The organism is Flavobacterium sp. CSZ (assembly GCF_015350725.1).
Classification (GTDB): domain Bacteria; phylum Bacteroidota; class Bacteroidia; order Flavobacteriales; family Flavobacteriaceae; genus Flavobacterium.
On the sequence record NZ_JADKPQ010000004.1, the window covers coordinates 115,344 to 230,686 of the forward strand.

The following is a 115,343-nucleotide window of genomic DNA, read 5'->3' on the forward strand; positions in this document are numbered from 1 at the left end:
CTTTTTTTCTTTGAAACGATCAACGATTATTAAAATTAAGTACAAATGCACCCCTTAAAAAGAAAAAATAGCGACATCTCTTTTTTTGTTTTAGATTTATCTTGCAGTGCGTTTGGTTTGTTTTTTTTCTAAGTTTAGAGCAAATAAACCAATCGCATTAATTAATCATTGATCTGTAAGTAAATCAATTTATGAAGAACATTAAAAGCTGCATTTTAAGTCTTGTATTATTTTTTTCCATTTCCTTTAGTGCCATCGCTCAGGGATCAGATTTGTATTTTGATCATATCGATTACGATGTGAGTTTTTCGCAGAGCATGATTTCGAGTATTCATCAAACTAAAAAAGGGTTTATCTGGATAGGAACTGCAAACGGATTAATTAGTTACGATGGCTACAGTTTTTTGAGATACGCTTACAATAAAGACATTTTAAATACCATAAGCAACAACCATATTAATGTTGTTTTAGAAGATAACGAAAAGCAGCTCTGGATAGGAACCAATAACGGTCTGAACCTTTTTAATAAAAGAGAACGTGATTTTTTAAGAGTCGATGTTCAAAAAGTAAAAGGCGGTAGAAACTACATTTCATCTATCATTCAGGACGATCAAAACCGAATCTGGATTGGAACTTTTGGAGGCGTCAAACGCTTAAATAAAAAGCAGTATTTATTAGAAGAAATTTCAAACGATCATAATTCCCCTTTTAGAAAAAGCAGGGTTTTATCACTGTTTTATGATCGTAATTATGGTGTTTTAGTGGGCACAGCAAAAGGACTGGAATGTTTTGACCCTAAAAACGGATCGCGAAAAGAACTTCCGAAAACTTTAAAAGAAAATGAAGCTTTATTCCATTCTAAGATTTGGAAAATAATTAAAGAAAAAAATGGTGATTTATGGTTTGCGACCGAAGCAAACGGAGTTTTTCATTATAATGCAGCCGCAAATTCCGTAAAAAATTATCTTCAGAATTCCGGCAATAAGAAAAATTTATCATCAAATTGGGTCAATGATATTGTGGCTGTAGATGCTAATACCATTTGGTTTGCCACAAAAAACGGATTATGCATTTATAAAAAAGATAAAAATGAGTTTACCAAATACCAGCATAATCCCCTTACAAGTTACAGCTTGTCTGACGATGATGTAAAATGTTTCCTAAAAGACCGTCACGATGATATCTGGATTGGAACCAATGGTGGAGGAGTAAACTTTTTCCAGAAAACCAATACTAATTTTGCCAACGTAAGAGAGGTTATAAAACCCAATTTCGGATTAAACAGCTCTTTGGTAAATGCCGTTTCTAAAGAAAGCAACAATGCTGTCTGGGTAGGAACAAACGGCGGCGGTTTGAATTTTCTGGATTTCAGAAACAACAAAAATTCTTCGTATTTAATAGATACCAATGATTTTGATAAAAGTGTGAATATGATTATGGCTTTGGTCAATCAGAATCAGGAAAATTTGTTTTGCGGAACTTTCAACGGATTATTTAAGTTTAATAAAAACAGCAAAACCTTCAGCAAAATACCGCTTTCTCCAAACCCCAAAGAACGCAGCCGACCGATAACTTCTTTGTTACTTGATAATAATGATTTATGGGTAGGAACAAACGGAAGCGGATTAAAAAAAATACTGCCAGACGGAACCATAGAAAGTTATATGGCCGACGGAACTTCAAACGCGCTCAGCGATAATTTTATTACAGATATTGCAAACCGCGAAAACGGTTTGTGGATTGCTACACAATACGGTTTGAACTTTTTTGATAAAAAACTTAAAAGAGTTACCAAAATCTATAAATCAGGAAAAGCCAGCGGATTGCCAAATAACAGCCTTACGGTTATGTTTACCGATTCTAAGAAAAGATTTTGGGTAGGTTCTGAAAGCGGTGGCATCAATTTGTTGAATGAAAAAGCCGGACATTTTTTCGAAATCAACCGCGCGCTGGGTTTTACAGATGAAACCATAAAAAGCATTTCAGAAGATGCACAGGGAAATATCTGGATCAGCGATAATAATTTGCTGTATAAAATCAGAACAAAGAAATTGAGAACAACTCCCGCTATTTCTGATTTTGAAATTACTTCTTATTCCGCAAAAGACGGTTTAAAAGTAAAGCAGTTCTCGAACAACAGCAGTTTAAAATTAAATAATAACGAGCTAATTTTCGGATCTTCAAACGGATTGATTGTTTTTAATCCATCCAAACTCATAAAATCTCCGGATAATGCAGAGATTGTTTTAACGAAGCTTATCGTGAACAATGAAGAAATCAGACCCGGAAGTAAAGAAGTGGAACTAAAAGAAGATATAAGTGAAACTCAGGAAATTACCCTGCATCATGATCAGGGATATATTGGATTGGAATTCAGTGCAATGAATTTTGTTTCTCCCGAAAAAAACGAATATGCCTATAAACTCGAAAGTTCCTTTAATAAAGACGATTGGCATACCATTGGTTCACAGCATTATATCAATCTTACCAATTTAAATTCGGGAACTTATCTCTTGAAAATTAAAACGGCAGATGGTGGTGGAAAATGGAATCCAGCCATTAAAACCTTAAAAATAATCATGTTACCGCCCTGGTGGAAAACATGGTGGGCGTATATTTTCTATTTCGGATTATTACTAGCCGGATCCGTTTTATTGTTTCGATTTTTAAGAAATCGTGAATTATTAAAACAAGCTTTTTATCTGGAACAAGTCGAGAAAGAAAGACAAGAGGAATTGTACAAAATGAAACTGGATTTTTTTACCAATGTTTCGCACGAAATCAGAACGCCGTTAACCCTGATAAGCGGCCCGGTTGAGGAACTTTTAAATAGTGCTGAAAAGAATTCTAATCTCGAACACAAACTCAAAGTCATCAAAAACAATTCTGACCGATTATTAAAATTAGTCAATGAATTAATGGATTTTAGAAAAGCCGAAAAAGGAAGCATGAAAATTTATTGCGAACAGCAGGATATTGTTTCTTTCTGTTTTGATATTTACGAATCTTTCCGCGGATTTGCAGTCGAGAAAAAAATCGATTACAAATTTGTTCTCAACATCAATACCGCTTTGATTTATTTTGATAAAAATCAGATGGAAAAAGTGATTTATAATCTGCTTTCGAACGCCTTTAAATTTACCAGTAAAAACGGCCGAATTACTTTGGCTGTTGAACAAAAAGAAGATTCAGATTCCATAGAAATAAAAGTAAAAGACAACGGAATTGGAATTCCTGAAAACAGAAAAAAGAAAATTTTCAAAAACTTTTTCCAATTAGACGATCGCGGAAGTGCTAATTTGGGAAGCGGAATTGGTCTTGCTTTAAGCAAAAGTATTGTCGAATTGCATCACGGAGAAATTAAAGTACAAACAGAAGCCGATGCCAATTTCAATACCATATTTACCATTACTTTAAAGAAAGGAAAAGATCATTTTAAAAAGTCGCAGATTGTTGAAAATGCCATTAAAATAGAAGAAAATGCAAGTCCAATCTCGGATGTAAAAACCGAAATTGAAACGTATGAGGCGCAATATATTGAAGAACCGGAAAACAGCAACAAAAAGACCATTTTGGTTATTGAAGACAACGAAGAAGTATTGTCTTTTGTGTATGATATTTTATACAGCGATTACAAAGTCCTGAAATTTACAGACGGAATACAGGCGCTCGAATATATGGAAAAAGAAATTCCGGATCTTATCGTAACCGATGTTATGATGCCGGAAATGGACGGTTTTGAGCTGTGTAAAATTCTAAAAACAAACCTCAATACCAATCATATTCCGGTTATTCTGCTAACGGCGAAATCATCTACTTTAAACAGAATCGAAGGACTTTCGACAGGGGCAGATGCTTATATTTCGAAACCTTTCAGCATAGAAGAATTAAAACTGACAATAGCCAATTTATTATCGGCCAAAGAAATAATGCGTCAGAAATACAGAAACGGATTTATTACAGATACTGAGGACGAAAATGCAAATACGCCCGAAGGTTTATTCGTAAAAAAACTAACCCAGATCATCGAAGCCAACATCGATAATACGGATTTTGATGTCAATGATTTAGTTCGTGAAATAGGAATGAGCAGAACTGTGCTTTATAAAAAAGTACAAACCCTTACCAATCAATCCGTAGCCGGTTTTATTAAAAATATGCGATTAAAAAAAGCCGCCAGTTTATTAATGAACACCAGCTATTCAGTATCAGAAGTGACCAATATGGTAGGTTTTAACGATCGAAAACACTTTAGCAAAGAGTTTAAAAGATTTTACAATTTATCGCCTACTGAATATAAAGGGTCGAAAAATTAACCGCTAAGGTTTAACCACAAGGTTCGCTAAGATTTACGCAAAGTCCACAAAGTTTAATTAAAGCTTTGCGGACTTTGCGTTTTTATTCTTTGCTCCCGATAGCTATTGGGATTGCGGTTAAACTAAATTTAAAACATGAAAATTAATCGAATTTTAAAAATTTAAGTTTTTTATTACGGATACCGTTTTTTTAAAGCCTAAAACTGCAAATAAGCACATTGATCCCCCAAAAAACGAATATCTTCCTCCCCTAAAAACGTCATTTATTGGTCACATTTGCAATGAAATCATGACTGATTTTTAAACTAACTAACCAAAAAAATAACTTATGAAAAAAAACAAACATGAAAAGATGTTTTTTCTTGGAGGAAATTATCTAAAACTAATTTTACTGCTGTTTATGTGTATTCTTTCGACCACAACCAATGCACAGGAAACTTCAATCACAGGAAAAGTAGTCGATAGTCAGGGCTTACCCTTGCCAGGCGTAAATGTGCTTTCAAAAGGGACATCAAAAGGAGTCCAGACAGATTTTGACGGAAATTTTAGTATCAATGTTGCTGCTAAGAGTGTATTAGTCTTCTCTTTTATTGGGATGGATGAGGTTTCGGTTGAAACTGAAAATAAAAAGAATCTAAAAGTAGTGATGAAAGCAAGCTCTCAGGCGCTTGACGAAATTATAGTCGTAGGATATGGTACAAAAAAGAAAAGCGACGTAATCAGCTCTGTGGCATCTGTTAAACCGGGTGACATGACTAAAGTTGCTACTTCTGATGTGGCCGAAATGTTAAGAGGTAAAGCAGCAGGGGTTCAGGTATCATTAGCTGATGGCGGACCAGGAAGTTCTTCAACAATACAAATTAGAGGAAAAAAATCGATCAACGGAAGCAACGAACCTATCGTAATTGCTGATGGAATCGTAATAGGAAACATCAATGATATTAATGCTAACGATATTGCTTCTTTAGAAATTTTAAAAGATGCCGCCGCGCAGTCTATTTATGGAGCAAGAGCATCAAATGGGGTTATTTTAATTACGACTAAAAGAGGAAAAACAGGAAAAGCAAAAATTGCTTATAATGGATTCTCCGGAGTACAGACAATTAATAGAAATTTCGATATCTACAGCGGCGAAGAATTTGCCCAGCTAAAAAGAGAAGCCTATAGAACAAGTAACAATGGCGTTTACAGACCAGACAATCAGGTTTTTTCTCCGCTTGAATTAGAATCGGTTCAATCCGGAAAATATATCGATTGGGAAAAATATGCCTTAAGAACCGGTGTGACCAATAACCATAGTTTGAGCGTTTCTTCAGGAACAGATAAAACCAGCATTTTTACGAGTTTAAATTACATTAATACTTCCGGTGTTGTACCCAATACCGACTTCGAAAAAGTGGCCATGAGAATTAATGTTGACCAAAGAATTACAGACTGGCTTAAAGTGGGAATGAATCTTTCGCTTCAGTTTTCTGAGTCAAATCGCCCTAATGTGGGGAATATTCTAAATAATGCCATTAATACCTCACCGCTGGGTAAAATTTACAATGACGATGGTTCGTTCCGTCATCTTCCGGGTGGAATTCAGGAAACACCAAATCCGCTTATTGATATTTATGAAACCAATACAAATGAGTTAAACAGAAATGACATTATGAATGTGTTTCTGGATATCAACATTTTAAAAGGTTTTACCTATAAATTAAATGCCAGCAGAAGATCCTGGAATTACAAAGCAATGAATTTTAATTCTTCGAGATCACTTTCAGGAATTGCAAATTCAGGACAAGGAAGCGGCAGTATTCTTTTTAAGGATAATGTAGAATATCAGTTTAGTAATATTTTGAATTACAACTTTAATCTGGCCGAAAAAAATCATTTTAGCGCAACGGGAGTTTACGAAATAACATCATCAGAATACAATGAGTTTAAAAATTCCTCAAACAGAATTCCGAGTGATATTCTAGGTATTTATGGTCTTGAAAGTGCTTTCCTGAACACGCCGGAAATTGGCGGTAATGAACGTTCTCTTATTTCATTTGCCGGAAAACTGGAATATGATTTTGATAATAGGTATTATTTTACCGTTTCGGGCAGAGCCGATGGATCATCAGTATTTGGTAAAAATAATAAATGGGGATTTTTTCCCGCTGTAAATGCGGCGTGGAATGTTTCGAACGAAAATTTCATGAAAGAACACGTTCCTGTTTTGAGCAATTTAAAATTAAGAGCCAGTTATGGTAAAGTGGGGAATCAGCCCAAAGATCCGTACCAAAGTATGGCAGTGGCAGACCAGAGAGATTATATTATAAACGGAATAAAAGTATCAGGTTACGTTCCAGGTTCGCAATTGTCTAATCCGGATTTACGTTGGGAAACTTCAACACAGTTAAATCTTGCCGCCGATTTTGGTTTATTCAAAAACAGATTAACGGGAACGGTTGAGGTTTATAACACCGATACTTCAGACTTATTGATCTATGAAACTTTAAATGCCAATACGGGATATACAACCAAACTGTCTAATCTTGGAAAAGTAAATAACAAAGGTTTAGAGATTACTTTGAATGGAGATTTGATCAAAAAACAAGATTTTAGACTGAATGTTGGCGCAACTTTCACCAAAAATAAAAACAGCATCGTAAGTATTTATGGTAAAGATGCCAACGGAGACGGAAAAGAAGACGATTCTGTGGGAAATCTATGGTTCATCGGGAAGCCAATCGATGTGTATTATAGATATAAAGCTGTTGGAATTTATCAGCAAGGCGAAAATATTCCAATTGTTACAGGAACAACTCTGTATCCGGGAGATATAAAATTATACGATGCAGATCCATCAAACGGAGCAAATCCAAATCCGGATCAGGATAGAGTGATTACTTCAAAACTGCCGGATTGGTTCGGAACTTTTTCAGTGAGTTTAGAATACAAACGTTTCGATTTCTCGGCAGATATTTATACTGTTCAGGGCGTTACCAGAGACAATTTATTTTTATACGATTATGTAAAAGGTGGTTCTTTAAGAGGAGTTAAAAACGGTATCAAACAAGATTACTGGACACCGGAAAACCCTGGAGGAAACTGGCCGAGACCAAGAGACGGAAACGATCCGCCGTACATCAATACTTTAGGATTACAGGATGCCTCTTACATACGTTTACAAAACGTATCACTTGGGTTTAAATTTCCTGAAAACACACTTAAATCATTGGGCTTAACCAATATGAGACTTTATGTAACAGGAAGTAATTTAATTACCCTTACAGATTATCAGTCGTATAGTCCTGAAAAAGAGATCAACGAATATCCTGAACCTGTTACTTGTGTTATAGGCTTACAAGTAGGTTTCTAACAGCACATTTAAGACATCAATAAAATAAAAATAACAAGATCATGAAAAATATAAATTTTCTATTTGTTTTGATATTCGGACTTTCTTTAGGATTGACTTCGTGCGAGGAGTTTCTGGAAGAAAACGTAAAAGATCAGATTTCTGTAGATTATATCTACACTTCTCCGGCAGGATTAGAAGTTGGAGTAAATGCACTGTACAACCAAATGAGGTATTATAATTCGCCATCCGGAGATAATAACGATTTATGGGCCAATGTATTTTTTATGGTTGCCACCGATTTAGGATTGCACAGAACCTGGAATACACCTTACGGAACAGGCCATAATCCGCAATCTTTTACAGGATCAAAATGGATTCAGGGATATAAAATTATCGACAGATGTTCTGCCATTATCACTTCGGCAAGAAGCATTAATATGGATGCAAATGCCAAGAAAAGATTAGTGGCTCAGGCGCGTGTTATACGAGGCGAATTGTATTTAGATTTAAAACAAATGTATGGCGGGATTTTAATCGACACCATTCCAACAACACCGGAAAACATTAATGATGTAGTAGAATACAAAGTAGCCAGCGATGCAGATGTTTACAAATTAATCGACGGCGATTTGGATTATGCTATTGCAAATCTTCCTTTTAAAGTAGATGCGGGCCGTTACGGACAAGGTGTTGCAAGACATATTCGTGGTAAAAGCGCTTTATGGCAGCAAGACTGGATAGAAGCAGCAAAGCAATTTGATGCCATTATCAATGACGGAACTCACGGGTTAGTGACATTGGCAGAGGTTTGGGGACAAAATGCCAACCATAAAGAATCACTTTTCACCTATCAGAGAGATTTTCTATTAGGACCAAGTGATGACCTGGCAGGCGGCGGTGGTTTTTGGCTCGGAAGTGTTTTTACACAAAGAACGTATGAGTTAAATGCAAGCGAATTAATTCAGGATGTGGCTTACGGAGGTCAGTCTCTGGGATGGTTTTATCCCAACAATTATTTAAAATCTCTTTATGATCAAACCAACGATTTAAGATTTAAAACCTACTACTATTCAGATAATTATCAGGATTATAAAATCAATGTTGTGGGTAACCCAAAATTCGGACAGCCTATTACCAATCCGGCAATTGCAGCGCCAAACGGAAATTATAGAGCCTGGCATTGGAGTTTGAAAAAATACCACGATACAGAAAAACTGCCAATGACATCCAACAGTTATAAAGATTATATGTATTACAGATTAGCCGAAACCTATTTACTGGCATCAGAAGCCTATCATAATCTGGGTAACGACACAAAAGCGCTTGCCTATTTAAATAAAGTGAGAAGAAGAGGATATACCGGAAATCCGGAAAGTACTGTAACAACTTTCGATTTAACAACCTGGACATTAAATAATTATTTAGACGAATCGGCAAGAGAATTGGCTTTTGAAAACAACAGATGGTTTCTGCTAAAACGATTAGGACTTTTGGTAGAAAGACAAAATTTATATTTCCGTTCAAGTCCATCCGGAACGAGCGCTGGAGAAGTACCTTTAAAAATGACACCAATAATGGTCAATATGCCAATTCCACAAACTCAGATTGATTTAATGGGAAAACCGGCAGGATTTAATGTGGGGTATAATTAATTAGAATCAAATTTTTGTTAGTAACAATAGATCTGGAAATCGAATTTGGTTTTGATTTCCGGATCAAATAAAAAACAACACGATGATAAAGAAACAATATATTTTAGGTCTATTAACCGCTTTGTTATTTGCTTCTTGCAGCAACGACGAAAAAACAGTTTTTATTAATGTTGATGATAATGGATCTCCGGTGAATCCAACTCCAACATTGACTTTAAAAGAAAAAGCAAAGTTTAAAATTGGGGCTGCAGTAAAAATGAAAGATCTGCAAAACGAAACCAATTTTAAAAATGCAGTATTAAAACATTACAGTCAAATCACGGCCGAATACGAAATGAAAATGGCAAGTATCTGGACTTCTTCAACAGCATACAATTATACAGCGGGAGATTATCTGGTAAATTTTGCCAAAGATAATAGTCTGGAAGTTCACGGACATACATTGATTTGGTACGATTCGTTTCCGGAATGGTTTAAAAATGCCAAATACGATTCAATCGCATTCGAAACCAAAGTCAAAATTTATATTACCGATGTTGTAGGGCATTACAAAGGGAAAGTAAAAAGCTGGGATGTGGTAAACGAGGTTTTTGCAGATGGAGGAGCTTTAAGAAATGAAACGGTTATCAACTCGCTTTTTAAGGATCCAATTGGATTTTACGGAAGATGTTTCAGATATGCAAAAGCGGCAGATCCCGATGCTAAATTATTCTACAATGATTACAGCGTTGTTATTGATGGAGGAAAAAGATCTGCTATCAAAAAAATGGTCACAAGATTCAAAGCCAATGGAGTGCCAATTGATGGTTTGGGAGATCAGTTTCATTATGCCACCGATACAAATCGACAAACCATGAAAACGGGTTTTACAGATCTGGCTTCAACAGGATTGCTAATTCATATTTCAGAATTGGATATTAAAGTAAATACTGCAAAATCAGATTCGTATGTGTTTAATGATGTCGAACAGCAAAAACAATCTGAAACCTATAAATACATTACCACTATGTATGAAGAACTGCCTCAAAATCAAAAATTTGCGATCTCAACCTGGGGTGTAACCGATAAATATACGTGGCTGACAAGCTTCTGGCATTCAAAAGAATATCCGTTGCTATTAGACGCTGATTATAATAAGAAACCGGCTTATCAGGGATTTTTGGACGGATTAAAATAGAGTTTTAGAATATAGAGAATAGAATATAGAAAATAGATCTAAAAGAAGAGAAACAAGAGACAAGAAGCAAGATTAGGTGAGAAATCTTTTCTCTATATTCTTTATTCTATTTTCTAAAAAAAAAAAACAAGAATCAAGATTTTCTGAGAAGTTTATTCTCTTTATTCTTTGTTCTTTCTTCTGTCTCAAAAAAAAGAATAAAATGAGAAGTCTTTCTTCTTTACTCTTTCTTCTATTCTCTTTTAAAAAAAAATAACCAAAAAAAAGAAATCATGACCATAAAACTAAATCATATATCTAAATTAAAATACCTGTTTTTAGTGCTTTTCATAGGTTTGTTTTCCTGTGAAGATGATGTACGCGAAGTATATCTTTATAATAAAGGAAAGCTAGAAGCAACTTCGACCAACACCTCTGTTAAAGCAGGAGAAACGGTAACGTATATCGATTCATCAACAAAAGTACGTGCTGTAAAATGGACTTTTCAGGGCGGATCTCCGGGAGCTTCAATCGAGCGAAATGTTGAGGTAAAATATACTAAAGGAGGAACTTTTACAACGACTCTCGAAATCACTTTTGTTGATAATACAGTCGAAAAGAAAACATTTGCTGTTGAGGTCGAAGCTCCTGCAATTCCGCCAATTGTTATTCCGGCTGACGCCCTTAAAATTTATTCTGACAATCCTGATTTTACCAAAACGGCCCCTGTTTTAAATTGGGTTTCAAGCAATCAGTTTGTAATTAAAGAAGTTGCCAATGATGGTTATGAAGGAGCGTACAGAAATTTTTCTCTTCCGGCAACACCGCCTGCAACAGAAGCTAAATGGGCGATGGCAATTCTGTCGTTTGTAAATTTCACTGATATTTCCTCTTACACTTATATCAATATGGCGGTAAGAACGACCAGCACCGGAAAAATCAGATTTAGAATGAAAGATGCCTCGAATACAGGATATGTAGAATTTGATGCCACAAGCAATTTATACGGACTTAAAAGAGATGGAAGCTGGAATATGGTTAAAATTCCAATTGCAGAATACAAAAAACAAAATTCGGCATTAGACCTGACAAAAATTAAAGATATTTTGGTTTTAAGAAGCGTTGATCCGGAAGATATCAGAACTTTAAATAATTACGTTTTCGATTTCGATCATATCTATTTGTCTAAATAATTTTTTAAACACATAGTGTGAACTCAGTTCTCAGTTCTCAGTCACAGTTTTCAGTCATGCTAAACTGAATATTGCGACTGCGACTGATAACTGAATACTAAAAAGACCTCTTAAAAAAAATAAAAACTAATGTAATGAAGCATTTCCTTTATTTAATATTCTGTTTTACGAGCCTAATTTCCCTGCACGCACAGAATAATATAAAATACCAAAAAGTCGAAGCCAGACAAAATGCCTTAGACCCAAAATGGGTTTCGTATGAAGCCAAAACGATTGATAAACTTCCCGGTTTTAAGATAAAAAAACAAGAACCTATTTCAATTTACGGCGGATCAAAAGCCTGGCAGAAAGAAGCAACAGGATTTTTTAGAACCCAAAAAATAGACAACAGATGGTGGATTATCGATCCGGAAGGTTATCCGTTTATTTATAAAGGAGTTGCCGTTTTTAATGCCGGACGATCTGTAAATCAGCAAAAAGCATTTGATAAAAAATTCGGAAGTCCGGAAAATTGGTTAAAGCAAGAATCAAAATTACTTCGCGATAACGGATTTAACGGAGTAGGAGCGTGGTCGAATACAGACTTGGTGAGAAAAGGAGAAAACCCGCTGGTTTATACCGTAATTATATCGCCAATGGGTATGTATCATTCAGACCATATTAAAAAATTCGGCGGAAAATATAAAGAAGCCAGCTGGCAGAATTACCGTTTTGATTTGGTTATGGTTTTTGATAAAGAGTTTGATGCATACGTCGAAAAAGCGTTCAAAGATCTTTCTCAATACAAAAATGATAAGTATTTGATGGGTTATTTTACTGATAATGAACTGCCGTGGTATAACGACGCGTTAGATAAACATTTAACTTTATTGGCCAAAGATGAACAGGGATATATTGCGGCAAAAGCATGGTTCGATCAAAGAAAAGGTTTTAGCGCTTCGGCCTCAGATATTACTCAGGAAGACCGCATGGCGTTTACCGCTTTTTACTTTGAAACCTATATGAAAAAGGTTACCGTTGCACTCAAAAAAGCAGATCCCAATCATCTTTATTTAGGATGCCGTTTTAATCAGGATAAAGAGCAGGAATTAACGAATCCGGAGATTTTTAAGGTGGCCGGAAAGTACATGGATATCATTTCGATTAATCATTACAGAAAATGGGAACCAAGTCAGGATTTAATGAATAAATGGGGCGAATGGTCCGGAAAACCGTTTTTAATTACAGAATGGTACACCAAAGGAGAAGATTCCGGATTGCCGAATAATACCGGAGCAGGATGGCTGGTTCGAACTCAAAGAGAAAGAGGACTTTTTTACCAGAATTTCACTTTAGAATTGCTTAAGAATAAAAATTCGGTTGGCTGGCATTGGTTTAAATATATGGACAACGATCCGGAAGATTTAAGCACCGATTATTCAAACAGAGATTCAAATAAAGGTATTGTAAACAGTGCATTTGAACCGTATAAGCCTTTATTAAAAGAGATGAAAATTATTAATGATAATGCCTATCAATTAACGCAGTATTTTGATAAGAAATAGAATTTGTAATAAAAAATAAAATAAGTTAAGCTATGAGAAAAATAATAATACTGTTTTTTACTTTTCTGATTTTTGGGAAAACGATGGCACAGGAAATTCCGTTACTATCCAATATTTCGGCTCGAAATAACATGAACTTAAACGGAAAGTGGAGTTATATTGTAGATCCGCTCGAAAACGGATATTACGATTATCGATTAATGCCATTTAAAAACAACGGATTTTTCGAAAATAAAAAATTCAACACCACAGATTTAACCGAATACAATTTTGCAACTTCGGCCACGATGGATATTCCGTCTGACTGGAATTCAAAAGACGAAAGATTGTTTTTTTACGAAGGAACAGTTTGGTTTCAGAAAGACTTTAATTATAAAAAGAGTTCTCAAACCAAAGGTATTCTTCATTTTGGAGCAGTCAATTACGATGCAAAAGTATATGTAAACGGAAAATTGGCAGGAAGTCACATAGGTGGTTATACGCCTTTTAATTTTGATGTAACCAATTTGCTTGTTGACGGAAATAATTTTGTGGTGGTAAAAGTAGACAACAAACGTCATAAAGATAATGTTCCAACCGTAAATATGGACTGGTGGAATTACGGCGGAATCACCAGAGACGTTACTTTGGCTCAGGTTCCCAATACTTATATCGAAGATTATCTGGTTCAGTTGGATAAAAAAGACAGAACAAAAATTTCAGGATGGATAAAGCTGAACAGCGATACAGCAAATCAGTCTGTTTCGATTACAATTCCAGAACTAAAAATCAAGAAAAGCATTATAACGGATGCCAAAGGAATGGCCTATTTTGAGATTAAAACCAATCCCGTTTTATGGACACCGGAAAAACCAAAATTATACGACCTAACCATTGACAAAGCCCATGAAAGTATCGCGGATAAAATTGGTTTTAGAACCATTGAAACCAAAGGAAAAGAAATTTTGTTAAACGGAAAAAAGGTCTTTTTACGCGGTATCAGTATTCACGAAGAAGCACCGTTTAGATCCGGGAGAGCCTGGTCTAGAGAAGACGCCGTTACTTTATTAAGCTGGGCAAAAGAATTAGGTTGTAATTATGTTCGCCTGGCTCATTATCCGCATAATGAAAACATGGTAAAAGAAGCCGAAAAAATGGGATTAATGATCTGGTCTGAAGTTCCGGTGTACTGGACGATTTCATGGACAAATCCGGATACCTACGCCAATGCCGAACGTCAGTTGCACGATATGATTTACAGAGATAAAAACCGCTGCGGAATTGTAATTTGGTCTATTGCAAACGAAACTCCGCACGGCGATGATAGAGATATTTTCTTAAGTAAACTTGCTAAATATGCCCGTACACAGGATAATTCGCGTTTAATAAGTATGGCAATGGAAGTAACCAAAAGTCCGAACAATGTAAATACGCTTCATGATAATATGAACGAATATGTAGATATTGTGAGTTTCAATCAATATTTAGGCTGGTACAGGGGAACGAACGAATCATGTAAAGATATGCAATGGGTAATTCCGTATAACAAACCCGTCATTATTAGCGAATTTGGCGGTGAAGCGCTGCAAGGTTTACACGGAGATAAAACACAGCGCTGGAACGAAGAATATCAGGAAGAGTTGTATGTGCAAAACACGCAAATGTTCAATCGTATAGAAGGTCTGGCCGGAGTTTCGCCCTGGATTTTAGTTGACTTTAGATCACCACGCAGGCAGTTACCCAACATTCAGGATTTCTTTAACCGTAAAGGTTTGATTTCAGATCAGGGAATAAAAAAGAAAGCTTTTTATGTAATGAAAGATTGGTATGCTCAGAAAGAAGTAGAGTATAAATAATTAAAAAAAGTGTGGTTGTCTTTTCAGGCAACCGCAATTTTTTTCAATATATAGTAAATATTTTCGGGACTAAACTTCTTTTTTCTTTATACATCTTCCTCTTGGTTCATCACCTTCATGAAGTACAATTTCAGAATGCAGGAACTGTGCAGCCTCTGCAGAATCTTTTACTTTGATGGCACTTCTTTCTAACATCTCTGATTCAAACTCATTTAAGACACTTTCTCTTATGCCTGCTTTTCGCCATTCAGACATTGGCCTGCATCCTTTCGAAATGCCGCGAGCGAGTGCAAGTGCATCCAGTAAGGCCTGATTGGCTCCCTGTCCTTTAAACGGGCTCATTGGATGAGCTGCATCTCCAATCAAAGTTACTTGTCCGGCTTTTGATAATAATGCTGAATCCAGTAATTCCCGATCATAAACCGGATAACCGGAAATCTGAGCTTCCTGAGTTGCTGTTATAATCTGAGGAATAGGATTGTGCCATTGAGTTCTTCGGTAGGCTTCTTCCTTAAGTGCATAAGTTCCCTGAGCACTTAGTGTTTTGGCTTCTTCTTCGGACATTGGAAAACTAAGCTGCCACATTACAGAATCTGATGTATAAGGCATTATGTAAATGCGTTCATTTCCGTTAGCGGTCTGGAATACTGTTGCAGAATCCAGTAAATCACTATCAATTTCCTCAAGAGCTTTCAAAGGGCAAATACCCAGGATCACAATACAGTCCAGATAACGTAAAGGAGTAATGTCTTCGCCTATTAGTAATCTTCGTACCGAACTGCGAATACCATCTGCCCCAATCAAAAGATCGGTTTTTACGCTTTTTATTTCCCCGTTTACCTGAAATTTTAAATCAATCCCTTCATCTTCATTTTGTTTAAAATCAACTAATTGGTGTCCCCATTGTACAAAATCATGACCTCCCAGTTGTTCTAGTAATGCAAGTCGCAAAGATTGTCTTGCAATATGCACATTCGTACGTTTATTAGCTGTTTTAGTATCGGACTGCAGCCATTTTCTAATTCCCCATTCCCCGATAACTTTTCCTTCTGTAGTATGAACCAAATGCCTTGTTGAAACCACACCATCTTTTAGAGAGAAAATACCCAGTCCTTCTATGGCTCTACTGGCTTGTTGCAAAGTGAGTCCGTAGCCTTGAGATCGCGCTTCGAAGTTATTATCACGTTCATAAAGAGTAAAAGGAATTCCGCGATGCAGGCAGGCTACAGCGAGAGCAACTCCACCTATACCGCCGCCAATAATAGCAACATGTGGATAATTTTCTTTATCCGCAACAGCTGCACTGGCTGCCAGAATCAATCCTGAGCCATTACAATTCAGGCATACATATAAATTGCCTTTAGGATAAACCGGAGCCGTTCCTTCTTTTGTTTTTTCAAACTGATCGAGAGCAATCTGGTAGAGCAGTCGTGCTTTCTTGCTGATTCTTCGGCTTTTTTTGCCGCGTCCCTGGCATTCCGGACAAATAGCCCAGCTGGTTTCTTGATTTTCCACTTTTTTGCTTTCCTCTTTATTTAATTGGATCTTGCTTTACTTTCCAAAGAAAGAATTGGCAAATATAATTGATTACAGTCTCTAATAAAAAAGTGACGGTTAAATGATATTAACCACAGGCAAATCTTTCCAGATTATGAGGCCTTTTTTTCGTCTAAAATATACTTTATAAGAAAATAATGGTTATAAAGTTATAGATCTTTTCTAACTGAATCATCTTTTAGTTTTTAACACAAAAAATGTTTAATATTGCTTTTTTGATTCTCAACTCTTTCCATTAATGCCTGCTTATAGCGAATATGCTGATCATAATTTATTAGATCTTCTTAAGGAAGATGATCAGTTAGCGTATACAGAAATTTTTGAGCGGTATTGTAAAATTCTGGTCAATCACGCCTATAAAATGTTAGGTAATCAGGATGAAGCAAACGATGTTGTTCAGGAAGTGTTTTTATCCCTCTGGAACAAACGCTATGAATTAAACATTACCGGATCTCTTTCTTCTTATTTATATAAAGCCGTAAAAAACAAAATCCTAAATCATATTGCTCACGAAAAAGTGGTTTCGAATTATGCTGATTCCATTTCAAACTTTATTGAAAATGATTATGTTTTAGCAGATTCAAATCTTCGGGAAGAAGAATTAGAAGCTATTATTGCTAAAGAAATTGCTTTACTTCCGGAAAAAATGCGCGAAGTTTTTCTTCTGCGAAAGGTTGAAGAGCTTTCGTATGATGAAATTGCACTGCAACTTAATATTACCGATAAAACAGCCAAGCAGCAAGTCTATAATTCCCTTAAAATATTACGAGAAAAACTCAGGAATTTCATGAGTGTTTTTGTGATGTAACTATAGTATTGCCTTTTTGTTAATTTCTATATCAAAATCTAGGCATATCATCTTAATTGATAAAGAAAAAGTAATACTCTTCTTGCTTTGATAACGATATAGTAATCTTTTTTTAATTTTTTTCGTCATTTGCCTATGACAAAAGTGATTTATAACTGTCTTATTTAAAACGGGACAAAATTTCGTATTGTATTTATGAATGAAAATGAAATCTTAGCATTGCTAAAAAAATATCAGGAAGGCACTTTATCTAATGAAGATAAGGATAAAGTAGATGCTTGGTATTTACATAAAGCTTCTAATAACAATTTACAGCTTAACGAGTACGAGCTGGAAGATAGTTATCAACATCTGAAAGCAAATTTACCCTTAAAACAAGAAACAAAAGTAATTCGTATTTGGCCGCGTGTTGCTGTTGCTGCTTCGATCGCTGTATTATTGGGTACGGGAATATTTTATTTTACAAAAACAAAAGAGCAGCCTGTTCAGGTTGCTGAAAAACCACAGGAAATTGCTCCCGGGGGAAATAGAGGAATCCTGACACTTTCGAACGGGAAGCAAATTGTTCTGGCCGATATTTCGGCAAAAGATACAATTGCCAAAGAAGGTGAAGAAGATGAGGTTACCATAAAAATGGGGGCTAATGGCGTTATCACCTATATTATAAATCCAAATACTGATACTTCAAAAGCTGGTGCTAATTTATTCAATACACTTTCGACACCAACGGGAGGACAGTACAATATTGTTCTGGAAGATGGAACCAAAGTATATCTAAATGCAGTTTCATCGATTAAATATCCAACCCAGTTTAACGGAGACCAAAGAATCGTGGAACTTGACGGAGAGGCTTATTTTGAAGTCGCCAAAAATAAAAACAAACCCTTTATTGTAAAATCAGGTGATCAGGATATAGAAGTTCTTGGAACACATTTTAACGTACATGCTTATGATAATGAATCTGTTGTAAAAACGACTTTATTAGAAGGAAGTGTTGCGGTGAGTTATAAAAATCAAAAAGCCATTTTAAAACCGGGGCAACAATCTAATGTATCTGATAAGTTTACTAAGATTACCATTAAACAAGTCGATACCGAAGCTGCGATTGCGTGGAAAAATGGTCGTTTTAAATTTGATAATGCCGACTTAAAAACGGTTATGCGACAATTGGAACGCTGGTACGGAATTAAAGTAGAATACCGTGGCGATGTCTCGGATGTGCGATTTAACGGCGGTACGTTTATGAATAAAAATTTGTCTGAAGTATTAAAAGTACTTGAGCTTAGTAATATAAAATTTAAGGTTGAAGGAAAAACGATTATTGTCTATCCCTGAATTTAAATTTACCCGAATATATTGAGACTATAAACTAAAAAACCAGAAGCAGTTGCGATGCTTCCGGTTTGTTTTAAAAGTTAATAGCCAATATAAGTTGTCTACCTATTGTTTAACTATAACCAAATGTAAATGTATGAAATTTAATTTACAACCAAAAAAACCTTACAAAAAAATCAGAAAAAGGAGTAGCAGCTCTGCTACTTATTTATGCGGCTTTAGTGCGATACTTATGCTTCTGTGCAGTTACAAAGGACAAGCACAAAACATCAGCATTAATTTTAAAGGTGCACCACTCGAAACAGTGTTGAAAGAAGTAGCAAAACAGGCCAATTACGAAGTTTTTTATACGCAGAAACTGCTAAAAGATTCGAAACCTGTAACTATTAATGTAAAGAATTCGAATGTAAAAGAAACGCTGAATCAGATTTTTAATTCTCAAAAATTAAAGTACACGATTACCAACCAAACCATTGTGGTAACGGCTGTAAAAGAAAAGGCGGAGAACTTGGGAAACGTATTAATCGATATCCGCGGAAAAGTATTAAACAATAAAAATGAACCTTTTCCCGGAGTAACGGTTGCTCTTTCAGGAACAAACAGAACCAGTATAACGGATTTTGACGGAAGTTTTGCTTTTGACAATGTACCGGAAAACGGCATTCTTGAATGTTCAGGATTAACTATTGAAAAGAAATCTTTTGGGATCACCGGGCGAACAGAACTAACACTGATTGTAGAAGACAAAGTAGCTGCAATGAAAGAAGTTGTAATTACGGGTTTTCAAACGCTAACCAGAAGTCATTCAACAGGAGCGATTGCAACAATTGACGAAAAAACCTTAAATGAAAACATCAATGCCGACTTATCTACTGCAATTGAAGGTCGTGTGGCAGGTTTGATGCTGCGAAAAAATCCAACCGGAGCTTCTGCAGATACACCAATTTTACGTGGTATGGGGACTTTTTCTTCAGTTGATGTTGGATACAGTCCGCTTTTAGTAATTGATGGTTTGCCAACAGAACTGACTTTAGAAGATATTAATCCTTATGATATCGAAAGTGTAAACGTTCTTAAAGATGCTGCGGCGGCCTCTATTTATGGTTCCAGAGCAGCAAACGGAATTATCGTTTTGACTACTAAAAAAGGAAATGGTAAATTAAAAGTAAGTATAAATTCCGATTTCTTTATTTCCACAAAGCCAAGTTTCAAGAATATGAATTATGCTTCGACAAGCGATTTGATCGATTATGAACAGGCGGTTTATAAGAGAGAAAGAGCTAGAGTTGCTGATACACAAACCATGTTCAATACGTATGGGGATATAGGCAGCAGTAACCCGAAGTATTACAGCCCTCTTTATCAGCTGAACAGAAATTTAGAAGAAGGAAAAATCAATAATGCAGATTACAACAGCACGCTGGATCAATGGAGGAAAAACGATTACTATAAAGATTATCGCGATAACGTATGGCAAAATGAGTTTAGACAGCGTTACAATATTGCCTTTTCAGGAAGTACAAGCAGACAGAATACGTATGTGTCATTTAATTATGATCAGGCAAAAGGGCGTGTAATAAATAACGAGAGCCGATCCTTTAACCTTTATGCAAAAAGCAGTTTTCAGTTAAACAACTGGTTAAATGCAACATTTGGAATAAACGCAACGTACAGTAATGATGATGTTACCGATCCTGATTACAACAGTTATGATATTCAAAAAAGATACGAACGCATTACAGATGATAATGGAAATCTTGTACTATCGCCTTTTGTGGCAATTAAAGATGGTTTTACTTCCAGCGGAGTCATTAATCCCGTTATGGCAGAAAAAATGGCAGGTTTAAGCGGTTTTAAACCAATGACTTTTAGTGTTTTAAATGCACTTCAGGAAGGTATCGAAAAACAAAATTCATTAAATTTAAGGGCCTTTGCAAATCTGCGTGCCAAGTTATGGAGAGGTTTAAGTGCAAGTACACAATTTCAGTACGAAACAACAAGAAACGATAACGAACAGTATTACGATGTTAACTCCTATAAAATGCGTTATGCCATTAATGCTTTAACGGCCTATAATTCTACAACGAACGCTTATACGTATGTAGAAGGTTTCTCTACAGGAGGACGATACGAGCAATTAAGCAGTAAGGCCAGCAATTATTCTTTTAGAAATCAATTAGATTATACTGAGGATTTTAGCGACGGCAAACATTCTATAAATGCACTGGCCGGTTTTGAAATGCGTGAAACTTTTGTTCCAAGATCGATCGAACAGTTAAGATACGGTTATGATCCTGTAACATTGAGTTCTGCCGTAATGAACAGCCTTGCACTTAGCCAGACAGGAACTCCAAGTTATATTTACGGAAACAACAGAACACTGGCAACAGTATCAAGATCGCAAAAAGAAATTTTACACCGTTATTTTTCTGTATTTAGTTCTGTTGGTTATACCTTTTTATCCAAATATAACGTAACAGGAAGTTATAGAGTAGACAGGGCAGATTTGTTTGGAGTTGATCCGAAATATAAAAACCGCCCTTTATGGTCTGCAGGTTTAGGTTGGAATGCCAGCAACGAAGAATTCATGAAAGAAATAAAATGGGTTACTGCACTTAAACTTAGATTAACGTATGGTGTTAACGGAAATATAGATCAGTCTACAACTCCATATGTAACGGCCACAAGAAGAAATGATAACTTATATCAATCGTTGCAATACACCAATATCACAGGGCAGCCCAATCCAATGTTGAGATGGGAAAAAACACAAAGCACAAACTTTGGTGTAGATTATAGTTTGTTTAGAGGTAAATTAAACGGAAGCATTGATGTCTATCGAAAATACAGCAGTGATTTATTAGCAACAACCGATTTAGATCCTACCGTTGGTGCATTGTCACGAAGAATAAATGCAGGTGCATTGATGAACAAAGGAGTGGAGTTTAGTATTGGTTCTGACTGGTACAATAATGGTAATTTCCGTATTGGTTCTAATCTAATTTTAGGTTTTAACAGAACGACTGTCGAAAAAGTTACAAGAGCACAATCCATTGCTTCTGTGTACGCCAGCTCGCCTCTGGATTACTTTTTAGAAAATGAAGTTTACAATAGCTTATATGCGTACAAATATGGAGGAACAGTGAATGGTTATCCTTATATTTTAGATGAAAACGGAAATCCATCGATGGCTTTTGATGCCAATGGTACTCCAATAGCAAACAGCTTAAAAACAGTTAACAGCACAGCTGCGTTGGTAAATAAAGGAAGTTTAACCCCAACTTATACCGGTTCGTTATCACAAAGATTTTCTTATAAACAATTTGATTTGAATTTGTTATTTGTTTTCTCAGGAGGAAATGTAATGCGTAAAGATGTTATGGATTTAAGTTCTGATGCAGTAAACAACGCAGGTATTGCAGATCGTTACACAGATGCAAACCCAAATGGAAATACACGTTTATTTGTAGATATTGATGAGGTTGCAAGAAATTATGCCATCACCATGAGCAGCCAATGGAGAAACTCAGATATAAATGTTATTGATGGCGATTACATCAAACTTAGAAACATTTCATTAGGTTATAATTTACCAAAATTGGTGGCTAATAAATTGAATATTGCATCGGCCAAATTTACTTTTCAAATGAACAATATTTGGTACTGGAGTGCTGCTGGAAATCGTATTGACCCTGAAGTTTATTCGGCTAATTCAGGTACACGTAATTTACCAATGCCAAAAACGTATTTATTTGGCTTTAACCTTACTCTTTAAAATATGAAACAGATATATAAAATAATGGCGTCGCTGCTTATTTTAAGTACGGCAGCCTGCGAAGATTATACAGACCTAACACCAAAAGGATCTTTAGTTATTGAAACAGCTGATCAGTTTCTTGAAACAGTATCGCTGCCAAACAGAGGATATCCTATTAATAACTTTCAGTATTTGTCTGACGACCAATGGATGAAAGAAGGGGATGTAATAGGAAAAACGCCCAACATCAATACGATCAATTTTACTTTTGATGAAACTACAGATCGGGTTTCTTTACTAAATACGTCTAGCTTTTACAACCAGGCTTACACCTATATTAACAGATGGAATACTATCATTTCGCTTGTCGATGATAGTAAAGGAGATGTAAGTACAAAGCAATTAGCAAAAGCAGAAGCCAAAATTTACAGAGCCTACGATCACTTTTTGCTGGTAAACACTTATGCAAAAGGATATGATCCTAAAACTGCTGCTACAGATGGAGGTATTTGTATCATGGATAAATTTGATCTGGAGGCACAGCCGGCAAAGTCTACTGTAGCACAAGTTTACGCATTTATTCAGAAGGATATAGACGAGGCTTTAGCGTATCTTCAAGAAAAACCAATGGATGTTTACCACCCGTCACTGGCATTTGCTTATGCATTTAAAGCTAAAGTTCATTTGTTTAAACGTGAAATTGCCAGTGCTAAGGAAGCCGCAGAAAAGTCATTAAGCTATAACAATAAAATATTTGATATGGTAGCTTATAACACACAAGGCGGACCAAATGTAGTTGCTGTACCGGCAGCAAATAATATAGAAGTATTGAGTTATATGTATATGACTGGTTATAATGAGATGAATTTTGCCTATCAATATATTATAAGTCCGGAGCTGAGAACTTTATTTGGGACAAACGATGCACGTTTTAATTTGTTTTTTAATACTACCAGCACAACAAATCTGGATCAGGGATCAAATACAGCGTATTGGGCAACGGTATATACAAAATTCTTTTATCCTACAGTGGGGATGAAAACTACTGAGGTTTATTTAATGCTGGCAGAATGTTACGCCAGAGAAGATAAATTTACTGAAGCAGTTAATGTTTTAAATACATTAAGAGCAAAACGTATTTTATCTGGAACTGTAAATTTAGCCGTTCCAACTACCAGAAAAGAAACGATGGATCTTGTAATAAACGAACGCAGAAAAGAATTGCTTTTGGGCTTTAATCGTTTTTTTGATTTAAAGCGGCTAAATACCGAAACAGAATATGCAAAAACAGTTACAAGAGTATTTCCAATCGTGAACAAAACCGTTCCTCAAAAAACGTATACGTTACAGCCTAATTCAAGATTATACATTATACCATTTCCTTTATCGGTGCTGCAAAAAAATCCAAAACTTACCTTAAATACCAACGAAACAGTTCCATTTTAAATTCTGATGAAAAAAATATTTATACTAATAATCATGCTGCTGGCCGGACAGCAGCATAGTTTTTCGCAAACTCCGGCAGAAAAAAAAGCAGACAGTACCAGTACCCAGCCAAAAGGTTTACAGCCCTATGAAAAAATAATCAAAGAAGGATCGAAAGAAAAATCAGGTCTTTTTACGGTGAATCAGGTAGATGCTAAATTTTACTTTCAAATTCCTGATAGTTTATTTAACAGATATATGCTGGTGGTAACCAGATATCTTTCTACTCCCGAAGGTATGGGGGTTTTTGGTGGAGAGAAAGCCAATGAGCAGACAATTTATTTTGAAAAAGGAGCGAACAATACTGTTTTTATAAGGTCATTGCAATACAAACAAGATGTCCGTAATCCCGATTCGATGTTGGCAAAAGCATTAGCGGGCAGTAATGAAAGCCCAATTGTTGCTGCTTTTCCAATAAAAACAACCAATCCCGTTACAGGAAATGTTGTTATTGATGTAACAGATGTTTTCAAAAAAGACAATCCAATGTTTTCTATTGAAAATAAAGAGAAAACAGAAAAAAAGCTAACCTCTCTTGCCGATGACAAATCTTTCATTGAGATGATAGATGCTTATCCTATTAACATTGAAATCAAAACAACAAAAACCTATACGAATTCAACAGCAAGCAGCGGAACGGTAACTTTGAGATTAAATACCTCGATTGTACTGCTTCCAAAAACACCAATGCGCAAACGTTTTGCCGATGAAAGGGTGGGTTATTTTGCTAACAAATATGTTTTGTTTGATGATGATGAACAGCGTGCTCAGACAAAATTTATTATTCAGCGCTATCGTCTGGAACCTAAAGACAAAGACATTAAAAAATACCTAAGCGGTCAGTTGGTTGAACCAAAAAAGCAAATCGTTTACTACATAGATCCTGCAACGCCAAAAAAATGGAGACCGTATTTAATTGCCGGAATCAACGACTGGCAAAAAGCTTTTGAAGCTGCAGGTTTTAAAAATGCGATTGTTGGAAAAGAATGGCCGGAAGATGACAAAACCATGAGTCTGGAAGATGCAAGATATTCTGTAGTGCGCTATTATGCATCAGAAACACCTAATGCTTACGGACCTCGTGTGAGCGATCCCAGAAGTGGAGAAATCATCGAGAGTCATGTAGGCTGGTATCATAATGTGATGAAATTGGTGCAAAGATGGTATATGATTCAGGTTGGACCTTTAGACCCAAGAGCCAGAAAAATGCATTTAGATGATGAGGTTATGGGGCAGTTAATTCGTTTTGTTTCTTCGCATGAAATTGGGCATACGATTGGTTTACGCCACAATATGGGAGCCAGCAGCGCTACGCCGGTAGAAAAACTCAGAGATAAAAAATGGGTGGAAGCAAATGGACATACGGTTTCTATAATGGATTATGCGCGCCTTAATTATGTGGCACAGCCAGAAGATAATATAAGTCCGGAGGGAATTTATCCGCGTATTGGAATCTATGATAAATGGGCCGTGAAGTGGGGGTATAGCTATTTTCCAAAAACGGAGGATGAATTTGAAGAAGAAAAAATACTAAGCAAAATGACTACGGATAGTTTGACTGCTAATCCTAAATTATGGTTTGGAGGAGAAGGAAAAGACGAAGATCCCCGCAGTCAGACAGAAGACCTTGGTGATGATGCAGTAGCGGCCAGCGATTACGGTATTAAAAACCTAAAACGTGTAGTACCAAATCTTATTCAGTGGACCTATCAGCCTAACGATGCTTATGATAATTTATCAGATATGCATAAAGCCGTTGTCAAACAATATGGTTTGTATTTGTATCATGTGTTAAAATATATTGGTAATAACTACGTAACCAAAAGAACCGTTGATGAAAAAGGAGTCGTATATCAGCCAGTTCCAAAAGCAAAAATAAAAGCAGCTGTTGATTATGTGGGAAGACAATTGTTTGTTGCACCGCTTTGGATGTATCCAAAAGAAATCGATCAGTTGATTCCTTTAAAAACAGAAGATCAGATAGCAGACCAGCAAAACCAAATCTTGAATATGTTGTTAAGTTCCGGTATTCTTTACAATATCAGCCTTAAAGCAATGCAGTTTGAAGGAGCTTATACCGTTCCTGAGTTTTTAAACGATATGCAGCAAACAGTTTGGGTAAATTTTAGCGGTAACGAAAAATTAGATTATTACAGAAGAGGTTTGCAGCGCGGTTATATCGAAAAACTTAGTATGCTTTTATTGCCTAAGGAAACAGAACCTGGTAAAGCTTTAAATGCAGCACAGCGAAGTGATGTAAGATTGTATGCCAAACAGCATATTTTAAAATTAAGAACTGATGTTACCAAATTAATGAATGGAACAACAGGATTAAACAAAGATCATTACGAAGGTATTTTGATCGAAATGGATAAAATTATTTCAAAATTAAACAAAACCGATATATGAAAAAGATAGTAGTTATAGCATTTATTTTCTTAAGCACTTTGACGCAGGCACAGTTGACATCAAAAGAAGAAGTAGCGCCTGAACTGGTAGAAAAACGTGAGGCTCAAAAAAAGGAAATCACAAACAATTATTTGGCTTTAAAAAATAATCTTTTGGTCTCAGATAGTATGGCCGTTGTAAAAAGTGCTGCTTTATTGCAGCAATCGTTAAAGAATTTCAGGTTTAAAAAACTCAATCTTGAACAAATGAATGAGGCTACTACAAAAAGAAAGGAAATCATAAACCTTGTAGCGGAAGTTGAAGCCACTAAAAACATCAATAAGCAGCGTAAAATTTTTGAAACATTATCTGCTAAATTTTGGGATCTGGCGCCCAAATTCAAGGTGACTGATAATACATTATACTTTCAGGTTTGCCCAATGACCAATGCGGTGTGGGTAAGTGATAGCAAGGAAATCAAAAATCCGTATTACCCAAAAAACATGCTGACTTGCGGTGCAGTAAAAGCAAGTTTATAAAAGTGAATTTGAATTAGTCTGGCAACATACGGTTTTCTGAAAAGAAGCCGTATTTGTCTTTTTTAGATAAAACGGTTTGACCGGAGTTGAAATAGAGGTAGTGGTTTATTGCTTTTGTCAAATAGGAGATAAACATTGCAATTAATAAAAAAGCCTGTAAACAATAAGTTTACAGGCTTTTTTGTGGACATGATGGGATTACAATCGAACACCTAATTCCTATTTTGATGTTTATTGATAAGCTCGGAAAAATGCCTTAAAGCCTTATTTTAAAAAAGGTTTTTAGAAAATGATATTGTGTTAGAATTTATGCTCATTTTTCTATATTGAATATTTTTTTGAGAAAATTGATCTTTTTATACAAAATGGTTTGATCCAAGAATAGCACAAGGTGTTCGACAGTTGAACACATGTTCGGGCCTAATTATAATTGAAAAGTTCAGTTTTTTTTTATTTTAAGTTCAGCGATGTTAGTTCTAATTTTTTTTTTTGATAGCATTAATTTTACTTCGACTTTTTTTCAGTGAATGGCTATTTCAAATAATTTCACGTGGAGTCGGAAGATAAAAAAGGCAGATATAGACATTATCTTTGAGTAAAGATAACGAAGAAGGGAGATGATAAAAAACGGACAGATGATGTGGTGTATAAGCAAATTTCGAGGACATTACCCGAAGAAGAAATCCAGGATATGTCGGACTGAAAAAACAATTAATGGGCATTTTCAAAGCACGCGCAATGGATAATGTATTTTAAGTTGACAGTACATTATGTAGTCCCAACTCTAGTCAGCTTAATATCCTATTTCTATTGATTGCAAATTTTTTTTATGATCTTTAAAATCGTCTTGTTTTTTGTGGTAGAAAAAGTGCGAAGTCTATTTCTCGGCTCAAGTAAAATTTCAAACAAAAAATTACTGGATTTTTAATATCGCAAGACGATAATTAGAAAATAAAATTCCAATAAAATTTTCATTTGTAACGCGCGGTACAGTGATTTTTTTTTAAGTTTATCCCTATAATTTCTAAAAACTAACTTTATGAATAAAAAAGTCAAAAGATTGATAAACAGTCTGAATTATTACTTTGACTGCGCACATCACTTATCGAAGAACAATCGAAGTGTACATGCTCTTTACCTAATGTTGCTTTATAATTCAAAAAGATACAAAGAGAGTATCAGGCTGATACAAAATGCCGCGTCCAGAAGAGTAAAGATCGATAAAAGAGAGCTCGTGGCCGTGAGTATTGGTGCAAAGTCTAATAAAGTAGGCGTATTCGGTACATCTCATGTAAGGTTTCAAGAGTCTGATTTCGAAAAAAAGCTTGCTGCCGCATTGAAGACGATTGGAGTAATAGGGGACGATAGCATCTTACAGGGAACTTATAATATAGTAGGCAAGTGCGCTGAAGCTAAAGCAGCAAATAATGCACTACGTAGAGATAAAAAAGCTTCTTTAAATGCTATTCAGTTTACATCTGCCATCAGGCCCAGAACTTCTGAAAAACAATCACGATGTATAAACTGTATAGCTGTCTTTGGAAATGAGTAAGTTGAAAAACAATTCAGAAGACTTTGATTTAGATCTTTTTTTTTCAGAACGGTATATTAAAGTTCATTTGGCTACAGCAGGAGCTAGGGTCCCAGATCGAATATTTTTTGATGACAGCCACAGTGATTTTCGAAGGTTTATTAACAGTGCTGAAAATAAATATGAATTTGAGTATCGTATTAATCCGGAATTAGACAAAATTCTAGAACAAAAATTTGTTAGACAGGGTATTGACCCAAAGAGTTTCGATAGAAAATCTTATCTAGCAGATTTTGAACATTTTGCAAAAAAAGGAATTTTTTCCTTTGACAGGACTAACATTTCTGATGCATCAGACTATAATTTTCATCTTGTGGCATATCCTGTTCTTGATGGAAGATATAAAGAGTACTATTTTCATTTTTTATCCAGCAAAGGACTCCTTGATCGTGCTAAAATGTTAACGGACTATAGAGTATTTGAAAAATGGTGGGATAATGCGGACATTAGAGATATGCTAAAAATTGATAGTTTTTTTTATTTTTTTGAATATAGATTGATGCATGACATTATAGAAGATGACAACAATTATTTAAGAGTTATAGAATGGGTTACTAATTCGGATTTTCTTCTTTCGCTTCGTAATACAGTTCGTAAGTAGTCGTATTTTTCGAATAATCTGAAATCGATGTCACCGGCCTTCACTACTGCAATATGCCTTTGGAGACTGAAATAATTCAAAATTCATTTATCTTTTTAATAGAGGAAATAAAAAAAGTAACGAGTAAAAATTTTAGAAATTAATAAGCGTAATAAACTCTAAACAAATGAATATTGAACCCAAATTACTTGAGATAAGAAAAATTGCAAGAGAACTTGGGAAGCATGTTATGAGAAAATTATTTGATGATTATCTGACAGGGTGGATAGATAAAATCAGAATTCCTTCCTGCTCGTTTTGTGGTGGAGAAGAAAATTTAACTAAGGAACATATCATTCCAAAGTGGGTATTTGAGAGTAATCCGAAAAAAACATTCAAATCTGATGTCAACGAACTTGATCAAGCCTATATTAAGGCAACAATTCCTTTGTGTGCCAAATGTAATTCTGAGTTGTTTAATACTGTTGAGAGGGAGGTTCAAAAGATCATTGGGAATGTAGATTTAAAGAAAACGTATTACAGTCCTGACGATTGGTTGATTATAATAAGATGGCTGGAAATTATTGATTTTAAATTTCAAGTGTGGGATTTATGTACAGAATTCAAGAGACATAAAAAATCTGAATACATTCCGTTTTTATCTGATTTTTCAATTGCATTTATGCGTGATGGTTCTGTTAGAACAGTTACTACAAAAACTAGAAAATCATTGAAAAGAATTGGAACCAAGGACAAGTCAAAAAGAATTTCTCAGTTAGTTGTTGGTACAACAAAAAATACATCTTTTCATTATATGCATAGATCGGGCGACTTCATCTTTCTTGAAATTCCATTATACAATAAATTTTTTTTTTATTTTTATGAGAAAGAGTTTAAAAGTGAGAAGCAAGTGAGCAGAGAAGCTATGAAGATTATTAGTTCTAATTATGATTAATATAAAAAGTTACTAATTTCACGACTGATTAGTTCAAAACCACAAAATGAGACAGATTGGTTTGAACGACTATAAGTTTGGATTGACTGAAGCGCCGGTCACATCTTCTTCTATATTTTGAATAATAATAAGTCCAATATGAACTCCTTCTTCGAGGTTTTCTTTGTGCTTTATAAAGACGCTTATACTGAATGCTAAGATGTCATTGCCTACTTTTTTGTAGAATAAAGAGTAAATTCTTTTTTTTGTTACTATATCATAGTTCGCAATAAAATAAATCAAAACTGCTGATAAAAAAATATTTTGCCCTAGTGAATCATGCCACCACCAATTTATCACGACGTTACTAAAAATAGTTGTATATAGAAAATTTGCAATAGGAAATTTTAAACCAAGAATTAAAAGTAAAAAATCTATTATCATAATAAAAGAAATCATTAAAACGGTCAGTGTAACGGCATATGCGGCTAATGTTTTTAGAAACGTAATTGAAAAATTTAATAAAGTAATGCCTTCAAAAAACGACTTAAAATCCGTTTTACCTGTAAAAAATGCTGCAAGTGCAATGATAACTGTTATCAATGCCCAAAAGTCTGTTATTCTCTTTGCAAATATTTGATCCTGTTTCTTTTTAATCATAAATAGTAGTTTTGACCTGTGTGACTTATAGATTACAGTGTAATGAATTGATTTTCAGTATATTTTTTTTGAAATTCAATTACTTTACAGTGCTTTTAAACTAGATTATACTCAGATTTAGAATATTTTTATAGACGTCCGTTCTCTTTGAACCGTTCATTCAGGACTTGCAATCTTTCTAGAAGCATATCATAGTTAAGGGTTGTACCATAAAACATATTTTCCCTCATTTCCGCATAGTCCTGCCTCCATGCATTGTCTACCTCTGCAGGGGGTAAAAATGATAAGGTAGAGTGAGTATGCTCGTCATAGGTGATGCCTCGTACTGCTGTATACTTCTGGCGGAATTCTACTATGGTGTGAAATAATTCTTTATCCTGAACCGCTGAAAGTCCGAAGTCGTGATCCATAACTCTTTCCAGATCATAAAGATGACGTGTAAGTCTTTGATGTCTTATTTTTTCTGTTGGTTTGCGAAATTCCTCATGTAGCAGGAAGACTTTCTCTAAAAAAGTTCTCGATGGCAGCACTACATTAGCCTCGAATAATGGAATATTAAAGGACTGATCAGGAAATGTTTCATCTACAATAGAGGATATAGGTCTCATTTCTGTCGGTTCAGTAAGCGATCTGGCTCCAATTTCGATGAGAATTCTTTGCTGCAGGTAGGGTGATCCCTGAGTAATTACAGGTTTATAGATTAATTCAATGGAATGTGGATCGCTGGTGTCGTCTATATTTTCATCTGTATGCAGGGTATACAAAGTGTCAGGGATGCCTAAATTTCGTAACTGAGATGCCAGTTCGTCTTTGAAATCTGAAATTATAAAAGAGCCGGATGCTTTCCGGAGTTTTTTGATGCCGCTTTTTGTAAGTTCTCCTGAAAAACCAAGATAAGCTCTGTCTACAGCCAGATCGATATCTTCGGAGAAACGTTCAATAAGGTTATATGCTTTACTTAATGAAGTTCCACCTTTGAATATTAAATGCTTCGCTAGTTTGGAGGTGAAAATAGCGTTTAATGTGACAGTGACCCACCAGTCTTTTTCTACTGCATAAGCGGGGAGGCCTTTTTGTGCAGCCGCTTCATTAAAAAGACCAGCTTTTTGTTCATCCGATAGTGAGAGCCAAGTATTTATCATAAGCGTTGGTTTTCTGGTAATGCTGCTTTCATGATGGTGCGGATCCATTCTGGGGCTAGACGTATATCATTGCGCAACCGTTCACTATTTTCTTTTTTTAGTATTTCAATTACTTTTGAGATTTCTGTCTCGTTGAGTTGATCTTTTCCCAATGTTTTAAGTCCTTGGATTACCAATCCACTTATTTCGCCGATAGCAGCTAAATTTTTAGGTGCCGTTTTTTTAAATAGTATTGTTCTTTTTCCAATCATAATTTTCCTAGCCACACCATCGGTTAGGTAAACTGCATTCATTGGTATTTGTGTTGACAATCCAAGAATATTTAGAGAATATACACCTGTTGGGATAATCCTTGCACGGTCACGTCTGGCTATTGCTTTTGCTATAGTTTCTGTTGAAGGGGTTAGGGGAATACCAAGTGTTTTGTTTATTTCCGGTCGGGTATAAATACCTCTGGCAACCCGCATTATTTCGTTTTTCTCAACAAGCCTCTCCAATGTTTTGCTAACAGCTTTTGCATTTCCAAAACGAAGAAAATCATCCGTAAAAAACACGGACCCCCTCTTGGATTTTTTTACCTTGTCAAGTACTTTGTTTTCAATGCTTTCCGACATTTTTTAGGTTTGATTTTGTCGCAAATATAGTAAATATTTGCGACAATTATATAAGTTTTTAAGTTTGTTATAAATGTGATGAAAAGTGCGCTTCTGATTTATTTTAGAGTAAAATATAAATACAGATTTAAGGAGATAAATTAGTGAAGAAGTAGGATTTTACACGATCACTTAAAGTTTACAAAGACGGAGTCTTTGTAAACTTTAAGTGATCAGTCACTAAGTGGGTTCACAAGATCTTTTATTTAAACACTTTAAAGGATATAACCTTAAATTTTGTTAAATAAAAGATCTTGTGAACCCACTTAGGCAAAGTTAGTCTTTTTTTTTGACAAAGTCAAGTCCGGATAAGCTGAATATTTTACTTGAATTCATAGAAAAACGATATTTTATTTGTTTTTCTTTCTATTTTTACATGGAGGGTTAATTTTGATACAACACACAAGGCTAGTTCTATTGCGAGTTTATTTTTAGAGGTTGAGGTCTTATCAAAATTAATTTTTTTTACGATCTACATTGTCGTAAATAAAATAGATTGAACAAGGAATGTTCATCATTTTTAATGTATTAACAGCTCTTAGTAAACTAATTCTTGAAAATATAGGTAATTTGCTTGATTTGCCGATAGGGTCCTTTTTAGTGATAATCCCATAAGTTACACTGAATTCACCTTTGTCAATTAAATTATCAAATTTATTATCATTAACAAGTTTTTTTAATTTTTCTTTCGATTTTTCTTCCATTCTAAGCAATTCAATTGAATTTACTCCTTGATTGAACAAATGGCTTAGACTTGAAGAACGAGTTGAAATCTTTATGTGAATTAGGTTTACTTTATTTTCAAAGATAGTAATTAAATCGCAAGGCTCTATTTGGGTTTGTCTATTAAGCGAAATGTTTTTTTTATCTAAACATATTACAGTTGCGTTTGCATCTTTTACGGATTCATTATAATCATCCTCCCTTTGGGAATCGCAGGGATGTAATAATGAGTGTGAATTTAAAAAGTAAGGGTTAAGCGCATTTTCTAATTTTATGATATATTCTTTATCAATTAAGTACCATTCTCCTTCAGTTAAATGATAAGTTAAGCCTTTGATTTTGCAATCATATAAAAAACATTTATAGATACTATATTGTTTTATCTGGAGACCATTTTCATCAATAATAGTCATATGATGATTATAAAAAATATCAATATCATTAATTTGAGTTACATTTCGTTCTTCCAAATATGCTCTATAATCGGCTATGTATACGTCATAATATTCAGAATTAGTTTTGCCTGCACCATTGAACTTAATTTTAAAAGATGTTAAATAATCGATGATTTCTGGAATCGACAGTACTAAATCTACTGGTGCGTTTTCAAAAGCTGCTAATAGGTTTTGGTTAAGTTCATTGATTTTGTCTGGATCTCTAACAGGAACTATATTTTGGATATCTGGAAAAGATTGAATAAAATCGGTTTTGTTGTATATTTCAATAATCTCTCTGCATAAATTTATAATCTCTTCTGCTGGTAAATTTGAAGAAATTCGTAGACTACTAGCACCAGTAACATTTCTAAATAAATCAAAGTATTCTGGCTTTACAGCACCAGTTAATTTTTTTATTATGTTTTCATCATGTCTAATATCAAAAAAGTTTAGACTCGATTCTGTTGGACTTTGTACTCTTTGTCTTTTTGCATTTTCAGGTTGTAATATATCAGTAGATTTAATTTTATCAGGATCAAGTGCATTTAGTGTTGTTTTTAATCCAAAATCATAATGATAACTATTATCTTTTAATTGATGATAAGTAATACCAAATGTCAATACAATCCAATTATTATCTACAGGGAGAAAGATAAGGCTTCCTTTTTGCATTTGATATAAGTCTATATGTATTCCCCAGTAATTTTTCCACCATGGAGGGCTTCCTGGAGTATTAGATAAATACATAATTGAATTATCAGGAAGATTTGTGTTCTCTTCTTCTAATAACTGTAGATTGTGACCATCTTTCAATGCATTTTCTGGAGTAAATATATCTTTTAATAGATAAATTGAGAAACCTCTACTTTTTGCCATATTGAATTTTGATTGTTTTTAATTGAACTTAAACAATAAAAGCAAATATTAGTATTTAATTTCTTGCTTCTTTACGGAAAACCATAATTTATAGACCTATTTGTTCTTACCAAAGTTACATAAACTAGCAAGTATAAATACTTGTTTTTAAAACAACATTATTCTTTTGGGCGAAGTGATTTTTAATTTTAAAATCATTTTTCTTTAACTATTAATTTAAATTGGTTTTTAAATTTTGGATAAAAGTTTTTCAATTTGGATTTAATAGAACAGTCATGAAATCAAAATCTAGAAAATCTTCAAAAAGGATTCAAGAGAAAATAAAGAAAGAAAAGCAGCATGCCGCTATAATTGATTGGTTTGTTAGAATTATTATTGCTCGTACTTTAAAAGAGTTTTATGAAAAAAATGAAGCTGTTTCAAAAGATGAGGTGTAATATTTAATAACTTAAATAATGTGTAATGAAAAAAGCTACTCAGTTGAACACTTTGTTAACTTGTTGTTTTATAAGTGATTAATGTGTTCGATTCCCGCAGACTCATTTTTTGTTTTTAATACTTTCGATGATTTTAAAAATAACATTTGTTAAAAGAATGAGAATTGTAGTGATTGAAGGATGAAAAAATGAATGTTTTTTGAGAATAAAATAAAAAAGGAAGGTGTTCGACACCTTCCTTTTTGTGGAGTCGCCGGGAATCGAAAACTGAAACATGTAACTTTTGAATTATAAACCATTGGATTTATTGACTTTACAAACAAATTAAAATGTAGTAATATTAGTTTTTGTTCACTTTTTTGTTCATTGTTTTACCAGTTTGATTTTGGTGATTTTATCTTGAAGATGTTTAAAAAATATTCATTTAAACAGTTTAGATTTTTATTATTCTGTCCGTTTTGCTTTATTTCACTATCGTTTTTTAGTGCGTACATTTCAAGCTTTGTAGTTGTGCTATTTCCAAAATTTAGGTTGTCGTTAAATATAATATTAGAAACAACAACTCTGTACTTATCGTCCTTTGATTCAATTCTAAAATTAAAATTAAATGGTAATCGTGAGTAAATTGAAATTCCGCTACAGGAAATTGTTTGGTTTTTTGATATCCCAAAATTATCATTTTTGAAATCCAATATAAGATTGTCTTTTAATAAAGAAATGTTCTCCCCTGGTTTTAATTCAAAAACATAACTCCATTCTATTGATTTGTTTTCAAGTGAAAAGTTATTGTTGTTCTGTGCGAAATTTGAGATTGAAATAAAGAGTAAAAAAATGTGAATCTTTTTCATATTTAAAATTTTGATTATTCAAATATAAGAATTTTCTACAAGTTGTTAGCGTGGTTGTGTTTTGCGGATCTAATAATGTCGATTTTTTCCTTTAAAAGTTTTATTATTTCGTAATGATGTTTTATCTGATCTTCAATCTCAGTTATTTTTTTATCATAACCAGTTAGATTTTGGTATTCTGTATTGTGAATTTTTGTTGCAATATTGTGTTCGCTAAATATTAAAATGTTCTCTAAAAGTGCGTTTTTTGACTCAGGTATTACTTTTCCTTTTTCATAATTAAGAATAGTATTCTTACTTACACCTATCAATTGTGCTAATGCTTCTTGTGTTAATCCCTTTTTTACTCTATATTCTTTTATTTCTAATCCGTTCATTTTAAGTTAGTTATGTTTTATTTTTGTTTTTAATGTTAAATATTGTGATTCGTATTGTGATTAATCACAATATTGTGATTATATTTGTCTTGTCAAGTGATCGCAATAACTATTACAATATACATGCCAAGTTTGACAAGACAAACACAAATATATGAAAAATGCAATATTAATAGAGCCGGTTGATGAAGAAATGACGTTGCTGGCTAATGCTGTTTTGATCTTAAATAACTATAAAGCAGCAGGTTTCGAAAATCGATCAGCTTTTGTTGAGCTTGTTATGGGTGAAGATAAATCTTATCACACGCCAAAAGGAATGACGCTTTTAAATAATTTTTGGGCTTGTCGTGTTAAGAATAAAGAATTGAATGACGATTTAAGTAGGATTTTGGAAAAATTGAAAATTTCATAATTATGGAAACAGTGACAATTCCAATACAAGAATTAAATGTCTTGCGGGAGACGTTAACAATGGCATTTGAAATACTAAATCGCCATGGTGTAACTGGGAACTTGATTGTTCCCAGTCCATCACCAAAAGAAACAAAAAAGCAACGTGGTGCAAAGTACTTGAAAATGATTGAGTCCGGATCGCGTGGTAAGAAACCTGATTATTTAAAAAAGAAAAATGGATAGATTTTCTAATGTTGAACAAGCTGAAATAAATGAGGTCAATGTAATTGATCCTGTAGTTGTGGAAACTCTTTTATGTGTGCAAGTAAATCGTGTGTGTAGTCCTGAATCTTTTTTCGAAATGATAGAAACCTGTAAAATATGTGGAAAATGTATATAAGTAATTCTACGCTTGATTTGATAATCATTGTTCTATTGATCGTTTGTGTAATTGCCTCATGGTTCTTGTTTGTTGCTTACAAAGAGTATCGCATCGATAGGGCTTACTATTTAAAACTTAAAAAAAGAAATAATGATGGAAATAATTAAAGCTTTTGGCTGGCTGATTCTAGGTTGTTTTGGCTTCGCTGTCTTATTTGTTCTTCTTTGGTTTGTGATCGGAATGTCGATTTGTTTTTACAAAATCTACATCAAAAAATCAAAGCCAAAATCACAAGAATTCGATAAATACCTTAACTAAATATAAAACATGGAAACATTACAAATCAACAAAAAAGATGCGTTGATAGCGCATCAGGAAGCCGGACCAAAAACAAAGGTTATGCTTGAAAATTTGCTGGGAAAAGCGATTTTTCTAAAAGTGATCACTGAGAGAATTAAAAGTTTTGATGATGTTCTTTCTGAGTTAAATATGCTAAGATCTGATTTCGATTTATCAAATCATGGTTTAGAGCCTGACGACGTTGCTTATAGAAAAGCAAAGCTGGTTTCTAAAGCTTTAAATGAAGGTTGGATTCCTGATTGGAGTGATTCAAGCGAATATAAATACTTTCCTTGGTTCAAGATGGGTTCTCCTTCGGGTGTCGGGTTTTCGTACGACGACTTCGATTACTGGTATACGCTTTCGTGTGTCGGCTCGCGCCTTGCTTTTAAATCTGCTGAACTAGCAAAGTTTGCTGGTGAATTGTTTGAGCAAGAAATCTACAAACCATTATTAACTATTCAATCTTCTGAAAATGGAAACGGTACAAATAAATAAATCAGCTGCTATACAAGCGCACGACCAGGCTACACCAAAGCAAAAATCTTTGCTTGAAAATCTTTTAGGTAAAAATGTTTTTGTGAAAAATATCAGAGAGCGTATTCAAACGATTCACGATGTTTTTGAATTAAACGGAACTACTGAAAAAGAGTTCTCGAAAAAATGGCGTGGCTTTGCTGATCATGAAATAGGTTATGCTTTAGAGTTGTTGGTGGTTGCGGCATATAATGAAGGTAAATCACCCGACTGGACAAATGATGATGAGTGTAAATACTTTGCTTATTTCAAGATGGGTTCTCCTTCGGGTGTCGGGTTTTCGTACTACTACTGCGTTTACTGGACTTCGCGTTCGGGTGTCGGCTCGCGCCAAGTTTTTATTGGTCCTGATGCATATGAAAATCTGTTAGATGCGACCAAGAAATTTTTATCAGTGTACCAACAATCAAGAACAACATAACACCAAAACATCATGAGCAAAATCGCTACAATAGAACAAATTTTCGAAAGTGAAAATTTAGATGCAAATGCAATTGTCGTAACGGGAATTCCTGAACGACATATTGAAGCTGTGAAAGCAATCGCAAAATTAATGGTTGCAACGGATTATCACAATCCAAAATTTAAACCTGATTTCACTGATTACGATCAGTATAAATATTCACCTGCGGCCGACATGGGTTCTCCTTCGGGTGTCGGGTTTTCGTACGGCGGCTACGATGGCTGGGGTACGGGTTCGTATGTCGGCTCGCGCCTTGTTTCTGAGTCAAGAGAAACGGCAGAAATGATCTTCAATGAGTACCAGGATTTGTATAAAGAATTTATGGTTTACGATAGAGAAGTAAAGTAATAGAATAGGTTGTGCAGTGAGTTGCTGACAGTTCTCCTTCAGGTGTCAGGTTTTCGTACAACAACTACGATAACTGGAATACGAATTCGAATGTCAGCTCGCACCGAGCAAAAGATATTAAATCATTGCAAACCTTGCCGACATGGCAAAAAAACACATAATTAAAAGGTCGTTGGTACTTCGCGGGAAAACGACCTATTTAAGCAAGGCATGAAAAGAGTAAGTAATTTATACGATAAGATAATAAGCTTAGAGAATCTTGGAAAGGCTGATGAAGTTGCTCAAAAAGGTAAACAGGGTCAATACGGTGTTGTGCTTCATAATCAGAACAAAGAAGCTAATATTTTGAAGCTTCATGAGTGGCTGGTCAAAAAGGAATACAAAACTTCGGAATACCAAGTTTTTAAAGTTTACGAACCAAAGGAAAGGGATGTTTTTAAGTTGCCGTATTTCCCGGATAGAATAATGCATCATGCTATAATGATACACCTTGAAAAAGTATTTGTATCTGTTTTTACTGCTGATAGTTATAGTTGTATTAAGGGAAAAGGTGTTCATGCGGCATCCAATAAATTGAAGCTGACTTTAAAAGATATACCAGGTACAAAGTACTGTTTGAAATTGGATATTAAAAAGTTTTATCCAAATGTAGATCATGATGTTTTGAAAATGCTTCTTAGAAGAAAAATAAAAGATCGGGATTTGCTTTGGTTGTTAGATGAAATCATTGATAGTGCTGAAGGATTGCCAATTGGTAATTATTTGAGTCAGTATTTCGCTAATTATTTTTTGACTGGTTTTGATCACTGGATTAAAGAGAATAAAAAGGTAAAGTATTATTTCAGGTACGCAGATGATATCGTGATTCTGTCTGAAAGCAAAGTTTATCTGCATTCTCTTTTGAGTGAGATTAAATCGTATTTGAGCGATAATTTAAAGCTGACTGTAAAGGGTAATTATCAGGTGTTTCCTGTTAGTGATAGAGGGATAGATTTTTTAGGTTATAGGTTTTATCATGAGTATGTGTTGCTTCGAAAATCAATTAAAAAAAGATTTGCTAAAGCAGTATCGAAAAAGAAAGATAGAAGTGTTTTGGCAGCTTATTGGGGTTGGGCGAAACATTGTAATTCTAAACACCTAATTAAAAAATTAATACCTAATGAAAAATTTTAAAGATTTCAATATACATCCGGTTATTGAAAATTTTGTAGGCGATAAAATTGAAACGAAAAAACTTTTAGACAAAGAGATTGTTATTAAAGATTTCAAAGTTGTGCCCTCAAAATTTGAAGGTCGTGGTGATCGGCTTGATATGCAGATTGAATATAAGGATGAAGATAGGGTTGTGTTTACTGGTGGTAAGTACCTGATTCAAACTATAGAAAAAGTGCCAAAAGATTGTTTTCCTTTTAAAGCAAAGATTGTAGAGTTGGATGGTCATTTGGAATTTGTGTAATTAATTAAAATAATAATTATGAAAATATATCAAAATAATCAGGCTGTATGGTTGCTTATTTGGGAGTTGAACCCAAAAAAAAAGGAATATAAATAACGAAGTGTCATTTTATTCTGAGCATGAAATTTCTGTGGATGATATAATAATATCAAATCCTGGTGATACCAGTGTATCGTCTTATAAGATTACTGAAATTATTGGAGTTAGGTCATCGAAATTGAAAGATAAAACGCATTACACATGTAAGACTGAATGGTGTGTTAATACAGTTCCTTTTTTTAAAGGCTTGGATTTATCAAATACAGGTAAATCATTTCAAAAACTAGTAAACGGTTAGAAGATATGAAAACAATCGCTTTTGATGCAGAATATGCGAATAAATTAGAGTTAGCTATAAGTTCAGAATTTGGATGTAATCGCTCTGAAATTGTAAGTCTTCGTGATTCGTTTGTAAAGAAAGTGACTGTTTTTATTTTGTTTAAGACTAAAAATTATGATACTCGTGTTTTGGGGGCTAATTATCAAATCTCGTGGTTATATATCCCAACGGTTATAAAGGAAATTGAATACATATTGAAAGTTGTTCCGGGTTTTGAAATTAAAATTAAAAATGTTTATCAACTAATAAGCGAAAAATGAAAACATCAAAAGAATTTAAGGAAGCGATTCAAAATTATCTGGAGAAACGAGCTGCAGAAGATGAATTGTTTGCGGTAACTTATAAGAAGGAAAATAAAAGTTTAGAGGAATGTTGTAATTACATTATGAATTGCGCTCAAAGTGGTGGTTGTGGTGGTTATTCTGATAATGAAGTATTTGGTTGGGCTGTTCATTACTACGATGAAGATGATATAAAAAATATTAAATCTGTAAGTGGAAAAGTGATTGTGAATCATTCAGTGGAGCTTTCGGAAGAAGATAAAGCAAAGGCTGTTGAACAGGGTATGGAACGTGCAATAGAAGAAGCGAAACTACAAGCTAAAAAAAATCTAGCAGGCAAGGTAAAGCTTTCTGAAGAAGATAAACGAGAAGCGAAACAGATTGCTTTTCAAAAAGTTGTTTCTGATCAAAAAGAAAAGTTGATCATGAAAAAAACTAAGAAAAAAGAAAGTGGTGTTGTAGAAGATGAAACTGATTTATTTAGCGGCTTATGAAACCAAAAACTAGATTACAAGTAGAAGTGCTTCATTTGCATAATACATGTCTATCTCCAGCAAAACAGCATGAAAATTATTTGATTTCAAAATTTGAATTTTTTTATACTACTCATTATAAAAATTTTATTTGTCTTGAATGTAACCAAATGTGGAAGCCTAAAATGGATAAATGGAAAGAAGAGATTGTCGGTGTAGAATGTCCCAGCTGTAGTAAAAAGTTGAAATATATTAAAACAGGATCGAAAGGTCAAGTTTCTCGATTTGTAGTTGGTTCTATTGTTGAAGTTGTTGGGAGGTTTCAAGTTTTTCGTTACGTTTCTCTTTGGAAATATATGGATAAAAGTAAAAAACCAGATTATAGTTTAGATCCTTTGTTTGAAGAATGGATTGATTATGATAAAGACAAATCTACAATAGTTGGTAGATGCACCGGACCATTTAGGGATGGATTCACTTGCACTGATTACGAAATACGATATGTTAATAAGAATGCTTATTGGTCAAGAGATAATTATTTTCATTATGAGTCTGATTATATATGTCCTGGAGCAGAATATCTTCCAAGATTTCATTATTACAAATTAGATAATAAGGCTTTAGAAGCAGATCCTAGAACGCTTTTAAGGAAATTAAAAAACAATTCTCAATTTGAAACTATTTTTAAATTAGAAAATAAAGAGTTATTGAAACATGCTCTTAAAGAAGATTCTTATTCAAGATATTTTAATCAAATAAAAATAGCATTAAGACATAAATATGTAATAAAAGATCCTGGAATCTGGTTTGATTATGTTTCTCTTTTAAAGAGTTTGAATAAAGATATAAATAATCCTACGTTGATTCTACCTAGAAACTTAAAGAAATCTCATAATGAATATGTCGCTATTCGAAGAAGAAAAAATGAAATTGAGCGTAAAAGAAGAGAAGAAGAAAATAGGATAAGACAATTTGAAATTCAAGAAGAACAACGAAAGAGAGCTGATGCAGAGGAAATTTTACGTGGGATAAAAGAAAAAGCTTTTCAAGATTTTAAATTTAAATCTGGTAAAATAGAAATAGTTGCTCTTCTAAAAGAAGAAGATGTAAAACTTGAAGGAGAAATATTAGATCATTGTGTTTATGAAAATGAATATCATAAAAAGAATGGAATTTTATTAATGTCAGCTCGTATTAAAGGAGAACGACTTGAGACAATAGAAATTTCATTAGCGTCATTTTCTATTATTCAATCAAGGGGTTATGATAATGAACCTACTGCATATCATGATGAGATCATTGCAATAGTAAGGCAAAATATGGGCAAAATATCACGTCTGGTTGAAAAACAGAAGAAATTGAAGGGTTTGGACCTAAGTGTAAATAAACTTCAAGTAGAAGCTGCGTAAATCATTCGAATTAAAAGCTAAAAATTTAATTAATGGCAAAACTAACAAAGCAAAACGTTCCGTACGGAATGGTTCCGAATACGTTGTTAAACGATAATACAATATCGTTAAAAGCAAAGGGTTTGTTTGCCTTTATGCAGTCTAAACCTGAAGGCTGGAATTTCTCTGTAGATAAAATTGCTTTTCAGTGTAAAGAGGCAAAATCGAGTATTTCTGAAGGTTTAAAAGAGTTAGAAATATTAGGTTATTTGGTAAGAAAAAAGCAGCAAACTGGTAATGGTTTTATTGTTGATTATCACCTTTATTTTGATACTAATAACGAAAAACCAATGACCGATTTCCAAGCATTGGAAACCCAATCATTGGAAATTCCAATGTTGGAAAATCCAACTATTGGAAAATCGGTAAATAATAGTAAGAAAGATATAAGCAAGAAAGATAATAGTAATAAAGAAAAGAGAGAAGAAACTTCGCTCGCTTTTTTTGAAAATAATTATCCTTCAAGATTTGAAGTAATGATGATGCAGTTTAAAAAACAAATTCATGACTTCGTCAAATTTGAGCAGCTTTTCGAAGCGACTGTTTTGCAGGAAAAATTAGAATACGATGGTGATGTGATTGAAGGCCGTTTTCGAAAGTTTGCAATCAACTGGGTTTTTAACCAGGATAAATTTGAAAAGCCTGTGATTGAATTAAACCCGAATCAGAAAAAAGAAAAAATAGGAGGTATATGAAAGATATTGATTTACAAAAAGGCAAATTACTTCCGCAATGTGTTGAGATTGAAACTGCGGTTTTGGGTGCGATGCTAATAGATTCAAGAGGTGTTGATGAAGCGCTTTCGATAATATCAAAACCAGATATATTTTATAAAGATCAGCATAAGTATATTTTTACTGCAATACAAAGTTTATACAATGCTGGTAGTCCTGTAGATATGTTGACTGTAAGTTCAGAGCTAAGAAAATTAGGTCTTATAGAGTTGGCTGGTGGTGATTTTTATTTGATAGAATTAACACAGCGAATAGCTTCTGCGGCACATATAGATTACCACTGTAGATTGATATTGCAAAAGTTTATGGCGCGTCAGACTATTGTTTTTTCAAGTCTTATCATTGGATTAGCTTATGATGAAACGACCGATGTTTTTGACTTAATGTCTCGTTGGCAGGATGAGTTCGATAAGGTTCAGGACTTTGTAAGCACCGGGCGTGATACAATGTCTTTTCCGGCTGCGTTACAGAATCTGAAGAAAGAAATTGAATTGCTTACTGCGAACAAAGAAGAAGTGAAACTGGTTGGTGTTCATACTGGCTTTAGAAGGTTGAATAAATACACGGGTGGATATCGTAATCAGGAATTGATAATTGTGGCAGCGCGTCCTGGTATGGGTAAAACTGCTTATGTTTTGAAGTGTGCTATTGAAAATTGCAAGATTGGAAATCCTGTATGTATTATTTCATTAGAAATGAGTATGCAGCAATTAACGGCGCGTTCAGTTGCAATAGATACTAACTTTCATTTGAAACAATTATTAAAAACAGGTTTTGAAAAAAATGAATACTTCGCAACTTACACACAGCATCAGGAACGTATGAAAGAATATCCGATGTATATTGATGATAGTGGTAAAACCGATATATCTGATGTGATTATCAAGGTTAAATTACAGGTTCGACGCTTTAATATAAAGCTTGTGATTATTGATTATTTGCAGTTGATGACTGACCGAACAGTAAAAGGAAACCGTGAAGCGGAAATATCTTCTATATCAAGAAAGTTGAAAGCTTTAGCAAAGCAATTAGATCTTCCAGTGATTGCTTTGTCTCAATTATCTAGAGCGGTTGAAACTCGTGGTTCAAGTAAACGTCCAATGTTGTCTGACTTACGTGAGAGTGGGGCAATTGAGCAGGATGCGGATATTGTGCAGTTTCTTTATCGTCCTGAATATTATAAGATTGAAATGAGTGAGGAAGATTACACAGATGATATGCATCCTTTGATTGCAGCGGGTGCAAATAGTGAAGTGATCTTCGCAAAGTATCGTGGTGGTTCTCCTAACACTGCATTGTTGAAATGGATTGGTGATAAGACAAAGTTTATTGATGTAGAATGTCCTGATGATATGCGTGAAGAACTTGAGGAATATAACGAGCCTAAAGCTTTGCCTACTCCAACACCTAACGAAGCTTTCTATTCGATAGATGATGTGAGTGATAACAAATATAATAATGGAATAGATTTCTAATCATGGCAAACAAACCAAAGAAAGTAGTAAGAAGTTGGGTGAAGCCTAGAGTTGCATTCGATCGTAAGGTTAGTTATCAAAGCTTTTACAACGCTCGTAAGTGGCGTAATACATCTAAGGCATATCGTGAAGCGAATCCTATTTGTGAGTGTGAAGATTGTAAGCGTGAAGATATTGTAAAGAAAGCTGAAGTATGTGATCACGTGAGAGGTTTAGGTTATCTGCTCGATAACGGTATTGATCCATACGATTGGAGTGAGCTGCAAAGCATGAGTCACGAATGTCATAATAAGAAATCTGGAAGTGAATCGCATCGATCACAGAGGGGTATGGGGTAAATTCTCGCGAGCTCGAGCACTGCGTACATCGCTGTTTAGCTTGAATTTTACTCGGAGTGTTGTTTTAGGTAGGGGGGTCTAATGTGTTAATAGTTAATGATATGTATAATATGAAAATTATAAAAGGTGATGGTGAAGTTGCTGATGTAAATAAAAATCTTTATGAGATTTTGAAAACGCTTCCTGCGCCAAATTCAAGATTTGAACTTTCTAAAGATCAGGTTTACTGGTATAAATATTTTGGTCAGCAATTGGTTGATTCGGGAAAATTAACCAAGCCAGATCTGATTCATTTACATCGTTTGGCCACTTGTGTTGATTACTACATTCAGGCTGAGCAGGAAATTAGAAAACGGGGTTTTGATGGCGGTTTAATTCAAACTTTCAAAGGCGGTGCAACAAATGTTTCAGGTTACGTTACGGTGCGTGAGAAGATGATTAAGGAAATTGATGATTTATCTAAACACTTTGGTTTCAGTTTCAAAGACAGAAGCAAGCTTATTGAACAAAAACAAGTGGAAACAGGACAAGGAGATTTATTCGGAGATTTTTTAAATGCAAATCACGGATAACCAACCAAGTCTTAAAAATTAACCTCTATTATAAAAAGTGATGAAAAGAAAATCTACAAATAGCCGAGTTTCAATTTATACAGGTGTTGGCTGGAATCGTGAAACTCAAAGTTGGAAATCAAGTGTAAGCGAAAAGGGTGTAAAGTATGATTGCGGTTATTATGATAATGAACGTGATGCAGCCAAAGTTCGAGACAGAAAAATATTAGCGCTAAGCTTGGATAAACCTTTGCAAGTTTTAAAACGAGTGGCATAATTAAAATTTGTCCAAAATGAAAACCAAATATGTAACGGTTTCAAATGAGATCAAAGAAAAAATAATTAAGGATTGGCGATTTAGCAAGTTAAATAGTATTCCGGCTATTGCTGAAAAATTCAATTTAAAGCAAGGAATTGTAAATACGATAATCAATGAATATTTATCAAGTAAAATTTAAAATAATATTAAAGCTAAAATTATGAACTGGAAACAATTAAAAGATTTCTGCAACAGCTTGCCGGAATCAGAGTTAGAAAAAAAAGTAATTCTTTGGCGTGAAGACGAAGCAATTACAGATATTGATACTGAACAATTAGATGAGGATCAATATATCGATGAACGAGATAGCGATAACGGTTGTTTTCCTAAGTCAGAGGCAGAATCACAAATTAAAATGGATCCTGAAGAATTTCCACGCGGACTTGAACAGTTTCTAAAAGTCTACGATAAAGGGCATCCTATTTTACGAGAAAAATTTTAATTAAAAGACATGGCACTAAAATCAAACAACCCGACAAACGCAGTTATAAACCGTAATTTCATTATACGAGTTTTAGAGAATCCCAAAGAAAACCACGTCAAAAACACAAAATTGACATCGGCAAATAAGCTTTCAGGGTACTTAAAAGATGAACAACTTAAAATAAAGCTTTTTAAGAAGATATTAGACGGTGAAAAAGACAAATACACGTTTCTGATAAGAAGTAGGCTTAAAATTGAAATTCAGTCGAAATAACTAGGTTTTTAGTAGTTCGCTAAGATCAACCTTTAAAACCTTACAAATTTTGAAAAGCATCCCAATTGAAGTATTTATTTCGCCCCGTTCAATCCGACCTATTTGACTAGGTTGAAGATCACAGTCGATGGCAAGTAATTTTTGAGAAATATTTCTAGATAATCTTTTCTCTCGAAGTTTTTTGCCAACGTTCTTAATGAATATTTTTTCGCTATTGTCTACCACGCAATAAAATTGCGGTAAACTTTCAAAAGATAAGAGCGCAAATTTGCGCTTTTTTAAACTATTTAATGCAATTTTAACAATCCAAAACAGAATATCTAAAATGCAAATCACACCTCAAATGCAAGCTTCGATTCCTTTTCAATACGCAAACGATGTGCGTACCGGAAAGATCGTAACCGGAAAAAGGATAAAGCAGGCTGTTGAGCGTTTTTATAAATGGATTGAAACTGCTGATCAGGATGGTTTTTATATAGATCACAACAAAGGAATGAGAATTATTAATTTCTTTCCAACGTTCCTTAATCACACAAAAGGAAAGTTGGCAGGAAAACCGTTTGTTTTAGCTCCGTTCCAGCAGTTTACAATGTATAATGTTTTTGGTTGGATCAATTCAAAAAATGGATATCGACGTATAAACACCGTTTACGATAAACGCGCGAAGAAAAACGGTAAAACAGCCGAGATGGCGGGATTGGCTTTATACGGAATGAGTTTTGATTTAGAAATGGAAGCCGAGATTTATGTTGGAGCAACCAAAGAAGAACAGGCTCGTTTGTGTTGGGAGCAGGCTCGTATGTATATCGAAAGCCCTGTTGCGAATCCGGCATTGCGTAAAATAGGTTTTTATGCGATGCAAAGAATCATCGGATTTAGAAAAACCAATGCTAAAATGCGTGCGCTGGGTGGTGATTCAAAAACTCAGGATGGAATCAATTGCCATTTTGGAATTATAGATGAATATCATGCTCATAAAGATGATACTGTAAAAGAAAACCTTGAATCGTCAACTGTTCAGCGTACACAGGCTTTAATTTATCATATTACAACAGCTGGTGCAAATGTTCAATCTGCGTGTAAGCGATACGAGGATTCTGTTATTGAAGTTTTAGAAGGTCGAAAAATTGATAATTCACTTTGGATTATGATTCATGATATCGATCAGGAAGATTTAAAAACGGAAGAATCGTGGGAAAATGAAAAATTGTGGGCTAAAGCAAATCCTTTGTTGGGTTATGGTTTGGTAATTGATGCTATCAGGAAAGAATTTGTAAAGGCGCTAAACCAGCCTTCAAAAATCCGAAATTTCAAAACGAAAAACCTAAATATGTGGGTTGATCAATTGTTGGATTGGATTTTTAATGAGGATTGGATGAAAAATAAAGTTGATACGATTCCGATGGAAAAGTTTCAAACATTTGGCTCTTTTGGTGGTTTGGATCTTTCAAAAACAATCGATTTAAGTGCTTATGTGCTGATTTCTGAGCCTGACGAAAATGAATATCGTTATTTAAAGTGCTGGTTCTTTTGTCCTAAAGATACCATTATTAAAAGATCAAAAGAGGATCGTGTACCGTATCAATATTGGGCAGACAATGGCTATATTACTGCAACGCCTGGAAACGTCATTGATTATAATGTGATTCAGGACGTAATTAGAAATACTTACCAGGATCACAAAGTAAATCGCTTAGAATTTGATCCTTACAATGCTACAAAATTAACTCAGGATTTGGTTGCTGAAGGGTTTAATGTCTCTGAGTTCTCGCAAGCTATTGGTACAATATCTGCGCCAACTAAAGAATTTGAAAAATTAGTATTATCAGGAAAACTAAAGCATGATGGAAATCCGGTTTTAGCCTGGATGCTTGCATCGTGTGTAATCTACTACGATGCTAATGATAATATGAAAGTACATAAAGGTCGTTCCGGGGCAAATGGTAGGCGTGTTGATGGGATAATTGCGGCGATCAACGCAATTGGCGGTTCAATGTCAGAACCTGAAGAAACCAATGAGAGTATTTACAACCGAGACGATACAGAATTCATTTGCTAACCCATAAATTCAAATAAACATGACAAACCAATTAGAAGAAAATGAATTACGAATTTATATTGAAAAAATTGAAAGGGAAAATAAACTTATGCGAAAGTTTACATCCGTTAAAGGTTTTTATGATGAATATTATACCGAGGTCTCCAAAGTCAGTTCTAACAAAGAAGCATTCGATAATGTAAATGAATTATATCATTCTTTGTACGGCAAATATAGATACTCAGATTATAACTCTTTTAAACGAATTTCAAATTATTATAATAATAAATCAAAATGAAAATAATATACATCATCCTTGCTACTTTTTTAATCACAATAGTAACGAGCTCGCTTTTAGAATTAAATTTTTTTAATTCAAATCCAGTGCGATATATACTGGTTGTACTTTTAATTATAATAGAATTATTAACTGGATTTTTTTATATAAAATCAGAACTAAAGTAAAATGACAGAGAATCTCAAAACTGAAAATATGGCAAAAGCGATAAAGCAGTTGCCTAAACCTAAAACTTACGGTGCTGCAACTGTAACAGTTTTAGTTGGAAAATTAAAATACACTTTTGAAAAATTAAATGATGAATGGTATTTTGCTTTTTAATTTAATAACTTTATAAAAAAAAAATAATAGTATGAAAGCGCATTTTTTATTTAACGAGATAGAATTTGAAAGAGATATAGAAAAACTTAAAACAGCTACTAGTGAAAAAGTTGAAATTAGAATTACATTGATTAATAATGGTAATACTTCTAAAATTAATAACGAGGAGTTAATGAAAAAGATTGTTGACAGATTACAAGGCGAAATATGAATTTATAGTACAGCCACAAAGTTACATAATGTAACCATTTAAAAAGCACCGTTAAAATACTTTTACCCTATAAATACATAGTGTAATGGGTTTTAACGGTGCTTTTCGCGAAATGTTTACTCCTCAAAAAAGGAGTTCTTCCACAGATGGTTCTTACTTCGGGAACTATGGTGGTTTTTTCTCGTTAGGATCTTCCAGTGTTTATGGAATGAAGCCTAAAACAGCTTTAAAGCTTTCTGCTTTTTATAATGGTGTAGATCAAATTTCAAATGATATAGCCAAAATCCCTTTTGCAATTTATCAGAAAGATGGTAGTAATCGTCTTTCACGTCCTGATCATCCTGCAAATATTCTGATATCTACCGCGCCAAATTATTTAATGACCTCGTTTGTTTTTCGTAAAACAATGGCGATATCATATTTGATTCGTGGTAATGCTTTAGCTAAAATCAAATATAACGCTTCAGGTTATCCTGTTTCAACTGATTTTATAAACTGGGATTTAGTTAAGGATATCCGATTAAAAAAAGGTGAGCTATTATATGATGTACGCGGATATGATAAACCTCTTTTAGCTTCTGAAGTACTTCACTTTAAAAACTTTTCTCATAACGGTATAGTGGGTGTTGGTGTAATTACTTACGCAGCTCAACAATTGGGAATGGCTTTAGAAGTACAGCAATTTTCTGCTACTAATTTCGAAAATAAAGGTGTTCGCCAGGGTGTTATCCAAACCGATAAAACAATTGAAAAAGGTAAAGATAAAATTATAGCAGGCTGGAAAACGGCAATGGGTGAAAAATCGCCGGATAGAATCGTTGTTTTAGATGATGGTTTTAAGTTTCAGCCAATTAATATTACTCCTCAGGAAGCGCAAATAATTGAGCAGCAAAAGTTTAATATCGAGGATATTGCTCGCTGGTTAAACATTGCACCTCATAAAATAAAATCATTAGAACAATCTACAAATAATAATATCGAGCAGCAATCGATGGATCATAATTCGGATACTATTCAGCCTCATATTACAAATTTCGAACAGGAATATGCTAAAAAACTTTGTACACCATCTGAGTTAAAAGATGGGTATTTCGTGCGAGCAAATATGGATGTTTTATTGCGTACTGATATAAAATCAAGATCAGAGGCTTACGCTCGTGCCGTTTTAGGAGGTTGGAGAAATAGAAATGAGATCAGAGAACTTGAAGATCTTAATGCAGGGCCGGAAATATTAGATGAATATCTAACTCCTGTAAACACTTTTACAGAATCGCAAATTGATAAAAAATTAAAAGAAGATGGAAAATAACGATTATATCCAAAGTATTAGTGAGACAGCAGAAAGACGTACGTTTTCTTCTGAAATGAGAACGATTAAAAAAGAAAAGCGTGATGATGGTGATTCTGATGAATCACTAAATATTATTGAAGGATATGCGGCTAAGTTTAATTCTGAAACTGTAATCGGTTATTACTATCAGTTTAGAGAGAAAATTAAAAAGGGAGCGTTTGATGATGTTTTAAACGATGATGTGCGCTGTCTTTTTAACCATAGTCCTAATTATGTTTTAGCACGTTGTGTTGAAGGAAAAGGAACGTTGACACTGTCAGTTGATAAGGTTGGTTTAAAATACTCTTATGAAACTCCTGATCGTCAATATGCACGTGATTTACAAGATGCTATTGAAAAAGGAGATATCACACAATCGTCCTTTGCTTTTGAAATTGAAGAACAAACCTGGACTGAAATAGAAGGGGAAATTCCTACTCGAGAAATCATAAAATTCAAACGTTTGTATGATGTTGCTCCTGTAACGTATCCGGCTTATGCTGATACCGAAGTTGCAAAAAGAAGTTTAGATGCTTACAAAGAAAAATCGAATATAAAGCCTGAAATCGATGAAAGTCGAACAGCTGAAAAAAGAGAGCTCAACGCTTTTGACGCTCAAATTATTATTAACTCTAATTTAGATTAAGCAAATGAAAAAGTCTGCTGAATTAAAACAAAAACGAGCTCAAAAGATTGAAGCTCAAAAAACGTTACGTGCAAAATCGGTAACAGAAAAAAGAGATATGAACGAAACGGAAACGGCTGAGTTCAGAACCTTACAAACGGATATCGAAACCTTAAATGGTCAGATTGCTGATGAAGTTGCATTTGAAGATAATCTTCGTTCTTTAGAAGGTTCTGAAGGTGTAGGATTTGAAGAAAATGAGCATAATCCTCAGCAAAGAACTGCTCCAAAACCTTTCTCTATCAATAGTGCAATTCGTTCTTTGATGAATGGTACTGCGTTAGTTGGTGAAGAATTAGAAGCTCATAAAAGAGCTACTGAAGTCGCGAAAAGAGCAGGTGTTGGTGTAAATCCAAATGGTTTGATGGTTCCGTTATTCGATTCAAGAAGTGTCGAGACTCGTGCCGATGGTCAAACAGTAACGCAAGATGCTGGCGGATATGGTGCGACTACTGTTGCTACTGAAGTTGGCGCACCAATTGATTATTTGAGACCGCAACCGGTTTTAGAGTCTTTAGGGGCTGTATTCTTGACAGGATTACAAGGAAATTTATCTTTTCCAAAAAACAACGGTGGGATTTCAGCTGTATGGAAAGGTGAAGTGGAAACTGTTGATCCTACTAAAGATGCATGGGGTGAAGTTGAAATGACACCTAAACGTCTTACTGTTCGCGTTCCTATTTCATTGCAAAATTTGATGCAGTCTTCTTTTGATATGGAGCAATACACTATGAAGACAATTCGTGATGTAATTGCAAATGCAATTGATAAGGCAGGTATTAATGGTAGTGGAACTGGTGAGCCCTTGGGAATTTTAAATGCTTCAGGAACAAATTCTTTAGCAATGGGCACGAATGGGCTAGCCCCGACTTGGGGTGCTATGGTTGGTTTAGAAACTCCTGTTTTTGTAGAGAATGCAAATTCTGCTAAAATGAACTATTTATCTAATCCAAAAGTTAGAGGTAAATTAAAAGTAACTCCAAAAGAATCAGGTCAGGCTACTTATTTAATGGCTGAAGATGGTACTGTAAATGGTTATCCTTTCGCGGTTTCAAATCACGTTCCTTCAAATTTAACAAAAGGATCTTCTACAGCAGTTGCTTCTGCTGCAATATTTGGTGATTTTTCTCAATTGGTTATTGGTCAATGGGGTTTTATGGATTTAACTGTAGATGATAAATCTCGTAAAAAAGATGGGTATATCGAAATTATTGCAAATGTATTTGTTGATGTGTTGGTAAAGCAACCGAAAGCATTTACTGTGGTAAAAGATCTTTTAACTGCTTAATCCTAGCTAAAAATGAGTAATAAAAATAACAATGCAACTGCTGAAGCAGCAGTTGCATTACAACAAGATTACGACACGAAATTAGAAGTGTTGAATGGTTTGCCAGAAGTTGCAACTGCTGAAGAAAAACAATCGGCTCAAACTGCTGTTGATGATGCAAAAGTATTGCTAGATGCTGAATTATCGAAATCGAAAGCGCCGGTTACTAAAGCTGGAACTGATAAAGTAAAAGCAGAAAAAGCAAAGCTTGTGAAAGGTAAGTTTTTACTTTCTCCTACTGGTCGTTTTGGTTTAGCGTACAATGCTGGTGAACTTGCTGAATTGGAAGAAAAACAAGCGAAAGAACTTGATGAAGCTGGTTATTTCAAAATTGGAGGATAATATTTAAAAACAGGATTATGGTAACTCATTTTTACACAACGTTAACGGGAACGACATCATTGATAACGTTAGAGAAAGCAAAGAAGCAGTTAAGGATCGATGCTTCAATGACAGATGAAGATGATTTGATTCAGGGTTATATTGATTCTGCTCAGGAAGCTGTGCAAAACTTTATTAATCGTGCCATTGCTAAACAGTTATTGGTAATGGAGTTGAATAAATTTGAGTCTCCACTTGTTTTTCAGTTTAATTACGATAATGATACTATTGCTAAAATTGAATATTACGCACCAGGAGAAACTGATTTAACATTATTGCCTTCTGATCAATATAAGCTTCAAAAAGCAAGTATTTCAGAATGTTATGCAATTAAGTTTTATTCTACTCCGGAAACTGCTGAACGTGATGATGCAGTAATAGTAACAATTTCTCAAGGTTTTACTTTGGCAGAATGTCCAAAGCCATTGCTTCAGGCTATGCAATTGCGTTTGTCTGATTTTTATGAACGTCGAGAAGATCGTGACCAAGGCAATAATCCAGCTTCTAATAATTTATCTAGAGCTTATCGAAAATACTAATCATGAAAGAAGCAAAACCGTTTATAGGTCAAATGGATCGTAAAATTTCAGTTGTGAAATTCGTGGCAACTCGTAATTCTACAAATGAAAAAGAAGTTACTCAGGAAGTAATATCGACACCATGGGCTTACATGGAAGATGTTTCCGGAACTGAAGATGTAGAAGGCAAAATTCGGTATTTGGTTAATAAAAAATTCACTATAAGATATAATGCTATGGTAAATGATTTGAAGAACCAATTAGGGGTATTGTATGACGGAAAATTATTCAATGTTGTAAATGTAGTTGAAATAGGGCGTAGATCGCACCTGTTAATTATAGTAAAAGATTATGAGTAATCTGGATGTAAACGTAACGGGATTTGAGGAATTAAAGGCTAAGATAAAGCTTTTGGCGAATGAAAAAGACAAGAAAAAGGAAATTATACTTATTCTTCGTCAAGTTGCTCGTCCTACGCTTTTGGCTGCTAAAAATGCAGTTCCTGTAAGTTCAAAATCACATTCTGCTAGAGGAAAAAAAATAGCCCCAGGTAATCTTAGAAAATCTTTGGGTTTGATTGCTTCTAAGTCAAATAATCCAACTGTGTTAATTGGCCCCCGTGCAAAGAATAATAATGATGGCTGGTATGGTCACATGGTACATGATGGGCACTCGATTTATAGAAATAATGAAAACTCAAGAGTGGCGTTAAGAAGTGGGCGTAAAAAAAGTGTGTTGTCCAGGGTGACTAAAAAAAGAAAAGGAAGTGTGGTTGGAAGAGTTGAAGGGATTCCATTTTTGGATATAGCTTATGAGCAGACAAAATCAAATACAACTGCTGATGCTCAAAATAAACTTACAGCATTTATACAAAGAAGAATTGATAAATTAAGTAGCTAATGTTAGAAGTATCAGATCAATTAGTAGAATTTTTGTTAGGTGAAAATGTATTTACATCTGTTATGGATGATCGATTGTCTCCGGTTGTTTCCTCGGTTGATGAAGTTTATCCTTTTGCAAACTACATTGTACGAGATCAAGCAGGGCAAAGTAAGGATGGGGATATGTATTCATTAACATTGCTTTTTTATTTCGAGCAAAACTCATACAGGAAATGTGCTGAGTTTTTAGATCAAATGAAGCCTATAGTCAAAGAAAATTACGATTGGTTAAATTCTGAAATTGAATTTGTAGAAAGTGATCAGTCTTTTGTTGGTGTTATTAACTTTAATAAAATATAGAAATTATGGCAGGAAATACCTATGCAGGAAAAAATTTAAGAATTAGAGTAGATGGAAAAACAATTTTTCATGCTACGGAATGCAGCTTTACAACTTCCCGAAATATGGAAAGTATCGCTTCAAAAGATACAAATGGGGAGCAAGTGACTCCGGGTAATTACACATGGGGTGTTTCGACAAATTACTTAGTGGCGAATATACCAACTGCTTCTACAACCCAAATTGCTACAAAGCAAATTTTAGATACTTATCAGCAGGGATCTGAAGTTGAAGTTCAGTTTTCAACTGAAATTGTGGGTGATGTAATTATTACCGGAAATTCATTTATCGAAAGTATCAATATGACTGCTCCTACAAATGGAGTTGCTACAGGAGATGCTTCTTTTAAGGGGAACGGAGATTTTGTTACAACAGTAGCTGCGTAGTATGGATGAAATTGTAATTCAATTAGGAGATAAGAGTTTTAAGTTAAAATTTGGCTTAGGGCTTTTTAGAGTATTGGGCAGAAAGTGGCAGCTTGCAGGGATTGATGATGTTGTTTTGAAAATGGCTATTTTGGATTCCGTAGATGGAAAGTTGACTTTTACTCAAATAGATGTTTTAGAAGAAATTTTAATCTCGGCTATTGAGTATGGAGGATATAAAGAAAGTTTAGATGATTTTGATATTATAGATGAATTTTTCAAAGATCCTAATGCTTTAGATAATTTTAAAAATGCATTAGTTGAATCATTGCCGAAAAGTGAGGTTTCTGATGATGAGGGAAAGTAGATAGTCGTGATGACGACGAAAATAAAGAAAATCTAACCTGGGATAAATTAGAAGAAATCGCTTTAGGTGAGCTTAGAATGCCGTTTATTGAATTCTATTCTTTAACACCAAGATCATTTTTCAATGCTGTTAATGGTCAGCGTAAAAAAGAGGATGCGTATTCTAAGGAAAGATGGGTTATGACCAGGGAAATTATGTTTGCAGTTATGCAGCCTTATTTGGATCAGGGAACTCAGAAAACTGACGTGTTAACTTTTAGATGGGAAGAAAAACAATTAAAAGTACTGTCTGAAGAAAGGGCATTAAAAATTGCCGATGATATTGAAAAAATGAATGCATATTGGGCACGTCAAGATGCAGTAAAAAAAGTTGTAGATTAAAAATTGGTTGTTTTGTATTTTATGTTTTGAAGCCGCTAGAGATAGCGGCTTTTTTTTATGTTTTAAAGTTACATAATGTAACCTTTTAAGAATTGGTCTGAAACTACTTTTATTCAATAATTAAAAGTGGTATAATGGCTTCATTAGCGAGTATAAATATACGTATAACTGTTGATCTTAGGCAGTTTTCTACCGATATGCAAAACACATTGCGTACTATCGATAAGGTAGGACAAAAGATGCAGGCAGTTGGCCGTAATTTATCAACGTATGTTACCCTTCCTATTTTGGCAGCTGGTGCTGCTTCCTTAAAATTTGCTAGTGATTATACGGAATCCTTAAATAAGGTAGAGGCTTCCTTTAAAGGTTCATCGGCTGGTGTTAAGGATTTTGCTAAAACTTCATTAGAGACTTCTGGTATAGCTGAAGGAACTGCTTTAGATATGGCGGCTGCATATGGTGATATGGCAACAAGTATGGGGTTGTCTACTAATCAAGCTGCAAAAATGGCTACTACTATAGTGGCTTTAGCTGGTGATTTAGCTTCATTTAAGAATATTGGTATTGATCAGGCTAATACTGCATTAACTGCAATTTTTACAGGTGAAACAGAATCGTTAAAAAAGTTAGGTATAGTCATTACTGAAGTTAATTTAAAACAATACGCTTTAAATTCAGGTATTAAGAAAACGTACGAGACAATGTCTCAAGCTGAAAAGGTACAGTTACGATATAATTATATTCTATCCGTTACAAAAAATTCGCAAGGAGATTTCCAGCGAACCTCAGGAGAAGCTGCAAATCAAACTAGGATATTTACTGAAAGTTTAAAACAAGTCGGTCAACAGTTAGGAGCTGTTATTCTTCCTTTGTTTATTAAGGTTATAACTGCTATTAATGAAAAAATAAAAGCTTTTTCCCAGTTGTCTGAAGGGGCAAAAACGGTAATCGTGGTAGTGGCTGCCTTAGTAGCTGTTGTTGGTCCGTTACTTGTGGTTATTGGTGGGATACTGTCGGTTATTCCTGCTGTTGTTGCTGGTTTTACGTTGATATCGGCTTCTATTATTCCTATCATGGCTGGTCTTACAATATTGCTAGGGATAATTTTGATTACTAAAAATGCATTTATTGAAACCGCAAAAGCGGCAGTTGAGTTATCTGCTTCTCAAAAGTTAATTCAAAAAGTGACAGATGAAGCTACTTCTTCAATAGTAGATCAGAAATCCCAATTAGAGTTATTGCTAATTACGGCTCGTAATGAAAATGAGACAAAAGCAAACCGTTTAAAGGCTATTCAGGAAATTAATAAGATATCGCCTGAGTATCTTGGTAATCTTACTTTAGAAAATATAAATACAGATAAAGCGCGTATTTCAATTGAGAAATATAATACGGCTCTGCTTTCAGGTGCAACTGCACGCGCTGCATCGAGATTATTAGAAGAAAATCAGGCAAGTAAAATTAAAGCGGGCTTCGACCGTGAGAAAGCTTTAGCTGATTATAATGAAAAACGAAAAAATGCTATAGCTAAAGGGTGGGAAGCGGAAAAGGCTTTTTACGAAGAAAACAATAGGTTGATGCAATTTGCTAATGAGGCTTTGGATCGTAAAAATGCAAAGTATGACTCAGAGGCTAAAATATTAACTGAAATATATAATAAGAACAAGCAGAATTTAGACTTGCTTAATGGTGATCAAGTGGCAGTAGATGTCGCTGCACCTGAAAAAGAAAAAAAGGTTAAAAAACCTAAAGATATAGCTCCTTTTAGTGTCGATGTAAAAGATACTATATCAATTGGTACCGCGGAAGCTTATGATGCTGAAATAGCTAAATTAGTGAGATTTCGTGATGAAGTAGCAATAACTGCTGAACAAGTTAAAAGAGCAAATGATTTGATTAAAGGTGTTGAATTTGCCAAAGCAATTAATTTGGATCCTGGTTCTTTAATAAAAGCTACTGAGACTACCGAAGAGATGATGAAAAGATTGATTGCATCTGTAAGAGGTGCTAGGTTTGCAGCCGATAAAGAACAGCAACAAATGGTAGCTAATGCTGAGACTTTTAATGAGAAATTTTCTTCAGTATGGTTAACGACACTTCAGAGTTTTGGTGAGGGTTTAGGTGAGTTAATTGGTCAATTTGCTAGTGGTGGAGCATCGCTTTCTTCAATTGGAAATTTGTTTTTAACAACTTTAGCAGATATGGCTATTCAAGTTGGAAAGATTGCAATAGAAACTGGTGTTGCGGTTTTAGCTATTAAAACAGCCTTAAAATCATTAAATCCTTACGTCGCTATAGCTGCTGGTATTGCTTTAGTGGCTGTTGGTACTTTAGCTAAGTCTAAGATTAGTAAAGCGGGTGGTGGAACCCAGGCGTTTGCAAATGGAGGTATTGTTTCAGGTACTTCTTTTTACGGTGACAAGATATTGGCAAGGGTTAATTCGGGTGAAATGATTGCTAACTCTGATCAACAAAAAAAGATTTGGAATTCTATGTCTTCAGGTTCTTCTTCTTCTGTTTTAATCCCTGAAGTTAAAATAAAAGGTTCTGATTTATTAATTGTTTTTGGTCGAGCTGAATCAAGAAAAAATAGATTAGGATAGATGAGTTATTATGTTGACATAATTGACCAGGTGCTTTTAGAAAACGTATTCATTATTGAAAAAGCGTCTCGTTCTAGTATTATTTTAAATTGGAATGGATCTGATTCTAAAGATGAATTAGCGGTTGTTGGAAGTAGTTTAACTTTTAATTTTGCTCATAATGAATTAGTTGATGCAAAGTTTATTAATTTTTTTACGGGCAATGAGGTTCGTTTTAAAGTCGAATTACGTAATACTTCTGATGATTTATTATTATGGTCAGGTTTTGTTGTTCCTGACACCTATTCTGAGCCGTACACTAACAATGTGACCTTTGTTGAATTTACTGCTTCGTGCGGTCTTGGTCGCTTAAAAGGTAAATACTTACCTGAAGATTATTATCGAGACGAAAAAAGTGTAATTGATATACTGTGTAAAATTTTAAGTTTAACAAGTTTAGGGCTAAACGTTTGTTTTAATCCGGCTATAGAAAATTCGGTACAAAAGGATTGGAATTTAATTTATTTGGATACGTTATCATTTTTCACAGATGATAAAAAAGTAAAAAAGAAAGATGCTTATTCTATTTTAGAAAAGATACTTCAGGATACTTTGTGTGTTTGTTATCAGGCTGATAATCGTTGGAATATTGAGGGATTAAATAAACGCCATGTTCGTACTTATAATGCTAAATTATATAATGTTAGCGGTGAGTTGTTGGGTAATGTTGAAGGAGCAAAATTGCTTAAAAGGATTACGCCTTTAGTTACTCCTACAGTCACGATGATACCGCCTTATAATCTTATAGAAGTATCGCACAAAAGAAGTCCTCAGTCTTTTCCTAAGACTATTGAAAAAGAAAGTAATGATGGTTGGTCTGTTATGGCTGGTGTTGTTGGTGAGATTTATTCAACTGATTGGAATGGTAATGCTGATTTTTATTGTGTGGCAATTTTTCCGGATTATGTCAATGCAATTTTAAAGGAGTATTATTTGCCAGGTCTCGGAGAAATACCAGTTGTTGCTCCGTTTGATGAAGCTAAGTTTGTAAATCTACAAAATAAGATTTACTTATATCAATATCAAAAAGTTACAATTACTGCAACTTTTACAATAATAAAATACGACAAGGTTATGACAGGTATTTTGCCTGATGCATACATTAATCCTTTGTTGTATCAGTTTTTGTTAAATGATGTTGTTGTTTTTTCAAATAGAAAAGAAAGTATTCCGGATTCTGAAAAATTGATTTTCGAGGATGGTAAAGCTGAGTTGGTTTTCGATTGGGTTGTTCCTTTTGATGGATTATTAGATTTAAAAATTTGGCGTCCAGGCGGGCCAATTTATCAAACCAATATTAAAGGTTTTGAAATAACTAAATTATCAATCGTTCCGGTGAATTTTGAGGAAGATTTAATTGTAACGGACTTAATATCTGATGAATTTACAGTTGATAAGGAAATGGAATTGGTATATTCTGATGATGATTCGGCATTTAGTAATTCTTTTAGGTTGGCTAAATTACGAGAAGCGACTTTGAGTTATAACACAATATTAATTCCTGTTAGTTATGCTTTTCAACAGTCAGGAGCGTTTTATTCTGTTGTAAGTTTAAAGGGTGCGAATCTGATAAAAGATAATATAAACACGGTTAACTACGGTGGTTCTGTTTTACAAAATCTTGAAGTGATATATAATTATAATGCTTCGGAACAGATGGTTGTGAAAACTGAATTTGCAATTACTTCAGGAAATTTTTCAGTGAACATTTATAAGGATGATGAAGTTTTAGGAAGTCGTGATTCTTGGTTGCAATGGACTGATTCTATTTACAAAATTGAAACGGATAGATACCAAAAAACAGTTTGTAATGTAATTCGTAGAATGTTTAACGAGGCTTCTGAAAAATTAGATGTTGTGGCTCTTAATGCTGTAAAATTTAGTGATTTGATTTTGTTTCATTATGTAAATGATAAGCAGTTTGTACCGGTTAATTGTTCTTGGAATTTAGATGAAAACAAAACAACTCTAACATTAGCACGGGCTATTTATCGTGATTCAGGTGATTCAGGTTCCAATCCTGAAAACATCCCGCCAATTGTTAATGCTGGTGCTGATATCGTTCTTGAAAATGATCAAACATCGGTTTCGCTGGTTGCTGTAGCATATGACGTTGATGGTTTTATAGTTAAGCAGCAATGGACAAAAACTATTGGTGGTTTTGGTGATATTATTACTACTCCAACGGAATTAGAAACTACGATCGATAATTTAACTGAAGATGAATATCAGTATAAAATTGAGGTAACTGATAATGATGGTGCAACGGCATTTGATACGTTGAATATTATTAGAATGAAAAGTTATACGGCTTCACTAGAGTTGATCTTTTTGGAGAATATGGATTACATGTTGGCTCGTTATAAATTTAATATTGATCCTAACATACCTTCTAATTTTAATTTAGTGCTTAAAGGGCGTGCTTATATGTTTGCTTATAACACTGGGAATACTCAATTCAGGATAATCAAAAATGGTATTACAATATATGAGCATTATGGTAATTACGCTTCGTATGATGAATTGCCTTATTCAATTGGTTATATATCAACCGATGAAATAATCTTTGAACTTTTACAAACGGGTGGTTTTCCGGCTATTCATGCTGGTAGTTCTTGGATTCAATTGAATACAATTGATTTTGTAAACGGATCAGGAACTGTTTTGGGAATTCCATATTTGTATCAACCTGTTAGATTTGAAATATAGCTATGAATAAAAATGTACAAAGAATTGGTGTTGGGAATAGTAGGTTTCCTTCAGTAAATGAGAGTGTTGGTCTTATAGAGCCTGGAATATTCACTTTTGATAGTATGACAGTAACTTTTGATAGTACGGTTGATACGTTTGATTTTGATATTATACCGTTACCGCCAGTTGTGGTGGAAGATTATTCAAATGTAGATTATTTAAAACCGGATTATAAATAAAGTTATGGCAGATATTACAGAAAATCAAGTGAGAGAATTTATTGCGGTGAATCTACAGGACGCTTCAGGAATACCTGCAGTTGATCACAGAGCAGTTGAAAATAAAATTATAGATTTTATGGTGCAAGAATTAGGTAAAGTTGCTAAATCAAAAGTTTTGTTATTGGAATCTTTTTCAGTAGACAGAAATTATTCAATTGCAACAGGTTTGCCTGAGTCTGCTATTATTGATTCCGCTGTGGCTATGTTGGTGTGTAAAGTTTCTAATAATGGTTTTGCTGTTGGTGATGTTGTTACTGTTTGCACGCCGTCAAAATGGGATTCAACAAATCAACCTAGTGGAGTAGGTGTTCAGTATAATAATCTTAATAATACTGTAATTAAAATAATGACTAATGATGAATTAGTTGTTATGACTTCATATAATTCTGCACCGGGCGCGATAGCGAATAATTTGACGATATCGGGTATTGATGTTGGAAAATGGTCTTTGAAAATAATTGTTGGTTATAAATAATATAGTGTTATGGAAGAAATATTTAAAGGCGCTACGGCGAACGATAAAACAGGAACGCCAGCAAGAATAGCTGCTGATATTATAAATCAGAATTTTGCTTATTTAGATGCTAAACTTAGTAATGTTAATCGTGTGGTTACGGTTGGAACTTTTGTCTTAGTCGAGCAGGATTTAACAATGTATGCTGGTTGGATTTGGCAAATAAACGGGGTTAATTATTCAAATCCTGTAGATGTGGTTATTAATTTTCCTTATGCAGCGACTGGTAAACAAAGATTAGATAGGATTGTGTTTAATACTTCGAATACATTTACAAAGGTTGTTGGCGCGGAAAGTATAAGTAGTTCTTTTGCTGAGCCTGTTCCGGCTGATACAATTGATTTTGGTATTTATTTGGTTACAGATGTGTCGGTAGTTGATTTTTATGAAAAGGTAATAAATAAAGCAACTGATTTCAGTACTATAAATGATCAGTTATATCCTTCTATCAAAGCAACTAAAGACCAGCTAGACACAAAAATACCTATATCTCAAAAAGGAATTGCAAATGGTGTTGCAACACTTGGAGCAGATGGAAAAGTGCCAAACAGTCAAGTTCCTGCTTTAGCAATATCAGAAACATTTCCGGTAAGTTCGGAAGCGCAAATGTTAGCTTTATCCGGAGCTGATCAGGGTGATGTTGCTATTAGGTCAGACATTAGTAAATCATTTATATTACGTGTTTTACCTTCTTCTGTACTGGGTAATTGGAGTGAACTGCTAACGCCTACAGATGCCGTACAGTCTGTTAATGGTCAAGTAGGGGTTGTCAGTTTGACTACTACGATTATTCCTGATTCATCCGGTAAACGATACCAAACAGAGAATCAGAAATTGTTTAATGATGCAACAAGCTCAATACAAGCACAATTAGATGCAAGGGCTTTAGATGCAAATGTTATTCATGGTACAGGAAATGAAACTAAAACAGCGGTTTTAACAACCTATGGTAATAATATCACAGATGGAACTTATAATTATTCGGAATCGTTGCAAGCGATAAGAAATCAGTTCGCTGCCTTTTTTAATCAGCCTTTTTATGCGTCTGATCAAGGGTATTATGTGTTTAGACCGTCGGGAACAAACATTCCTGCGAGATTTTACATTATGCCCAATGGAACACCTACAGGAACGACAAGTAAATTTGAAATGTTCAACTCTGATTATGCAGCAGATTATACAACATACCAGGGATTTAATATTTTAATGAATAACTCTACTGACATCATTAATATTGGTCCAAATAGAGGGGTTTCAGGTGGTGCAAGACAGAAGTTGATTATAGGTGGTGATTATGTAGGTAGCGTTCTACAATCTAATGTTTCTCAGCTAATTTTTAATACTGATAACACCGTAAATTTAAACCCGTTTGGAGGTGCTGTAAGTATTGGAACTGCAACAACCGATCCTTTCGCAATATCATTAGATCACCAGGTTACTTTAAAAAATCCGGTCGCGGGTCAGCCTATGCGTTTAAACATAGTAGGCAATGGTTGGGCAGCGGGTATTTATTTTGGGCGTGATGCAATTAGAACTGCGAGCATAGCAACGCAAGCCACAACATCAGATTTAGAAATATCAACTAACCCAACAAACACAGGAACCGGATTAACGGCTAACATTCGTATTTGGGCAGGCACAGGAAATGTTAAGATTCAAAAAGGAGGTACGTTTACAGACAACGGAGATATATTTCAAGTCGCAGGGAATGCTTCGGGTTCTGTAGCTGCAAGTAATACAAATCATTTTATGCGTAAAGGCGAAATAGATACGGCTTTAGCTTTAAAAGCGGATGCAACATCATTGCCAACATCAGGAACTTATACGCCAACAACTAGCAGTTTAGTGAATATCACATCTATGACAATAATAAGTGCTATTTATACTAAAATTGGAAATATTGTAACTGTGACTATTAGATTTGCAGCAAATGAGATAAACGCAAGTACATTGACAAGTTTTAATTTTACATTGCCAGTGAACAGAACAGGGGCAGTTTTAAGTTATAATTTTGGCTCAGGCAATACAGTAGTCGCAAACATTAATAGATTGGTAACGGTTAATTTTACAGCTAGCACTTCGATAGCATCAGCTATATACAACACACCATCGAGCGGGTTTGGGAGCACAAACGGAAGTATTACATTTCAATATGATGTAACACAATAATTTAAGACAAAATAATAATAAAAATCAACTGCTATGATTTTAAAATATTTACCCGATGGTAGTTTAATAATTGGATTATTTATCATGTGCGCTTTAGATTTTGTTTTTGGTGTTACTAAGGCAACATTGACAAAAACGATAAGAACTTCAAAAGGATTTAGAAAAACATTTACAAAGTTTACTCAGTATGGCGGTGCTATAGTTATGGGTATAGTGCTTTTAAATATAAAAAGCGTTAGCGACAGTAGGTTTGGAAATGAATACTCTAGTCTGTTTGGGGATTCTATGATAAGTATTATGATTTACATCGAAGTTGTTTCAATTTTGGAAAACATGGAAGTCATAGGAAAAGATACTGATTTTGTAAAATATTTCATAAGACCAGTTCGCAGATTGATCACTTTTCAAATAAAAAATTTATTCTCTGATACGGGGAATGTAATAACTAAATAATTACATAATGAATGAGATTTTAAGAATTGCAGAAAAAGAAATTGGTCAAACTGAAAAACCAGCTAATTCAAATAAAACACAGTATGGTAAATGGTTTGGTTTGGATGGTGTTGCCTGGTGTGGAATATTTGTTTCCTGGTGTTATGCTCAGGCTGGTTTTCAGTTGCCTAAAATAGGGTTTTCAAGAGGTTACGCTGGTTGTCAAACTGCTGTAGCGTATTTTAAAAAAGTAAATCAAATTACAAAAAATCCTGTCGAAGGTGATATTGTATTTTTTGATTGGAATGCAGATGGTAGATATGATCATACTGGGCTTTTTGTGAAATGGATAAATGATAAGGAGTTTCAGACTATTGAAGGTAATACTGCTATTGGAAACGATAGCAACGGCGGAAATGTTATGAAGCGAGTTAGAAAAAACAAAAACGTAATATTTGTACATCCATGATTTCTTTTAAATTGTTAGGGGATAATATTAAGCTTGTGCTTATTATTGTTTTGGTTGTGGCTGTCGTTTGGTTTTATAAAGATTACACTTTTCAAAAGTCAGAAAATTTAAGGCAAACCGAAAATGCCACTCAATTAAGAAAATCCGAAATGCTTCTTTTTGCTACTCAAATTTTGAACGAAAAAGAAATGAACGAGTATCTGAAGTATCAAAATTCAGATCTGAAAAAGAAATTAGATAATGCCGGTATAAAGGCAAGTCGAATTGAAAGTATTGTATCTAATTCTTATAAGTACCAGGATACTACCAAGAGAGAAACGGATCTTTCAGGAATTGTAGAAGCTGTAAGGAATAATACTCCCACAAGTCAGGAAGTGATAGATACGTTGAATTGTTGGACGACAAAGGGAATTATTAGTTATGAAAATAATAAGCTTAAATGGCGTGTATTGGATAGGCAGTTTAATAATAAATCTGATGGTGTTCTTTATTGGGAGCGCCGCCAATGGAAATTTTTAGGTATTAAAACTCGTTTGTTTGGCAAAAAAGAATTTACATCTAAAAATTTTGATGATTGTGGTGAAAGCCGGATAATGAAAATCGAGAAAAAGAAGTAGTGTTTATATTTGGTTTGGTTGTTTGGGAAAGCGGTTCATTGATGGATCGCTTTTTGGTTTTTGTTATAATTTAGAACAATATATTAAGATAAATGTGTTATGATCTGTGTTAATTTTGTTTTTCTAAATTATGAAGATGAAAACAGATGTCGAAAAAGCAGCAGAAGTTGATGAATATATTTTAAAATATTCAGGACTTATAAAAGATAAAAGAGGGTATAATGCATTGTTGAATTTTTTGCATACAGGTGTTTTAATGCATGAAAGATTAGGTGAAGAGGATACCTATGCACTTTGTAAAATATTAATTCATTTAAAGTTTGATTATGAATTTATTCCATTTGGAATAAAATTAAAAGACAATTCAAAATTAAACTTTTACCATATTATAATGTACCCACCTAAACAAGTGTTAAGCGAGCATACGAATAGCTATCAATCTAAACGCGATAGAAGATTAGGTGTTGGTAAAGAAGAAAGAGGTACTCGCCATTGGGGTGAAAATATTACCGCTAGAAAAAATGATCCAGATTAATTTTGTAAATTTGAGTATAACGTTAATAATTAATTATGTGTTACTACGTTGATCAAAAGGGAAGTAGGCGCGATGTAAAGATTCGTTTTAATATTGCCGTGAACAATACCGGAAGTTTTTACGAGGGTGTTTTTGTAAATGGATTCGAACATCCAAATATACCTATTATAACGAATAGTAATCCGAAAATAATTGAAACTGACTTTACTTGGGGGCTGGTACCATCATGGGCGAAAGATACTTCTTTTAGAGAAAACACTTTAAATGCCAGGATCGAAGGTATAGATACTACTCCATCGTATAAAAACATTAATTCAAATCGTTGCCTGATCATTGCTACTGGATATTATGAGTGGCGCTGGTTGGATATCAAGGGGAAAAAGAAAGAGAAGTACTTTATATCATCACAAACAGATGAAATATTTTGCTTTGCTGGACTTTATGACAGCTGGGTAAATCCAGCAAACGGAGACGTTTTAAGGACTTACACGATGGTGACGACTCAAGCTAACGAAGTGATGCGGTTTGTGCATAATAACCGGGAAAGAATGCCTCTCATTGTAAATAGGGAAGATGAGCAAAAATGGCTAGATCCTAAAACTGATATTAAAAGCTTTGCATTTCCAAAATATGACTCAAAAATAATTGCATTTCCAACTAATTAAAATAACAATGATTACATTCAGTGAAAAACAAAACAAAAAGCTAATCCAAATCTATCTTGAATGTTTATACTCTAGAAAAGAGTTAATACAATATCAGTATCCTTATCAATTGTTTTATGAAGATGATGCAATAGGTGAGCATTTTGAGAAATGCAGATTTGTGCTTCTTGAATTCTTATTAGATCGAATACCTGGCATTGCAGATAAATCTGGTATTAAACTTTCAAATCCAGAAATTGAGAAAATTGCAAGTGAAAAAATAAACGAAATTCTGAAAGTTGTTGCGCCGGATATTAATAAGTATGCCGAAGAGGTAACTGTAACTTATATTGACCTCTCACCTTCATTGGAAACAAATATTGATGATGAATCAATAAATTTAGATGAGGACTTTTAAAATTTAGAGGTATACTAATATATCCTTACCATCCGCTCGCAGATCAATGTTAGCGGATTTTTTTATTAAGTCCAAGATAAAACCATCTACATCAGTTTCAGAAAGTAACTCGTATTCTATCGGTTCTTCAGTATCAAAAAAGAATTCGAAATGCGAGATATCTTCACTGGCCAGCTTCATATCTGGTTCGATAAAATCTTCTTGGCTATCGATCTCCGGTCCAAAATATTCTATGCCGGTTAATCCACGATTGATCAAACTCGTGATAAAGTCGATTGTTGCATTTTCAGGAATAGTAACTTTCGCTGCTGATAATATGAGTGTGTGATTTTTCATGTATCAAATTTAATGATTTTTGCCTAAAAAACTGTTTAAAAGTAACAGCTTTTTAGGTCTTGTAAAAGTTAAAAATCGGGTGATTTTTCCATGATCTGATTTCGATTGACTTCTTTTACTACTTTAGCATATCGTAAAGTCATCATTTTTGAAGTATGTCCATAAAGTTCTCGTAGTGCATCCAGCTCAACACCGGCTAATATTTTCTTGTTTGCTCCTAGATGTTTTAAAGAATACATGTTTACATTAATCTTTAGACCGTCAATGATTAGTTTTCTCCATAGTTTAGAAGCGCAATCTCTATTTAATCTTCGTGGCCCTGGTATAAAATCTAATTCTTTTTTTAAACCACGATTGGTGTGTTCGCGTTTTGATCCGAAAATAAAAAACTCTTGGTTGTGCTGTGATAGGTTCATTTCTTCAAGGTATGCTTTTAAAAATGGATTTAAAGGAACAATTCTTTCGATATCGGTTTTGGTTATTCCGGGAGGAAGTATGATTTGTGATTTTTTTAAGTCAATCATTTTAAGTTGAATGTGGAGTAGTTCTTCAGGTCTGATTCCGGTATGAAAAATTGAAATTATATAAGTGTAAAAGCTTGGGAATTCTGAAAGTATTTTTTGCTTTATCAGTTTGATTTCATCATCGGTTGCCGGGGTGAATGCGGTGATTTCACCGACTTTTAAGGATTTTATTCCGTGTGCTGGATTATTTTCAATTATATCCCATTGCATTAATTCTGATAAAATCGCTTTTAAATAACCTAAATTTTTATTGAATGATTTGTTTGACCACTTTCGCTGCTCTTTTGTTTTTTCAATAATTAATTTTATATGTATTCTTTTGGTTTCGGCAATGAGTAGGTTGTCCATATTTGTAGCTTTTAAAGCTTCCTTTATGAATTTTGAAGTACTCTTATAACCGCATAAAGTTTTTGATCCTAGATTAGGTGTTTTCTTTTCGATTGAAAAATCTAAAGCTTCACTAAATAACATATTGTTATAAGTGTTTATTAAATCCGGAATATTAGGGTTCCACGATTCCTTTAGTTTTTGGTGTAAAGCGTCTCGAATCGATTCGGCTTCGACTAGGCGTTTTTTGTAATTGTTGATGTAGTTAATTCCGAATTTATAACGGAAAAGCTTTTTGTCGTATCTAAAATAGACAAACCAGGCTTTTGAAAGATCGTCATACTTGACAATCTTTGGAATTGTGTAAATTGATTTCATTTTAATTTGTTTTAAAATTAAAATGCTTGCGGGGACATTAAATCAATTATTTATAATTCTGTTCTCTTTTTGTTCACTTTTTTCTTTTTCTCATTGTAAACCCCTGTATTTACAGGGGTTTTTGTGGAGTCGCCGGGAATCGAACCCGGGTCCAAACAAGCAACTAAAGAGCTTTCTACACGTTTATTTCCTGATTGGATTTTCGTTGTTGAGCTAGGTCAGGAACAACCACTCAACACTTATCTTCTTAATTTCGATCTCCACCCGAAGCTCATGGAAATCTAGGTCTATTTTTACGGTTCCCCTGTACTGACCGCCACAAACCAAGGCTTTCAAGGAGAATCCAGCTTCCCTATCTGATAGGGACGTGGCTTAATCTTACTATAATTCGGATTATGCAGCTAAAGCGTAGTTATTTTCGCCGTGTAAAATTGTAAGATCTTATATTTACGAGCAAGGTCTCAATGCTCGACGTGCTTACTTTTCAATTCGACTTGCTGTCAAAACCAGTCGACCCCAAAAATGAGTTTGCAAATTTATACTATTTGAAGTTAGTTTTGTAATAAATTTTTCAGAAAAATAATATTATTCTTCATCCTTGAAATTAAACGGATAATCACCAAAAATTGGAGCCAGTTTACGAACCGCATACGTGTTTCTGGTCATTTTATTGGATAAAGCAATAATGGTTACATGTTCTTTCATTAACGGAATATACGATGAGGTATTACCATGCCACCAACCGTTATGAAAGTAATAATTCTGTCCGGTTTCCCAATTGATCATTCTAATTCCTAAACCGTAATTTTTTGTACCTTTTCTTTCATTGCTATAACCGGTATAAACTTGTTTTAAAAGTTCAGGTTTTAAAAATCCCGGAGCATTTCTGGCACGGTCAAATTTTAAAAGATCTCTTGCAGTCGAAAATACGTTTTTATCTCCGTAAACATTATCCAGGTAATCAAAACCAATTTCTACACCATTACCTTTATAAGAAGGAACAATCTTTTTTCTGTCTTTATCATTATCAAAAACATAGGTATGGGTCATGCCTAACGGTTTAAAAATCATTTCAGACATCGCTTCTTTGTATGAGAGACCTGTGATTTTTTGGATGATGAGTGCAAGCATTGCATAGTTGGTATTGCAATAACTAAAACGTGTTCCGGTTTTAGATTCTAAGCCAATATCTTTTGTGGCTAAAATATCAAGAATATCTTTATTTGTAAGCTGATTATGTCTGTTCCAAACCGACTTGTCTCTGTCTGTAAAATAAGCGTAATTGCGCATTCCGCTGCGGTGGCTTAACAGCATTCTTACAGTACAATCAGGATAAGGGAATGTTTTTAAAATCGTATTTACTTTTTGGTCCAAATCGATTTTACCGGCATTTACCAATTTTAAAACTGCAGTTGCAGTCAAAACTTTACTTACCGAAGCAATTTGCACCGGAGTTTCTGCCGTAATCTTAGTTCCTTCGTTTTTATTGGCGAAACCATTGTATCTTTCAAAAATAATCTGACCGTTTTTTGCTACTAAAAAACTTCCATTCATCGTATTGTTGGGCCAGTTTTTATTGTAAAAATGATTTATTCTTCCTGTTACTGAATTTATATAAGCTTGTGAAATTTTTGTTTCATTCGCTAATGGTTTCATTCTAGGTAAAGTATCTTCGACTTCTGCTGCTGTATCTGTTTGTGTTTTTTTGTCTTTACCACAAGAGGTTAAAACTAGTATTGAGAAAAGTATTTGTGGTATATTTGTTTTTTTAAGGAGGCTCATTTTCATCATTCTTTAAAAACAAATATATAGAATTCAATATTTATGTTTTGTCCTTTTTTACTGTTTAAAAAGAGTATTTTAACAAAACATTAAGACGTAGTTTAATTAGTTGGTTGTTATTCAGCTTTTAACGGTTTTAAAACATTCTAAATTGTATTTTTACAACAAAACTTTAACTAAATTTGTTATATTTGAAACAAATTGAAGTAAAAAAGTTATATTAATAATTATTTTAATCTGCTATAAATGAAATTTGGAATTATAAAAGAAAGAAAAAATCCACCGGATCGACGTGTTGTATTTTCACCAAATGAACTTGCAAAGCTAAAACAAACGTATGATGATGCTGTTGTTGAGGTAGAAAGTTCTGATATTAGGATTTTTTCTGATGTTCAATATAAAAGTATGGGAATCACTGTGACTGATGATGTTTCGGGCTCTGATGTTTTATTTGGAGTAAAGGAAGTTCCTGTAGATAGTTTGATTCCGAATAAAGCCTATTTCTTTTTTTCTCATACGATAAAAAAACAGCCTTATAACCAGAAATTGTTGAAATCAATTTTAGAAAAAAATATCGATTTGTATGATCATGAAACTATTGTTGATGATCAAAACCGTCGTTTAATTGGTTTTGGAAAATACGCCGGAATGGTTGGTGTTTATAACGGAATCCGTGCTTTTGGTATAAAATTCGAATTGTTTAAATTACCAAAAGCTGAAACTCTTGCCGGAAAAGATGCCTTAATAGCACATTTGAAACGTCTTAATTTACCAGCATTAAAATTTGTTATTACCGGAACCGGAAAGGTGGGGAGTGGTGCCAAAGAAATTCTTGATGCTATAAAAGTAAAAGAAATTACGGTTGAAAATTACTTAAGCAAAAATTATGCACAGCCTGTGTATGTTCAGTTGGATGTTTTAGAATACAATAAAAGAATAGATGGTCTTGAAAAGGATTTTAATGATTTCGTAGCGCATCCTGATGAATATGTTTCTGATTTTGAAAAGTTTACTAAAGTTACGGATATTTATTTTGCAGGACATTTTTATGCCACCGGAGCTCCAATGATTTTATCGAGAGAGATGCTGAATGCGAGTGATTGTAAACTAAAAGTTGTCGCTGATATTTCTTGTGATGTTAATGGTCCAATCGCATGTACATTGCGTTCTTCGACAATTGAAGAACCTATTTACGGCTATTTTCCTTTAGAAGATAAAGAGGTTGAGGTTTTTCACCCGGCAGCAGTCGTGGTAATGGCAGTAGATAATTTGCCATGCGAAATCCCTAAAGATGCCAGCGAAGGCTTTGGAGAGCAATTTATGGAACATGTAATTCCTGCTTTCTTTAACGGAGATAAAGACGGAATTCTGCAACGCGCTAAAATAACCGAAAATGGTAAGTTAACCGAGAGGTTTAGCTATTTGCAAGATTACGTTGACGGGAAATAAAAAAGTTTTCAGTCTCAGTTTTCAGTTTTCAGTTTTGAGAGTGGGTAAACTTTGTCAAAGTTGTAGATAATGATATAACTAACAAAAAAAGGCAGAAAACTTTAGTTTTCTGCCTTTTTTATAGGCGACTGCGACTGCGACTGTTTTTTTTACACCATTTCCTCTGGTTTCACCCAGGCGTCAAAGTCTTCGGGAGTTACATAGCCTAAACGAACTGCTTCGTCTTTAAGAGTAGTTCCGTTTTTGTGTGCGGTTTGGGCAATTTCGGCTGCTTTGTAGTATCCTATTTTGGTGTTTAAAGCGGTAACCAGCATTAATGAATTATCTACTAATTCTTTGATTCGTTTGTAATTCGGTTCGATTCCCTGTGCGCAATGTTCGTCGAATGAAACGCAGGCATCGCCTAATAATCTTGCCGATTGAAGGAAATTGGCAGCCATAACAGGTTTAAAAACATTCAGTTCATAATGTCCCTGCATTCCGCCAACGGCAATTGCCATGTCGTTTCCTATCACTTGTGCGCAAACCATTGTTAAGGCTTCGCATTGTGTTGGATTTACTTTTCCGGGCATGATTGATGATCCTGGTTCGTTTTCTGGAATATGAATTTCACCAATTCCGGAACGTGGTCCTGAGGCCAACATTCTAATATCGTTTGCTATTTTGTTTAATGAAACAGCCAGTTGTTTTAAGGCTCCATGTGTTTCAACAATTGCATCGTGTGCTGCCAGAGCTTCAAACTTATTCTCGGCAGTTACGAAAGGTAGGTTGGTGAATTTTGCAATATACTCAGCTACTTTTACGTCGTAACCTTTTGGTGTATTTAGGCCGGTTCCTACTGCGGTTCCTCCAAGAGCGATTTCTGATAAATGGGATAATGTATTTTTAAGTGCTTTTAATCCGAAAGATAGTTGCGCGGCATATCCTGAAATTTCCTGTCCTAGAGTTAGTGGAGTTGCATCCATAAGATGGGTACGTCCAATTTTTACCACGTCTTTGAACTCGGCTGCTTTTGCTGCTAAAGTGGCGTGTAGTTTTTCGACCCCGGGAATAGTAGTTTCGATGACCATTTTGTATGCTGCAATGTGCATGGCAGTAGGGAAGGTGTCGTTTGATGATTGTGATTTGTTGACATCATCATTGGCTTTGATAAACGGTTCGCCTTCGCCAATATTGAATCCTTTTAATACTTGTGCGCGATTGGCAACCACTTCGTTGACATTCATGTTGCTTTGTGTTCCTGAACCGGTTTGCCAAATTACCAATGGAAACTCATCTTTAAGTTGTCCGGCAAGGATTTCGTCGCAAACGGCTGCTATAGCATCACGTTTTTCGGCAGGTAAAACCCCTAAGTCGGCATTGGCGTATGCGGCGGCTTTTTTTAGGTAAGCGAATCCTTCGATAATTTCTTGTGGCATTGAGGCCGAAGCGCCAATTTTGAAATTGTTACGGGAACGTTCTGTTTGTGCTCCCCAATATTTATCGGCAGGGACCTGTACTTCGCCCATGGTGTCTTTTTCTATTCTGTATTTCATGTTGTTTTTTGTAAAATGTTATATGTAAAATGTTATATGTGTAATCGGTAAAGAATTTTGGTAAATAAGACGCGGATGAAACGGATTTACTTCGTAAAAACGCGGATTAAAACCGATTTTTTACTTTTATGATTGAAATTTCTTTTGAAAATGAGTACCTAACCCCGATAGTAGTGGAAATCCTTTTATGTTTTTTCTTTAAAAACATAAAAGATTGTAACGGATAGCGGGAAACGGCTCCTGAAAATACTCATGTTCTTATAGTTTAGCTAGTTAAATAATAATAGAAAAAAAACCTTATTTAAAATGAGTTTAAATATACGGATTATTGTGATTTTATGAAAATTGATTTGGATTTTATTGCTAAGGAAAAATATAAAACATACATTTGTCCTTACATTCAAAAATTCCGGAAAACATGTTTGAATTTTCACAGTACTTAGGCTTTTTACTTTTCTTGACCATACTAACTATAGGGTTTTGGTTGATGTTTTTCTTAGTTGGTTTCGTATCTTATTGGGTTACGGGAGCAAGCTGGGAACTTATCAAAGAGAAAAGAGCAAAGAAAAAAGCAGAACAAGCAATTTAATTTTAAGTTGACTTCATAAAAAAAGGACCCGTTTTTGCGAGTCCTTTTTTTTTATGGAAATAAAATAAAATTCCAAAACTGAAAAAAAATAAAAAATAAGTTTCAAGTTCCAATTTGATTGAAACTATTTAAATCGGGTGGGTTTAAAAAAAAACTGTAGGATTCCTTTGTAAATCAAAAAATCCAAATTCCAACTTTTAAATTGGAATTTGGATTTTAAATTTTGGAATTTCAAGAAATATTATCCCGGAAATTCTCCTCCGCCGTCACCGCCACCATCATTTTTAGGGGCTCCGTTCTTTTCTCTTTCGTTTTTAGGTTTGTTGAAACGATACGTAAAAGATAAGTTGAATTGACGTTTACGGAATTGCATTTCGCCATATGATGTCTGGCTCTCAAGCGTGGTGTCGTTTTGAAGGTAAGTATACGACCTCATGATTCTTGAGTTGAAAATATCACTAATATTGAATGCGATTGTAGCTTTGTCTTTTAAGACATCTTTACTAAAAGCGGTGTTCATGGCAAATTGTCCCAGGTTTTTACCCTGAGCCGTTTTTTGCTCGCCATTGTATACCCCGCTTAATTGCCAGTCGATTTTGTATGGTAAAGTTAGCTTAGAGTTGATTCTTGCAAACCAGGTTGTGGCTTGATTATCCAGATCTTGTACAACTACATTTCCTTTGTTATCTGTGTAGGTATTGTTTCCGGTAGTTTTTACGTTGTAAATGTTGAAGTTACTGTTGATTCTCCATTTTTTTAATGGCGTATAATTCAGTGTAAATTCAAAACCAAATTTTTGCTCTCTTCCTAAGTTAATAGGGCGGCTTAAAATGACCGGAATTCCATCTTCAACCGGGTTCTCAGGTGTAGGAGTTACCACATTACCCTCAGAATCTACAACACTACCTGTAGGGGTTCTTACGAAACTGAAAACATCTTTTGTGTTTTCGAAATATGCTGAGGTATTAAAAGTTACTTTGTCCCAACGTTTAATATACCCAATATCGTATTTATCAGTTAAAGAAGGATCTAAATCCGGATTTCCCTGAAAGATATTTACGTTACTGGAGTAATTTGTTGCAGGGTTCATGAAACGTCCTCTAGGTCTTGATAAACGTTTACTGTAACTTGCTGAGAAGCTGCTCTGCTCTGAAATTTCGTAACTAATAAAAGCACTAGGAAATAAGTTGTTGTATTTCTTAGTATTGAAGTCGCTATTATCTAATAAGTTCACCTGAATATTGGTGTCTTCCCAACGCAAACCAAATAAATAAGAGAATTTGTTTACTTTGAAACCATACTGCGTATAAATAGCGTTGATGTTTTCTTTGTATTCTAAAGTGTTTGATAATTTATCATCTTTAACACCTTGATTATCTGTTATTAAATATTCGTTGTTCAGATCTCCAAAACTACCTTTATATCCAGCTTCGAACTGACTTCCTTCACCTAATGGCAAAACATAATCAGCCTGAACTTGTACTTGTTTTTGAACCTGATCGTTTAAAGTGTTATTGAAATTTGGTGATGCTGTAATAAGACTGTTACTGTCATCTGTATTTCTTGAAATCGATAAATCGGCAGTAAGTTTGTGTCCTTTATCGTTGAAGTTTTTGATTAAATTTGAAGTATACTCTACATTCTCACTATCGGTATCTCCGTTGTTTAATCTAAAGGATGTTCCGGTAAATGTATGCGCAGCATCAAAATTATTGTAGTTAATTAAATCTCTGGTATCGCCTGTGCTTTTTTGGTAATTAATGGCGTTTGTCCAAAAAGTATTAGGAGCAACAGTCCATTCTATACCGGCTCTTCCATTGAATCCTTCGTTTGTTCTTTTGGTATCACGATCTTCATCCAGGTAGCCTTTGGTCGATTTGTCGGCTTTAAAATACTCTGTATTGGTTAATCCTCCACCTTCATTGGTTCTGTAGTTGTATCCTGCAGTAGTAAAATAGTTTACTTTTTCTGTTTTATAATTCAGGTTAGCACTTGCACCGTAAGTTTCAGGAATACCTGTAGAGGCAATAAAAGTTCCGTTTATCCCTTGGTTTTTTCCTTTTTTAAGGATAATGTTGATTAATCCAGATCCTCCTTCTGCATCATAACGCGCAGATGGGTTGGTGATAACTTCGACTTTATCAATAGCATCGGCAGGAAGCTGACGTAAAGCTTCAGCAACATTAATTGCGTTTGAAGGTCTTCCGTCGATTAAAATCCTGATATTATCACTTCCTCTTAAACTTACATTTCCTTCGGTATCAACAGAAACAGAAGGTACGTTGTCCAGAACGTCACTTACAGTTCCGCCTTTTACCATCATATCCTGACCAACATTGTATACTTTTTTGTCCAGTTTTATTTCTACTGTCGATTTTTCGGCGCGCACTACAACTTCATTTAGTTGTGCTGCATCTTCTGATAGATTTACAACGCCTAAATTGGTGTCGCCCTGTATCGTTCTTCCTTTTATTTCTGTTGCTTTAAACGAAATAAATTCAACTTTTATATCATAAGTTCCAGGAGCAACCGCTACATCAAATTCCCCTTTAGGATTTGTGATTCCCCCAGCAATAACTTTAGTATCATTTGGCGCTGTGATCGAAATAGTGGCGTATTCAAGAGGCTGTTTACTTATTTTTTCGAAAACTTTTCCTGTAACTTTCACTTTGTTGTTGGCTGGTGGTCCTTGTTGGGCATAATTGTAAAAACTTGTAAATAGCAATACAAGTAATACAGCAAAATTGATTTTTTTCATTTTATTTCTGGTTTCTTTTTCTTTTAGACCGCAAATGTACCTTTTGGTTTAAAGAGAGAAATCACAAAAAAATGTTAATGCTATTCTTTATAATCAATCTAAAAAAGAAGCTACCTTGTCTAGATCTCTTCCAATAATTGCTTTTCCGTTTTTTATAACAATTGGGCGTTCTATTAAGATAGGATTATCGGTCATGGACTGAATAATCTGATCATTGGTTAATTCTTTTCCTTTATAATTTTCGATCCATATTTTTTCTTTAATTCGAACCAGTTCAATGGGTTGAAGGTTTAGTTTTTTAAGCAGTGCTTTTAGTTCATCAAAAGACGGAGTTTGGGTCAGGTATGGAATAACTTCATATTCCTGATTGGTTTGTTCGATAAAAGCCAGACAGTTTCTTGATTTTCCGCAACGTGGATTATGGTAAATTTGTATCATTTTGTTATATTTAAGGTGTGTTAAGGGAATTAAATTAAAAATTCGGTATTTTAGCAAGACCAAAAGTAAGATTTAGTTGTTAAATCGAATTCTCATTTTTAAATTATTATAAATATGTTTTTAGAACAAGGAATTAAATCTCAGAATAAATTTTGGTTATATCTTATTGGCTCAGTTTTAATTATTATCGCTTCGTTTGTAGGTCAGATTCCTTTTTCGGTTGCGGTGTTGTATAAAACGTTAACTGGGAAAAAAGTAATTCCGACAGATAATGCGGCTGTTATGAAAATATTCGAACCTAATCTTACCTTGTTTTTGGTTATGATTTCGTTTGCTTTTGCATTTGTTGGCATTTATTATGTGGTAAAATATTTGCATCATCAAACGCTTTTGTCGGTTACAACATCAAGAAAAAAGGTCGATTGGAAACGTGTTTTTTTCTCCTTCTTTTTATGGTCATTTTTTACCATACTAAGTTTTGTGGTGGTGTATTTAAGATCTCCCGAGAATTTTATATGGAATTTTAAATTGGTTCCTTTTTTGATTTTAGTTACCTTAGGGGCAATTTTAATCCCGATTCAAACCAGTACCGAAGAATATGTTTTTAGAGGATATTTGATGCAGGGATTTGCGAATCTGGCCCTTAATAGATGGTTTCCGTTAATGATGACTTCTCTTATATTTGGACTGATGCATATTTTTAATCCCGAAGTGGCCAAAATGGGTTACGTTATTATGGTTTATTACATAGGAACCGGTTTATTTTTGGGTATTATTACACTTATGGATGAGGGAATCGAACTGGCTCTTGGTTTCCATGCTGCCAATAATCTAATTGGTGCTTTATTGGTGACTTCGGATTGGTCTGTTTTTCAAACCCATTCTCTTTTTAAAGATTTATCAGAACCATCTGCGGGGCTGGATGTTATATTACCGGTTGTTGTCATATATCCTATTTTGCTTTTTATTTTTAGTAAAAAATACAATTGGAAGAACTGGAAAGAAAAATTAACGGGTAAAATAAATGCTGTAGAAATTTCAAATTAATAAATATCATGTCAAAATTAACACACAAAAATGTGCACAACTATTTTAAGATAAATAGTTTTCATTTAAACGCTGACGAGTTGCGTCGTGTTGCTTATGATTATATAAAGGAAGGTGACGGCAATGAAGTCGCGATAGGGGAATTTTTGCTCGATTGGTTCGATGATAAGGATTATATCGAGATGAAAACTTCCGGAACCACGGGGCTTCCAAAATTAGTGCGATTAGAGAAACAAGCCATGATTCAGTCTGCTTTAGGGACTGGAGACTTTTTCGAATTAGAGCCAGGAAATACAGCATTACTTTGTTTGCCTGTGCAATTTATAGCCGGCAAAATGATGTTGGTACGTGCTATTATTTTAGGGCTTGAACTGGATGTTGTAGCGCCAAGCACGCAGCCATTGGCTCTTAATACAAAAGTATATGATTTTGTAGCTATGGTGCCTTTGCAGGTTCAGAATTCGATCGATGCTTTGAAAAATGTGAAAAAACTAATTGTAGGTGGGGCTAAAATGGATTCTGCTCTTGAAGAGAAAGTTTTACCACTGATAAAAACTGAAGTCTATGAGACTTATGGTATGACAGAAACCATTACTCATATCGCTGCGAGAAAAGTGGGAGAGAATGTTTTTACTGTTTTGCCAAATGCAAAAATTAGCCAGGATGATCGGGGATGCCTGGTGATTTCTGTTGATGCTATTTCTGATGAACCGATCGTTACCAACGATTTAGTTGAATTGATAAGAGAGAATCAATTTATCTTTCTGGGAAGAATCGATAATGTTATAAATAGTGGAGGAGTGAAGCTTATTCCTGAACAGATAGAGGCAAAACTGATCGGTAAAATAAATACCAGATTCTTTGTAACGGGTGTTCCGGATACTTCGTTGGGAGAAAAATTAATTTTGGTTATCGAAGGCGAGAAACAGGAGTTTGCGCCGGAGTTTTTTGATGTTTTAGGAAAATATGAAAAACCAAAAGAGATTGTTTTTGTGCCGAAGTTTAAAGAAAACGAAAACGGGAAATTATTGCGTAAACCGAGCTTGGTTTAAATAAAATTCCAATATTTTAAATTCCAAATTCCAATTTTTAGGATTGGGATTTGGAATTTTTTATTTATTCAGGGATTGAATTTGTTTTAAGTAAGTCTAGTTTTATGTAATTGTATTACAAAGTAAGAAAATTTAGTTATATTTATAAGATATTAACTTTAAAACCTAATAATTATGAAACTTATTTTGAATTTTCCAAGTGTTCAGGTGCTAAGTAAGAATGAACTAAAACAAATTAAAGGTGGTGATTATATTTATTACTTAAATGGTTATCAAATGCGCTGCTCAAAACCATTAACGCAAACTCCTACCTGCCAAAATATACCAACATATTGTTTGATTTCGCCAGATATGTGTCCTGTAGATTTATCCTAGTATAAAACAAAGCCTTTAGATTTAATTCTCTAAAGGCTTCTTTTTGTTTTAATGATTATTATTTCCAGAAGATAAGGCTCTGTTAGGAGTTAAATGTTGGTAGAAAAACAGGAGCAGACAAAAAAAATATCCCGCAGGGATTATACATCTATTAATTAAATAGGAATAAAATAAAAAAATCCAAATTCCAATCTTAAAGTTGGAATTTGGAATTTTAAAAAAAGTTGGAATTTATTTTTATTCAGCAGCTACTGCATTTTTTCTTTCTAACAACGCCATATAAAATCCGTCGAAACCAGACTCAGAAGCCAAAATTTTACGATCTTTTATGAAGGTAAATTGTTTTCCAATTTCAGTTTTTAAGAATTTCTCTACTTGCTCCTGATTTTCTGATGGTAAAACAGAACAAGTTGCGTATACTAATTTTCCGCCTGGTTTTACAATTTTAGAATAGCTTTCTAAAACCTCTGCCTGTACTTTACGAATGTTGTCAATAAACTCAGGTTGTAATTTCCATTTGGCATCAGGGTTTCTTTTAAGAACTCCTAAACCGCTACAAGGCGCATCAATTAAAACACGATCTGCTTTTTCGTGTAATTTTTTAATCACTTTTGTAGTGTCGATGATTCTGTATTCGATATTAAAAGCGCCATTTCTTTTGGCTCTTAATTTTAATTGCTTCAGTTTACTTTCGTACAAATCCATTGCAATCAATTGTCCTTTGTTTTCCATCAAAGAAGCGATGTGCAACGTTTTTCCTCCAGCTCCGGCGCAAGTATCTACAACACGCATTCCTGGTTTTACATCAAGAAAACCGGCAACCAATTGTGAGTTAGCATCCTGAACCTCAAAAAGTCCTTGTTTAAAAGCGTCTGTCAAAAATACGTTTGCTCTTTCTTTTAAAACCAAAGCTTCAGGCTGATCTTTTAAATATTCTGTTTCAATATTTAAATCCATCAACGTGTTTCTCAGGCTTTCTTTGGTTCCTTTAAGTGTATTAGTTCTTAAAATAACTTTAGCTGGTTGGTTTTGTGCTGCAATTTCTGTAGCCCAAACTTTTTCGCCAAGTTCTTTTACACCCAATTCGTCCATCCAGTCCGGAATAGATTCTTTTAAGGCTCTAATTTTAGAAAGTTCGTCAAAACGTCCTTTTATTTTTCTTTCAGGAGTTCCTTCCAGTTGTTTCCAATCCGGAATTGGGTATCCTCTTAAAACGGCCCAAACTGCGAACATTCTCCATAAATTCTCTCTGTCGAATGGTTCTTTTACTTCGGCAATTTCTGAGTATAATCGTTTCCAACGAACAATTTCGTATATCGTTTCAGCAACAAACTTCCTGTCAGAACTTCCCCAACGTTTGTCTTTTTTTAATGCTCTTGCTACCACTTTGTCTGCATATTCTCCTTCATTGAAAATTGCATTTAAAGAATCGATGGTAGTATAAACTAAATTTCTGTGTAATCTCATTTTAATTATTTGAGTTGCAAAGGTACTATTAATTGATTGAAAGTTAAATTTTTAATTTTGATTGTTGATTTAACTTCTTTTAAAAAGAAAAAAAAACACCCTAATAAAGTTTAAAAGAGTGTTTTTTGAATGTATTTTTTGAATTGATTTATTTGATAATTCGGGTCAGTCCGATGTTTTCTGGAGCGTGAAGCACCATTGGGAATTTCTCTATTTTTACCGAACTACTATCTAAACCAAAAGCTCTTTCTTCGGACAAACTCAGTTTCTTGATAAAGAAATAAGAGTTCATGATGATATTTTCGTGCCATCTTAAATCGTTGTCATTCGATAAAAACTTCTCAGACAATACAAATTTAAAGTCCCCAATAATATTGTTTTTGTTTAATGATTCGTAACGGCTGGTAATATCAACTTCGCCACGTTTTACCATATCACGAATTACTTCTCTAAACATTAAATTGATTTTGGTAGGCTCTCTAAATCCTAAATTAAAATCGATTCTGTAAATATCGTCTTTCGCAATCTCGGTAACTTTATATTGAGTTTTGTAAGGTTCCGTTAAGATGTTTACGTGAACAAACCAGTAAATATCAGCTCTTTTTGGACGCTTTTGCAATATTGAGTAAATTACCTTTTCTTCAAGTTCATCTACACGATTCGCATTGGTCATATAAACCAAATGTGTGGCGTACTTAGGAATAGATAAGTCTTCGCTCAATTCCATTAATACCTTTTTATAATCGTCAATTTTGATGATTTTGGTGTAGTTTTTATTAATTTTCTTAGCCAGATACCAGATCGTCATTATAGAGATTAAAACAGATGCGATGATTAGTGTTACGTAACCACCATCGGCAAATTTGGTAATATTGGCAATCAGGAAACTGAATTCAATTAATAAATAAATGGTAATAAGCGGCACCATGAAATATAATTTTACACGTTTCATGATTAAGTAATAGTTCAGCAGGATAGTGGTCATGATCATACATAGTACGATTGCTAAACCGTAAGCATGCTCCATATTACTTGATTTTTCGAAATGTAAAACGATTCCAACACAACCAAAAAACAATAACCAGTTAATAGACGGAATGTACAATTGTCCTTTTACTTCTGTAGGATATTTGATTTTTACCTTAGGCCAGAAATTCAGACGCATTGCTTCGTTGATCAGTGTAAATGAACCACTAATAAGGGCTTGAGAAGCAATAACCGCTGCTAAAGTTGCTACAACAATTCCGAATGGTAAAAACCAATGGGGCATAATAAGATAGAACGGATTCCCGTTTTCTCCTCCTAATTGTTGTAATGTACTTCCTTCATGATGCGTTAAATACGCTGCCTGACCAAAATAGTTTAGTACTAAAGTCAGTTTTACAAAGATCCAGCTAATTCTGATGTTTTTTCTACCGCAGTGTCCCATATCTGAGTACAAAGCTTCGGCTCCTGTTGTACATAAAAATACTAATCCAAGAACAAAAAATCCTTCAGGGTGAATTTGCAATAAATGATAAGCATAATAAGGATTGATCGCTTTTATAACTTCAGGATGTTCCAAAATTTGAATAAATCCTAATGTTCCAAGCATGGCAAACCAAATTAACATCATTGGTGCAAAAAACTTCCCAACAAGCTTGGTTCCAAATTGTTGTATGGTAAATAAGATGAATAGAATTCCAATTACAATGTAGACTATTGTCTCGGTTTCCATCGTAGGATAAAACGCTCTGATTCCTTCTACTGCTGATGATATCGAAATAGGCGGAGTTATAATTCCATCGGCAAGCAAGGCACTTCCTCCAATTATGGCGGGCACAATGAGCCATTGAATTTTTGTTTTCTTGACTAAAGCATACAATGCAAAAATACCGCCCTCGCCATGATTATCAGCGCTTAAGGTAATAAGTACATATTTTATGGTAGTTTGTAAAGTCAAAGTCCAAAAAACACATGAGATACCTCCTAATACAATATCCGCGTTTATGATATGTTCGCCAAGTATGGCTTTCATTACATATAAAGGAGAAGTACCGATATCTCCATAAATAATCCCTAATGTGATCAATAAACCCCCTATAGACAACTTACTATGTAAGTTTTTATGCGATGCGCTCATGTATGTTTTTATAAAAGACGGTTGCAAATTTACTGTTTTAAAACAAATTAGCATCAATTATAATTAAAAAGATAAAAAAAAGCACAATCGTTAAATTGTGCTTTAGTTTTTTATTTAGAAATGCGAATTTAATATTAACCTCTTCTTCCGCCGTAGCTTCTTGAACCAGTGCTGCTTTCCCTTTGTGGCTGGCTGCTTCTTGATTCCTGGCTCGCTCTTGGAGCTTCAGAACGTTGTGTGTTTTGAACTCTTGGTGCACTTGATCTGCTTTCTGAACTTCCTCTGTTTTCTGAGTAGTTTCTCGTTGGTTCTGCTCTCTGCGGAGAGGGAGTTTCTGTTCTCTGAGTATAAGTTCCTCTATTATTTGTATTTCTAGGTGTACTTTCTCTTGAAACATTCGAATTGTTCTGACTGTAATCTCTTCTGTTTTCGGTTCTGTTAGTTGTATTTTCAACTCTTACCGGATTGTTATTATTATTATTATTTACCATAGCCGAATTATTTCTATTTACAGGAGTTGAACGGTTTGTATTATAAGTTCTATCCGTATTAGTTCTGTTTTCAGCATAGTTTCTGTTTGTAGTTCTATTGTCTGTTGGAGATACTCTATTGGTATTAGATCTATTACTATTGTAAGTATTTTGATTTCTGTTAGATTCTCTGCTTGCAATACGTCTTTGATCTAAATCGTATCTGTTGGTTACATTAGAATGTCTTTGAGCAAAGCTATAGTTTGGACGTCTTGTTTCATAACCGTAAGTACGTCTTGATTCGTATAAAACCGGAGCTCTGTAACTTCTTCTTGTAGTTACATAATTGTAATGATTGTTTATATTGATATAAACTCCAATATTGTTTCTGTATCTGTAAATTGGATAAGGGCTCCATGCAGCATAGTAGGTTGGATAATAATTCCATCCCCAGGTGGAGTAATATGGTCTGTAATTATTTACCCAAAATGAAGTATATATTACTGGTGCAACACTGTAAACCGGCTCATAAATATAATTATCTCCGTATAAATAAGTATTACCTACTACCTGTACGCTTACTTTATTGTAATTATCTCTTTCTACATCGATTGTTGCAATATCTTGGTAAACATCACGATCAAGAACTGCCTGAATAATTACAACATGAGTTCTATCTTCTACAGATTCTATCACACGTAAATAATCTACCTGATCATCGCCATTTAAGTCAAGATTCGAGATTTGGTATTTGGGATCATTCAAACGTCTTTCGAAATCCTGAAGATTGGCTGATTCTCCAAAGATAGAAGCTACTGCTCTTAAGTCTAAGTTATCGCTTATATCTGAATTTTTTGCATATACAGTAGTTTGGCTTTGTGCTGAACAAGAACCAAAAACTAAAGCTGCAAACGCTATTAAAAGTAAATTAGTTTTCATGATAAAATCATATTAAAGATTAATATTCAGAGATATCCAATTACTGTGCCAGAAAAAAACAAGTAACTTATTTTATATGTTATAAATAATTGTATTTTAGCAATAAAAAAAACTGATTTATATGAGAAAAGTAATATTTTTTTTCGGTGCTTTAACTTTGTTAATGTCCTTTAAAGCGCTGAATCATAATGATGAAAGATCATTTTATAGTGGTTTTACTTCAATACAAATAGATACTTTGTTTCAGGATAAAATTAGTATTAGAGCGATCTCAATCGACAAGAATAAAATTTGGTACGGAGCTGATAATTCCCGATTTGGCTATTATGATTTAGATAAAAAAGAGAAGTTTGAAGATCGTATTTATCGTGATACTTTAAATCTGGAATTTAGGAGTATTGCTCAAAATTCTCAAAGCGTATTTTTACTAAGCGTAGGAAATCCTGCACTGCTTTATCAGGTTTCGAAAAAAACACAAAAAGTTAAGTTAGTTTATAAAGAAGTAAATCCAAAGGTGTTTTACGACAGTATGCAATTTTGGAATGATAAGGAAGGAATCGCAATTGGAGATCCCACAGAAGATACTTTTTCGATAATTGTAACACGTGATGGGGGAGAAACCTGGACAAAAATATTATCGGATAAATTGCCTACGAATGCCGAGGGCGAAGCCGCTTTCGCTGCTAGTAATTCGAATATTGTAATAAAAGGAAATGATACATGGCTGGTTTCAGGAGGAAAAAAAGCCCGTGTATTCTATTCTCCGGATAAAGCTAAAACATGGAAAGTAATTGAAACTCCTATTGTTCAGGGAAAAACAATGACCGGTATTTTTACAGCTGATTTTTACGATGCCAAACACGGATTTATTGCCGGTGGTGATTATGAGCTTCCCAACAAAAAATCAGATAACAAAGCGTTTACTACAGATGGTGGAAATACCTGGAAATTAATAGGTCAGGAAATGGGGTTTGGATATGCATCTTGTGTGCAATACGTTCCAGGCGGAAATGGTAAAGAAATTATTTGTGTAGGTTCTGAAGGGATTCAATACTCTCAGAACGGAGGCGAAAACTGGACACAATTATCTACAGATTCAAAACTTTTTACGATTCGTTTTGTAAATAGAAATACTGCAATTGCAGCAGGTCATAATAAAGTAATCCGAATTCGCTTTAAATAACAAGAACCCTAAATAATAAAGTAAGTATTATTATATAGGGTTCCTGTCGCTGTTGTTCTTTTGTCGGCTTTTATTTATTGCCGGCTTTATCGCGATATTGTTTTAATAATTTTCGATTAAAATCATCTTCAGACTTTTTAAGCTTTAATATTTTCTTTGCCGAAAGTATCTTTTTTAAATTGGTATAGTATTTATCACGTAAAAGGTACAATTCCTTATCTGTGCTCTCTATTTGCGATAAAAGAACAGCAGCTTCTTTTTCTGACATCGAACTAATGTTGTCGTCGTCTAATTTGCGCAAATAGGTTTTCATTTTTTCGTGACGCAATTCAAATTGTTTATCATCGAACGCATTGTAAACTGGCCAGAATTTCTCTGCTTCTGTTGACGTAAGTTCAAGTTCGGTAGTTAAAAAAGAAACTTTATAAGCCTTAATTTTTTCTCGCTTTTCATCTGTTTTATCATTTTGGGCATAAAATGAGAAAGTAGCAAAGAATAGAATTATTGGTAATATATTTTTAATTTTCATCTTTTGATATTTTTATTTATTCTGAAATTAAATTTTCAATATTTGGGTTTGAAGCCAAAATATCTTCGAGTGTTTCCTGTTCAAGGGCAACACCTTTGCCAAGTTTGTCAATATCTTTAGTATCCAGTTCCTTAATCAAATCATACTGATTTAGGTTAGACTGGTATGATAAATAAGTTTCTAAAGTATCTTCGTCAAGTTCTTTAGAAGTGTTGTTGTAATTGTTTATTATAGGAATCATTAATGCAATAACAACTACAGCTGCAGCCAGTAGTGAAATAACTTTTTTGCGCTTGTAAATCGGAATTACTTTTATTTGTTTTTCTTCGTTTACCTGTTGCAAAATTTTTGCCGAAAAATCATCAAAATAATGCTCCGGAGTTTTAAATCCAGATCTTATTTTCGGTTCGTTTTCTAATTTAAATGCTTTCATAATGTCTATAAGATAGGTTTTGTTACAAAAGGTTTAATTTGTTGTAACATATATTTCAATTTTTTTTACAGCATGATGATAAGATGCTTTCAAAGCGCCAACAGAAGTTCCGAGGATTTCAGCAATTTCTTCGTATTTTAATTCCTGAAAGTACTTCATTTTAAAAACCAATTGTTGCTTTTCCGGCAAAGTTACAATGGCTTTTTGAAGTTTGATCTGAATTTCATCTCCATCAAAATAAACATCGGCTTTTAAATTGTCGATGGTTTTATTCTGCAGCGCTTCAGATGTTAATCCGTTTAGTTTTGCTTTTTGATTTAAAAAAGTCAAAGCTTCATTGGTAGCGATTCGATACATCCAAGAGAAAAGTTTGCTCTCTCCTTTAAAATTTTTTAAATACTGAAAAACTTTTACGAAAGTATTCTGCAATACATCATCTGTATCATCATGATTCAAAACAATGTTTCGAATATGAGAATATAAAGGTTTCTGATAATCAGACAAGAGTTTTTGAAACGCCGTATTTTGCGTTTTAGGATTTAATAATTCTTGTATAAATTCCTTCTCGTCTGTCAAATTCCTCGATTTATCTTATTAGAATGAATTTTAAACAAAAGGTTTAATTGGCCTTGATTATTTTAGAATTCTGATTGCTCTTCCTCCGTAGTTTTAGGAGTTGTTGTCTTAGGAGCCGCTTTTGGTTTCGGTACTACTTTAGGCGCTGCTTTAGGTGTTTCTGCAGGATCTGCTTCTGTAGGTTCTGCATATGTTGGTTCCGTATTTGCTCTGTAAACAGGAGCTTTAACAACAGGAACAGCTTTTGGTTTAACTGGAAAATAAATTTCGGTCATTAGCTTAGACGGACTTTTTACATCTAGTTTGCTTATGGTTAAAATTTCAAGGTGAGACCAGCTTAAATCCGGAGTGATTTTTTCTTTATTGATAAAAGCTGTGGTTTTTGCCATTGCTTCGTTTAGATGCGTGTAATCACCCGTTAGAGTTGTTTTTACCGCTTCAAAACCATCCAGTTTTCCGCCTGAAATATCACTTCCTGCAGTTGTCAGGATTTCTTTGTTTGTAGGCAAACAAATAGAAATTTTTGCCAATCCGGTTGTGGTGTCGTACGTGTGGTAAATAATAAAAGGTTTTCCGTTGGTAGACAAGCCATTGTTTTCGCTAAACTCAATAAGTTTAGGAATAACAATTCTGGCGTTTTTGTTTATTTTCGGTATTTCGCTTGTAAAAGTTTGTCTGATATAGGCAGTTTCCGTTTTTCTTACCACACCATTTACTTTAACAGCATAAGTTTTAGTTTCGTAATCGAGGTTTTTATCAATGTTGGCAAGACTTTTTTCGTAAATAGTTCCAATCACTTTGTCAGAACCTCCGTTTAGAGCGGTATATACTTTAAATAAAAAGCTCATTGTTCCTGTTGCTTTCCAGGTTACTTTGGTTTTTCCTCCCAACGTGTCTTTAAAAGTCCAGTTTACATCAGCTTCTGTTCCGTCATATTTCATTTTTTGCTGAATGCTTTCTCCTTCCTTGGTTTTTAGGGTAATGGCATTTCCGTTTCCTTCGGCTCCAGCCCAATAATATGAGGCGCCATTTCCGGCTGTTTTATTAGGAAATGTCATTTTCATCGAAGGATCTGCTACTGACCACGATTCAAAATCTTCGTAATTTCTAAAATCATTTACATAATTATAAACGGTTGCTTTTGGCGAATTAATCACCTTGCTTCTTTCTACAGAAAAAATCCCTTTTTGGGTAGCGACAAAAACAGTTAGGGCAACTAAGCTTAATAATAATAGTAGGAATAAATATTTTAGAATCTTCATTGGAGTCGTTTATTTTGTGTCGTAAAGTTATAAATTTTATTACTAGTCACGCTAATTGTGCCGCAATAAAAGTACACTTTATAAAATTATATTGGTCAATAAAAGCTTTAAATAAAACGTTTTGAATAAGTTTAATTGTAAAGCTTCAAAAATATTTTATCCTAAATATAGCAATAAATTTTTCGGGATTATCTTTTAAAGAAAAATTTGATCACAAACAAAAGGGCAATGAAAATCAGGAACACGATTAATACTTTGTAATTTCCTTTATAGAAAATTCGGTGTAATGCGAGATCTTTTCGATAAGCAAATATCATTACGATTACAAATGCAATAAAAAAACAGAGTGCGAATATTAATTGTCCTTGACTAAACATAGTTGAAAATTATTTTCGGCAAATTTAGAGAATTGTATACGAATAGTTGCTAATTTGGCATTTCATTTAAGCAAATAAAATCATGAGGAAACAACTTGATGCAGTTACTGAATTTCATACTGCCTTTAAAATAGGTCACAGTCAGACGCCAATTGCAGATCTTGGTGAAACTAAAAAAATACTTCGTTATAATTTGATGAAGGAAGAAAATGAAGAATATCTTGAAGCAGTACAAAACAATGATTTGGTCGAAATTGCTGATGCTCTTGGAGATATGATGTATATTTTGTGCGGAACGATTATCGAACATGGTTTACAGGATAAAATTGAAGCTGTTTTTGATGAAATCCAGCGCAGTAATATGAGTAAACTTGGCGAAGACGGACAGCCAATTTACAGAGAAGACGGAAAAGTAATGAAAGGGCCTAATTATTTTAAGCCGGATTTTTCGAAGCTTTTATAATTTTTTTCCGCAAAGAACGCTAAGTTTTTTTTGCTCGCATTAACTTCAGGAACACAAAGTTCGCAAAGCTGGTTCGATACAAAGCTTTGTGAGCTTTTTGCTTTTTGTAACGATGACAAAGAGAAAAAAAATAGCGCTCTTTGCGGTAGAATTAGCCCTATATTTAATAATCATATAAAATAGAAAACCCGACAACTACTAAGCTGTCGGGTTTTTATATTTAAAACGATCTTTTAGTTATTGAACTTTAACTGTCCATCCAAAAGTATCTTCAGAAAGTTTGTTTTGAAGACTTGTTAGTTTTTCTTTTAAAAGAGAAGCGTATGAATTCTCAACCGGAGTCATTTCATAATAAATATCCTGATAAGAGAAACCTTTAATAACGCTGATCACCGCAGCAGTTCCTGCTCCGAAGATTTCTTTCAAAGATCCGTTTTTAGCAGCTTCTACCAATTCTGAAACAATAACAGGACGAACTTCTACATTAAGACCTTCTTTTTCTGCCATGGCAATCAAACTTTTTCTGGTAATACCATCTAAAATTCTTTCGCTTGTTGGAGCAGTTAATAAAGTATCATTAATTCTAAAGAAAACGTTCATTGTTCCCGCTTCTTCTAGTTTTGTATGTGTTGCATCGTCTGTCCAGATTACTTGCTGGAAACCATCTTTGTTAGCCAGGTTAGTTGGATAAAACTGTGCAGCGTAATTTCCGGCAGCTTTTGCAGCTCCAATTCCGCCATTTGCAGCTCTACTATAATGTTCTGCTATAATTACTTTTACTTCGCCGGCATAATAAGATTGTGCAGGAGAAAGTAAAATCATGAATTTATATTCATCAGAAGGATTAGCTACAACGCCAGCGCCAGTAGCAATCATAAAAGGACGGATGTACATGCTGCTTCCGTTTCCTTTTTGAATCCATTCCTGATCGATTTTCAATAATTCATTCAAACCATCCATAAAAATAGATTCCGGAACTTCCGGCATTGCCATACGAACTGCAGAATTATTAAAACGCTTGAAGTTTTCATCAGGTCTAAACAACCAAACATCGTTATTGTCATCTTTGTAAGCTTTCATTCCTTCAAAAATAGCTTGTCCGTAATGAAAGACTTTTGAAGAAGGATCCATTAAAATTGGAGCATAAGGCTTAATGACAGGATTTTGCCACTCTCCATTTTTAAAATCACATTCGAATAAATGGTCTGTAAAAACAGCACCAAAGCTTAAGTTTTGAAAGTCTACTCCGCTTATTTTTGACGAAGTTGCTTTTCTGATTTCAATTTTGCTTGTTTGAGTTGTACTCATAATTATGTAAAGTTTTTATGTAATTTTCATTGCAAAAGAAAGAATCTAAAACAATGATTTGGTGTGAAATAGAATTTACTGAATGCAAAATTAAGTAAAAATATATAAATTCCTTGGTAAAACTGCATTAATTATGCCGTTTAACTGAGATTTATTTATCTTATAATAAAGTGAAAAAATTAAGAGAGTTTTATAAAGAATTTATGAAAAAACAGCCGTTTTTTAAGGCTTTACGCATTTGTTTTGATTAAATTTGACTATTAAAAAACACCAAAATCCGGTAAATCCATATTATAAAGATCTAAAAAGTGAAAAGAGAAATAATTAAAACGCTAGATGGCTCAACGACAATTCATTTGCAGGAGTGGGATGAGTGTTACCATTCTAAACACGGTGCCATTCAGGAAGCAAAACATGTATTTATAAAAAACGGACTTTCATTATTTGAAGGTAATCCGGTAAGTATTATGGAAATTGGTTTTGGAACGGGTTTGAATGCTTTTATCACTTTTTTAGAATCGATTCAAAAAAATCAAGTTATTGATTATGTTGGGGTAGAGGCTTATCCGGTTGAGGCAGATGAGGTTTTAGGGATGAATTATGTTACTGAACTGGGTGCATTGGAATTTGAGAACATTTTTGAGAAAATGCATAAATGCGAATGGAATAAAAAAAATGAAATTTGCAGCTCGTTCTCGTTAACCAAAAGGAAACAATTTTTTCATGAAATAGACGATTTTGAAACTTTTGATTTGATTTACTTTGACGCCTTTGGATACAGGGTGCAGCCGGAGTTGTGGAGTACTGAAATTTTCAGGAAAATGTACAAGAGTTTAAAGCCAAATGGAGTTTTGGTAACCTATGCTGCGCGCGGAGTTGTTAAAAGAAGTATGATCGAAGTTGGATTCACTGTAGAGAAATTAGCAGGTCCTCCTGGAAAACGAGAGATGTTTCGAGCCTTTAAAAAGGTTTAAATGAATTGTTTAGAACCATTCTATATTGATTTATACATATTAAGAAAACGTATTCGTTGCTAAAGTTTTTAAAATAATAAGTTAAAATGAATGCATATGAATGATATTTGATTAAATTTGTGCGAGTTTAGAAATATAGATAACCCCCGAAAATCTTATTTTATTATGTCAAAAATGATGTTTGATTACACGAAATCAATACTTGAGAGAGTAAGTTTCGATCCGATACTTTTCTGTAAAGAACTAGAAAAAGCTATCAAAACGCTGTTACCATACGAAATGGAGCAATTGCAAGAATGGTTGATGAATTTTATTATTGAGAAACCAGAACTAAAACAAAGTTTACTACTAATCAAAGTATAAAAAAAAGGAGCCGAATTGGCTCCTTTTTTTATGTCTATTTCTTTTGTAGCGGACTTACAATTTGAACGTTCTGAAAAACAATTGCTCCTTTTACAACTCCGGCAATTGTAGATCTTAGCGCGTCAATGATTTGCATTTTTAATTCGCTCTTGGGGTAAATTAAACTTACCTCACGAGCAGGTTTTGGTTCCTTAAAATTTCGTAGTTTCAGCTTATCGGAATCTTTTAAGTCTAAGGTGTGCAAGTACGGAAGTAACGTTGTGCCCAAACCTTCGTCGGCTAATTTTATAAGGGTTTCAAAGCTTCCGCTTTGTATCTGAAAATTATTCTGGTCGATATCAGTACCATTTTTGCATAAATTCAAAATCCCGTCTCTAAAACAATGACCGTCCTGCAAAAGTAAAATTTCATTGATGTTTAAATCTGCAATTTCAATTTCCTCTTTCTGAAAACTGGCGTGATGTTCCGGTATGTAAGCTACAAACGGCTCAAAGTACAAAACAATCTCTTTTATTTTTTCATCTTCAAGCGGAGTGGCAGCAATAGCAGCATCAAGATGACCATTTTTTAATTTTACAATAATTTCATCGGTATTAAGCTCTTCGATTAAGAGTTTTACTTTTGGATATTTTTTGATGAAGTTGTTTAAAAACATCGGTAAAAGAGTAGGCATGATCGTAGGGATGATTCCCAAACGAAATTCCCCTCCAATAAAACCTTTTTGCTGTTCTACGATATCTTTGATTCTATCTGCTTCATTTACAATATTTTTAGCCTGATTTACTATTTTCTGACCAATATCTGTAAGCTGAATTGGTTTCTTACTTCTGTCAAAAATTAAAATATTAAGCTCTTCTTCAATCTTCTGGATCTGCATACTTAATGTAGGTTGTGTAACAAAACATTTTTCGGCAGCAAGTGTAAAATTTTTGTGTTCGGCAACAGCTAACACATATTGTAATTGAGTAATCGTCATTTTGATAGTATTTTGTGATGCAAAAATAAGAAAATATAATTTTTTTTTATATTATTTTTAAAGAACTTATATTAAATTTGTAGTAAACTTATTATAAAACGAAAACTATGAAAACAAATATTTTAGGATTACCTGTAAAAGAGTCAGAATTGTTAGTGAAGGAATTGAATATTCTGTTGTCAAATTTTCAGGTATATTATCAAAACTTAAGAGGAATACACTGGAATATTCGTGGTAAACGTTTCTTTGATTTGCATGTTAAGTTTGAAGAATTGTATACAGATGCACAATTAAAAATTGACATGATAGCAGAAAGGGTACTTACAATTGGAGGAACTCCCCTACATACATTCGAAGATTATATTAAAAACAACAAATTAGCTGTTGGAAAAAATATCTCAAATGACGAGAAAGCAGTTCATTTAATCATAAATTCTTTATCTGATTTATTAAAAATCGAAAGAGAAATTTTGAACCAATCGGATGAAATTAATGACGAGGGGACAAATTCTCTAATGAGTGACTTCATTGCAGAGCAGGAAAAAACAATCTGGATGATGAGAGCATGGTTAGAAGAAGAATTGTAAATCCTTGTTTATAAAACAATTAAAAGCAGAATTGTCTCATTTGATAATTCTGCTTTTTTGTTATTGTTAAATTTGTATAAAAATTTTGCTCTCAAGCTTTGATTTTATTTGTTTAACACTATTTTTGCTTCGATGAAAATACTAGCCCGCATATTATTATTCATATTTATCGCCTTCTTATCGACCCCGACAATTGTTCAGGCGATAAAGAAAGGGACAAATACGGCTATATCTTTCAATTGTGCAGAAGAGGAGGTTCATAAAGAACTTAAATCTGTTGTGCATCCTACAATATTAGAACATGAGGTTTTATTGCCTGTTTATATTCAAAAGAAAACGATTGTTTCTGAAAACATCGTAAAATTAGATAATATTTCTCCGAGCATATTTGCTCCACCTCCCAACTTAGTATAATACTTCCGATTATTTTGAACTACACTGCATTTTTGGTCAAATGTGGTAAATCTTTAATGAATAATTTTTTTAGTATTGTATTATTATGACAAAAAAAATCAATCTTTTTGCCAACCTTAAATCTGATTTTGCTTCAGGTTTAGTGGTTTTTTTGGTGGCTCTTCCATTGTGTTTAGGTATTGCAATGGCTTCGGGAGCGCCGTTGTTTTCGGGTATTATCTCGGGTGTTATTGGTGGTATCATAGTTGGTTATTTAAGCCAGTCACACATTAGTGTTTCGGGACCGGCAGCCGGATTAACGGCTATTGTTTTAACCGCTATTACTGATTTTGGTGCTTTCGATGTGTTTTTAATGTCTGTTTTTATTGCGGGACTAATTCAGTTAGCATTAGGGTTTTTAAAAGCCGGAAGTATCTCCAATTATTTTCCAACAAATGTTATCGAGGGAATGTTAGCCGGTATCGGGATCATTATTATCCTGAAACAATTGCCTCATGCTTTCGGCTATGATGCAGATTTTGAAGGTGATCAGGCTTTTGTTCAAAACGACGGAAGTAACTCATTTTCATTTTTGTTTGATGTATTAAATCATATACATTTAGGAGCAGTAGTGGTTTCGCTTGTTTCTCTGGTTATATTGATCTCATGGGATAAAGTATCTTTTTTAAAGAAATTAAAATTAATTCCGGGAGCACTTGTTGCTGTTCTTATAGGTATAGCTTTAAATGAATTTTTTATAGCTACAGGAAGCTCATTGGCGATTGCAAAAGAACATTTGGTTTCATTGCCAGTTCCAAAGTCTTTTGATGAATTTAAATCTATTCTGATTACACCAAATTTTGCAGCGGTTACAAATCCTCAAGTTTGGGTAGTCGCTATTACAATTGCCATTGTAGCTTCTATAGAAACATTATTATGTATCGAAGCAGCAGACAGAATGGATGTTCAAAAACGTTATACTAACACCAATGTGGAGCTTAGAGCGCAGGGTATAGGTAATATTGTGAGTTCACTTTTAGGAGGTTTACCAATGACATCAGTTGTGGTAAGATCATCTGCCAATAATAATGCAGGTGCAAAATCAAAAATGTCGTCTATAATTCACGGTGTGCTCTTACTGATAAGTGTTTTGTCTATTCCGGCTATTTTAAATAAAATTCCATTGGCAACTTTGGCAACTGTATTGATTTTAGTAGGATACAAATTAGCCAAACCGGCAACATTCAAACATTTTTGGGAGAAAGGAAAATACCAATTTATACCTTTTGTTGCTACCTTAGTATTTGTTGTAGCGACAGATTTACTTAAAGGTGTTGCTTTGGGAATTATCATCAGTGTAATTTTTGTATTAAGAGGAAACTTAAAAAGAGCTTACAGCTTCAAGAAAGAAGAATACGAAGACGGAGATGTTATCCATATCGACTTGGCTCAGGAAGTTTCATTCCTGAACAAAGCAGCTATTAAATTGACATTGAATGAGATTCCGGAAAATTCTAAAGTAATTATTAATGCGCACGATACAGAGTATATTGCCCATGATGTTTTAGACTTAATTCGTGAGTTTAAGGAAACAAGAGCAATTGATGAAAATATCAAAGTAAAACTAAAAGGATTTAAAGAAGCTTACGAGCTCGAAAATTCACCGGATCTTAATAATCACGTATCTATAGAACATTATTATGATGTTGCAAAGAGAGCATTGGTTAAAAAAGAAACGATAAAAGAAGATTTTTAAACAAATTAAATTAATTAAAGGTATTTCTTCATTGTGAGAAATATTAAAAATTAGATAACTTTACAATAGTTATTTTAATATGTTTAAACACGTAGAAATACCATTCAAAAAAACAAAAAAACAATGAGAAAGTTTTATGAGCAGTTATTAGAAAATAATAAAGAATGGGTTGAAAAATCATTAGCATTAGACCCTAACTTTTTTGCAGATTTAGCAAAAGGACAAACTCCGCCATTATTATGGATTGGATGTTCTGACAGCCGTGTTCCTGCAAATGAGATTATTGGGGCAAAACCGGGAGAAGTTTTTGTACATCGTAATATTGCCAATATGGTCGTGCACTCTGATATGAATATGTTGAGTGTTCTGGATTATGCAGTAAATGTCCTTAAAGTAAAACACGTTATTGTTTGCGGACATTACGGTTGTGGCGGTGTAAAAGCAGCGATGGGAAATATGTCTGTTGGAATTATCGACAACTGGATTCGTCACATTAAAGATGAATACCGTTTGCATGACAAATACTTAAATTCGATTGAAGATGAAACAGAACGTTTTAATGCTTTTGTTGAAATCAATGCTAAAGAGCAAGTATACAACCTGGCCAAAACATCAATTGTACAAGGCGCCTGGAAAAACGGTCAGGATTTAATGCTTCACGGATGGGTTTACGGATTAAATTCAGGTTTTGTAACTGATTTGAATGTAAATATCGCTTCGAATGAGGAATTAGATGAAGTTTATCAGCTAAGTAATCTATAAGAAAATAAAAAATCGCCTCAAAAGGGCGATTTTTTTTAGAGCTTGTTTAAAATTTAAACAGGCTTTTATTCGTTTTCATCCAAATTTTCATTAAAAGCAGATGGTAATAAGGTTGGAATAAACTTGATTAAAATCGGCAATAGTAAACTTCCGCCCGGAAGTAAAAATATCGTTAACGAGGGAATGGTTTTGCAAATATCCAAAAGTTGTTTTTTTACTTTTTTCTTTTCTTTGGCGTCCAGATCCCTGGTAGTAGAGTAAGCCAATAGAACCATTAATTCCTTGCTCTGAATAATTTCCTTAACCAGTCTGTTTTTGTTTCTTACAATCAGTTTTACAACGCTGTGGGTCATTTGATCGTAGAAATGCTTTACAGGATTAGAATAATTAAAATACGGAATTTTCTTTTTATGAGTTGTTATAAAATCATTGGTGGTATCGATGCTTTTGGTTACAAAATCATCAGAAACTCCCATCATTGAACCCAATGAGTATAAAAAGTACGCCTCTTCATTTTCTACAACACCATCGCTCCATAAAGCCATTCCGGCCATATCGATCAAATAATAATGTTCCAGCGTATTGCTAAAATAATCCAGATGTAAGGTTTCAAGAGTATCTACGGTAACTTTTGAAAACTTCGAATATCGAATAGAAGCTTCAAAAAGTTTAATTAATAAATCGTCGTGTTGCGATTTTACGGTTTTGGTTTTTAAGGCCAGAGCCACAATCCCTAAAACAGTTTCTTCAATTCGTTTTAGATATTTGTCCGGAATCGATCCGTGCTCTAAATATTGTCTGAAAGCCAGAACATCAATAAACAAAAGCGCATTGGTTACTAAATGCGAAAAGTTTTTACTAATGATACTGTCATTCGTCTGAACGCGTTGATCTATTATGTTTTCTAGAGAAAGGGAAGGAGTATCTTTTGGAAGTAAAATTTTGAACAAATTAAATCCTTCAGGATTCATTTCGTTATAAAACTTTAAAACTTCGGTAATAAAATTATTAGGTTCAAAACTTCTTTTTTCTAAACAAAAAACGCCGTACAAAGTATTTAATAAAGCGACTTTAGAAATTTCTGTCTTAAACCAGCCTTTTATAGGAACCGGAATTCGGGAGTCAATAGTTATGATATGACCGTAAATAAAACCAGTTTCTCTGACTTTATAGTAAAACGAATCTGTAGTCTCAAAAGGAATAGCTTCTGAAAACTTTTGTTCACTAAAAAACTTGTCTATCCAACCTGGTGCTGATGGGTTAATCATTAACTTTAATTTATAGCTGCAAAGCTATATCTTTTTCTTGTGTTAGGATAAATTTTAAATGAAATAACCACTAGATTTTGTGAAAATGTAGTGGTTATTGTCTTTTTATTTGATGATTCCGGCACAAGCGACTCTTCCGCCTGCATTTCCTGTTGGTTGTGTTGTAAAATCATCAGTTCCCTGATGTACAATCAAACCTTTTCCAAGAATATCTTTGTTTGCGTCTCCACAACCAATACACCATTCGTCAGTGGTTAATGTTATAGTTCCGTTACCTTTTGCATCAGCAGTAAAGTTCCCGATATCTCCTTTGTGGTATTCTGCAACGCCCCATTTTCCGTGTTTTTTAAAAGTTGGATTCCAGTGTCCTCCGGCTGAACTTCCGTCGGCAGAACTACAATCTGCTTTTTCGTGAATGTGTATGGCGTGAACTCCCGGAGTTAAACCAGTCATTTTGGCAACAAAAGTTACTTTGCCATTTTTCTCTGTAAAAGTAGCAGTTCCTGCAACGGCACTACTGCTTTTTGGCTCTAAGGCAACAGTCAGGGTTTTGGCATCATTTGATTTTGTATTGGTCTTACAGCCAATGATTAAAGCTGTAATTATAGCGAAAGAAGTGATTATTTTTTTCATGCGAAAGGCTTTTAAATTAAAGATTAAGTAAATTTAACATAAAATTCCGACATTGATTGACGCTAATAGTTAAAAAAATCTAAAACTATTGCATGTAATTTAATGTTACTTTAAGTGAAGGACATCTTATTATTGCGTAATTTCGTATAACCCCGAATTTAAAATTTTAGAAAAATCAGTATTGTTATTTTTAATTTAATCTGTAAAATTATGATAAAGAATGTTTTGATTTTAGTTTTTTTAGGAGTGGTATTAATGTCATGTAATGCCTCTAAAGCACAGAAAAGGGATTCGGTTGCTAAACTCGAAGGAACCTGGGAACTTAATTATATAACCGGACCAAGAATTGCTTTTGACGGGTTGTATTCAAATAAAAAACCGACAATACATTTCGACTTGAAAGAAAATCGTGTTTCAGGAAATAATAGCTGCAATTCATTTACGGGAAATCTTAGTGTAACGGGTAATAAAATCGATTTTACACAACCTATGGCGGTCACGAGAATGATGTGTCAGGACGGTCAGGGAGAGCAGGTTTTTATGAATACCTTGCAAAAGATAACATCATATGATCTTACGGATGATGGCAAAACTTTAAATTTTATTTCCGGTGACATTGCGATGATGCGATTTACCAAAAAATAAAAATTACCTTTTTTTAACGCAATAGAAATACTATTATGAAAACTAAATTGTCGATTTTATTAGTGTTATTGTGCTTTTTAAATTCTGCGGTTTTTGCACAGGAAAAGACTAAAAAAGAATTAAAAGCAGAGAAAGCGCAACAGAAACAAAAAGAAATTGAAGCTCTTATAGATTCTAAAAATTTTGTTTTTGAAGCTCAAAAAGTCAATCCGCAAGGGGGCAGAGTGATTATCTTGGATTATAATACTTACTTCTTAAAATTCAATACAGAAAAAACAACTTCTGACTTACCTTTTTTTGGACGCGCTTTTAATGTTGCCTACGGAGGAGATGGGGGAATAAAATTTGAAGGTGTTCCCGAAAATATTAAAATTGAAAAAAAGAAGAAAAGTTATATTTTAAAGGCCACTATAAAAGGCAAAGATGATGTGTATAATATTACCTTTTCTATCTTTTTAAATGGAGGTACTTCACTTTTTGTCAATAGTAATAATAAGGCGTCCATTTCGTATGATGGAGAAATTAAAGCTCCAAAAGCGAATGAAAGTGATAAAAAATAGTGTATTAACTTGTTAAAAATCAGTATATTTGGTAATGCATGAATTTTTTAAGAACCCATTAAAATTTAATACTATGAAAAAACTAAGTCTTATTCTTATTATGGCAATTGCCTGGTTTTCATCTTATGCTCAGTCTTCGTTTAAGGAAGATGTAGATGTACTGCAAAGTGTTTATGGCAAATCGAAAAGTAATCTTGTAAAACAATATATGAACTTATCTGATACACAATCAGTAGCTTTTACTAAAGTTTACGATAGTTATGAAACAGAACGTAAGGCGCTGGGGCAAACAAAATTTCAGTTAATCAACGATTATGCTGCTAATTATGCAACCCTGACAGACGCAAAAGCCGATGAGTTAGCAAAAGGTACTCTAAAAAATCATTTGGCTTATGAAAAACTATACTCTAAAACTTATAATCAGGCTAAAAAAGCTGTTGGAGCTATAAACGCTGCTAAATTTCTTCAGTTAGAAGTGTATTTGCAAACTATAATAAGAGCCGAGATTTTGGAATCAATTCCTTTTATTGGTGAATTAGACAAATCAAAATTATAATAATAGTACTCTTTATAAATAGAAAGAACGGCAGTTACCTCATATAACTGCCGTTTTTTTATTGTTCGAAATATATTATTTAGCTATTTTAACTTTATAAATAGCATCTACCATTCCGTCGCGAGGACTATCTAATGGAAGTTCCCAGAACATGATTCCGCCTAATTTTTTAGATTTTGCATATTCCGCTTTAGCTTTAATAGAAGTTAGGTTATCTCCGGTTGCAAATGTTTTTTCTTTCTCATTGTACCAGTATGCAGCTTTTGCTTTGTCATCCCAAAAATATTTCCAGCCATTTGCTTCTGTATAAGTGTCTGCGTAACTTTTGAAAGGAACACCCTGAATGTGCTCACCTGATTGGTATAAACCATTATTTACATTGGTTACGTTTTTCCATGTTCTGGTATAAAAAGCACCGCCAATAACTAATTTTTCAGCAGGGATTCCTTGTTTTAATAAAAATTCAACTGCTCTGTCTGTAGATTCTTCTTTTGGAGTTGTGCTGTATAGTGGAGTATGATGTCCTGTAACTGTCGAATAACCGTTCACTAAATCGTAGCTCATAATGTTGATACGGTTTACTAATGGTCCTACGGTTTTCCAGTCGATAGATTCATCTAAGAATTTCTGAAATCCTCCGGCAGCAAAGCTTAATTCATACTTTTTACCTAGAGTAGAACGTAAAATTTTGATTAATTCGGTAAAATTAGGTTTGTCAGCAGTTTGGAATAAATGTCCAGGCAGTCCCTCAATTGCCGGATATTCCCAATCTAAATCTAAACCATCTACTTTAAAGTAATCGCTCAATTCTTTTACTGATTTAGCAAAAGTCAATCTTCCTTCAGCAGTAGAAAATGCGGCAGAGCAAGGCTCACAACCTCCCCAGCCCCCAAGTGAAAGAATAATTTTAAGCTGCGGATTTGATGCTTTTAAAGAAACCAGATACTTAATTGTGGTAGAGTCTTTAGCAGAATCAACGCTTAGTTTTCCATCTTTTAAATGGCAAAAGCTAAAGATGATCTGGTTGAGTTTGTTAACCTCATACTCGTTAATTAGTTTATCATCGCCGGTATAATAAGCAATGATGTCCATTTTTTTGTTTTTTTGTGCAAAAGTAGTTGTGGTACAGATGCAAAATAAAAGCAAAGCAATCAGATTAATTTGTTTCATTTTATGTTTTTTAAAGTTTTTAGAATGTTAAATATAACGCAATACAATTGATATTTAACTATTGTGTTGAGGTATAAAAGTTAATTTTAACGAATATTTTGCAAATCGTTGCAAAAATATTGCGCCTCATTATTTTTATATTGCACAAATCATAAAGCAAAATAAACCCGCACTGTTTCGGATAAGTGCGGGTTTAAACAAATTAAAAGCTAAAAACTATTTTTATATTAGAAGCAGTATTCGTTTTCTGCAACTAATTTTGTTGTAATAACCTCTCTTAGGGCTACCACATTTGGATTGTTTGTGTATTTTGTAAAACGTTTTAATCCCATTAACATCATACGTTGTTCGTCACCTTCAGCAAAAGAAATAATTCCTTCTTTTCCTCTTGAGTTCACGATATCAACTGCTTTGTATAAGTATAATTTTGCCATAGCAATTTGCTCTTGTACTTTAGCTTCACCTTGATTTTTGGCTAATTTTTCAGTTCTAAGAATTGTACTTTCAGCCATGTAGATTTCAATTAAGATATCAGAAGCAGCCATTAATAACTGTTGGTGAGCATCTAAGTCCGGTCCGTATTTTTGAACAGCGCTTCCGGCAACCATTAAGAAAACTTTCTTAAGGTTAGCGATGATTCCTTTTTCTTCAGCGAATAATTCAGAGAAATCAGGAGTATCAAAAGATGGAATTCCCATTAATTCTTCAGAAACTTTCATTGCTGGTCCAAGTAAATCAACATGACCTTTCATAGCCTTTTTGATCAACATACCTACAGAAAGCATTCTGTTGATTTCGTTTGTTCCTTCATAGATTCTAGCGATACGGGCATCTCTCCATGCACTTTCCATTGGAGTGTCTTCAGAGAATCCCATTCCACCAAAAATCTGAATTCCTTCATCAGCACAAGCCTGAACATCTTCAGAAACTGCCACTTTCAAGATAGAACATTCGATAGCATATTCTTCAACACCTTTTAATTCAGCTTCCTGATGCGTAGTTCCTTCTGCTTCACGAGCAGCGATTCTGTCTTCGATATCTTTTGCAGCACGGTAAGAAGCACTTTCTCCAGCGTAGGCATTAGTTGCCATTTCAGCTAATTTAGAGCGGATAGCTCCAAAAGATGAAATTGCAGTGTTAAACTGGATTCTTTCGTTTGAATATTTTACTGCATTGGTAGTCACTCTGCGTTGTGCATCTAAACAAGCTGCAGCTAATTTAATACGTCCAACGTTCAAAGCGTTCATTGCAATTTTAAAACCGTTTCCTCTTTCAGACAACATGTTTTCAACAGGAACTTTTGTGTCGTTGAAGAAAACCTGACGAGTAGAAGAAGCACGGATTCCTAATTTATGCTCTTCTTCATTCATAGAAATCCCGTTAGAAGGATCGTTTTCTACGATGAAACCTGTAATATTTTTATCATCTCCAATACGGGCAAAAACGATGAAAACGCTGCAAAAACCTGCATTCGAGATCCACATTTTTTGACCTGTAATAGAGTAGTATTTTCCATCTTCAGATAAAACAGCTTTTGTTTTTCCTGAGTTAGCATCAGATCCTGCGCCTGGCTCAGTTAAGCAATAAGCGCCAAACCATTCTCCAGATGCCAATTTAGGAACGTATTTTTTCTTTTGTTCTTCAGTACCATAAAGCGTAATTGGCATAGTTCCAATTCCGGTATGAGCTCCAAAAGCAGTTGAGAAAGATCCAGTTGCACCAGAAATGTAATCGCAAACTAGCATTGTAGATACGAATCCCATTCCTAATCCACCGTATTCTTCAGGAACCGCAACTCCAAGAAGTCCAAGTTCACCAGCTTTACGCATAGATGATTCAGTATAAGCATAATCTTTCTTCTCGAAACGATCTTTATGCGCCCATAATTCTTTGTCAACGAACTCTTTTACAGAGTCACGCATCATTAACTGCTCTTCCGAGAAATCTTCTGGTGTAAAGATATCTTCGCACTTTGTTTCTTTAACTAAAAACTGACCACCACGGGTTACGTTTTTTTCGATTGTATCTGCCATTGCTTTTGTTTTTGTATGTTTTTTTTATGATATAATTTCCTCAATCTTGTCATTGCGAGGAACAAAGCAACCACATTTGCAAAATAAAACTTTGCGTAATTGTTAGTGAGGTTGCTTTGTTCCTCGTAATGACAAACTGAACTTAATATTTTATCTACAGAACCTCGTAAATTCCCGCAGAACCCTGCCCAGTCCCCACACACATAGAAACAATTCCGTATTTGTTACCTCTGCGTTTCATCTCATCAAATAACTGAACAGATAGTTTAGCTCCTGTACAACCCAGAGGGTGACCTAAAGCGATAGCTCCACCATTTACGTTTACGATATCCGGATTTAAACCGAGCTCACGAATTACAGCCAAAGACTGAGAAGCAAAAGCCTCGTTTAATTCAACCAAGTCAATATCCTTTAATTCTAAACCAGCTTGTTTCAATGCTTTCGGAATTGCTTTTACCGGACCAATACCCATGATTCTTGGTTCAACACCAGAAGAAGCAAAGTTTACCAGTCTTGCTATTGGCTCAAGGTTTAATTCTTTTACCATATCCTCGCTCATGATCAAAACAAAAGCAGCACCATCACTCATTTGGGAAGAGTTTCCGGCAGTTACGCTTCCGTCAGCGGCAAAAACAGGTCTTAATCCTGATAATGCAGCAACAGAAGTTCCGGCACGTGGACCCTCGTCTTGTTTTACAACATAAGATTTAGTTTCTTTTTTACCATTTTCGTTGATGAAAGTTTGCTCAACAGTAATCGGAACGATTTGTTTGTCGAATTTACCTTCCGCTTGTGCTTTCAGGGCTTTCATATGAGAGTTGTAAGCAAACTCATCCTGATCTTCTCTAGAAATTTTATATTGATTAGCAACCGCCTCAGCAGTTAAACCCATTCCCCAATAGTAATCTTCGTGACCTGCAGCAGCAACTTTATAATCCGGAGTTGGTTTGTAACCTCCCATCGGAATAAAACTCATGCTTTCTGCACCACCGGCGATGATACAATCTGCCATTCCTGATTGAATTTTAGCCGTTGCCATTCCGATAGTTTCTAATCCAGATGCGCAATAGCGGTTTACGGTTACTCCAGGAACATCTTCAACTTTTAATCCCATAAGAGAGATCAAACGTCCAACGTTAAGTCCTTGCTCAGCTTCCGGCATGGCATTTCCTACCATAACGTCATCGATACGTTTTTTGTCAAAATCAGGCAATTCATCCATCATAAACTGAATGGTTTCTGCAGCTAATTCATCAGGTCTTTTAAATCTAAAAACCCCTTTTGGTGCTTTTCCTACCGCAGTACGGTAAGCTTTTACTATATATGCTGTTTTCATTTGTTTTTGTTTTTTTAAGATTTATTAGAAGAAAGAGGCAAGATGCAAGATATTTCTAAAGTCTTGCATCTTGTTTCTTGCATCTTGTTATCTAGTTACGAAGCGGTTTTCCTTTAGTTAACATATATTGGATTCTCTCTAAAGTCTTACGTTCAGTACAAAGAGATAAGAAAGCTTCACGTTCGATATCTAATAAATATTGTTCAGATACTAAAGTCGCTTCAGATAAATCACCACCAGCCATTACATAAGCCAGTTTGTTAGCGATTTTCTTGTCGTGCTCAGAAATGTATTTTCCAGCTTCCATTTGATCTGTTCCAACTAAGAACATTCCAAGGGCTTGTTTTCCTAATACTTTCACATCAGTTCTTCTGATAGGTTGTGTATAACCAGCTTGAGCCATTAACAAAGCATGTTTCTTAGCTTCAGCGATCTGACGATCTTTGTTGACTACAATAACGTCTTTACCATGTTGAAGAAGTCCTGTATCAAAAGCTTCATAACCAGAAGTCGAAACTTTTGCCATAGCGATAGTCAAGAAATACTCCTGAAGAACGTTCAATTCAACATCATTTTTGCGGAATAAGTCAGAAGCTCTCAAAGCCATTTCTTTAGATCCACCACCACCAGGAAGTACACCAACACCAAATTCAACTAATCCCATATAGGTTTCAGCAGCAGCAACCACTTTATCAGCGTGTAAGCTCATTTCGCATCCACCGCCAAAAGTCATTCCGTGAGGCGCTACAACAACTGGAATAGAAGAATAACGAACGCGCATCATCGTGTCCTGGAACATTTTGATAGCCATATTCAACTCGTCATATTCCTGCTCGACTGCCATCATGAAAATCATTCCGATATTAGCCCCAACAGAGAAATTCGCTGCCTGGTTTCCAATAACCAATCCTTGATATTCTTTTTCAGATAAGTCAATTGCTTTATTGATAGCCTGAAGTACATCGCCACCAATTGTATTCATTTTAGATTGGAATTCTAAGTTCAAAATTCCGTCTCCTAAATCTTGTATAATTGCACCACTATTGCTCCAAACTTTTTTGCTTTCGCGAATGTTGTTCAGGATAATGAATGAATCTTGTCCTGGAACTTTAGTTTGAGATTTTGTTGGGATATTGTAGAAATAAGTTGCTCCTTCTTTTACAGAGTAGAAACTCTCACTTCCGGCTGCTAACATTTCATTGACCCATGCAGCAGGCTCTAAACCTTCTGCTTTCATGATTTCGATTCCGTTGGCAACACCAATAGCGTCCCAAATTTCGAAAGGACCATTTTCCCATCCAAAACCGGCTTTCATCGCATCATCAATTTTATATAATTCGTCTGAGATTTCAGGAATTCTGTTAGAAACGTAAGCAAACATTCCCGCAAAGCTTTTACGGTAAAATTCTCCCGCTTTGTCTTTTCCTTTTACCAGAACTTTAAAACGATTGATTGGTTTGTCGATAGTTTTAGTTAGTTCAAGCGTAGCAAAATTTGCTTTTTTAGCAGCACGATATTCTAATGTATCTAAGTCAAGAGTAAGAATATCTTTGTCTACTTTTTTGTAGAAACCTTGTCCTGTTTTACTTCCTAACCAATTGTTTTCCATCATTTTTGTGATGAAATCAGGAAGTTTAAACAATTCGTGTTGTTCGTCAGTTGGGCAGTTTTCATAAATACCATTGGCAACGTGTACCAAGGTATCTAAACCAACAACGTCAACGGTACGGAAAGTAGCCGATTTTGGACGACCAATTACAGGACCAGTCAATTTATCGACTTCTTCAATTGTTAATCCCATTTCTTTTACCAAGTGGAATAAACTCTGGATTCCGTAAATACCAATTCTGTTTCCAATAAACGCCGGAGTATCTTTAGCAACAACAGATGTTTTTCCTAAAAATTTAGATCCGTATTCGTTTAAGAAATCCAATACCTCAGTTGAAGTTTTTGGACCAGGAATAATTTCAAATAACTTTAAGTAACGCGCAGGGTTAAAAAAGTGAGTTCCGCAGAAGTGTTTTTGAAAATCTTCGCTTCTTCCTTCACTCATAAAATGAATCGGAATACCAGAAGTGTTAGATGTAACCAAAGTTCCCGGTGTACGGAATTTCTCGATTTGCTCAAATACCAGTTTTTTGATATCCAAACGCTCTACAACAACCTCAATAATCCAGTCTACATTGGCAATTTTTGCTATATCATCAGTGGTATTTCCAGTTGTGATTCTGCTTGCGAATTTCTGACTGTAAATAGGAGACGGTTTCGATTTTAATGAATTCGCTAAGTGCTCGTTTACCACTCGGTTGCGAACAGCCTTACTTTCAAGCGTTAATCCTTTTTTAGTTTCAGCTTCTGTCAACTCGCGCGGTACGATGTCAAGCAAAAGAACTTCAACACCAATATTGGCAAAATGACAAGCTATTCCTGAACCCATAATTCCGGATCCAATTACAGCAACTTTTTTAATTGTGCGTTTCATAGAGTTAATATTTTGTTTTTTTATTTTGAATTTGAAATAGAGCTTTACAAACTATATAAGTCTATTCTTTTTCTAATTTTTCTGTTTGATTAAATATGTTTTTGTCCTGAATCAATTCGTTGATTATTTCAGAAACTTCGATAAAATGTTTCAGTTTTTCGTCAGAAACATGTTTTCTAATCGTTTCATTAAATTTCAGAACCGTATTTTTAGATAAATCTCTTTTTTCTTTTCCAAACTCGGTCAGGTAGATCAAAACACCTCGACCATCAGTTGGATTTTTTTTGCGAACAATCAAACCTTTGTCTTCCATCGATTTTAATGTTCTTGTCAGACTTGTAGCTTCCATACCCATTCTTGGGCCCAAAGCGGTAGATGGAGTTCCTTCTTCCTTGTCAATACTCAAAAGTGCAAATCCTGTCGCCATTGTGGCATCGTATTTTGCAGCTTCTTCGTTGTACATTCTTGATACAGCTTGCCATGTAGCTCTCAAAATATAATCTATTGTTTTCTCTTTCATATCTAACTATATCGATTTCAAATATAATCAAAAAATACTATGCATGCATATTAATTTATGATAAATTTTTGGTTAGTAAAAAAATAACTCTGATTTAGAGTGATTTATGGTTTAATTTAATTGAAATATACTATTCTTTTTTGAGATTTTAACAAAATTGATGCTGTAAAAATCGTTTTATGGTTTTAATTTAAGATAAAATCCTATATTTTGTAAAAAATCATGCGTTTACTTCAGTCCTGTCTTCAGCTTCATAACGAGAAATGGCCCTCTCAAGGATCTTTTTCATACGATTTCTTAAGTTTTCTGGTTTGATAATTTCAATACCATCACCAAAACCTAACAGCATACGTTCCATTTCATAATTAGGCGAAATAAACAAATGCACGATAATACTTTTGTCCTCATTTTCTTTAATAAGTCTTTGGGTATTGTGCAAAGGTTTTGTCAAAACATAAGGCGCGTTTACAGCATCGATCCAAAGTTCAATTTTTCGTGGCGGCAAACCTGTATTCACCGTAACGCCAATTATATTTTTATAGTAAAGTTCCGCATCAAAATCTTCTTCTAAATAGGGAAGGTTAAAATCATAATCTATGGCTATAATTCTGTCAAGCGCCAAATTGGTAATCGGCTGAGAACCTTTTTTCTTCCCCACCAAAAACCATCTGTTATTAAATTCCTTCAGAATAAAAGGATGAAAATGAAATTTAGCTTCCTCTCTCGATTTAAACGATTTATAAGTAATTACCAAAACAATTTTTTTGATAATCGCCTGATATACTTCATCCAGATAATGCAAACCCTTCAATCCTTCGTTTTTGTCCAGGTAAATAACTGGTTTCGTATGCGATTTCTCCGCATAGATTTTATCCTCCAGTCGCTGTAAAATATCCGATACATCATTAAACAAAGAAAAATCCTTAAACTGTTTGAGCATCGAAACTGTTTCCGTCAAAACATTCATATCCGTTTCCGTCAGCGGAATATCGGTTATCGAAAATTCATCATCCTCATATTTATAATACTTTTTATCATACACCACAATTGGCGCATTATAACCCAGTTTCTCACTTCGCATGAGCTGAATATCCATCTGAATCGTTCGTTTGCTAATTGGATTTTCGCGGCCTTCATATTCAAACAAAGCTTCAGAACAGCATTCTATTAAATCCTCCAGAGTCCATTGCCTGTATTTATTCTGCAGGCATTTGTCAATGGTTTTGTACCGTATTAAGGCGTTTTTGTTTTGTGACATTATGTTGTTTTTGCCGCGAAGGCACTAAGACTCAAAGTTTTTATTTTTAAAGGAACAGATTGTGGATTAAAAAGGATTTTTGTCCCATTTTTAATCTTTAATAAAAACTTTGCGACTTTGTGACTTTGCGAGATTTAATTTTTTAGCTTAATAACTTTATTTCCTGTTCAATATTAATTCGCGCTTTCTCTTCATATAAACCCCTAAATTCTTCCGTCTGAAAAATAAATTCATTCTCCAGAAAATGTTTCAAGGCTTTTGCACGTCCGGGTTTGTAGAGAAAATCAGGATAAATGCTATATTCTTTTCGAATCTGTTCAAAGTAAATCTGATATTCATTCCAATCTCGGGCGAGAATCTTCAAATCAAAATCTATTAACCAATTGATATCTTCGATTGTATTGTGCTGATGAAGTTGAGTCGCACAAATTGCATCAAAAACCAATTGTTTATCGAGTTCTATATTTTCAGGCAAAATCGAAAAAGCATATTCGGCACTTTTGAGTTCATTGTCTTTTTTGCTGCTCTTATAAATATAATCGTGATAAAAAATAGAAAATAATATTTCGTTTGGAGATTTGAGTCTGTCAAAATAAGTTTTATAACATTCAATCATATCCTTTATATGATTGAGATTATGATAATGTCTTGATTTTTGCGAATAGGCCTTTTCTACATCCAGCCATTTTTTCTGAATATCATTTGCTGAAAAGCCAATATTCGAAAGTAATTCAGAATAAAGTTGCTGTAAATTCATATTGTTTTTTACTCAAATTTAAAATTCTTTTTTTACTACGCAAAATAATTGCGCATTGCAATCGAAATCTTTGTTTAGAAATAAAAACAAACGTTCATAGAAATAAAAAATAGAATAAAGCAGGTCAAGTTTGAGTTACTTCGAAAACTTTCCACGTACACACTTACACCATTACCTTTTTATTCAAATTAAAAATGAAGCAGTAGCTCAGCGGTTAGAGTAGGTAGTTTTGAAATTATCCATAAAGGTCAATCAAAACTTACTTCGTACATTTCTAATGTCCGGGTCGTGGGTTCGAATCCCATCTGCTTCACTATTAATGGTCAATTAAAACTTACTTCAGAAAATTGGTAAACTCCGGTTCGAGTCCGGCGAGTTTTAAAATCACCATTAATAAAAAAAACGAGGGTCAAGATTAACTTACTTCTGGGGAAACCCACCAAACTGTCACTTTGAATCAGTTAATCAATTATCGTCAAATTTCAGGTCAAGTGTTTCTTACTTCAAAATCTTTTAGGTAGAACCAGAAACGCAATTATCTAAATTTTAAAAATTAAAAAAATGAAAACACAAGAATTATTAAAAATCAGTTTGCGTCAAAACGCTATTTTCATTCCATCAGAAATGATTGCGAATGATATCAAAAAATTATCAGGATCAACATCGGTTTTAGTAGCCAATGTTTCAAAGCTCGGATTTACGTTTTCCGAATCGTTATTACACGCTTTAAATAATGTAAATCCGAATTATAAATTAGAGGTTTTAGAAATCTTAAAAGATGTTTTAGGAACAGATAAAAACTGGGCGCCTTTGGTAAAAGAATGGCATATTCCGACAGGAGAAACTGTTTTGGATCATGTTGCCACTTTTTTTGCAAATGTTTTTCAAACTAAAAACGGAACAACTTTACAATGCGGACATATTATTCCAGATAACACATTTGCTTTAGAACGATACAATGGTTGTCCGTTTTGCGGAACTCCGTTTGAATTTGGTAAAATCGAAAACTTTGGACAAGGAAGCAAATTAAAAGCATTGGATTTATGGTCAGATAAAAAATTGGAAGATTTCTATATATCATTATTGCAATCTAAAACCGCACTAGACGCTACACAGGCAGATAGTTTAAAAATAGCATTAAAGAATTTGCCTTTACCAAAAGCAGATATCGCGATCAAAGAAACTTTGATGTTGGTGATCGATGTTTTAATCGAAGAAGGTCAGGCCGAAAAAGCCTCTCAGTATTTTAAATCACCAACAGATATCTTACGATATTTATGGTTCAAGAATACAGGATTGTTGCAAATTATCGAGCCAAAAACGATTATCAAAAGAACATCAAAAAATGCTCAGCACTTTTTTAATGTTTTGGATACAAGTGCGCAGGCAAAAATTGCCTCTCAAAAAGATTTGAAATTGAAATATTCCCGAAAAGAATGTTTGATGGTAGCCAATTGGTTGAATAATCTGGATATGGATGTGGAGACAATGTGCGAAATCATGCACCCAAAAAGAGGGATGTGGGTTCGTTTTATAAGAGCGTTACGTTTGGCAGAATACAGCAAAAGAAAAGGCTTTGAAAAATTAGCTTTTTTGATGGATGTATTTTACAACCAGGTGTACGACGTTTGGCAAAGTAAAGTAAACACATCACGATTGAAATTTAATGCCGATAAAACATTTGCATTATTAAAACAACGTCCGGGATTGTTTGCACGTTCGTTATTCTCGAATATGCTGTGGTTTGGTGCAGACGAAACTGTGTTGCATTTTACAGAGATTATCGATAAAGTTCCTGCCAGATTGGTGTTTACTTTGAATATGTATGCTCAAAATTATTTTGATAAAAACATGCAAAGAAGCGTGAAGCCTTTGGGTGGAACCAACAAACGAATTGCACCAAATGCATTATTGAATTTGTACGACGAAGCGCAATTAGAGGCGATGAAAAATCAAATCGAAGCGTTGTGTTTGTTGGTGATGAAGAAAAGATTTGCCGCAATTGCAAACCCAAACAAAACGATCTATATCGATCCGCAATTGTTTAATATGCCAGTTTCGATTGGAGATAGAAGCGAAAACGTTCAGGATTTACCGGTAGCTTTAATGGGAACACGTTTCCCAGTTGAAGGTAACGAAGTGAGATTGTTCATGCAATGGGGTACAGGTTTACCGGCACAACATCTTGATATGGATTTAAGCTGTCATATTGCGTATGAAGATAAAGCCGATATATGTTCTTTCAGCCGATTGGAAACTGTTGGTTGTCAACATAGCGGTGATATCAGAAGTATTCCTGCGAAAGTGGGAACAGCTGAATACATCAAGATCGATATCGCTAAATTGGCGAAAGCCAACGCAAAATTTGTGACTTTTACCTGCAACGCTTACAGCAACGGAAGTATCACACCAAATCTTGTCGTAGGTTGGATGAACAGCAAACATCCAATGAAAATCTCCGAGAAAACCGGAGTAGCATACGATCCGTCGTGTGTTGATCACCAAGTTCGTGTGACGCAAAATGTTGCAAAAGGTTTGGTTTTTGGAGTGTTAGATGTAGCCAAAAGAGAAATCGTTTGGTTAGAGATGACCTTTGGAGGACAAGTTGTTCAAGGTTTGGATTTTAAAGGAGTCCAGGCGTTATTGGCAAAACTAAGCAGCAAATTGAATATTGGTAGTTTGTTACAACTCAAAGCGGAAGCCCAGGGTTTAAACATTACCGAAGATCAAAATGCCGATGAGGTTTACGATGCACAATGGGCGATAAATGCTGCGGCAGTTACGCAATTATTAATTGATTAAGGAGGAAAGGGGGCAAAGGGACAAAGGTTTAATGTTTCACGCAGATTTAAAAGAGATTTCAGCAGATGAACGCAGATTATTTATTAAAAAATTCTTTTAGATCTGCTCAAATCTCTTTTAAATCTGCGTGAAATAAATACTACGCAAAATAACTGCGCACTTCTATAAAACCTTTGCACCTATGAACCTCTGGAACTTTATTCCTTAAAAAATAAAAAATCATGAATACACAAATAAACGGTACAGATATACTAGAATTAGGATTCCCTGAAGGAAAAATAATCGGGATTGCCTTAAAAATAAATAGTAAAAGACACGGGTTGAAGCGTGATGAAATGATCACCAATTTCAAGAGCGTTCTTGAAACACCTGAAAATTATATAGACGATGCTATTTTTAGCAAACTGGCAATTGCTTTGATCGAAAAAGCAAATGAAAAACCAGAAGATTTTATCGCATTAAACCAAAACCCGAATGCATATTCTGCTTACGGATTAGATCATATCGAAGACGGAGCGAGAAAACAAATGGAAGTAGCCATGAAATTGCCCGTTACCGTTGCCGGAGCTTTAATGCCGGATGCGCACCAAGGTTACGGATTGCCAATTGGCGGGGTTTTAGCGACTAAAAATGCTATTATTCCGTATGGAGTTGGGGTTGATATTGGTTGTCGAATGGCGTTATCGGTTTATGATATTGCAGAAGATTTTTACTTTGAAAACGAAGCCAAATTCAAAAAAGAATTAATTGCCAATTCGATTTTTGGAGCAGGTCACGGTTTTCATGGACAATACAAATCAGATCACGCGGTTTTAGAAAACGATGCTTTTAATATGACTCCGTTTGTGAAGCATTTAAAAGATAAAGCCTGGTCACAATTGGGGTCTTCGGGAGGTGGAAATCACTTTGTCGAATTCGGAATCATGGAATTTGCAAAAGACGATACGGTTTTAAATATCCCAAAAGGAAAATACGTGGCTTTGTTAACGCATTCTGGTTCACGTGGGATGGGTGCCACAATTGCCGGACATTATACTAAAATGGCAAAAGATGTTTGTAAACTTCCGGAAGTGGCTAAAAATTTAGCCTATTTGGATATGAACTCCCAATTGGGTCAGGAATACTGGATGGCGATGAATTTGGCGGGAGATTACGCTTCGGCTTGTCATGAGATTATCCATAACAAAATGGAACGCGCTTTGGGAGCAACGATTTTAGCCAAAGTCGAAAACCATCATAATTTTGCCTGGAAAGAAATCTGGAACGGAGAAGAAGTGATCGTGCATAGAAAAGGAGCAACTCCAGCCGGAAAAGGCGTTATGGGAATTATTCCGGGAAGTATGACCGCGCCGGGATTTTTGGTGAGAGGAAAAGGCGAGGAGAACGCCATAAACTCAGCTTCGCATGGAGCAGGAAGACAAATGAGCCGAACTCAAGCCATAAAAAACATTACTAAAACCGAAATGAAATCGATTTTGCAATATCACGGGGTTACGCTTATTGGAGCAGGTCTTGACGAAGCCCCAATGGCCTATAAAGATATCAATCAGGTGATGGAAGCGCAACAGGATTTAGTTGATGTCGTGGCGAAGTTTACCCCTAAATTGGTGAGAATGGCAGATGACGGAAGTCGAGAGGATTAAGTTTTAGTGATTAGTCGTAGTGGCAGTTTTCAGTGTAGAGGCGCACAGTAGTGCGTCTAACACAGCGTATTCTCATTTTATGTCATTTCGACGTAAGGAGAAATCACACGCGGGATTCGATAGAGATTGGCGACATTCTGTGTGGAGTTTCTAGTGTGATTTGCTTCGCCTGTTTGCTATCTCGGGTTGCAGATTTCAGCAGATTTAAAATGATTTTTTTAAATAATTTGCGACCATCTGCTTCAATCATTTTAAATCTGCGTGAAACAAAAAAACTTAGCGTCTTTACGTGATTAAAAAAAACAGACATGGAAATACTAAACAGAGATTTCGAAATACTCACAGATTACATCCTGACCTTTCATTTTTACAAATATCTAAATATCGATCTAATCGAAGACTGGGCAATCGAATTGATCAATTCAGGTTATGAGAGTGAAGCTATTTATAATTTGGCGTGTTTC

Annotated in this window: 111 protein-coding genes, 1 tRNA gene and 1 other RNA gene (1 of these 113 only partly in view); 79 read left to right on the forward strand and 34 right to left on the reverse strand. The window is 34.4% G+C overall.

Features of this window, described 5'->3' with window-relative positions; genetic code table 11:
* Nucleotides 1–191 precede the first annotated feature (191 nt).
* The 7 genes from IRZ78_RS06060 to IRZ78_RS06090 all read left to right on the forward strand — a co-directional run bounded on the left by IRZ78_RS06060 (nucleotide 192) and on the right by IRZ78_RS06090 (nucleotide 15,033).
* The gene (locus IRZ78_RS06060) at nucleotides 192–4,316 is read left to right on the forward strand and encodes a two-component regulator propeller domain-containing protein (protein WP_194615672.1); all 4,125 of its coding nucleotides are present in this window, start codon (nucleotides 192–194) and stop codon (nucleotides 4,314–4,316) included.
* A 328-nt stretch (nucleotides 4,317–4,644) separates the two neighbouring features.
* On the forward strand, nucleotides 4,645–7,671 hold the full coding sequence (locus IRZ78_RS06065; RefSeq protein WP_194615673.1) for a TonB-dependent receptor: 3,027 nt from the start codon (nucleotides 4,645–4,647) through the stop codon (nucleotides 7,669–7,671).
* 41 nt (nucleotides 7,672–7,712) lie between these two features.
* Nucleotides 7,713–9,305, forward strand: a complete 1,593-nt coding sequence (locus tag IRZ78_RS06070) for a RagB/SusD family nutrient uptake outer membrane protein (protein WP_194615674.1) — start codon at nucleotides 7,713–7,715, stop codon at nucleotides 9,303–9,305.
* An 82-nt stretch (nucleotides 9,306–9,387) separates the two neighbouring features.
* Nucleotides 9,388–10,482, forward strand: a complete 1,095-nt coding sequence (locus IRZ78_RS06075) for an endo-1,4-beta-xylanase (protein ID WP_194615675.1) — start codon at nucleotides 9,388–9,390, stop codon at nucleotides 10,480–10,482.
* A 272-nt stretch (nucleotides 10,483–10,754) separates the two neighbouring features.
* A complete protein-coding gene (locus IRZ78_RS06080) occupies nucleotides 10,755–11,654 on the forward strand; it encodes a hypothetical protein (RefSeq protein WP_194615676.1) in 900 nt (299 codons plus the stop codon).
* A gap of 134 nt (nucleotides 11,655–11,788) precedes the next feature.
* On the forward strand, nucleotides 11,789–13,198 hold the full coding sequence (locus IRZ78_RS06085; protein ID WP_194615677.1) for a hypothetical protein: 1,410 nt from the start codon (nucleotides 11,789–11,791) through the stop codon (nucleotides 13,196–13,198).
* Nucleotides 13,199–13,230: 32 nt separating this feature from the next.
* A complete protein-coding gene (locus IRZ78_RS06090; protein ID WP_194615678.1) occupies nucleotides 13,231–15,033 on the forward strand; it encodes a glycoside hydrolase family 2 TIM barrel-domain containing protein in 1,803 nt (600 codons plus the stop codon).
* Nucleotides 15,034–15,102: 69 nt separating this feature from the next.
* Here the strand turns inward: IRZ78_RS06090 and IRZ78_RS06095 are convergent, their stop codons facing one another.
* On the reverse strand, nucleotides 15,103–16,548 hold the full coding sequence (locus tag IRZ78_RS06095) for an NAD(P)/FAD-dependent oxidoreductase (RefSeq protein ID WP_194615679.1): 1,446 nt from the start codon (nucleotides 16,546–16,548) through the stop codon (nucleotides 15,103–15,105).
* Nucleotides 16,549–16,828: 280 nt separating this feature from the next.
* Between IRZ78_RS06095 and IRZ78_RS06100 the strand changes: the two genes are divergently transcribed.
* From IRZ78_RS06100 to IRZ78_RS06140, 9 genes are all read left to right on the forward strand, one after another.
* Nucleotides 16,829–17,398 (forward strand): RNA polymerase sigma-70 factor, encoded by a 570-nt coding sequence (locus tag IRZ78_RS06100; RefSeq protein WP_194615680.1) that lies wholly within the window; start codon nucleotides 16,829–16,831, stop codon nucleotides 17,396–17,398.
* Between the two features lie 195 nt (nucleotides 17,399–17,593).
* Nucleotides 17,594–18,733, forward strand: a complete 1,140-nt coding sequence (locus IRZ78_RS06105) for a FecR family protein (RefSeq protein WP_194615681.1) — start codon at nucleotides 17,594–17,596, stop codon at nucleotides 18,731–18,733.
* A gap of 136 nt (nucleotides 18,734–18,869) precedes the next feature.
* Nucleotides 18,870–22,508, forward strand: a complete 3,639-nt coding sequence (locus tag IRZ78_RS06110; RefSeq protein WP_194615682.1) for a SusC/RagA family TonB-linked outer membrane protein — start codon at nucleotides 18,870–18,872, stop codon at nucleotides 22,506–22,508.
* 3 nt (nucleotides 22,509–22,511) lie between these two features.
* Nucleotides 22,512–23,936: a RagB/SusD family nutrient uptake outer membrane protein gene (locus IRZ78_RS06115; protein WP_194615683.1), complete on the forward strand. Its 1,425-nt coding sequence runs from the start codon at nucleotides 22,512–22,514 to the stop codon at nucleotides 23,934–23,936.
* Between the two features lie 6 nt (nucleotides 23,937–23,942).
* Nucleotides 23,943–26,384 carry a zinc-dependent metalloprotease gene (locus IRZ78_RS06120; protein ID WP_194615684.1) on the forward strand — a complete coding sequence of 814 codons (2,442 nt, stop codon included), beginning with the start codon at nucleotides 23,943–23,945 and terminating at the stop codon, nucleotides 26,382–26,384.
* Complete coding sequence (locus tag IRZ78_RS06125; protein ID WP_194615685.1) at nucleotides 26,381–26,902, forward strand: DUF3347 domain-containing protein; 522 nt, start codon at nucleotides 26,381–26,383, stop codon at nucleotides 26,900–26,902. Before IRZ78_RS06120 ends, IRZ78_RS06125 begins: the two co-directional genes overlap by 4 nt.
* A 1,039-nt stretch (nucleotides 26,903–27,941) precedes the next feature.
* Nucleotides 27,942–28,454 carry a hypothetical protein gene (locus tag IRZ78_RS06130; protein WP_194615686.1) on the forward strand — a complete coding sequence of 171 codons (513 nt, stop codon included), beginning with the start codon at nucleotides 27,942–27,944 and terminating at the stop codon, nucleotides 28,452–28,454.
* Nucleotides 28,447–29,094 (forward strand): hypothetical protein, encoded by a 648-nt coding sequence (locus IRZ78_RS06135; RefSeq protein WP_194615687.1) that lies wholly within the window; start codon nucleotides 28,447–28,449, stop codon nucleotides 29,092–29,094. The genes IRZ78_RS06130 and IRZ78_RS06135 overlap by 8 nt, the downstream gene beginning before the upstream one ends.
* Before the next feature lie 166 nt (nucleotides 29,095–29,260).
* On the forward strand, nucleotides 29,261–30,028 hold the full coding sequence (locus tag IRZ78_RS06140; protein WP_194615688.1) for a hypothetical protein: 768 nt from the start codon (nucleotides 29,261–29,263) through the stop codon (nucleotides 30,026–30,028).
* 69 nt (nucleotides 30,029–30,097) lie between these two features.
* On the opposite strand, the gene IRZ78_RS06145 is transcribed toward IRZ78_RS06140, so the two are convergent.
* The 4 genes from IRZ78_RS06145 to IRZ78_RS06160 all read right to left on the reverse strand — a co-directional run bounded on the left by IRZ78_RS06145 (nucleotide 30,098) and on the right by IRZ78_RS06160 (nucleotide 34,498).
* A complete protein-coding gene (locus tag IRZ78_RS06145; protein WP_194615689.1) occupies nucleotides 30,098–30,667 on the reverse strand; it encodes a hypothetical protein in 570 nt (189 codons plus the stop codon).
* Between the two features lie 128 nt (nucleotides 30,668–30,795).
* A complete protein-coding gene (locus IRZ78_RS06150) occupies nucleotides 30,796–31,809 on the reverse strand; it encodes a nucleotidyl transferase AbiEii/AbiGii toxin family protein (protein WP_194615690.1) in 1,014 nt (337 codons plus the stop codon).
* Nucleotides 31,806–32,423 carry a DUF6088 family protein gene (locus tag IRZ78_RS06155; RefSeq protein ID WP_194615691.1) on the reverse strand — a complete coding sequence of 206 codons (618 nt, stop codon included), beginning with the start codon at nucleotides 32,421–32,423 and terminating at the stop codon, nucleotides 31,806–31,808. The genes IRZ78_RS06150 and IRZ78_RS06155 overlap by 4 nt, the downstream gene beginning before the upstream one ends.
* A 494-nt stretch (nucleotides 32,424–32,917) precedes the next feature.
* Complete coding sequence (locus tag IRZ78_RS06160) at nucleotides 32,918–34,498, reverse strand: DUF6119 family protein (protein WP_194615692.1); 1,581 nt, start codon at nucleotides 34,496–34,498, stop codon at nucleotides 32,918–32,920.
* A gap of 275 nt (nucleotides 34,499–34,773) precedes the next feature.
* Between IRZ78_RS06160 and IRZ78_RS06165 the strand changes: the two genes are divergently transcribed.
* A complete protein-coding gene (locus IRZ78_RS06165) occupies nucleotides 34,774–34,935 on the forward strand; it encodes a hypothetical protein (protein ID WP_194615693.1) in 162 nt (53 codons plus the stop codon).
* A gap of 371 nt (nucleotides 34,936–35,306) precedes the next feature.
* Here the strand turns inward: IRZ78_RS06165 and IRZ78_RS06170 are convergent, their stop codons facing one another.
* The gene (locus IRZ78_RS06170) at nucleotides 35,307–35,783 is read right to left on the reverse strand and encodes a hypothetical protein (RefSeq protein ID WP_194615694.1); all 477 of its coding nucleotides are present in this window, start codon (nucleotides 35,781–35,783) and stop codon (nucleotides 35,307–35,309) included.
* A 35-nt stretch (nucleotides 35,784–35,818) separates the two neighbouring features.
* Nucleotides 35,819–36,160 (reverse strand): helix-turn-helix domain-containing protein, encoded by a 342-nt coding sequence (locus IRZ78_RS06175; protein WP_194615695.1) that lies wholly within the window; start codon nucleotides 36,158–36,160, stop codon nucleotides 35,819–35,821.
* A 154-nt stretch (nucleotides 36,161–36,314) separates the two neighbouring features.
* Here IRZ78_RS06175 and IRZ78_RS06180 point away from each other — a divergent pair, with 154 nt between their 5' ends.
* The 17 genes from IRZ78_RS06180 (at nucleotide 36,315) to IRZ78_RS06260 (ending at nucleotide 46,518) form a co-directional block, all read left to right on the forward strand.
* On the forward strand, nucleotides 36,315–36,572 hold the full coding sequence (locus tag IRZ78_RS06180) for a hypothetical protein (RefSeq protein ID WP_194615696.1): 258 nt from the start codon (nucleotides 36,315–36,317) through the stop codon (nucleotides 36,570–36,572).
* A gap of 2 nt (nucleotides 36,573–36,574) precedes the next feature.
* Entirely contained in the window at nucleotides 36,575–36,796 is a 222-nt protein-coding gene (locus tag IRZ78_RS06185) for a hypothetical protein (RefSeq protein ID WP_194615697.1), read from the forward strand.
* 466 nt (nucleotides 36,797–37,262) lie between these two features.
* A complete protein-coding gene (locus tag IRZ78_RS06190; protein ID WP_194615698.1) occupies nucleotides 37,263–37,772 on the forward strand; it encodes a hypothetical protein in 510 nt (169 codons plus the stop codon).
* Nucleotides 37,750–38,232 carry a hypothetical protein gene (locus IRZ78_RS06195; RefSeq protein WP_194615699.1) on the forward strand — a complete coding sequence of 161 codons (483 nt, stop codon included), beginning with the start codon at nucleotides 37,750–37,752 and terminating at the stop codon, nucleotides 38,230–38,232. The genes IRZ78_RS06190 and IRZ78_RS06195 overlap by 23 nt, the downstream gene beginning before the upstream one ends.
* A gap of 12 nt (nucleotides 38,233–38,244) precedes the next feature.
* Entirely contained in the window at nucleotides 38,245–38,622 is a 378-nt protein-coding gene (locus tag IRZ78_RS06200; RefSeq protein ID WP_194615700.1) for a hypothetical protein, read from the forward strand.
* Nucleotides 38,623–38,832: 210 nt separating this feature from the next.
* A complete protein-coding gene (locus IRZ78_RS06205; RefSeq protein WP_194615701.1) occupies nucleotides 38,833–39,795 on the forward strand; it encodes an RNA-directed DNA polymerase in 963 nt (320 codons plus the stop codon).
* Nucleotides 39,782–40,078 (forward strand): hypothetical protein, encoded by a 297-nt coding sequence (locus IRZ78_RS06210; RefSeq protein WP_194615702.1) that lies wholly within the window; start codon nucleotides 39,782–39,784, stop codon nucleotides 40,076–40,078. Before IRZ78_RS06205 ends, IRZ78_RS06210 begins: the two co-directional genes overlap by 14 nt.
* A gap of 342 nt (nucleotides 40,079–40,420) precedes the next feature.
* On the forward strand, nucleotides 40,421–40,717 hold the full coding sequence (locus IRZ78_RS06215; RefSeq protein WP_194615703.1) for a hypothetical protein: 297 nt from the start codon (nucleotides 40,421–40,423) through the stop codon (nucleotides 40,715–40,717).
* The gene (locus IRZ78_RS06220; RefSeq protein ID WP_194615704.1) at nucleotides 40,714–41,232 is read left to right on the forward strand and encodes a PcfK-like family protein; all 519 of its coding nucleotides are present in this window, start codon (nucleotides 40,714–40,716) and stop codon (nucleotides 41,230–41,232) included. The genes IRZ78_RS06215 and IRZ78_RS06220 overlap by 4 nt, the downstream gene beginning before the upstream one ends.
* Nucleotides 41,229–42,620: a PcfJ domain-containing protein gene (locus tag IRZ78_RS06225; protein ID WP_194615705.1), complete on the forward strand. Its 1,392-nt coding sequence runs from the start codon at nucleotides 41,229–41,231 to the stop codon at nucleotides 42,618–42,620. The genes IRZ78_RS06220 and IRZ78_RS06225 overlap by 4 nt, the downstream gene beginning before the upstream one ends.
* Nucleotides 42,621–42,652: 32 nt before the next feature.
* Complete coding sequence (locus IRZ78_RS06230; RefSeq protein WP_194615706.1) at nucleotides 42,653–43,354, forward strand: helix-turn-helix domain-containing protein; 702 nt, start codon at nucleotides 42,653–42,655, stop codon at nucleotides 43,352–43,354.
* Nucleotides 43,351–44,868, forward strand: coding sequence for a replicative DNA helicase (gene dnaB, locus IRZ78_RS06235; RefSeq protein WP_194615707.1), 1,518 nt, complete (start codon nucleotides 43,351–43,353; stop codon nucleotides 44,866–44,868). Before IRZ78_RS06230 ends, dnaB begins: the two co-directional genes overlap by 4 nt.
* A 2-nt stretch (nucleotides 44,869–44,870) precedes the next feature.
* On the forward strand, nucleotides 44,871–45,206 hold the full coding sequence (locus tag IRZ78_RS06240) for a hypothetical protein (protein ID WP_194615708.1): 336 nt from the start codon (nucleotides 44,871–44,873) through the stop codon (nucleotides 45,204–45,206).
* Nucleotides 45,207–45,316: 110 nt separating this feature from the next.
* Entirely contained in the window at nucleotides 45,317–45,778 is a 462-nt protein-coding gene (locus IRZ78_RS06245; RefSeq protein WP_194615709.1) for a P27 family phage terminase small subunit, read from the forward strand.
* A 40-nt stretch (nucleotides 45,779–45,818) separates the two neighbouring features.
* Entirely contained in the window at nucleotides 45,819–46,034 is a 216-nt protein-coding gene (locus IRZ78_RS06250; protein WP_194615710.1) for a hypothetical protein, read from the forward strand.
* A 16-nt stretch (nucleotides 46,035–46,050) separates the two neighbouring features.
* A complete protein-coding gene (locus tag IRZ78_RS06255) occupies nucleotides 46,051–46,215 on the forward strand; it encodes a hypothetical protein (RefSeq protein WP_194615711.1) in 165 nt (54 codons plus the stop codon).
* Nucleotides 46,216–46,236: 21 nt separating this feature from the next.
* Nucleotides 46,237–46,518: a hypothetical protein gene (locus tag IRZ78_RS06260; RefSeq protein ID WP_194615712.1), complete on the forward strand. Its 282-nt coding sequence runs from the start codon at nucleotides 46,237–46,239 to the stop codon at nucleotides 46,516–46,518.
* Nucleotides 46,519–46,773: 255 nt separating this feature from the next.
* Here IRZ78_RS06260 and IRZ78_RS06265 read toward each other — a convergent pair whose 3' ends face one another.
* The gene (locus IRZ78_RS06265) at nucleotides 46,774–47,109 is read right to left on the reverse strand and encodes a helix-turn-helix transcriptional regulator (protein WP_347349815.1); all 336 of its coding nucleotides are present in this window, start codon (nucleotides 47,107–47,109) and stop codon (nucleotides 46,774–46,776) included.
* Between IRZ78_RS06265 and IRZ78_RS06270 the strand changes: the two genes are divergently transcribed.
* The 26 genes from IRZ78_RS06270 (at nucleotide 47,099) to IRZ78_RS06395 (ending at nucleotide 67,686) form a co-directional block, all read left to right on the forward strand.
* A complete protein-coding gene (locus IRZ78_RS06270; RefSeq protein ID WP_194615714.1) occupies nucleotides 47,099–48,832 on the forward strand; it encodes a terminase TerL endonuclease subunit in 1,734 nt (577 codons plus the stop codon). The genes IRZ78_RS06265 and IRZ78_RS06270 overlap by 11 nt on opposite strands.
* Nucleotides 48,833–48,851: 19 nt before the next feature.
* A complete protein-coding gene (locus IRZ78_RS06275; protein WP_194615715.1) occupies nucleotides 48,852–49,109 on the forward strand; it encodes a hypothetical protein in 258 nt (85 codons plus the stop codon).
* Nucleotides 49,110–49,277: 168 nt separating this feature from the next.
* The gene (locus IRZ78_RS06280) at nucleotides 49,278–49,430 is read left to right on the forward strand and encodes a hypothetical protein (RefSeq protein WP_194615716.1); all 153 of its coding nucleotides are present in this window, start codon (nucleotides 49,278–49,280) and stop codon (nucleotides 49,428–49,430) included.
* A gap of 31 nt (nucleotides 49,431–49,461) precedes the next feature.
* Nucleotides 49,462–49,641 (forward strand): hypothetical protein, encoded by a 180-nt coding sequence (locus tag IRZ78_RS06285; RefSeq protein WP_194615717.1) that lies wholly within the window; start codon nucleotides 49,462–49,464, stop codon nucleotides 49,639–49,641.
* 85 nt (nucleotides 49,642–49,726) lie between these two features.
* Entirely contained in the window at nucleotides 49,727–50,950 is a 1,224-nt protein-coding gene (locus IRZ78_RS06290) for a phage portal protein (protein WP_194615718.1), read from the forward strand.
* The gene (locus IRZ78_RS06295; protein ID WP_228520391.1) at nucleotides 50,940–51,617 is read left to right on the forward strand and encodes an HK97 family phage prohead protease; all 678 of its coding nucleotides are present in this window, start codon (nucleotides 50,940–50,942) and stop codon (nucleotides 51,615–51,617) included. The genes IRZ78_RS06290 and IRZ78_RS06295 overlap by 11 nt, the downstream gene beginning before the upstream one ends.
* A 4-nt stretch (nucleotides 51,618–51,621) precedes the next feature.
* A complete protein-coding gene (locus tag IRZ78_RS06300; protein ID WP_194615719.1) occupies nucleotides 51,622–52,944 on the forward strand; it encodes a phage major capsid protein in 1,323 nt (440 codons plus the stop codon).
* 12 nt (nucleotides 52,945–52,956) lie between these two features.
* Nucleotides 52,957–53,325, forward strand: a complete 369-nt coding sequence (locus IRZ78_RS06305; protein ID WP_194615720.1) for a hypothetical protein — start codon at nucleotides 52,957–52,959, stop codon at nucleotides 53,323–53,325.
* A 17-nt stretch (nucleotides 53,326–53,342) separates the two neighbouring features.
* Nucleotides 53,343–53,903 carry a head-tail connector protein gene (locus IRZ78_RS06310; protein ID WP_194615721.1) on the forward strand — a complete coding sequence of 187 codons (561 nt, stop codon included), beginning with the start codon at nucleotides 53,343–53,345 and terminating at the stop codon, nucleotides 53,901–53,903.
* A gap of 2 nt (nucleotides 53,904–53,905) precedes the next feature.
* Nucleotides 53,906–54,241 carry a head-tail adaptor protein gene (locus IRZ78_RS06315; RefSeq protein ID WP_194615722.1) on the forward strand — a complete coding sequence of 112 codons (336 nt, stop codon included), beginning with the start codon at nucleotides 53,906–53,908 and terminating at the stop codon, nucleotides 54,239–54,241.
* Entirely contained in the window at nucleotides 54,234–54,782 is a 549-nt protein-coding gene (locus IRZ78_RS06320; RefSeq protein ID WP_194615723.1) for a hypothetical protein, read from the forward strand. Before IRZ78_RS06315 ends, IRZ78_RS06320 begins: the two co-directional genes overlap by 8 nt.
* The gene (locus IRZ78_RS06325; protein WP_194615724.1) at nucleotides 54,782–55,123 is read left to right on the forward strand and encodes a hypothetical protein; all 342 of its coding nucleotides are present in this window, start codon (nucleotides 54,782–54,784) and stop codon (nucleotides 55,121–55,123) included. The genes IRZ78_RS06320 and IRZ78_RS06325 overlap by 1 nt, the downstream gene beginning before the upstream one ends.
* A gap of 5 nt (nucleotides 55,124–55,128) precedes the next feature.
* The gene (locus IRZ78_RS06330; RefSeq protein ID WP_194615725.1) at nucleotides 55,129–55,548 is read left to right on the forward strand and encodes a phage tail tube protein; all 420 of its coding nucleotides are present in this window, start codon (nucleotides 55,129–55,131) and stop codon (nucleotides 55,546–55,548) included.
* 1 nt (nucleotide 55,549) lies between these two features.
* Entirely contained in the window at nucleotides 55,550–55,894 is a 345-nt protein-coding gene (locus IRZ78_RS06335; protein WP_194615726.1) for a hypothetical protein, read from the forward strand.
* Nucleotides 55,895–55,971: 77 nt separating this feature from the next.
* Entirely contained in the window at nucleotides 55,972–56,274 is a 303-nt protein-coding gene (locus tag IRZ78_RS06340; protein WP_194615727.1) for a hypothetical protein, read from the forward strand.
* Between the two features lie 134 nt (nucleotides 56,275–56,408).
* A complete protein-coding gene (locus IRZ78_RS26395; RefSeq protein ID WP_194615728.1) occupies nucleotides 56,409–58,877 on the forward strand; it encodes a hypothetical protein in 2,469 nt (822 codons plus the stop codon).
* Complete coding sequence (locus IRZ78_RS06350; RefSeq protein WP_194615729.1) at nucleotides 58,878–61,625, forward strand: hypothetical protein; 2,748 nt, start codon at nucleotides 58,878–58,880, stop codon at nucleotides 61,623–61,625.
* A 2-nt stretch (nucleotides 61,626–61,627) separates the two neighbouring features.
* Complete coding sequence (locus IRZ78_RS06355) at nucleotides 61,628–61,846, forward strand: hypothetical protein (RefSeq protein WP_194615730.1); 219 nt, start codon at nucleotides 61,628–61,630, stop codon at nucleotides 61,844–61,846.
* A 4-nt stretch (nucleotides 61,847–61,850) separates the two neighbouring features.
* The gene (locus IRZ78_RS06360; RefSeq protein WP_194615731.1) at nucleotides 61,851–62,363 is read left to right on the forward strand and encodes a hypothetical protein; all 513 of its coding nucleotides are present in this window, start codon (nucleotides 61,851–61,853) and stop codon (nucleotides 62,361–62,363) included.
* Nucleotides 62,364–62,372: 9 nt separating this feature from the next.
* On the forward strand, nucleotides 62,373–64,571 hold the full coding sequence (locus tag IRZ78_RS06365) for a hypothetical protein (RefSeq protein WP_194615732.1): 2,199 nt from the start codon (nucleotides 62,373–62,375) through the stop codon (nucleotides 64,569–64,571).
* Nucleotides 64,572–64,604: 33 nt separating this feature from the next.
* The gene (locus tag IRZ78_RS06370; protein ID WP_194615733.1) at nucleotides 64,605–65,024 is read left to right on the forward strand and encodes a phage holin family protein; all 420 of its coding nucleotides are present in this window, start codon (nucleotides 64,605–64,607) and stop codon (nucleotides 65,022–65,024) included.
* A 7-nt stretch (nucleotides 65,025–65,031) separates the two neighbouring features.
* Entirely contained in the window at nucleotides 65,032–65,472 is a 441-nt protein-coding gene (locus IRZ78_RS06375) for a CHAP domain-containing protein (protein WP_194615734.1), read from the forward strand.
* Complete coding sequence (locus IRZ78_RS06380) at nucleotides 65,469–66,089, forward strand: hypothetical protein (RefSeq protein WP_194615735.1); 621 nt, start codon at nucleotides 65,469–65,471, stop codon at nucleotides 66,087–66,089. Before IRZ78_RS06375 ends, IRZ78_RS06380 begins: the two co-directional genes overlap by 4 nt.
* A gap of 136 nt (nucleotides 66,090–66,225) precedes the next feature.
* A complete protein-coding gene (locus IRZ78_RS06385) occupies nucleotides 66,226–66,624 on the forward strand; it encodes a hypothetical protein (RefSeq protein ID WP_194615736.1) in 399 nt (132 codons plus the stop codon).
* Between the two features lie 35 nt (nucleotides 66,625–66,659).
* Nucleotides 66,660–67,289 (forward strand): SOS response-associated peptidase, encoded by a 630-nt coding sequence (locus IRZ78_RS06390; protein ID WP_194615737.1) that lies wholly within the window; start codon nucleotides 66,660–66,662, stop codon nucleotides 67,287–67,289.
* A 7-nt stretch (nucleotides 67,290–67,296) separates the two neighbouring features.
* The gene (locus tag IRZ78_RS06395; protein WP_194615738.1) at nucleotides 67,297–67,686 is read left to right on the forward strand and encodes a hypothetical protein; all 390 of its coding nucleotides are present in this window, start codon (nucleotides 67,297–67,299) and stop codon (nucleotides 67,684–67,686) included.
* Between the two features lie 3 nt (nucleotides 67,687–67,689).
* Here the strand turns inward: IRZ78_RS06395 and IRZ78_RS06400 are convergent, their stop codons facing one another.
* From IRZ78_RS06400 to IRZ78_RS06415, 4 genes are all read right to left on the reverse strand, one after another.
* Nucleotides 67,690–68,022 (reverse strand): hypothetical protein, encoded by a 333-nt coding sequence (locus IRZ78_RS06400; RefSeq protein ID WP_194615739.1) that lies wholly within the window; start codon nucleotides 68,020–68,022, stop codon nucleotides 67,690–67,692.
* A gap of 68 nt (nucleotides 68,023–68,090) precedes the next feature.
* Entirely contained in the window at nucleotides 68,091–69,251 is a 1,161-nt protein-coding gene (locus IRZ78_RS06405; RefSeq protein ID WP_194615740.1) for a tyrosine-type recombinase/integrase, read from the reverse strand.
* Between the two features lie 121 nt (nucleotides 69,252–69,372).
* Nucleotides 69,373–69,769, reverse strand: a transfer-messenger RNA (tmRNA) gene (gene ssrA, locus IRZ78_RS06410).
* A gap of 67 nt (nucleotides 69,770–69,836) precedes the next feature.
* Entirely contained in the window at nucleotides 69,837–71,039 is a 1,203-nt protein-coding gene (locus tag IRZ78_RS06415; protein ID WP_194615861.1) for a serine hydrolase domain-containing protein, read from the reverse strand.
* A 240-nt stretch (nucleotides 71,040–71,279) separates the two neighbouring features.
* On the opposite strand from IRZ78_RS06415, the gene IRZ78_RS06420 reads away from it, so the two are divergent.
* Nucleotides 71,280–72,482, forward strand: coding sequence for an NAD(P)-dependent oxidoreductase (locus tag IRZ78_RS06420; RefSeq protein WP_194615741.1), 1,203 nt, complete (start codon nucleotides 71,280–71,282; stop codon nucleotides 72,480–72,482).
* Between the two features lie 149 nt (nucleotides 72,483–72,631).
* Here the strand turns inward: IRZ78_RS06420 and fumC are convergent, their stop codons facing one another.
* Nucleotides 72,632–74,017 carry a class II fumarate hydratase gene (gene fumC, locus IRZ78_RS06425; protein WP_194615742.1) on the reverse strand — a complete coding sequence of 462 codons (1,386 nt, stop codon included), beginning with the start codon at nucleotides 74,015–74,017 and terminating at the stop codon, nucleotides 72,632–72,634.
* Between the two features lie 418 nt (nucleotides 74,018–74,435).
* On the opposite strand from fumC, the gene IRZ78_RS06430 reads away from it, so the two are divergent.
* Entirely contained in the window at nucleotides 74,436–74,606 is a 171-nt protein-coding gene (locus tag IRZ78_RS06430) for a hypothetical protein (RefSeq protein WP_194615743.1), read from the forward strand.
* Nucleotides 74,607–74,847: 241 nt separating this feature from the next.
* Here IRZ78_RS06430 and IRZ78_RS06435 read toward each other — a convergent pair whose 3' ends face one another.
* Together IRZ78_RS06435 and arsC are read right to left on the reverse strand one after the other, a co-directional pair.
* Complete coding sequence (locus IRZ78_RS06435; RefSeq protein WP_194615744.1) at nucleotides 74,848–77,364, reverse strand: outer membrane beta-barrel family protein; 2,517 nt, start codon at nucleotides 77,362–77,364, stop codon at nucleotides 74,848–74,850.
* Nucleotides 77,365–77,457: 93 nt separating this feature from the next.
* On the reverse strand, nucleotides 77,458–77,802 hold the full coding sequence (arsC, locus tag IRZ78_RS06440) for an arsenate reductase (glutaredoxin) (protein WP_194615745.1): 345 nt from the start codon (nucleotides 77,800–77,802) through the stop codon (nucleotides 77,458–77,460).
* A 114-nt stretch (nucleotides 77,803–77,916) separates the two neighbouring features.
* On the opposite strand from arsC, the gene IRZ78_RS06445 reads away from it, so the two are divergent.
* Both IRZ78_RS06445 and IRZ78_RS06450 read left to right on the forward strand, forming a co-directional pair.
* Entirely contained in the window at nucleotides 77,917–78,849 is a 933-nt protein-coding gene (locus IRZ78_RS06445) for a CPBP family intramembrane glutamic endopeptidase (protein ID WP_194615746.1), read from the forward strand.
* Nucleotides 78,850–78,857: 8 nt separating this feature from the next.
* Entirely contained in the window at nucleotides 78,858–79,901 is a 1,044-nt protein-coding gene (locus tag IRZ78_RS06450) for an AMP-binding protein (RefSeq protein ID WP_194615747.1), read from the forward strand.
* A gap of 612 nt (nucleotides 79,902–80,513) precedes the next feature.
* Here the strand turns inward: IRZ78_RS06450 and IRZ78_RS06455 are convergent.
* The 3 genes from IRZ78_RS06455 to IRZ78_RS06465 all read right to left on the reverse strand — a co-directional run bounded on the left by IRZ78_RS06455 (nucleotide 80,514) and on the right by IRZ78_RS06465 (nucleotide 85,274).
* Nucleotides 80,514–81,743 (reverse strand): methyltransferase domain-containing protein, encoded by a 1,230-nt coding sequence (locus IRZ78_RS06455; protein WP_194615748.1) that lies wholly within the window; start codon nucleotides 81,741–81,743, stop codon nucleotides 80,514–80,516.
* Between the two features lie 148 nt (nucleotides 81,744–81,891).
* A complete protein-coding gene (locus IRZ78_RS06460) occupies nucleotides 81,892–83,865 on the reverse strand; it encodes a KUP/HAK/KT family potassium transporter (protein ID WP_194615749.1) in 1,974 nt (657 codons plus the stop codon).
* A 134-nt stretch (nucleotides 83,866–83,999) separates the two neighbouring features.
* Nucleotides 84,000–85,274: a hypothetical protein gene (locus IRZ78_RS06465; RefSeq protein WP_194615750.1), complete on the reverse strand. Its 1,275-nt coding sequence runs from the start codon at nucleotides 85,272–85,274 to the stop codon at nucleotides 84,000–84,002.
* 121 nt (nucleotides 85,275–85,395) lie between these two features.
* On the opposite strand from IRZ78_RS06465, the gene IRZ78_RS06470 reads away from it, so the two are divergent.
* Nucleotides 85,396–86,457, forward strand: coding sequence for an oxidoreductase (locus IRZ78_RS06470; RefSeq protein ID WP_194615751.1), 1,062 nt, complete (start codon nucleotides 85,396–85,398; stop codon nucleotides 86,455–86,457).
* 70 nt (nucleotides 86,458–86,527) lie between these two features.
* Here the strand turns inward: IRZ78_RS06470 and IRZ78_RS06475 are convergent, their stop codons facing one another.
* From IRZ78_RS06475 to IRZ78_RS26105, 5 genes are all read right to left on the reverse strand, one after another.
* Nucleotides 86,528–86,986 carry a sensor of ECF-type sigma factor gene (locus tag IRZ78_RS06475; RefSeq protein WP_194615752.1) on the reverse strand — a complete coding sequence of 153 codons (459 nt, stop codon included), beginning with the start codon at nucleotides 86,984–86,986 and terminating at the stop codon, nucleotides 86,528–86,530.
* A gap of 16 nt (nucleotides 86,987–87,002) precedes the next feature.
* Nucleotides 87,003–87,419, reverse strand: coding sequence for a hypothetical protein (locus IRZ78_RS06480; RefSeq protein ID WP_194615753.1), 417 nt, complete (start codon nucleotides 87,417–87,419; stop codon nucleotides 87,003–87,005).
* 33 nt (nucleotides 87,420–87,452) lie between these two features.
* Nucleotides 87,453–87,995, reverse strand: coding sequence for a sigma-70 family RNA polymerase sigma factor (locus tag IRZ78_RS06485; RefSeq protein WP_194615754.1), 543 nt, complete (start codon nucleotides 87,993–87,995; stop codon nucleotides 87,453–87,455).
* A 62-nt stretch (nucleotides 87,996–88,057) separates the two neighbouring features.
* Entirely contained in the window at nucleotides 88,058–89,257 is a 1,200-nt protein-coding gene (locus IRZ78_RS06490) for an SRPBCC family protein (protein WP_194615755.1), read from the reverse strand.
* A 188-nt stretch (nucleotides 89,258–89,445) separates the two neighbouring features.
* Nucleotides 89,446–89,634, reverse strand: coding sequence for a hypothetical protein (locus tag IRZ78_RS26105; protein WP_065450561.1), 189 nt, complete (start codon nucleotides 89,632–89,634; stop codon nucleotides 89,446–89,448).
* Between the two features lie 82 nt (nucleotides 89,635–89,716).
* Here IRZ78_RS26105 and IRZ78_RS06495 point away from each other — a divergent pair, with 82 nt between their 5' ends.
* Complete coding sequence (locus IRZ78_RS06495; protein WP_089480644.1) at nucleotides 89,717–90,097, forward strand: nucleoside triphosphate pyrophosphohydrolase family protein; 381 nt, start codon at nucleotides 89,717–89,719, stop codon at nucleotides 90,095–90,097.
* Nucleotides 90,098–90,334: 237 nt separating this feature from the next.
* Here the strand turns inward: IRZ78_RS06495 and IRZ78_RS06500 are convergent, their stop codons facing one another.
* Nucleotides 90,335–91,405, reverse strand: a complete 1,071-nt coding sequence (locus IRZ78_RS06500; RefSeq protein ID WP_194615756.1) for a branched-chain amino acid aminotransferase — start codon at nucleotides 91,403–91,405, stop codon at nucleotides 90,335–90,337.
* A 308-nt stretch (nucleotides 91,406–91,713) separates the two neighbouring features.
* Here IRZ78_RS06500 and mnmD point away from each other — a divergent pair, with 308 nt between their 5' ends.
* Together mnmD and IRZ78_RS26110 are read left to right on the forward strand one after the other, a co-directional pair.
* The gene (gene mnmD / locus IRZ78_RS06505) at nucleotides 91,714–92,379 is read left to right on the forward strand and encodes a tRNA (5-methylaminomethyl-2-thiouridine)(34)-methyltransferase MnmD (RefSeq protein WP_194615757.1); all 666 of its coding nucleotides are present in this window, start codon (nucleotides 91,714–91,716) and stop codon (nucleotides 92,377–92,379) included.
* A 165-nt stretch (nucleotides 92,380–92,544) separates the two neighbouring features.
* Complete coding sequence (locus tag IRZ78_RS26110) at nucleotides 92,545–92,742, forward strand: hypothetical protein (RefSeq protein ID WP_065450557.1); 198 nt, start codon at nucleotides 92,545–92,547, stop codon at nucleotides 92,740–92,742.
* Nucleotides 92,743–92,776: 34 nt separating this feature from the next.
* Here IRZ78_RS26110 and IRZ78_RS06510 read toward each other — a convergent pair whose 3' ends face one another.
* Nucleotides 92,777–93,718: a LysR substrate-binding domain-containing protein gene (locus IRZ78_RS06510; RefSeq protein ID WP_173971253.1), complete on the reverse strand. Its 942-nt coding sequence runs from the start codon at nucleotides 93,716–93,718 to the stop codon at nucleotides 92,777–92,779.
* Between the two features lie 107 nt (nucleotides 93,719–93,825).
* Here IRZ78_RS06510 and IRZ78_RS06515 point away from each other — a divergent pair, with 107 nt between their 5' ends.
* From IRZ78_RS06515 to can, 4 genes are all read left to right on the forward strand, one after another.
* A complete protein-coding gene (locus IRZ78_RS06515; protein WP_194615758.1) occupies nucleotides 93,826–94,305 on the forward strand; it encodes a Dps family protein in 480 nt (159 codons plus the stop codon).
* A gap of 132 nt (nucleotides 94,306–94,437) precedes the next feature.
* Complete coding sequence (locus IRZ78_RS06520) at nucleotides 94,438–94,719, forward strand: hypothetical protein (RefSeq protein ID WP_228520392.1); 282 nt, start codon at nucleotides 94,438–94,440, stop codon at nucleotides 94,717–94,719.
* A gap of 85 nt (nucleotides 94,720–94,804) precedes the next feature.
* Nucleotides 94,805–96,454: a SulP family inorganic anion transporter gene (locus tag IRZ78_RS06525; protein ID WP_194615760.1), complete on the forward strand. Its 1,650-nt coding sequence runs from the start codon at nucleotides 94,805–94,807 to the stop codon at nucleotides 96,452–96,454.
* A gap of 123 nt (nucleotides 96,455–96,577) precedes the next feature.
* Nucleotides 96,578–97,216, forward strand: coding sequence for a carbonate dehydratase (gene can, locus IRZ78_RS06530; protein WP_173971249.1), 639 nt, complete (start codon nucleotides 96,578–96,580; stop codon nucleotides 97,214–97,216).
* A 65-nt stretch (nucleotides 97,217–97,281) separates the two neighbouring features.
* On the opposite strand, the gene IRZ78_RS06535 is transcribed toward can, so the two are convergent.
* Complete coding sequence (locus IRZ78_RS06535) at nucleotides 97,282–98,484, reverse strand: LETM1-related biofilm-associated protein (RefSeq protein WP_194615761.1); 1,203 nt, start codon at nucleotides 98,482–98,484, stop codon at nucleotides 97,282–97,284.
* 105 nt (nucleotides 98,485–98,589) lie between these two features.
* Nucleotides 98,590–99,117 carry a superoxide dismutase family protein gene (locus IRZ78_RS06540; RefSeq protein WP_194615762.1) on the reverse strand — a complete coding sequence of 176 codons (528 nt, stop codon included), beginning with the start codon at nucleotides 99,115–99,117 and terminating at the stop codon, nucleotides 98,590–98,592.
* 210 nt (nucleotides 99,118–99,327) lie between these two features.
* Between IRZ78_RS06540 and IRZ78_RS06545 the strand changes: the two genes are divergently transcribed.
* The 3 genes from IRZ78_RS06545 (at nucleotide 99,328) to IRZ78_RS06555 (ending at nucleotide 100,878) form a co-directional block, all read left to right on the forward strand.
* Nucleotides 99,328–99,762 (forward strand): META domain-containing protein, encoded by a 435-nt coding sequence (locus tag IRZ78_RS06545; RefSeq protein ID WP_194615763.1) that lies wholly within the window; start codon nucleotides 99,328–99,330, stop codon nucleotides 99,760–99,762.
* A gap of 35 nt (nucleotides 99,763–99,797) precedes the next feature.
* Nucleotides 99,798–100,322, forward strand: a complete 525-nt coding sequence (locus IRZ78_RS06550) for a DUF4251 domain-containing protein (protein ID WP_194615764.1) — start codon at nucleotides 99,798–99,800, stop codon at nucleotides 100,320–100,322.
* A gap of 73 nt (nucleotides 100,323–100,395) precedes the next feature.
* Nucleotides 100,396–100,878, forward strand: a complete 483-nt coding sequence (locus tag IRZ78_RS06555) for a hypothetical protein (RefSeq protein WP_194615765.1) — start codon at nucleotides 100,396–100,398, stop codon at nucleotides 100,876–100,878.
* Between the two features lie 75 nt (nucleotides 100,879–100,953).
* Here the strand turns inward: IRZ78_RS06555 and IRZ78_RS06560 are convergent, their stop codons facing one another.
* The 7 genes from IRZ78_RS06560 to IRZ78_RS06590 form a co-directional block, all read right to left on the reverse strand.
* On the reverse strand, nucleotides 100,954–102,048 hold the full coding sequence (locus IRZ78_RS06560) for a glycoside hydrolase family 18 protein (protein WP_194615766.1): 1,095 nt from the start codon (nucleotides 102,046–102,048) through the stop codon (nucleotides 100,954–100,956).
* Nucleotides 102,049–102,275: 227 nt separating this feature from the next.
* Nucleotides 102,276–104,081, reverse strand: coding sequence for an acyl-CoA dehydrogenase family protein (locus tag IRZ78_RS06565; RefSeq protein WP_194615767.1), 1,806 nt, complete (start codon nucleotides 104,079–104,081; stop codon nucleotides 102,276–102,278).
* Nucleotides 104,082–104,235: 154 nt separating this feature from the next.
* Complete coding sequence (locus IRZ78_RS06570) at nucleotides 104,236–105,417, reverse strand: acetyl-CoA C-acyltransferase (protein ID WP_194615768.1); 1,182 nt, start codon at nucleotides 105,415–105,417, stop codon at nucleotides 104,236–104,238.
* A 91-nt stretch (nucleotides 105,418–105,508) separates the two neighbouring features.
* Complete coding sequence (locus IRZ78_RS06575; RefSeq protein ID WP_194615769.1) at nucleotides 105,509–107,899, reverse strand: 3-hydroxyacyl-CoA dehydrogenase/enoyl-CoA hydratase family protein; 2,391 nt, start codon at nucleotides 107,897–107,899, stop codon at nucleotides 105,509–105,511.
* Nucleotides 107,900–107,960: 61 nt separating this feature from the next.
* Nucleotides 107,961–108,419, reverse strand: coding sequence for a MarR family transcriptional regulator (locus IRZ78_RS06580; protein ID WP_194615770.1), 459 nt, complete (start codon nucleotides 108,417–108,419; stop codon nucleotides 107,961–107,963).
* Between the two features lie 220 nt (nucleotides 108,420–108,639).
* Nucleotides 108,640–109,677: a WYL domain-containing protein gene (locus tag IRZ78_RS06585; protein WP_194615771.1), complete on the reverse strand. Its 1,038-nt coding sequence runs from the start codon at nucleotides 109,675–109,677 to the stop codon at nucleotides 108,640–108,642.
* Nucleotides 109,678–109,819: 142 nt separating this feature from the next.
* A complete protein-coding gene (locus IRZ78_RS06590; protein WP_194615772.1) occupies nucleotides 109,820–110,434 on the reverse strand; it encodes a hypothetical protein in 615 nt (204 codons plus the stop codon).
* 196 nt (nucleotides 110,435–110,630) lie between these two features.
* Here IRZ78_RS06590 and IRZ78_RS06595 point away from each other — a divergent pair.
* The 4 genes from IRZ78_RS06595 to IRZ78_RS06610 all read left to right on the forward strand — a co-directional run.
* Nucleotides 110,631–110,747 (forward strand) — tRNA-OTHER (locus IRZ78_RS06595).
* A gap of 248 nt (nucleotides 110,748–110,995) precedes the next feature.
* Complete coding sequence (locus IRZ78_RS06600; RefSeq protein WP_194615773.1) at nucleotides 110,996–113,236, forward strand: hypothetical protein; 2,241 nt, start codon at nucleotides 110,996–110,998, stop codon at nucleotides 113,234–113,236.
* Between the two features lie 221 nt (nucleotides 113,237–113,457).
* Nucleotides 113,458–114,879: an RtcB family protein gene (locus IRZ78_RS06605; protein WP_194615774.1), complete on the forward strand. Its 1,422-nt coding sequence runs from the start codon at nucleotides 113,458–113,460 to the stop codon at nucleotides 114,877–114,879.
* Between the two features lie 308 nt (nucleotides 114,880–115,187).
* Nucleotides 115,188–115,343, forward strand: partial view of a hypothetical protein gene (locus IRZ78_RS06610; protein WP_194615775.1) — the 5' end (the start) only. 342 nt of this gene lie beyond the right edge of the window; only the first 156 of its 498 coding nucleotides appear in the window; the start codon lies at nucleotides 115,188–115,190; its stop codon lies off the right edge, out of view.

Excerpts from the sequence above, each read along its gene's own strand:
- IRZ78_RS06060 (WP_194615672.1), top strand. The coding sequence starts at position 192 with ATGAAGAACATTAAAAGCTGCATTTTAAGTCTTGTATTATTTTTTTCC.
- IRZ78_RS06065 (WP_194615673.1), top strand. The coding sequence starts at position 4,645 with ATGAAAAAAAACAAACATGAAAAGATGTTTTTTCTTGGAGGAAATTAT.
- IRZ78_RS06070 (WP_194615674.1), top strand. The coding sequence starts at position 7,713 with ATGAAAAATATAAATTTTCTATTTGTTTTGATATTCGGACTTTCTTTA.
- IRZ78_RS06075 (WP_194615675.1), top strand. The coding sequence starts at position 9,388 with ATGATAAAGAAACAATATATTTTAGGTCTATTAACCGCTTTGTTATTT.
- IRZ78_RS06080 (WP_194615676.1), top strand. The coding sequence starts at position 10,755 with ATGACCATAAAACTAAATCATATATCTAAATTAAAATACCTGTTTTTA.
- IRZ78_RS06085 (WP_194615677.1), top strand. The coding sequence starts at position 11,789 with ATGAAGCATTTCCTTTATTTAATATTCTGTTTTACGAGCCTAATTTCC.
- IRZ78_RS06090 (WP_194615678.1), top strand. The coding sequence starts at position 13,231 with ATGAGAAAAATAATAATACTGTTTTTTACTTTTCTGATTTTTGGGAAA.
- IRZ78_RS06100 (WP_194615680.1), top strand. The coding sequence starts at position 16,829 with ATGCCTGCTTATAGCGAATATGCTGATCATAATTTATTAGATCTTCTT.
- IRZ78_RS06105 (WP_194615681.1), top strand. The coding sequence starts at position 17,594 with ATGAATGAAAATGAAATCTTAGCATTGCTAAAAAAATATCAGGAAGGC.
- IRZ78_RS06110 (WP_194615682.1), top strand. The coding sequence starts at position 18,870 with ATGAAATTTAATTTACAACCAAAAAAACCTTACAAAAAAATCAGAAAA.
- IRZ78_RS06115 (WP_194615683.1), top strand. The coding sequence starts at position 22,512 with ATGAAACAGATATATAAAATAATGGCGTCGCTGCTTATTTTAAGTACG.
- IRZ78_RS06120 (WP_194615684.1), top strand. The coding sequence starts at position 23,943 with ATGAAAAAAATATTTATACTAATAATCATGCTGCTGGCCGGACAGCAG.
- IRZ78_RS06125 (WP_194615685.1), top strand. The coding sequence starts at position 26,381 with ATGAAAAAGATAGTAGTTATAGCATTTATTTTCTTAAGCACTTTGACG.
- IRZ78_RS06130 (WP_194615686.1), top strand. The coding sequence starts at position 27,942 with ATGAATAAAAAAGTCAAAAGATTGATAAACAGTCTGAATTATTACTTT.
- IRZ78_RS06135 (WP_194615687.1), top strand. The coding sequence starts at position 28,447 with ATGAGTAAGTTGAAAAACAATTCAGAAGACTTTGATTTAGATCTTTTT.
- IRZ78_RS06140 (WP_194615688.1), top strand. The coding sequence starts at position 29,261 with ATGAATATTGAACCCAAATTACTTGAGATAAGAAAAATTGCAAGAGAA.
- IRZ78_RS06145 (WP_194615689.1), bottom strand. The coding sequence starts at position 30,667 with ATGATTAAAAAGAAACAGGATCAAATATTTGCAAAGAGAATAACAGAC.
- IRZ78_RS06150 (WP_194615690.1), bottom strand. The coding sequence starts at position 31,809 with ATGATAAATACTTGGCTCTCACTATCGGATGAACAAAAAGCTGGTCTT.
- IRZ78_RS06155 (WP_194615691.1), bottom strand. The coding sequence starts at position 32,423 with ATGTCGGAAAGCATTGAAAACAAAGTACTTGACAAGGTAAAAAAATCC.
- IRZ78_RS06160 (WP_194615692.1), bottom strand. The coding sequence starts at position 34,498 with ATGGCAAAAAGTAGAGGTTTCTCAATTTATCTATTAAAAGATATATTT.
- IRZ78_RS06165 (WP_194615693.1), top strand. The coding sequence starts at position 34,774 with ATGAAATCAAAATCTAGAAAATCTTCAAAAAGGATTCAAGAGAAAATA.
- IRZ78_RS06170 (WP_194615694.1), bottom strand. The coding sequence starts at position 35,783 with ATGAAAAAGATTCACATTTTTTTACTCTTTATTTCAATCTCAAATTTC.
- IRZ78_RS06175 (WP_194615695.1), bottom strand. The coding sequence starts at position 36,160 with ATGAACGGATTAGAAATAAAAGAATATAGAGTAAAAAAGGGATTAACA.
- IRZ78_RS06180 (WP_194615696.1), top strand. The coding sequence starts at position 36,315 with ATGAAAAATGCAATATTAATAGAGCCGGTTGATGAAGAAATGACGTTG.
- IRZ78_RS06185 (WP_194615697.1), top strand. The coding sequence starts at position 36,575 with ATGGAAACAGTGACAATTCCAATACAAGAATTAAATGTCTTGCGGGAG.
- IRZ78_RS06190 (WP_194615698.1), top strand. The coding sequence starts at position 37,263 with ATGGAAACATTACAAATCAACAAAAAAGATGCGTTGATAGCGCATCAG.
- IRZ78_RS06195 (WP_194615699.1), top strand. The coding sequence starts at position 37,750 with ATGGAAACGGTACAAATAAATAAATCAGCTGCTATACAAGCGCACGAC.
- IRZ78_RS06200 (WP_194615700.1), top strand. The coding sequence starts at position 38,245 with ATGAGCAAAATCGCTACAATAGAACAAATTTTCGAAAGTGAAAATTTA.
- IRZ78_RS06205 (WP_194615701.1), top strand. The coding sequence starts at position 38,833 with ATGAAAAGAGTAAGTAATTTATACGATAAGATAATAAGCTTAGAGAAT.
- IRZ78_RS06210 (WP_194615702.1), top strand. The coding sequence starts at position 39,782 with ATGAAAAATTTTAAAGATTTCAATATACATCCGGTTATTGAAAATTTT.
- IRZ78_RS06215 (WP_194615703.1), top strand. The coding sequence starts at position 40,421 with ATGAAAACAATCGCTTTTGATGCAGAATATGCGAATAAATTAGAGTTA.
- IRZ78_RS06220 (WP_194615704.1), top strand. The coding sequence starts at position 40,714 with ATGAAAACATCAAAAGAATTTAAGGAAGCGATTCAAAATTATCTGGAG.
- IRZ78_RS06225 (WP_194615705.1), top strand. The coding sequence starts at position 41,229 with ATGAAACCAAAAACTAGATTACAAGTAGAAGTGCTTCATTTGCATAAT.
- IRZ78_RS06230 (WP_194615706.1), top strand. The coding sequence starts at position 42,653 with ATGGCAAAACTAACAAAGCAAAACGTTCCGTACGGAATGGTTCCGAAT.
- dnaB (WP_194615707.1), top strand. The coding sequence starts at position 43,351 with ATGAAAGATATTGATTTACAAAAAGGCAAATTACTTCCGCAATGTGTT.
- IRZ78_RS06240 (WP_194615708.1), top strand. The coding sequence starts at position 44,871 with ATGGCAAACAAACCAAAGAAAGTAGTAAGAAGTTGGGTGAAGCCTAGA.
- IRZ78_RS06245 (WP_194615709.1), top strand. The coding sequence starts at position 45,317 with ATGAAAATTATAAAAGGTGATGGTGAAGTTGCTGATGTAAATAAAAAT.
- IRZ78_RS06250 (WP_194615710.1), top strand. The coding sequence starts at position 45,819 with ATGAAAAGAAAATCTACAAATAGCCGAGTTTCAATTTATACAGGTGTT.
- IRZ78_RS06255 (WP_194615711.1), top strand. The coding sequence starts at position 46,051 with ATGAAAACCAAATATGTAACGGTTTCAAATGAGATCAAAGAAAAAATA.
- IRZ78_RS06260 (WP_194615712.1), top strand. The coding sequence starts at position 46,237 with ATGAACTGGAAACAATTAAAAGATTTCTGCAACAGCTTGCCGGAATCA.
- IRZ78_RS06270 (WP_194615714.1), top strand. The coding sequence starts at position 47,099 with ATGCAAATCACACCTCAAATGCAAGCTTCGATTCCTTTTCAATACGCA.
- IRZ78_RS06275 (WP_194615715.1), top strand. The coding sequence starts at position 48,852 with ATGACAAACCAATTAGAAGAAAATGAATTACGAATTTATATTGAAAAA.
- IRZ78_RS06280 (WP_194615716.1), top strand. The coding sequence starts at position 49,278 with ATGACAGAGAATCTCAAAACTGAAAATATGGCAAAAGCGATAAAGCAG.
- IRZ78_RS06285 (WP_194615717.1), top strand. The coding sequence starts at position 49,462 with ATGAAAGCGCATTTTTTATTTAACGAGATAGAATTTGAAAGAGATATA.
- IRZ78_RS06290 (WP_194615718.1), top strand. The coding sequence starts at position 49,727 with ATGGGTTTTAACGGTGCTTTTCGCGAAATGTTTACTCCTCAAAAAAGG.
- IRZ78_RS06295 (WP_228520391.1), top strand. The coding sequence starts at position 50,940 with ATGGAAAATAACGATTATATCCAAAGTATTAGTGAGACAGCAGAAAGA.
- IRZ78_RS06300 (WP_194615719.1), top strand. The coding sequence starts at position 51,622 with ATGAAAAAGTCTGCTGAATTAAAACAAAAACGAGCTCAAAAGATTGAA.
- IRZ78_RS06305 (WP_194615720.1), top strand. The coding sequence starts at position 52,957 with ATGAGTAATAAAAATAACAATGCAACTGCTGAAGCAGCAGTTGCATTA.
- IRZ78_RS06310 (WP_194615721.1), top strand. The coding sequence starts at position 53,343 with ATGGTAACTCATTTTTACACAACGTTAACGGGAACGACATCATTGATA.
- IRZ78_RS06315 (WP_194615722.1), top strand. The coding sequence starts at position 53,906 with ATGAAAGAAGCAAAACCGTTTATAGGTCAAATGGATCGTAAAATTTCA.
- IRZ78_RS06320 (WP_194615723.1), top strand. The coding sequence starts at position 54,234 with ATGAGTAATCTGGATGTAAACGTAACGGGATTTGAGGAATTAAAGGCT.
- IRZ78_RS06325 (WP_194615724.1), top strand. The coding sequence starts at position 54,782 with ATGTTAGAAGTATCAGATCAATTAGTAGAATTTTTGTTAGGTGAAAAT.
- IRZ78_RS06330 (WP_194615725.1), top strand. The coding sequence starts at position 55,129 with ATGGCAGGAAATACCTATGCAGGAAAAAATTTAAGAATTAGAGTAGAT.
- IRZ78_RS06335 (WP_194615726.1), top strand. The coding sequence starts at position 55,550 with ATGGATGAAATTGTAATTCAATTAGGAGATAAGAGTTTTAAGTTAAAA.
- IRZ78_RS06340 (WP_194615727.1), top strand. The coding sequence starts at position 55,972 with ATGCCGTTTATTGAATTCTATTCTTTAACACCAAGATCATTTTTCAAT.
- IRZ78_RS26395 (WP_194615728.1), top strand. The coding sequence starts at position 56,409 with ATGGCTTCATTAGCGAGTATAAATATACGTATAACTGTTGATCTTAGG.
- IRZ78_RS06350 (WP_194615729.1), top strand. The coding sequence starts at position 58,878 with ATGAGTTATTATGTTGACATAATTGACCAGGTGCTTTTAGAAAACGTA.
- IRZ78_RS06355 (WP_194615730.1), top strand. The coding sequence starts at position 61,628 with ATGAATAAAAATGTACAAAGAATTGGTGTTGGGAATAGTAGGTTTCCT.
- IRZ78_RS06360 (WP_194615731.1), top strand. The coding sequence starts at position 61,851 with ATGGCAGATATTACAGAAAATCAAGTGAGAGAATTTATTGCGGTGAAT.
- IRZ78_RS06365 (WP_194615732.1), top strand. The coding sequence starts at position 62,373 with ATGGAAGAAATATTTAAAGGCGCTACGGCGAACGATAAAACAGGAACG.
- IRZ78_RS06370 (WP_194615733.1), top strand. The coding sequence starts at position 64,605 with ATGATTTTAAAATATTTACCCGATGGTAGTTTAATAATTGGATTATTT.
- IRZ78_RS06375 (WP_194615734.1), top strand. The coding sequence starts at position 65,032 with ATGAATGAGATTTTAAGAATTGCAGAAAAAGAAATTGGTCAAACTGAA.
- IRZ78_RS06380 (WP_194615735.1), top strand. The coding sequence starts at position 65,469 with ATGATTTCTTTTAAATTGTTAGGGGATAATATTAAGCTTGTGCTTATT.
- IRZ78_RS06385 (WP_194615736.1), top strand. The coding sequence starts at position 66,226 with ATGAAAACAGATGTCGAAAAAGCAGCAGAAGTTGATGAATATATTTTA.
- IRZ78_RS06390 (WP_194615737.1), top strand. The coding sequence starts at position 66,660 with ATGTGTTACTACGTTGATCAAAAGGGAAGTAGGCGCGATGTAAAGATT.
- IRZ78_RS06395 (WP_194615738.1), top strand. The coding sequence starts at position 67,297 with ATGATTACATTCAGTGAAAAACAAAACAAAAAGCTAATCCAAATCTAT.
- IRZ78_RS06400 (WP_194615739.1), bottom strand. The coding sequence starts at position 68,022 with ATGAAAAATCACACACTCATATTATCAGCAGCGAAAGTTACTATTCCT.
- IRZ78_RS06405 (WP_194615740.1), bottom strand. The coding sequence starts at position 69,251 with ATGAAATCAATTTACACAATTCCAAAGATTGTCAAGTATGACGATCTT.
- IRZ78_RS06415 (WP_194615861.1), bottom strand. The coding sequence starts at position 71,039 with ATGAAAATGAGCCTCCTTAAAAAAACAAATATACCACAAATACTTTTC.
- IRZ78_RS06420 (WP_194615741.1), top strand. The coding sequence starts at position 71,280 with ATGAAATTTGGAATTATAAAAGAAAGAAAAAATCCACCGGATCGACGT.
- fumC (WP_194615742.1), bottom strand. The coding sequence starts at position 74,017 with ATGAAATACAGAATAGAAAAAGACACCATGGGCGAAGTACAGGTCCCT.
- IRZ78_RS06430 (WP_194615743.1), top strand. The coding sequence starts at position 74,436 with ATGTTTGAATTTTCACAGTACTTAGGCTTTTTACTTTTCTTGACCATA.
- IRZ78_RS06435 (WP_194615744.1), bottom strand. The coding sequence starts at position 77,364 with ATGAAAAAAATCAATTTTGCTGTATTACTTGTATTGCTATTTACAAGT.
- arsC (WP_194615745.1), bottom strand. The coding sequence starts at position 77,802 with ATGATACAAATTTACCATAATCCACGTTGCGGAAAATCAAGAAACTGT.
- IRZ78_RS06445 (WP_194615746.1), top strand. The coding sequence starts at position 77,917 with ATGTTTTTAGAACAAGGAATTAAATCTCAGAATAAATTTTGGTTATAT.
- IRZ78_RS06450 (WP_194615747.1), top strand. The coding sequence starts at position 78,858 with ATGTCAAAATTAACACACAAAAATGTGCACAACTATTTTAAGATAAAT.
- IRZ78_RS06455 (WP_194615748.1), bottom strand. The coding sequence starts at position 81,743 with ATGAGATTACACAGAAATTTAGTTTATACTACCATCGATTCTTTAAAT.
- IRZ78_RS06460 (WP_194615749.1), bottom strand. The coding sequence starts at position 83,865 with ATGAGCGCATCGCATAAAAACTTACATAGTAAGTTGTCTATAGGGGGT.
- IRZ78_RS06465 (WP_194615750.1), bottom strand. The coding sequence starts at position 85,274 with ATGAAAACTAATTTACTTTTAATAGCGTTTGCAGCTTTAGTTTTTGGT.
- IRZ78_RS06470 (WP_194615751.1), top strand. The coding sequence starts at position 85,396 with ATGAGAAAAGTAATATTTTTTTTCGGTGCTTTAACTTTGTTAATGTCC.
- IRZ78_RS06475 (WP_194615752.1), bottom strand. The coding sequence starts at position 86,986 with ATGAAAATTAAAAATATATTACCAATAATTCTATTCTTTGCTACTTTC.
- IRZ78_RS06480 (WP_194615753.1), bottom strand. The coding sequence starts at position 87,419 with ATGAAAGCATTTAAATTAGAAAACGAACCGAAAATAAGATCTGGATTT.
- IRZ78_RS06490 (WP_194615755.1), bottom strand. The coding sequence starts at position 89,257 with ATGAAGATTCTAAAATATTTATTCCTACTATTATTATTAAGCTTAGTT.
- IRZ78_RS26105 (WP_065450561.1), bottom strand. The coding sequence starts at position 89,634 with ATGTTTAGTCAAGGACAATTAATATTCGCACTCTGTTTTTTTATTGCA.
- IRZ78_RS06495 (WP_089480644.1), top strand. The coding sequence starts at position 89,717 with ATGAGGAAACAACTTGATGCAGTTACTGAATTTCATACTGCCTTTAAA.
- IRZ78_RS06500 (WP_194615756.1), bottom strand. The coding sequence starts at position 91,405 with ATGAGTACAACTCAAACAAGCAAAATTGAAATCAGAAAAGCAACTTCG.
- IRZ78_RS26110 (WP_065450557.1), top strand. The coding sequence starts at position 92,545 with ATGTCAAAAATGATGTTTGATTACACGAAATCAATACTTGAGAGAGTA.
- IRZ78_RS06510 (WP_173971253.1), bottom strand. The coding sequence starts at position 93,718 with ATGACGATTACTCAATTACAATATGTGTTAGCTGTTGCCGAACACAAA.
- IRZ78_RS06515 (WP_194615758.1), top strand. The coding sequence starts at position 93,826 with ATGAAAACAAATATTTTAGGATTACCTGTAAAAGAGTCAGAATTGTTA.
- IRZ78_RS06520 (WP_228520392.1), top strand. The coding sequence starts at position 94,438 with ATGAAAATACTAGCCCGCATATTATTATTCATATTTATCGCCTTCTTA.
- IRZ78_RS06525 (WP_194615760.1), top strand. The coding sequence starts at position 94,805 with ATGACAAAAAAAATCAATCTTTTTGCCAACCTTAAATCTGATTTTGCT.
- can (WP_173971249.1), top strand. The coding sequence starts at position 96,578 with ATGAGAAAGTTTTATGAGCAGTTATTAGAAAATAATAAAGAATGGGTT.
- IRZ78_RS06535 (WP_194615761.1), bottom strand. The coding sequence starts at position 98,484 with ATGATTAACCCATCAGCACCAGGTTGGATAGACAAGTTTTTTAGTGAA.
- IRZ78_RS06540 (WP_194615762.1), bottom strand. The coding sequence starts at position 99,117 with ATGAAAAAAATAATCACTTCTTTCGCTATAATTACAGCTTTAATCATT.
- IRZ78_RS06545 (WP_194615763.1), top strand. The coding sequence starts at position 99,328 with ATGATAAAGAATGTTTTGATTTTAGTTTTTTTAGGAGTGGTATTAATG.
- IRZ78_RS06550 (WP_194615764.1), top strand. The coding sequence starts at position 99,798 with ATGAAAACTAAATTGTCGATTTTATTAGTGTTATTGTGCTTTTTAAAT.
- IRZ78_RS06555 (WP_194615765.1), top strand. The coding sequence starts at position 100,396 with ATGAAAAAACTAAGTCTTATTCTTATTATGGCAATTGCCTGGTTTTCA.
- IRZ78_RS06560 (WP_194615766.1), bottom strand. The coding sequence starts at position 102,048 with ATGAAACAAATTAATCTGATTGCTTTGCTTTTATTTTGCATCTGTACC.
- IRZ78_RS06565 (WP_194615767.1), bottom strand. The coding sequence starts at position 104,081 with ATGGCAGATACAATCGAAAAAAACGTAACCCGTGGTGGTCAGTTTTTA.
- IRZ78_RS06570 (WP_194615768.1), bottom strand. The coding sequence starts at position 105,417 with ATGAAAACAGCATATATAGTAAAAGCTTACCGTACTGCGGTAGGAAAA.
- IRZ78_RS06575 (WP_194615769.1), bottom strand. The coding sequence starts at position 107,899 with ATGAAACGCACAATTAAAAAAGTTGCTGTAATTGGATCCGGAATTATG.
- IRZ78_RS06580 (WP_194615770.1), bottom strand. The coding sequence starts at position 108,419 with ATGAAAGAGAAAACAATAGATTATATTTTGAGAGCTACATGGCAAGCT.
- IRZ78_RS06585 (WP_194615771.1), bottom strand. The coding sequence starts at position 109,677 with ATGTCACAAAACAAAAACGCCTTAATACGGTACAAAACCATTGACAAA.
- IRZ78_RS06590 (WP_194615772.1), bottom strand. The coding sequence starts at position 110,434 with ATGAATTTACAGCAACTTTATTCTGAATTACTTTCGAATATTGGCTTT.
- IRZ78_RS06600 (WP_194615773.1), top strand. The coding sequence starts at position 110,996 with ATGAAAACACAAGAATTATTAAAAATCAGTTTGCGTCAAAACGCTATT.
- IRZ78_RS06605 (WP_194615774.1), top strand. The coding sequence starts at position 113,458 with ATGAATACACAAATAAACGGTACAGATATACTAGAATTAGGATTCCCT.